Source organism: Duganella sp. GW821-FHT01E12 (assembly GCF_059422325.1).
This window is the reverse complement of the sequence record NZ_JBWKWR010000001.1, coordinates 115,344-230,686: the sequence shown is the minus strand read 5'-3', so window position 1 is coordinate 230,686 and position 115,343 is coordinate 115,344. Positions and strand designations below refer to the sequence as shown.

The 115,343-nt window shown below is 68.9% G+C and carries 73 protein-coding genes and 2 tRNA genes (2 of these 75 cut by a window edge); 39 read left to right on the top strand and 36 right to left on the bottom strand.

The genetic code is table 11. The features are described from left to right. The 4 genes from AC07WS_RS00790 to AC07WS_RS00775 all read left to right on the top strand — a co-directional run. Positions 1–919, top strand: partial view of a hypothetical protein gene (locus AC07WS_RS00790; RefSeq protein WP_494727265.1) — the 3' portion only. It extends 515 nt beyond the left edge of the window; the window shows 919 of its 1,434 coding nt (coding positions 516–1,434); the start codon falls outside the window, past its left edge; its stop codon occupies positions 917–919. A gap of 142 nt (positions 920–1,061) precedes the next feature. Continuing rightward, complete coding sequence (locus AC07WS_RS00785) at positions 1,062–3,878, top strand: EAL domain-containing protein (RefSeq protein ID WP_494727264.1); 2,817 nt, start codon at positions 1,062–1,064, stop codon at positions 3,876–3,878. A 104-nt stretch (positions 3,879–3,982) separates the two neighbouring features. Beyond that, on the top strand, positions 3,983–6,901 hold the full coding sequence (locus AC07WS_RS00780) for a type VI secretion system Vgr family protein (RefSeq protein WP_494727263.1): 2,919 nt from the start codon (positions 3,983–3,985) through the stop codon (positions 6,899–6,901). 5 nt (positions 6,902–6,906) lie between these two features. Further along, positions 6,907–9,141: a hypothetical protein gene (locus AC07WS_RS00775; RefSeq protein ID WP_494727262.1), complete on the top strand. Its 2,235-nt coding sequence runs from the start codon at positions 6,907–6,909 to the stop codon at positions 9,139–9,141. A gap of 5 nt (positions 9,142–9,146) precedes the next feature. On the opposite strand, the gene AC07WS_RS00770 is transcribed toward AC07WS_RS00775, so the two are convergent. Continuing rightward, positions 9,147–10,121: a formylglycine-generating enzyme family protein gene (locus tag AC07WS_RS00770; protein ID WP_494727261.1), complete on the bottom strand. Its 975-nt coding sequence runs from the start codon at positions 10,119–10,121 to the stop codon at positions 9,147–9,149. A 259-nt stretch (positions 10,122–10,380) separates the two neighbouring features. Here AC07WS_RS00770 and ahpC point away from each other — a divergent pair, with 259 nt between their 5' ends. Both ahpC and ahpF read left to right on the top strand, forming a co-directional pair. After that, entirely contained in the window at positions 10,381–10,944 is a 564-nt protein-coding gene (gene ahpC, locus AC07WS_RS00765) for an alkyl hydroperoxide reductase subunit C (protein WP_117012162.1), read from the top strand. Positions 10,945–11,042: 98 nt separating this feature from the next. Further along, positions 11,043–12,638 carry an alkyl hydroperoxide reductase subunit F gene (gene ahpF, locus AC07WS_RS00760; RefSeq protein WP_494727260.1) on the top strand — a complete coding sequence of 532 codons (1,596 nt, stop codon included), beginning with the start codon at positions 11,043–11,045 and terminating at the stop codon, positions 12,636–12,638. 145 nt (positions 12,639–12,783) lie between these two features. Here ahpF and AC07WS_RS00755 read toward each other — a convergent pair whose 3' ends face one another. The 6 genes from AC07WS_RS00755 to AC07WS_RS00730 all read right to left on the bottom strand — a co-directional run bounded on the left by AC07WS_RS00755 (position 12,784) and on the right by AC07WS_RS00730 (position 16,456). Further along, complete coding sequence (locus tag AC07WS_RS00755; RefSeq protein WP_494727259.1) at positions 12,784–13,908, bottom strand: AI-2E family transporter; 1,125 nt, start codon at positions 13,906–13,908, stop codon at positions 12,784–12,786. Next, on the bottom strand, positions 13,905–14,387 hold the full coding sequence (locus AC07WS_RS00750) for a cyclic nucleotide-binding domain-containing protein (RefSeq protein WP_494728029.1): 483 nt from the start codon (positions 14,385–14,387) through the stop codon (positions 13,905–13,907). The genes AC07WS_RS00755 and AC07WS_RS00750 overlap by 4 nt, the downstream gene beginning before the upstream one ends. Positions 14,388–14,445: 58 nt before the next feature. Further along, on the bottom strand, positions 14,446–15,063 hold the full coding sequence (locus AC07WS_RS00745) for an ABC transporter ATP-binding protein (protein WP_494727258.1): 618 nt from the start codon (positions 15,061–15,063) through the stop codon (positions 14,446–14,448). Beyond that, the gene (locus AC07WS_RS00740; protein ID WP_494727257.1) at positions 15,054–16,181 is read right to left on the bottom strand and encodes a hypothetical protein; all 1,128 of its coding nucleotides are present in this window, start codon (positions 16,179–16,181) and stop codon (positions 15,054–15,056) included. Before AC07WS_RS00740 ends, AC07WS_RS00745 begins: the two co-directional genes overlap by 10 nt. Before the next feature lie 100 nt (positions 16,182–16,281). After that, positions 16,282–16,358, bottom strand: a tRNA-Asp gene (locus AC07WS_RS00735). Between the two features lie 22 nt (positions 16,359–16,380). Next, positions 16,381–16,456, bottom strand: a tRNA-Val gene (locus AC07WS_RS00730). A 178-nt stretch (positions 16,457–16,634) separates the two neighbouring features. On the opposite strand from AC07WS_RS00730, the gene AC07WS_RS00725 reads away from it, so the two are divergent. From AC07WS_RS00725 to AC07WS_RS00715, 3 genes are all read left to right on the top strand, one after another. Then, positions 16,635–17,909, top strand: a complete 1,275-nt coding sequence (locus AC07WS_RS00725; RefSeq protein ID WP_494727256.1) for an MFS transporter — start codon at positions 16,635–16,637, stop codon at positions 17,907–17,909. 70 nt (positions 17,910–17,979) lie between these two features. Continuing rightward, the gene (locus AC07WS_RS00720; protein ID WP_494727255.1) at positions 17,980–18,336 is read left to right on the top strand and encodes a nuclear transport factor 2 family protein; all 357 of its coding nucleotides are present in this window, start codon (positions 17,980–17,982) and stop codon (positions 18,334–18,336) included. A 38-nt stretch (positions 18,337–18,374) separates the two neighbouring features. Next, positions 18,375–19,229 carry a helix-turn-helix domain-containing protein gene (locus AC07WS_RS00715; RefSeq protein WP_494727254.1) on the top strand — a complete coding sequence of 285 codons (855 nt, stop codon included), beginning with the start codon at positions 18,375–18,377 and terminating at the stop codon, positions 19,227–19,229. On the opposite strand, the gene AC07WS_RS00710 is transcribed toward AC07WS_RS00715, so the two are convergent. Then, positions 19,226–20,077, bottom strand: coding sequence for a substrate-binding periplasmic protein (locus tag AC07WS_RS00710; RefSeq protein WP_494727253.1), 852 nt, complete (start codon positions 20,075–20,077; stop codon positions 19,226–19,228). The two genes, AC07WS_RS00715 and AC07WS_RS00710, sit on opposite strands and share 4 nt — an antisense overlap. 104 nt (positions 20,078–20,181) lie before the next feature. Between AC07WS_RS00710 and dinB the strand changes: the two genes are divergently transcribed. The 4 genes from dinB to AC07WS_RS00690 all read left to right on the top strand — a co-directional run bounded on the left by dinB (position 20,182) and on the right by AC07WS_RS00690 (position 33,575). Continuing rightward, positions 20,182–21,333 carry a DNA polymerase IV gene (gene dinB, locus AC07WS_RS00705; protein ID WP_494728028.1) on the top strand — a complete coding sequence of 384 codons (1,152 nt, stop codon included), beginning with the start codon at positions 20,182–20,184 and terminating at the stop codon, positions 21,331–21,333. Positions 21,334–21,414: 81 nt separating this feature from the next. After that, complete coding sequence (locus AC07WS_RS00700) at positions 21,415–22,311, top strand: recombination-associated protein RdgC (protein WP_494727252.1); 897 nt, start codon at positions 21,415–21,417, stop codon at positions 22,309–22,311. Positions 22,312–22,483: 172 nt separating this feature from the next. After that, complete coding sequence (locus AC07WS_RS00695; RefSeq protein ID WP_494727251.1) at positions 22,484–30,238, top strand: SPM autocatalytic domain-containing protein; 7,755 nt, start codon at positions 22,484–22,486, stop codon at positions 30,236–30,238. Positions 30,239–30,365: 127 nt separating this feature from the next. Then, a complete protein-coding gene (locus AC07WS_RS00690) occupies positions 30,366–33,575 on the top strand; it encodes a hypothetical protein (protein ID WP_494727250.1) in 3,210 nt (1,069 codons plus the stop codon). A 41-nt stretch (positions 33,576–33,616) separates the two neighbouring features. Here AC07WS_RS00690 and AC07WS_RS00685 read toward each other — a convergent pair whose 3' ends face one another. Beyond that, the gene (locus AC07WS_RS00685; protein WP_494727249.1) at positions 33,617–34,102 is read right to left on the bottom strand and encodes an asparaginase domain-containing protein; all 486 of its coding nucleotides are present in this window, start codon (positions 34,100–34,102) and stop codon (positions 33,617–33,619) included. Between the two features lie 128 nt (positions 34,103–34,230). Between AC07WS_RS00685 and AC07WS_RS00680 the strand changes: the two genes are divergently transcribed. Further along, positions 34,231–34,998 carry an L-asparaginase gene (locus AC07WS_RS00680; protein ID WP_494727248.1) on the top strand — a complete coding sequence of 256 codons (768 nt, stop codon included), beginning with the start codon at positions 34,231–34,233 and terminating at the stop codon, positions 34,996–34,998. Between the two features lie 12 nt (positions 34,999–35,010). Here the strand turns inward: AC07WS_RS00680 and AC07WS_RS00675 are convergent, their stop codons facing one another. Then, entirely contained in the window at positions 35,011–36,006 is a 996-nt protein-coding gene (locus AC07WS_RS00675; protein WP_494727247.1) for a D-2-hydroxyacid dehydrogenase family protein, read from the bottom strand. A gap of 282 nt (positions 36,007–36,288) precedes the next feature. On the opposite strand from AC07WS_RS00675, the gene AC07WS_RS00670 reads away from it, so the two are divergent. The 5 genes from AC07WS_RS00670 to AC07WS_RS00650 all read left to right on the top strand — a co-directional run bounded on the left by AC07WS_RS00670 (position 36,289) and on the right by AC07WS_RS00650 (position 43,406). After that, positions 36,289–38,157: a phosphoenolpyruvate carboxykinase (GTP) gene (locus AC07WS_RS00670; RefSeq protein WP_494727246.1), complete on the top strand. Its 1,869-nt coding sequence runs from the start codon at positions 36,289–36,291 to the stop codon at positions 38,155–38,157. A 72-nt stretch (positions 38,158–38,229) separates the two neighbouring features. Further along, the gene (locus tag AC07WS_RS00665; protein WP_494727245.1) at positions 38,230–38,847 is read left to right on the top strand and encodes a TetR/AcrR family transcriptional regulator; all 618 of its coding nucleotides are present in this window, start codon (positions 38,230–38,232) and stop codon (positions 38,845–38,847) included. Positions 38,848–39,321: 474 nt separating this feature from the next. Next, on the top strand, positions 39,322–39,825 hold the full coding sequence (locus tag AC07WS_RS00660) for a hypothetical protein (RefSeq protein WP_494727244.1): 504 nt from the start codon (positions 39,322–39,324) through the stop codon (positions 39,823–39,825). Between the two features lie 102 nt (positions 39,826–39,927). Next, positions 39,928–41,466, top strand: a complete 1,539-nt coding sequence (locus AC07WS_RS00655; protein WP_494727243.1) for a carboxylesterase/lipase family protein — start codon at positions 39,928–39,930, stop codon at positions 41,464–41,466. Between the two features lie 131 nt (positions 41,467–41,597). Then, positions 41,598–43,406 carry a DUF885 domain-containing protein gene (locus tag AC07WS_RS00650; protein WP_494727242.1) on the top strand — a complete coding sequence of 603 codons (1,809 nt, stop codon included), beginning with the start codon at positions 41,598–41,600 and terminating at the stop codon, positions 43,404–43,406. Between the two features lie 4 nt (positions 43,407–43,410). Here AC07WS_RS00650 and AC07WS_RS00645 read toward each other — a convergent pair whose 3' ends face one another. Then, positions 43,411–43,998 (bottom strand): hypothetical protein, encoded by a 588-nt coding sequence (locus tag AC07WS_RS00645; RefSeq protein ID WP_494727241.1) that lies wholly within the window; start codon positions 43,996–43,998, stop codon positions 43,411–43,413. Between the two features lie 120 nt (positions 43,999–44,118). Further along, on the bottom strand, positions 44,119–46,965 hold the full coding sequence (gene uvrA / locus AC07WS_RS00640) for an excinuclease ABC subunit UvrA (protein ID WP_494727240.1): 2,847 nt from the start codon (positions 46,963–46,965) through the stop codon (positions 44,119–44,121). 232 nt (positions 46,966–47,197) lie between these two features. On the opposite strand from uvrA, the gene ssb reads away from it, so the two are divergent. The 3 genes from ssb (at position 47,198) to AC07WS_RS00625 (ending at position 50,493) form a co-directional block, all read left to right on the top strand. Continuing rightward, complete coding sequence (gene ssb, locus AC07WS_RS00635) at positions 47,198–47,701, top strand: single-stranded DNA-binding protein (protein ID WP_117015390.1); 504 nt, start codon at positions 47,198–47,200, stop codon at positions 47,699–47,701. Positions 47,702–47,920: 219 nt separating this feature from the next. Further along, positions 47,921–49,282: a type II toxin-antitoxin system HipA family toxin YjjJ gene (gene yjjJ / locus AC07WS_RS00630; RefSeq protein WP_494727239.1), complete on the top strand. Its 1,362-nt coding sequence runs from the start codon at positions 47,921–47,923 to the stop codon at positions 49,280–49,282. A gap of 59 nt (positions 49,283–49,341) precedes the next feature. Next, positions 49,342–50,493: a hypothetical protein gene (locus AC07WS_RS00625; RefSeq protein WP_494727238.1), complete on the top strand. Its 1,152-nt coding sequence runs from the start codon at positions 49,342–49,344 to the stop codon at positions 50,491–50,493. A gap of 5 nt (positions 50,494–50,498) precedes the next feature. On the opposite strand, the gene AC07WS_RS00620 is transcribed toward AC07WS_RS00625, so the two are convergent. The 3 genes from AC07WS_RS00620 to AC07WS_RS00610 form a co-directional block, all read right to left on the bottom strand. Further along, a complete protein-coding gene (locus tag AC07WS_RS00620) occupies positions 50,499–50,714 on the bottom strand; it encodes a DUF2783 domain-containing protein (RefSeq protein WP_494727237.1) in 216 nt (71 codons plus the stop codon). Positions 50,715–50,722: 8 nt separating this feature from the next. Next, entirely contained in the window at positions 50,723–51,724 is a 1,002-nt protein-coding gene (locus tag AC07WS_RS00615) for an SLAC1 anion channel family protein (protein ID WP_494727236.1), read from the bottom strand. Positions 51,725–51,826: 102 nt separating this feature from the next. Further along, complete coding sequence (locus AC07WS_RS00610; RefSeq protein WP_494727235.1) at positions 51,827–52,801, bottom strand: GlxA family transcriptional regulator; 975 nt, start codon at positions 52,799–52,801, stop codon at positions 51,827–51,829. Positions 52,802–52,979: 178 nt separating this feature from the next. Between AC07WS_RS00610 and AC07WS_RS00605 the strand changes: the two genes are divergently transcribed. Both AC07WS_RS00605 and AC07WS_RS00600 read left to right on the top strand, forming a co-directional pair. Then, a complete protein-coding gene (locus tag AC07WS_RS00605; protein ID WP_494727234.1) occupies positions 52,980–55,028 on the top strand; it encodes an ATP-binding protein in 2,049 nt (682 codons plus the stop codon). Further along, positions 55,025–55,795: a substrate-binding periplasmic protein gene (locus tag AC07WS_RS00600; RefSeq protein WP_494727233.1), complete on the top strand. Its 771-nt coding sequence runs from the start codon at positions 55,025–55,027 to the stop codon at positions 55,793–55,795. The genes AC07WS_RS00605 and AC07WS_RS00600 overlap by 4 nt, the downstream gene beginning before the upstream one ends. 9 nt (positions 55,796–55,804) lie before the next feature. On the opposite strand, the gene AC07WS_RS00595 is transcribed toward AC07WS_RS00600, so the two are convergent. Further along, the gene (locus AC07WS_RS00595; RefSeq protein WP_494727232.1) at positions 55,805–56,395 is read right to left on the bottom strand and encodes a hypothetical protein; all 591 of its coding nucleotides are present in this window, start codon (positions 56,393–56,395) and stop codon (positions 55,805–55,807) included. A gap of 79 nt (positions 56,396–56,474) precedes the next feature. Beyond that, complete coding sequence (locus tag AC07WS_RS00590; protein WP_494727231.1) at positions 56,475–58,409, bottom strand: phosphatase PAP2 family protein; 1,935 nt, start codon at positions 58,407–58,409, stop codon at positions 56,475–56,477. 83 nt (positions 58,410–58,492) lie between these two features. Between AC07WS_RS00590 and AC07WS_RS00585 the strand changes: the two genes are divergently transcribed. The 5 genes from AC07WS_RS00585 (at position 58,493) to AC07WS_RS00565 (ending at position 65,130) form a co-directional block, all read left to right on the top strand. After that, positions 58,493–58,858: a hypothetical protein gene (locus AC07WS_RS00585; protein ID WP_494727230.1), complete on the top strand. Its 366-nt coding sequence runs from the start codon at positions 58,493–58,495 to the stop codon at positions 58,856–58,858. 75 nt (positions 58,859–58,933) lie between these two features. Next, positions 58,934–60,154 carry a TolC family protein gene (locus AC07WS_RS00580; RefSeq protein ID WP_494727229.1) on the top strand — a complete coding sequence of 407 codons (1,221 nt, stop codon included), beginning with the start codon at positions 58,934–58,936 and terminating at the stop codon, positions 60,152–60,154. Beyond that, the gene (locus AC07WS_RS00575; RefSeq protein ID WP_494727228.1) at positions 60,147–61,373 is read left to right on the top strand and encodes an efflux RND transporter periplasmic adaptor subunit; all 1,227 of its coding nucleotides are present in this window, start codon (positions 60,147–60,149) and stop codon (positions 61,371–61,373) included. The genes AC07WS_RS00580 and AC07WS_RS00575 overlap by 8 nt, the downstream gene beginning before the upstream one ends. 13 nt (positions 61,374–61,386) lie before the next feature. Next, on the top strand, positions 61,387–64,518 hold the full coding sequence (locus AC07WS_RS00570; RefSeq protein ID WP_494727227.1) for a CusA/CzcA family heavy metal efflux RND transporter: 3,132 nt from the start codon (positions 61,387–61,389) through the stop codon (positions 64,516–64,518). 180 nt (positions 64,519–64,698) lie between these two features. Beyond that, positions 64,699–65,130: a hypothetical protein gene (locus AC07WS_RS00565; protein ID WP_494727226.1), complete on the top strand. Its 432-nt coding sequence runs from the start codon at positions 64,699–64,701 to the stop codon at positions 65,128–65,130. Between the two features lie 50 nt (positions 65,131–65,180). On the opposite strand, the gene acpA is transcribed toward AC07WS_RS00565, so the two are convergent. Continuing rightward, a complete protein-coding gene (gene acpA / locus AC07WS_RS00560; protein WP_494727225.1) occupies positions 65,181–67,307 on the bottom strand; it encodes an acid phosphatase in 2,127 nt (708 codons plus the stop codon). A 138-nt stretch (positions 67,308–67,445) separates the two neighbouring features. Between acpA and AC07WS_RS00555 the strand changes: the two genes are divergently transcribed. Both AC07WS_RS00555 and AC07WS_RS00550 read left to right on the top strand, forming a co-directional pair. Then, complete coding sequence (locus tag AC07WS_RS00555) at positions 67,446–68,729, top strand: cytochrome-c peroxidase (protein WP_494727224.1); 1,284 nt, start codon at positions 67,446–67,448, stop codon at positions 68,727–68,729. A 99-nt stretch (positions 68,730–68,828) separates the two neighbouring features. After that, positions 68,829–71,489, top strand: a complete 2,661-nt coding sequence (locus AC07WS_RS00550) for a polysaccharide deacetylase family protein (protein WP_494727223.1) — start codon at positions 68,829–68,831, stop codon at positions 71,487–71,489. 11 nt (positions 71,490–71,500) lie between these two features. Here the strand turns inward: AC07WS_RS00550 and AC07WS_RS00545 are convergent, their stop codons facing one another. Next, positions 71,501–72,103 carry a DJ-1/PfpI family protein gene (locus AC07WS_RS00545; protein WP_494727222.1) on the bottom strand — a complete coding sequence of 201 codons (603 nt, stop codon included), beginning with the start codon at positions 72,101–72,103 and terminating at the stop codon, positions 71,501–71,503. A gap of 81 nt (positions 72,104–72,184) precedes the next feature. On the opposite strand from AC07WS_RS00545, the gene AC07WS_RS00540 reads away from it, so the two are divergent. Next, a complete protein-coding gene (locus AC07WS_RS00540; protein ID WP_494727221.1) occupies positions 72,185–73,201 on the top strand; it encodes a GlxA family transcriptional regulator in 1,017 nt (338 codons plus the stop codon). A gap of 27 nt (positions 73,202–73,228) precedes the next feature. Next, entirely contained in the window at positions 73,229–73,633 is a 405-nt protein-coding gene (locus AC07WS_RS00535; RefSeq protein ID WP_494727220.1) for a hypothetical protein, read from the top strand. Here AC07WS_RS00535 and AC07WS_RS00530 read toward each other — a convergent pair. Then, on the bottom strand, positions 73,608–74,366 hold the full coding sequence (locus AC07WS_RS00530) for a class I SAM-dependent methyltransferase (protein ID WP_494727219.1): 759 nt from the start codon (positions 74,364–74,366) through the stop codon (positions 73,608–73,610). The two genes, AC07WS_RS00535 and AC07WS_RS00530, sit on opposite strands and share 26 nt — an antisense overlap. A gap of 503 nt (positions 74,367–74,869) precedes the next feature. Here AC07WS_RS00530 and AC07WS_RS00525 point away from each other — a divergent pair. The 6 genes from AC07WS_RS00525 (at position 74,870) to AC07WS_RS00500 (ending at position 95,670) form a co-directional block, all read left to right on the top strand. Then, positions 74,870–82,108 (top strand): SPM autocatalytic domain-containing protein, encoded by a 7,239-nt coding sequence (locus tag AC07WS_RS00525; RefSeq protein ID WP_494727218.1) that lies wholly within the window; start codon positions 74,870–74,872, stop codon positions 82,106–82,108. A gap of 451 nt (positions 82,109–82,559) precedes the next feature. Further along, complete coding sequence (locus AC07WS_RS00520) at positions 82,560–90,479, top strand: SPM autocatalytic domain-containing protein (RefSeq protein ID WP_494727217.1); 7,920 nt, start codon at positions 82,560–82,562, stop codon at positions 90,477–90,479. Between the two features lie 202 nt (positions 90,480–90,681). Beyond that, positions 90,682–92,832, top strand: a complete 2,151-nt coding sequence (locus tag AC07WS_RS00515; protein ID WP_494727216.1) for a peptidase domain-containing ABC transporter — start codon at positions 90,682–90,684, stop codon at positions 92,830–92,832. Next, complete coding sequence (locus AC07WS_RS00510) at positions 92,805–94,172, top strand: HlyD family type I secretion periplasmic adaptor subunit (protein WP_494727215.1); 1,368 nt, start codon at positions 92,805–92,807, stop codon at positions 94,170–94,172. Before AC07WS_RS00515 ends, AC07WS_RS00510 begins: the two co-directional genes overlap by 28 nt. 10 nt (positions 94,173–94,182) lie before the next feature. Further along, positions 94,183–94,869 (top strand): SGNH/GDSL hydrolase family protein, encoded by a 687-nt coding sequence (locus AC07WS_RS00505; protein ID WP_494727214.1) that lies wholly within the window; start codon positions 94,183–94,185, stop codon positions 94,867–94,869. 18 nt (positions 94,870–94,887) lie between these two features. Further along, on the top strand, positions 94,888–95,670 hold the full coding sequence (locus tag AC07WS_RS00500) for a glycosyltransferase family 2 protein (RefSeq protein WP_494727213.1): 783 nt from the start codon (positions 94,888–94,890) through the stop codon (positions 95,668–95,670). Here AC07WS_RS00500 and AC07WS_RS00495 read toward each other — a convergent pair. The 16 genes from AC07WS_RS00495 to AC07WS_RS00420 all read right to left on the bottom strand — a co-directional run. Beyond that, complete coding sequence (locus tag AC07WS_RS00495; protein ID WP_494727212.1) at positions 95,667–97,238, bottom strand: glycosyltransferase; 1,572 nt, start codon at positions 97,236–97,238, stop codon at positions 95,667–95,669. The genes AC07WS_RS00500 and AC07WS_RS00495 overlap by 4 nt on opposite strands. An 11-nt stretch (positions 97,239–97,249) precedes the next feature. Next, positions 97,250–98,182 (bottom strand): FkbM family methyltransferase, encoded by a 933-nt coding sequence (locus AC07WS_RS00490; RefSeq protein WP_494727211.1) that lies wholly within the window; start codon positions 98,180–98,182, stop codon positions 97,250–97,252. Positions 98,183–98,203: 21 nt separating this feature from the next. Continuing rightward, a complete protein-coding gene (locus tag AC07WS_RS00485) occupies positions 98,204–99,142 on the bottom strand; it encodes a transketolase family protein (protein WP_494727210.1) in 939 nt (312 codons plus the stop codon). Beyond that, on the bottom strand, positions 99,139–99,954 hold the full coding sequence (locus AC07WS_RS00480) for a transketolase (protein WP_494727209.1): 816 nt from the start codon (positions 99,952–99,954) through the stop codon (positions 99,139–99,141). The genes AC07WS_RS00485 and AC07WS_RS00480 overlap by 4 nt, the downstream gene beginning before the upstream one ends. Beyond that, the gene (locus tag AC07WS_RS00475) at positions 99,954–101,030 is read right to left on the bottom strand and encodes an NAD-dependent epimerase/dehydratase family protein (RefSeq protein ID WP_494727208.1); all 1,077 of its coding nucleotides are present in this window, start codon (positions 101,028–101,030) and stop codon (positions 99,954–99,956) included. The genes AC07WS_RS00480 and AC07WS_RS00475 overlap by 1 nt, the downstream gene beginning before the upstream one ends. 8 nt (positions 101,031–101,038) lie before the next feature. Further along, positions 101,039–102,364: a lipopolysaccharide biosynthesis protein RfbH gene (gene rfbH, locus AC07WS_RS00470; protein WP_494727207.1), complete on the bottom strand. Its 1,326-nt coding sequence runs from the start codon at positions 102,362–102,364 to the stop codon at positions 101,039–101,041. A gap of 10 nt (positions 102,365–102,374) precedes the next feature. Next, positions 102,375–103,451: a CDP-glucose 4,6-dehydratase gene (gene rfbG, locus AC07WS_RS00465; protein WP_494728027.1), complete on the bottom strand. Its 1,077-nt coding sequence runs from the start codon at positions 103,449–103,451 to the stop codon at positions 102,375–102,377. Further along, the gene (rfbF, locus tag AC07WS_RS00460) at positions 103,448–104,221 is read right to left on the bottom strand and encodes a glucose-1-phosphate cytidylyltransferase (RefSeq protein WP_486070241.1); all 774 of its coding nucleotides are present in this window, start codon (positions 104,219–104,221) and stop codon (positions 103,448–103,450) included. The genes rfbG and rfbF overlap by 4 nt, the downstream gene beginning before the upstream one ends. Positions 104,222–104,478: 257 nt before the next feature. Continuing rightward, complete coding sequence (locus AC07WS_RS00455) at positions 104,479–107,391, bottom strand: O-linked N-acetylglucosamine transferase family protein (protein WP_494727206.1); 2,913 nt, start codon at positions 107,389–107,391, stop codon at positions 104,479–104,481. Between the two features lie 28 nt (positions 107,392–107,419). Next, entirely contained in the window at positions 107,420–108,517 is a 1,098-nt protein-coding gene (locus AC07WS_RS00450) for an SGNH/GDSL hydrolase family protein (protein ID WP_494727205.1), read from the bottom strand. 5 nt (positions 108,518–108,522) lie between these two features. Next, positions 108,523–111,681: an O-linked N-acetylglucosamine transferase family protein gene (locus tag AC07WS_RS00445; RefSeq protein ID WP_494727204.1), complete on the bottom strand. Its 3,159-nt coding sequence runs from the start codon at positions 111,679–111,681 to the stop codon at positions 108,523–108,525. Beyond that, a complete protein-coding gene (locus AC07WS_RS00440) occupies positions 111,678–112,418 on the bottom strand; it encodes an acyltransferase (protein ID WP_494727203.1) in 741 nt (246 codons plus the stop codon). The genes AC07WS_RS00445 and AC07WS_RS00440 overlap by 4 nt, the downstream gene beginning before the upstream one ends. Positions 112,419–112,431: 13 nt before the next feature. Next, positions 112,432–113,538 (bottom strand): DegT/DnrJ/EryC1/StrS family aminotransferase, encoded by a 1,107-nt coding sequence (locus AC07WS_RS00435; RefSeq protein WP_494727202.1) that lies wholly within the window; start codon positions 113,536–113,538, stop codon positions 112,432–112,434. A 19-nt stretch (positions 113,539–113,557) separates the two neighbouring features. Then, a complete protein-coding gene (locus tag AC07WS_RS00430; protein WP_494727201.1) occupies positions 113,558–113,971 on the bottom strand; it encodes a sugar 3,4-ketoisomerase in 414 nt (137 codons plus the stop codon). Further along, positions 113,968–114,858, bottom strand: coding sequence for a glycosyltransferase (locus AC07WS_RS00425; protein WP_494727200.1), 891 nt, complete (start codon positions 114,856–114,858; stop codon positions 113,968–113,970). The genes AC07WS_RS00430 and AC07WS_RS00425 overlap by 4 nt, the downstream gene beginning before the upstream one ends. A gap of 27 nt (positions 114,859–114,885) precedes the next feature. After that, a protein-coding gene (locus tag AC07WS_RS00420) for an O-linked N-acetylglucosamine transferase family protein (RefSeq protein WP_494727199.1) crosses the window boundary here: on the bottom strand, positions 114,886–115,343 show its 3' portion. It continues 2,692 nt past the right edge of the window; the window shows 458 of its 3,150 coding nt (coding positions 2,693–3,150); its start codon lies beyond the right edge, outside the window — the gene reads right to left on this strand; the stop codon is at positions 114,886–114,888.

The window sequence follows — 115,343 nt, the reverse complement described above, 5'->3', positions numbered from 1 at the left end:
CGGCAGCACGCTGTGGAAGCAGGTGGCGGTGGGTGAGCAGTTCGTGGTGGCGCTGCGCACCGACGGCACGCTGTGGACCTGGGGCTCCAACCAGAACGGCACGCTGGGCCTGGGCACGTCCGACACCGACCCGCATCCGACCCCGACCAAGATCGGCAAGGACACCGACTGGGCCTTCGTCGCGGCCGGCAAGTCGCACGCGTTCGCGATCAAGACCAGCGGCGCCATGTACGGCTGGGGCCGCAACTTCAACGGCCAGCTGGGCGACAGCAGCAATATCGACAGGCTGAGCCCGACCCTGATACCGCTGCCGACCGGCATGAAGGCGTGGCTGTCGGTGAGCGCCGGCGATACCCATACGCTGGCCATCATCAAGGACAACCTGAATCTGTACGGCTGGGGCGGCAACACCAGCGGCCAGGTCGGCAACGGCGGCCTGGTGGACATCAACGCCCCGGCCAAGATCGGCGCCTTCCAGTGGTCGTCGATCACGGCCGGCGCCAACCATTCGGTGGGCGTGCGCAGCGACGGCGCGATGTTCGGCTGGGGCAGCAACAGCTTCGGCCAGGTGGGCAACAACGGCTCGACCAACATCAACGCGCCGGCGCCGATCGGCGTCGGCAGCAACTGGCTGGCGGTGGCGGCCGGCGCCGCGCACACCATCGCGGTCACGCGCGAAGGCCAGCTGTGGGCCTGGGGCAGCAACGCCGAAAGCCAGCTCGGCACCGCCGGCCCGGACAGCCCGACGCCGGTGCAGGTGGGCACGGCGACCAACTGGCTGTCGGTGGCCTCGGGCGCCTCGCACAGCTTCGGCCTGCGTTCGGACAACACGCTGTGGGGCTGGGGCCGCAACGTGGAGGGCCAGCTGGGCAAGGGTGACAATGCCCAGGCGCCGGTGCCGGTCAGCATCGCCAACTAAGTAGTACTACCGGCTTGCGACGGACGGCAGGCGCGCGCCTGGCCGTCCGTTGTGTTTTATGCCTGAGTATTGTCAGAAAGCGACGATATCGGGCGCCGAAGCGGCTACAATTTCACCTAGTCCGCTGCCCTCAGGAACCCTAGTGCCATTACGCGATGCCGTCCCCGCCTCTTCCCTGCCAGCCCGCGCCCCGCGGCGGTGGCGCCATGGCGGCCTGACGCTGCTGGCGCTGCTGCCGGCGCTGTGGCTGGCGCCCGCCGCGGCCCAGGAAAAGATCACGCTGCAACTCAAGCACAGCCACCAGTTCCAGTTCGCCGGCTACTACGCCGCGCTGGAGCAGGGCTATTACCGCGAGGCCGGGCTGGACGTGGCCATCCTGGAGGGATCGGACGGCAACGAGCCGGAACGCGACGTCGTGTCCGGCAAGGCCGAGTACGGCGTCGGCGCCAGCAGCCTGCTGCTGGCGCGCCTGGCCGGCAAGCCGGTGGTGGTGCTGGGCGTGGTGTTCCAGCACTCGCCGTACGCGCTGGCGATGCGCCAGACCAGCGCCGAGCCGGACATCCGCCGCATCATCGGCAAGCGCGCCATGATAGGCTCGCTGACCGACGAGCTGGGCAACGCCGACGAGCTGCTGGCCTACCTGGTCAAGGAAGGCATACCGGCCACCAGCTTCCAGCGGGTCGAGCCGACCTACAACACGGCCGACCTGATCAACGGCAGGGTGGACGCCATGGCGGTCTACACCACCAACGAGCCGGACACCTTCGACCGCCTCGGCTTCCCCTACGATATCTACAGCCCGCGCGCGGTCGGCATCGACTTCTACGGCGACAACCTGTTCACCAGCGAGCGCGAGATTGCCAACCATCCGGCCCGGGTGCGCGCCTTCCGCGCCGCCAGCATGCGCGGCTGGCAGTGGGCCATGAGCCACCAGGAGGAGATGGCCGACATCATCCTCGCCAAGTATTCGCAGCGCAGCGACCGCGCCCACCTGCTGTACGAGGCGCGCCAGATGGTGCCGCTGGTGCAGCCGGTGCTCGTCGAGATCGGCTACCAGAACCCGGAGCGCTGGCGCCACATCGCCGACGTCTACGCCGGCCTGGGCATGGTGCCCAAGAACGCCAACTTCGACGGCTTCATGTACAGCATGGACGGCGGCGCCAGCCTGCTGTGGCTGTATCGCGTGCTGGGCGCGGCCGCGCTGCTGCTGATGGTGGGCGCGGCCATCCACTTCAGCCTGCTGGCGCGCGAGCGGCGCCGCGCCAACGCCGCCATCCGCACCGGCGAGCAGCGCTTCCGCACCATGTTCGAAGCGTCGCCGCTGGGCATCGCGCTGGTCGATTCGGTCACCTACGAATACCGCGACATCAACCCGCGCTTCCAGGAGATCGTCGGCCGCTCGCAGGTCGAGCTGGGCGCGATGCGCTGGCTGGAGGCCGGCCATCCGGAGGACGTGGCCCAGATCAAGGTGCAGATGGGGCGCCTGCTGGCGCACGAGGTCGGCAGCTTCAAGATCACCAACCGCCTGTTCCGCCCGGACGGCGAGCTGGTGTGGATCGAGGTGTCGGTCACCGCCATCGAGACCGAGAAGGGCAGCCATCCGCACCACCTGTGCATGATCGAGGACGTCACCGACAAGAAGCAGAGCGAGGCGCTGATCTGGCAGCAGGCCAACTTCGACCCGCTGACCCAGCTGCCCAACCGGCGCATGTTCCACGACCGGCTGGCGCACGACATGCTCAAGAGCCAGCGCGACCGCTCGCACATCGCCATCCTGTTCATCGACCTCGACCACTTCAAGGAGGTCAACGACACGCTGGGCCACCACCAGGGCGACATCCTGCTGGTGGACGCGGCGCGCCGCATCAGCGCCTGCGTGCGCAAGTCGGACACGGTGGCGCGCCTGGGCGGCGACGAGTTCACCGTGATCCTGTCCGAGCTGGAGGGCACCGAGCGGGTCGAGCAGATCGCCCAGCACATCATCGACAGCCTGCGCCAGCCCTTCCCGCTGGGGCAGGAGCAGGCCTTCGTGTCGGCCAGCATCGGCATCACGCTGTACCCGGACGACGCGCTCGACATCGACGACCTGCTCAAGCACGCCGACCAGGCCATGTACGCGGCCAAGGGGGCCGGGCGCAACCGCTACAGCTATTTCACGCCGACGCTGCAGGTGGCCGCGCTCAACCGCATGCGCCTGACCAACGACCTGCGCGGCGCGCTCAAGGGCGAGCAGTTCCAGCTGTACTTCCAGCCCATCGTCCACCTCAAGAGCGGGCGCATCCACAAGGCCGAGGCGCTGATACGCTGGAACCACCCGCAGCGCGGCGTGGTCAGCCCGATGGACTTCATCCCGCTGGCCGAGGCGAGCGGCCTGATCGTCGACATCGGCGAATGGGTGTTCCGCGAATCGGCGCGCTGGGTGCAGCGCTGGCGCCACGAGCACCATCCGGAGTTCCAGGTCAGCGTCAACCAGTCGCCGCTGGAGTTCGCGCGCGAGGACGGCGCCTACGACGCCTGGCTCGCCTACCTGCAGGCGCTGGACCTGCCGGGCCAGTCGGTGGTGGTGGAGATCACCGAGGGCTTGCTGCTCGACGCCAACGCCACGGTCAGCAACAAGCTGCTGCAGCTGCGCGACGCCGGCATCCAGGTCGCGCTGGACGACTTCGGCACCGGCTACTCGTCGCTGTCCTACCTGAAGAAGTTCGACATCGACTACCTGAAGATCGACCGCTCCTTCACCCGCAACCTGGCGCCCGATTCCAGCGACATGGCGCTGTCGGACGCCATCATCGTCATGGCCCACAAGCTGGGCCTGCGGGTGATCGCCGAGGGCGTGGAGACGCCGGAGCAGCGCGACCTGCTGGCCGCGGCCGGCTGCGACTACGGCCAGGGCTACCTGTTCGCCCGCCCCATGCCGGCCGAGCAGTTCGACCAGCTGCTGCGCCAGCAGGCGGCCTGATTTCAATCGTATCACTCTTGCCCAACCGGGCGAACTCAGGTGTAATGCCGGATAAATCATAGTAATTTACTAATTCCGCCGTTACATTTGAAGGGTTGCGATCGATGTTTGCGCTGTTAGACAGTTTGACCCAGGAAAACCGCATCCTCCGGCTGAGCACGCCGCTGGGGGCGGAGACGCTGGTGGCCGAATGCCTGCGCGGCGAGGAAGCGCTGAGCCAGCCCTACCGGCTGACGGTGACCGCGCTGTCGAGCGATGCGGCGATCCCGCTGAAGTCGCTGCTGGGCCAGCCGGTGCTGCTGGAACTGATGACGGCCGCCAGCCGCGACCGGCTGCGCCCCTTCCACGGCCATGTGACGGCGCTGCGCATGCTGGGCGCCGACGGCGGCCTGGCGCGCTACGAGCTGAGCATCGGCCCCTGGTACGCCTTCCTGGCGGCCGGGCGCGACAGCCGGGTGTTCCAGGACCAGACCGTGTTCGACATCCTGGACGCCGTGTTCAACGGCTGGCAGGACCCCGGCAAGCTGGTGCCGCGATGGCGCTACGACCTGGCCGACCGTAGTATTTATGCCAAGCGTTCCCTGACCTGCCAGTACCAGGAATCCAACCTGGCCTTCGCCGAGCGCCTGATGCGCGAGGAAGGCTTGTTCTACTATTTTGAGCACAGCGGCGACGCCGCAAGCCCCGGCCTGGGCAGCCACACCATGGTGATCGCCGACCACAACGGCAGCTTCCAGCCCAACGCCCAGGCCACGGTGCGCTACACCCAGCCGGGCGCGGTGATGCGGGAGGACGCCATCGACCGCTGGCGCAGCGAGCTGCGCTGGACCGCCGGCGGCGTCGAGCTGGCCAGCTGGGATTACCGCAGCCACGGCACGCGGCCGGCGTCGGCCGCCAGCGTCGGCGCCGATCCCGGCGCGCCGCTCAGCCGCGACGCGCCGGGCGCCTACGCCTACACCTCGCGCGAGCACGGCCAGCACATCGCCGGGCGGCAGGTCGAGGCGCTGGAGGCGGGGCGGGAAATCTACACCGGCGCCGGCACCGTGCGCACGCTCAGTCCCGGCACCACCTTCACGCTGGAGGGGCAGGCGCTGCTGGACGCCGGCGACGCCGCCGAGCGCGGCTTCCTCATCACGCGCGTGCTGCACCTGGCGCACAACAACCTCAGCACGGACATCTGGCACGCGGCCACGCAGGCGCTGGGCGTGAGCGCGCTGGCCGAGGCCATCGCGCGCGAACAGGGCGGCAGCCTGCACGCGGTCGGCGCGGACAAGGGCGAACGGCCGCTGTACCGCAACCGCATCGACGCCATCCGCAGCAAGGTGCCCTACCGCAGCTGCGACGTGGACGGCCACGGCCTGCTGCTGCATCCCAAGCCGACCGTGCGCGGCCAGCAGACCGCCATCGTGGTGGGCCCGGCCGGCGCGGTGATCCACACCGACCGCGACCACCGCATCAAGGTGCAGTTCCACTGGCAGCGCGGCGAGCAGAGCCACAGCCGCCTGGCGCATCCGGCGCCGGACGGCCACAGCGGCGCGCCGGCCGACGACACGGCCGGCACCTGGGTGCGCATCGCCACCGCGATGGCGCCGGTGGCCGGCGCCAACTGGGGCGCGGTGGCGGTGCCGCGCGTGGGCAGCGAAGTGCTGATCGACTTCATCGACGGCGACATCGACCGGCCGGTGGTGATCGGCAGCGTCTACAACGGCAGCGGCGCGCGCGACGCGCAGCACAACCAGGCCGGCCAGGGCGCAGGCGCGGCCACCGGCAACGCCCCGGCCTGGTTCCCCGGCGAGGGCGGCGCGCATGCGCATCCGGCCGCGCTGTCGGGCATCAAGTCGCAGGCCATGCACGCCAGCCAGGGCGGCGCCGGCGCCTACAGCCAGCTGGTGTTCGACGACCATCCGGGCGAGCCGCGCGTGGCCCTGCAGCGGCACGCCTCGCCGCACGCCGGCACGGACGAGCTGAACCTGGGCCACCTGCGCCACCAGAGCGACAACCAGCGCCTGATGACGGCCGGCTTCGGCGCCGAGCTGAAGAGCGCGCACAGCGCCGCGCTGCGCGCCGGCCGGGGCTTGCTGCTGTCGGCCGACGCCCGCGACGGCGGCAACGGCGGCCAGCTCGACTCGGCCGAGGCGCAGGCGCAGATCGGGCAGAGCCAAGCGCTGCAGCTGTCGCTGGCCGAGACCGCGCAAAAGCACAACGCCAGGTTCAAGGACGAGGCGCAGCCGGCCAAGCTGGCCGCGCTGGCGCAGATGGACCACAGCGGCCAGGTGCTGCGTGCCACCGCGGCCGGCGCCGGCGGCCGCCAGGGCGGCGACGGCGCGGTCAGCGCGTACAGCGCCCAGCATCTGCAGCTGTCGAGCCCGGCAGGGATCGCGGCCGTGACGCCGGCCAGCGCCGTGCTCGCGGCCGGCGGCACGGCCAGCCTGAGCGCGGGGCAGGACATCAATCTCGCCGCGCAGGGCAACGCCAGCCAGCTGGTCAAGGACGGCATCAGCCTGTTCACCTACGGCAAAGCCGGCAACGCGGACAAGCCCAACCAGGAGACCGGCATCAGGCTGCACGCGGCCAGCGGCAAGGTCAGCGTGCAGAGCCAGTCGGACGCGACCAAGGTGACCGCCGACAAGCTGATCACCGTGGCCAGCGTGAGCAAGAGCGTGACGGTCGGCGCCAGGGAGCATGTGATGCTGACCGCGCAGGGCGCCTACCTCAAGCTGGAGGGTGGCAACATCATGATCCATGGGCCGGGGACGATGACGTTCAAGGCGTCGATGAAGGAACTCGCCGGCCCGGCCGACGGCAGCGCCGGCGCGCCCGTGTTCAAGGCGCAGGATTTGTACAACGAAGCCTTTGTCGTGCGCGACGAAAAGACCGGCGAGATCATGAAGAACGTGCGTTACCGGATGGAGTCCGCCAGCGGTTCGGTGATCGAGGGCTATACCGACGCCGAAGGCCGCACGCAACGCTTGTTCACCGCCAAGCCTGAGCAGATTCACTTGTATTTACCGGACCACGACTAATCGCTATGAGTTTAACCGCCGCCCCCGACTCGACCGCCGTCACACCGCCGCCACCGCGCAAGCCGCACGCATCCACCGTGAGCACGGTGCCGTCCCATACCTTCATCGACGCCAAGGTCACGCCTGGCGAGGGCGAGTTGATCTACTGGCCGGAACAGAATGCGTTCCTGGCCTTGTACCCGCCCGAGTTCCTCGATTTTCACTACGAGGCGGACGAGCACAGCAAGAAAATCGCCGCGCTGCAGGCCGCCAACCAGAAAGTCACCGAGGCGGCCGTGGCGATGCGGGCGGCGCAGAAGAGCAATGTCGCCGCCGACCTCAAGAAGGCCGAGGCCGAACTGAACGCCGCGCTCGACGAGATGCAGAAAGCCAGCGAAGAGGTCAAGAAGAAGCTGGAGCCGTTGTCGAAGCTTGACGCCAAGGCCGGCGTGAAGATGGTCGAACTGGTGTCGCTGCGCACGCCGAAATACAAGGACAAAGGCAAGGGCGTGCCGATTTACGTCACCAGCGAGCGCTTGAAAAAGGTGTTGGCGGAAAAGCGCATTTATGTGGTCGGCGGCGAGAAGGCCAAGCGCGACAAGGACAAGGTCTTCAAGGACGGCAAACTCAACACGACCGAGATCAAGCACCGCATCGCCGAGAAGGCGCAAGACCAGGGCTTCAAGAAGGAGTGGAAGTTGAAGCCGGGCGACGCCGAGGAATACACCGGCGTGTTGACCGAGTGGGCTAAGACCATGAACGGCGACATCGCCAAATTCATCGAACGCAATGTCGATGACGTGCAAAAGAAATTTAATATCGATCCCAAAGACCCGCATCGCAACATCGACCTGGCGGTCGACGCGCAATTGATGCGCTACACCGCCGGGGCCGGCTTGGAAGTCAACTTCAAGCCGTTCCGGGGCAACCTGTTCGACCAGCGCGACCGCACCTGGCCGGATCGCCTCAAGCGCGGCCTGAAGTCGGCGGACATGGGCATCAAGGCCAACGCCAAGGCTGCGTTCGCGGTGGCCGAGGGGCGCGTGCACACGGAGCTGTACTGGCCGCATTACGCCGGTTGGCACGCGACCATGGATGTGGCGGGCGAGGCGGTCGAACTGGGATATTGGCGCCTGTATGGCGAACTGGTGTTATCGGGCAGCGCCGGCGCCAGCCTGGCGGTGGAAGTCGATGTGGAACTGTGCCTGACCGGTGGCAAGCAGGGCGTGCGCGGCATCCCGCCGGCGAATAAAAAGAAGAGCGGCGTCAAGGCGCGCGCCGGCGCCAGCGGCGACCTGCAGGCCTTTGCCGGCGCGACCGCCGGCGTCGATGCCAAAGGTGCTTTGCAATGGCTCAATCCCGAAGGCGCGGAGAGCGACGGCAAGCCCTTGAAGGTGAAGGCGGGCAAGGCGGTCGCCGAATACAAGGACATGGCCAAGGTCGACGCCGGCGTGGCCGGAACGGCGGGCATCGGCGTCAAGGGCAGCTTCGCGATCAAGCACGAAGAAGGAAAATTTGTGATCTACGCAAAGATCGGCGCCTGCCTGGGGCTGGGTGGCGACGGGTCCATGAAATTTGTGGCTGCCTATGGCATGATCGGCGAATTTTTCAAATGCGTGGCCTATCATTTGAAGCGCATCGACTACCACAAGGTCGGTGACATAATTGACGAACGCACTTATAAGACGTACTGCCAAGTCAAATATTTGATGGTTGCCGCCGGCCGTCATATTGACGAATTTGTAGAGAAAGGCATGGATGAAATTGCGTCGGAATTCAAGAACGCGGTAGAAAAAATAGATGAAGCGATTGAGCGCGGCAGCGAGGCTGGAAAGGAGTTCTTGCAGCGTATTCGCGTTGAATTGGAAAAAGAAACATCTAGCTGGTTTAGCTATGCTCCGCCGGAGGTCTCCGGGCAGATTGCCAGGCAGGTTGCTGCTGCTGGCGGTAGCCTCGATCCGTCGATGCGCCAGGATGCGCCTGTGTTGATGGCCATGATACTCGGGGCACCACAAACCATGAATCACTTAAGCACAATAGCGGAACGTATGACACTCGCTATGGGCGACAAACAGAATGAGGCGGCTGGTTTTGCTGAGATTAACTCTTGTATAGCCGGTACTCGCTACGCCGCTTGTCTGAAGGATGCTCAAGACAGACTGGCACAGGCAGAACCGCTGTTGAGCCTGCCATTCATCTGGAACAGTTCCCCAGAGTTTATCGCTGCCACGCATGTCATTGAGCATTCAATGTATGCGTAATGCCGTCACCGGCCTAAGCGAATGCAGCGGAACGCATTGCTCGCGTAGTTGGAGTAGGTCGTGTATGGAATTTCTCTAGTGGGCTCTTTTTTGTCAGCTGGATAAAACGTCCATGTCCCGGTTGGTGGGTTTTCTTTCGGTGTCCAGCGTTTGAATGTCATGGCGCTTGAATCGCTGCCGGCGAATCCCCGTGCGACATGGCGGGTCCCACTGGCTGGGCCAGTTGGATTTTTCTTTGGTGAATTGCGGTAGTAATCTTTGTCATACCAGTCTTGTGTCCATTCGTGCACCCCTGCGCTCATGTAATAAATTCCAGCCGGGTTGGGGGGGAAACTTGATACCGGAACGTATCCGCCCGCCGCTTCCATTTGCTCGAATGAGGGCAGATTTTTTCCAGGTTCGGATTCGCCGTTGTTAGTCGGATATACATGGCGTTTGCCCCCACTGCGCGCGGCGTACTCCCATTGCGCTTCGGTAGGGAGGGCAAATGGCTGTCCGGTTTGTTTTGACAACCATGCACAATAGTCAGCCGCACCTTGCCACGTAACGCCGACTGGATTATCCGCTTTCCGGTGTGTTCGATCAGCATTGGATTGATTGACGCGCGGCAGGCGCAGCGCTGCAGTGAACACGTCAAACTCGGCGTAGGTGACGGGGTACTTACCGATAGAAAAACTATCGAGCGTCACTTTGTGCAGTGGCTTGGAGTCGAACGAACCGTCGAACGGCAGCCCACCCTTGTTGACCTCGGCGCCCCAGTCGCCCATGTCAAACGTGCCGCCTTTTAAAAAAACGAGATTCTTTTGGGCCGTGGCCAGGAATTCCTTCATCGCTTCTGCGCTGGGAACGGGATCCCGCAAGTTCCCATCCGGCATAACCTCGACCGTGCCATTGCGCGTGCTGTCCGGCGTTTGCGCCAGGACGTTGGATAGCGTTGCTGCAAGAAAGATAGTGCCGACGAAGGCGGGATTGAGGCGCATTGTTCCTCTGTTTTTGAGGTTAAGTAATGGATCCGATTATCCCATCAATGGCGCTGCGGGCGGATTCGATTGGGCGGCGCGAGCGCTGCCTTCTCCTTCGTGCGCAGCAAGCTGGAGGCCGCTACGCGATAATAGCTATCCCCTTTGCCCATCCTATAGCTGAAGACTATTGAAACTATTGGAACAATCAATTTTGCAAATGGGGCAAAAGCCCTTAAACTGGCGTCTCAATGATTCACAACCCAACGAGGAAACCACAATGTCTCTGATCAATACCCAAATCAAACCATTCAAGGCCACCGCATACGCCAACGGCAAGTTCATCGACCTGAGCGAAGAGTCCCTGAAGGGCAAGTGGTCCGTTCTGATGTTCTACCCAGCCGACTTCACCTTCGTGTGCCCGACCGAACTGGAAGACCTGGCCGAGCAGCAGCCTGAATTCGCCAAGCTGGGCGTGGACGTGTACGGCGTGTCGACCGACACCCACTTCGCGCACAAGGCATGGCACGACACCTCGGACGCGATCAAGAAAGTGAACTACCCGCTGATCGGCGACCCAACCGGCACCCTGTCGCGCAACTTCGAAGTGATGATCGAAGAAGAAGGCCTGGCGCTGCGCGGCACCTTCGTCATCAATCCGGAAGGCTTCATCAAAGTGATGGAAGTGCACGACAACGGCATCGGCCGCGACGCTTCCGAGCTGCTGCGCAAAGTCAAGGCCGCCAAGTACGTGGCCGAGCACCCAGGCCAGGTTTGCCCAGCCAAGTGGACCGAAGGCGCCGCAACCCTGACCCCGTCGCTGGACCTGGTCGGCAAGATCTAAGTCTTGAAGCAGACTGCAGCACACAAGTAATACCGCGATGCCGGTCCGGGCGTCCGGCCCGGCATACGCCTAAATATTTGTAAAAAGGAAGAAAAATCATGTTAGATGCAACTCTCAAAACCCAGTTGAAAGCCTACTTGGAAAAAGTGGTGCAACCGATTGAGATCGTCGCTTCTCTCGATGACAGCGCCAAGGCCCGCGAGATGGAGGAACTGCTCCAGGAAATCGTCCTGTTGAGCGACAAGATCACGCTGGTGCAGCGCACCGACGATGCCGTACGCAAGCCGTCGTTCAGCATCAACCGCCCCGGCACCGACATCGGCGTGCGATTCGCCGGCGTGCCGATGGGCCATGAATTCACCTCGCTGGTGCTGGCCCTGCTGCAGGTGGGCGGCCACACCATCAAGTTCGACGAGGCCGTGATCGAGCAGATCCGCAACCTGGACGGCGATTACGTCTTCGAAACCTTCATCTCGCTGAGCTGCCACAACTGCCCGGAAGTGGTGCAGGCGCTCAACGCGATGGCGGTGATCAACCCGCGCATCAAGGTCACCACCATTGACGGCGGCGTGTTCCCGCAGGAAGTCGAACAACGCCAGATCATGGCGGTGCCGATGATGTTCCTCAACGGCGAGCACTTCGGCCAGGGCCGCACCAGCGTCGAGGAGATCCTGGCCAAGCTGGACACGAACGCCGGCGCCCGCCAGGCCGCCGAGCTGAGCAAGAAGGACGTGTTCGATGTGCTGGTGATCGGCGGCGGTCCCGCCGGCGCGGCCGCGGCCATCTACGCCGCCCGCAAAGGCATCAAGACCGGCGTGCTGGCCGAGCGTTTCGGCGGCCAGGTGCTCGATACGCTGGCGATCGAGAACTTCATCTCGGTCAAGGAGACCGAAGGTCCGAAGTTCGCCGTGGCGCTGGAGCAGCACGTCAAGGAATACGACGTCGACATCATGAACACCCAGCGCGCCGCCAAGCTGGTGCCGGGCAAGCTGATCGAGGTGCAGACCGCGACCGGCGCCACGCTGAAAGCCAAGTCGGTGATCCTGGCCACCGGCGCCCGCTGGCGCGAGATCAACGTGCCGGGCGAGAAGGAATACCGCAACCACGGCGTGGCCTACTGCCCGCACTGCGACGGCCCGCTGTTCAAGGGCAAGCGCGTGGCGGTGATCGGCGGCGGCAACTCCGGCGTGGAGGCGGCGATCGACCTGGCCGGCCTGGTCAAGCATGTGACGCTGATCGAGTTCGGCGCCGAGCTGCGCGCCGACGCGGTCCTGCAACGCAAGCTGCGCAGCCTGGCCAACGTGACCGTGATCGTCTCGGCGCAGACCACCGAGATCCACGGCGACGGCAAGATCGTCAACGCCCTGAGCTACACCGACCGCGTGTCGGGCGAGGCGAAGAAGGTCGAGCTGGAAGGCGTGTTCGTGCAGATCGGCCTGGTGCCGAACACCGAATGGCTGAAGGGCACGGTGGCGTTGTCGCGCCACGGCGAGATCGAAGTGGACGCGCGCGGCCAGACCTCGATCCCCGGCGTGTTCGCGGCCGGCGACGTCACCACGGTGCCGTACAAGCAGATCATCATCGCCACCGGCGAAGGCGCGAAGGCGGCCCTGTCGGCCTTCGACCACCTGATCCGCTCGGACGACGTGGAAGTGGTGGCCGAAGCGGCCGAGCAGCAGGCGCTGACCGCGTAAGCGTTCGTAGCAAAGCAAAAGGGCCGCTACGACAGCGGCCCTTTTTTTATGCCAACATTGGGGTCAAGTCTGACATTCGGACACGGGCTCTGCCGTAGCGGTCGCTACGGCAGAGCCCGTGTCCGAATGTCAGACTTGACCCCACCTATGTCAGGTCGGCGCTGGCTTGCCGGGTGCGCAGTTCCATGGCGTTGCGGTGGCGCGCGCGCAGGCGCGGGTCGGTGATCAGCCGGCCCAGCGTTTCGCCGATCACCATCACCACGCCCAGCAGCGGCAGCACCAGCATCAGCCCCGCCACACCCGCCACCGAGCCGCCGATGAAAATCATCAGCACGGTGATCAGCGGATGGATGTGCAGGCTGCGCCCCAAGGTCATCGGCATGAAGACGAAATCGTCCAGCAGCCGCACGGCGATGAACACGCCGATCGCCATGTAGGCCACCGCCGGCTCGGCCGGCGCGTCGGTCGAGGCCACCATCACCACCAGCACGCAGCCGACGATGGAGCCCACGTACGGCACCCACGCCAGCATCGCCGCGATCAACCCCAGCACCAGCGGCGACGACACGCCGATCGCCCACAGGCCGATGGCCAGCACGGCCGTGTCGAGGATGGTCAGCTTGATCAGGCCCTGGAAGTAGCGGTGCGCGGTCTGGTCCACCTCGTGCAGCAGGCACAGGGTCTTTTCAAAGAAGGCGTTGGGCACGGCGCGCGCCAAAAATTTCTTGAAGCGCAGGCCGTCGCGCAGGAAGAAGAAGGTCAGGAACGGCGCCAGCAGCAGCGACGGCAGCCACGCCGCCACCGACACCAGAATGTCGGTCAGGTGCTTTTGCACGAAGGTGCCGGTGAACGCGCTCACCCGGCTGTTGACCGTGCGCGCCAGCTTGATCTGCCTGAGGATGGGGAACTCGCGCTCGAGCGACAGCATCGTGTGGCGCACGAACTCCAGCCCGCCGGTCAGGTATTTGCCCAGCATGTCCTGCCACGAGTCGGACGGGCCGCTGTCCCAGAAGATGAACACCAGCCCGGCCATCGCCAGCAGCAGCAGGAACACGCCGCCGACGATCAGCGTGGCGGCGTTGTGGCTCAGCCCCATGCGGATCAGGCGCTGCATCGGCGGCTGCAAAATGTAGTACAGCACGATGCCCAGCAAAAAGGGGATGGCCAGGAACAGCATTTGCTGCAGCAGGAACAGCAGCACGCAGGTGGCGGCGATGATGCCGCTCCAGACCACCGGCCCGGCCCGCTGCTGGGTCGGCAGGAAGTTCATATCGCCTCGATCTGCGGCTTGCCGCTCATCCAGTCGCGCAGGCGCCCGCCGATGTGGCGCGCCAGGGCCAGCGAGATCTTGTAGCCGATCACGGCGTCGGTCTCCATCAGGCCCATGAAGTCGGCGCGGAAGAACACCGCCAGCTCGCAGTTGTCCAGCGCGCGCGTCTGCGCGTTGCGCGGCGTGTTGTCGAGCAGGGCCAGGTCGCCGAAGAAGGCGCCGGCCGACAGCTCGGCCACCACCTCGCGCGTGGCGCCCAGCTTGCGGCTGATGATGACCCGCCCCGACATTACCAGGTACAGCGCCTGGCCTTCCTCGCCCTCGTCGAAGATGATCTCGTCGGCCAGGTAGCGCCGTTCGTGCATCAGGCCGTCGACGATCTTCAGTTCGAGCGGCGTCAGCGTGGCGAACAGCGCCGATTCCTTCAGGCGCAGCAGGCGCGGCGACAATGCGGGCGATTTCAGGAAACCAAACATCAGGGGAACTCCGTGCGGGAATGCGGGCCGGGCCGGCTCAGCTCATCATTCCCATGATAACTTAAAGTTGCACGGTGGCGGACAGCGGCAGGGCCGGGTCGAGGTGGCTGGTGAGCAGGATGCACTGGCGCGCCAGCCGCTGCGGCGCCGACAGTTGCTGCCGCAGGTAGGCCATGGCGTCGGCGTCGAGGCCGTTGAACGGCTCGTCGATCAGCAGCAGCCGCACCGGCAGCGCCAGCGCCAGCGACAGCTGCATCTTCTTGTGCTGGCCCAGCGACAGCGTGGTCACCGGCTGGTCCAGCGTGTGCCGCAGATGGAAGGCCTGCAGTTCGGCGTCGAGCAGCGCGGCGTCGGTGCCGGGGTACAGCGACAGGTGCAGGTCGAGGATTTCCTGCACGGTCAGCCACGGCAGTTGCGGCGTGTCGCCGCCGCAGTAGTAGCACTGCAGCCGGTAGGCCAGCGGCTGGGCCCGGATGTCGATGCCGTCCAGCGTGATGACGCCGGCGTGCGGCGTCAGCGCGCCGCCGGCCAGCTTGAGCAGCGTGGTCTTGCCGGCGCCGTTCTCGCCGCGCAGCCAGGTGACGCCGGCGTCCAGCCGCAGGTCGAAGCGGCGGAACAGCGGATGGCTGGCGTATTCGAAGGTCAGTTGTTCCATGCGCAGCACGGGCTTCAGTTCCATAATTCGCTTCCAATGGCGGTGAGGATGATGATGGCGCTGATGACCAGCCCCACGCGGCCGCGCACGCTCAGGCGGCGCAGCACGATGATGGCGGCCTGGGCCAAGCCGGCAAAGCACAGCCAGACGGTGGCCACGGTGGTGCTGTAGCCGGCGGTCGTGGCGCGGCCCAGGTGGCCCAGCGTCAGCAGCGCGAACCAGGCCATCACGGCCAGGCCGGGCAGCAGCGCCGACCAGCGCGCGAAGCGGAACAGGCGCTCGATGGGCACCGGCCATGCCGCCGCGACCGGACGCAGCAGCGCGATCTGTTCGGTGACGGCCTTGTCGCCGCGGTCGGTCAGCAGCATCAGCAGCAGCGCGGCGTTGAAGCCCCACAGCGCCGGCGGCACCACGGGCGGATGCCACAGCCACGTGCCGATGCCCAGCGCGGCGCCCAGCAGCAGCACGGTCTGCTGGATGCCGACCACGCTGTCGGCGCGCCAGAACGGCAGCCAGAACAGCTGGCGCCAGTGGTGCGGCGCGTTCCAGCCGTGGCGCGGCAGGCGCGGCGCGTAGGGGCCGGGCGGCGGCCGGTTGGGATCGAGCTTGGCGGCGGCCGGCATGCGGCAGCGCCGGGCCAGCACCAAGGTCGAGACGATCCAGCCCAGCAGCAGCGAGCCGATGGTCAGCAGCAGCGCCTGCGGCGCCACCGGCCGCAGCCAGTCGGGCCATTGATACAGCCAGATCGCGGTGGACAGCGCGTAGGCCAGGCCGAGCGGGACGATGATCATGCCGGCCACGGCGATGTTGGCGCCCCATTGCCAGCGCGCGGGTATCGGCAGCGGACGGCACCACTGCAGCACCTGCGCCGGCAGCAGCCGCTTGCGCAGCAGCCACACCGGCGCGCTGGCGATCAGCGCCTGGCCGGCGAACAGGCCCAGCGCCTGCGGCCACGGCCGCGTCGCCGCGAACAGTCCCGGCAGCGCGAGGCAGGCGACCAGGCCCACCAGCACCTGGCCGAAGCCGAGCAGGATGTATTCGAGCGAAGTGGTGAAGCTGGCCACGAACTGCAGCATCGCCTGCCGCGCCATGTGGACGCGGAAACGCAGATAGGGAGGGAAGGACGTGGTGGAGAGAATCATGCCGGGAGGATAACACCCGATGCGCAAGCCCAAGCTTAATCGCGGATTAATCGGCGCGGAAATGATTAAGGGCCCGACGAATCGGGCCCTTAAAGGAATTTGGCGGAGCGGACGGGACTCGAACCCGCGACCCCCGGCGTGACAGGCCGGTATTCTAACCAACTGAACTACCGCTCCAAATTTCGTTTTTCTGTTTTCCTGGTGGGTGCTGAGAGGGTCGAACTCCCGACCTACGCCTTGTAAGGGCGCCGCTCTACCAACTGAGCTAAGCACCCAGAAAACATATCAGCTTTGCTTCACTACTTTGTTGCAACTGCTGAACGAGGCCGTATTCTACAAGGTGCCTAATCCGTTCCGCAAGGGTTTTTGTAAATTATTTAGAAAATTTGTTTGCGGCCCCGATCCGGTGTCACCATGGCTGCACGCCGAACACCCGGAATAAGGACCCCTCCCATGCAGCTTGACGACCGCCATCTCGATCCCCTGTACCGCCGCGTCAGCTGGCGGCTGATGCCTTTCCTGTTCCTGTGCTACGTGGCCGCCTACCTGGACCGCGTCAACGTCGGCTTCGCCAAGCTGCAGATGCTGGCCGACCTGCGCTTTTCCGACACCGTGTACGGCATCGGCGCCGGCATCTTCTTCATCGGCTACTTCCTGTTCGAGGTGCCGTCCAACCTGCTGATGACGCGCACCGGCGCCCGCATCTGGATCGCCCGCATCATGATCAGCTGGGGTTTGATCTCGTCGGCGCTGATGCTGGCCGACAGCGTGGCGACGTTTTATGTGCTGCGCTTCCTGCTCGGCGCGGCCGAGGCCGGTTTCTTCCCCGGCATCATCCTGTACCTGACCTACTGGTATCCGGCCCGCCGCCGCGCGCGCATGGTGGCGCTGTTCATGAGCGGGGTGGCGGTGGCCGGCGTGGTGGGCGGGCCGCTGTCGGGCTGGATCATGCAGGCCTTCGCCGGGCGTTATGGCCTGAGCGGCTGGCAGTGGCTGTTCCTGCTCGAAGGCTTGCCGTCGGTGCTGATCGGCGTGTGGACGCTGTTCTATCTGGACGACGGCATCCGCGCCGCCAAGTGGCTGGGCGAGGATGACAAGCGGCTGCTGGAGCGCGCCATCGCCGAGGACGGCCGGCACCAGCAGCGCCTGCCGCTGGCGCGGGTGTTCGCCAGCGGCACGGTGTGGCTGCTGGCGCTGGTGTACTTTTTGTTCGTGATGGGCTTGTACGGCGTGAGCTTCTGGCTGCCGCAGCTGATCAAGAACAGCGGCGTCAAGGACGTGTTCGACATCGGCCTGCTGACGGCGATCCCGTATTTGGTGGCGGCGCTGGCGATGGTGCTGGCCGCGCGCCATTCGGATCGCAGCGGCGAGCGGCGCTGGCACGCGGCCGCAGCCGCCGTGGCCGGCGCGCTGGGCCTGGTGGTGGCCACCGTCTACAGCGACAACACCGTGATCGCCATGGCCGCGCTGAGCGTGGCCACGGCCGGCATCCTGAGCACCTTCCCGATCTTCTGGAGCCTGCCGACCGCGATGCTGGGCGGCGCGGCGGCGGCGGCCGGCATCGCGCTGATCAATTCGGTGGGCAACCTGGCCGGCTTCGCCAGTCCCTACCTGGTCGGCGCCATCAAGGACGCGACCGGCAGCACGGCCAACGGCATCTATCTGCTGGCGGCCAGCCTGGTGGCCGGCGCCGTGCTGGTGGTGGCGCGCCGATTACCTGGGACGTAATCGCCGTCGCGCAGCGATTTCCGGACAATGGTTTCCGTCGCTTCGACATCAACCACCCAAGGAGATCAGCATGCACACCCCAGCCCACATCGCTCACCAATACCTGGCCGTCTGGAACGAACGCGACGCCGCCGCCCGCCGCGCGCTGGTGGCGCGCGCCTTCGCGCTGGACGCCCGCTACCTCGACCCGATGATGCGCGGCGCCGGCCACGACGGCATTGACGCCATGATCGCCGGCGCGCAAGGCCAGTTCCCCGGCTACCGCTTCGAACTGGACGGCACGCCGGACGGCCACAACGACGTGGTGCGCTTCTCGTGGACGCTGGCCGTGCCCGGCGGCGCGCCGGTGGCGCACGGCACCGACGTCGCCGAGCTGGGCGCGGACGGCCGCCTGACCCGCGTCACCGGCTTCCTGAACGCGGCCTGAACGCGGCCGGGCTATCATAGCCGGACAAGGAGACCCGCATGCCCGCATCGCATCCATCCGGCGCCCACGGCGCGACCGATTATTTCAGCGACTTCGCCGCCGCGCTGAAGTACTGGCGCGGCAAGCGCGGCTACAGCCAGCTGCGCCTGTCGGCCGAGAGCGAGATTTCGCAGCGCCACATCAGCTTCCTGGAAAGCGGCCGCTCGCAGCCCAGCAAGGACTTGATCCTGAAGCTGGGCATGGTGCTGGAGATTCCGCTGCGCCAGCGCAACGTGATGCTGCTGGCGGCCGGCTACGCGCCGGCCTACCAGGAGCGCAAGCTGTCCGATCCGGAGCTGGGCGCGGTGCGGCGGGCGCTGGACTTCATGCTGGCGCAGCAGGCGCCGTATCCGGCGCTGGTGGTGGACCGGCTGTGGAACCTGGCGCTGGCCAACGCGCCGGCGGCCGGCATGATGCGCTGGCTGCTGGGCCTGCCGCCGGACGCGGTCCTACCCACCGACGGCTCGGTCAACGTGCTCAGGCTGATGCTGGACCCGCGGGGCGCGCGCCCCTACCTGCTCAACTGGGAGGAGGTGGGCGCCGACCTGCTGCACTGGATCCAGCGCGAGGCCATGGGCGACGGCCCCGGCGGGGCGGCCGCGCTGCTGCTGGACGAGCTGCTGGCGCTGCCCGGCGTGGCCGGCATGCCGCGCACGCCCAACCTGGACCGCCGCGCCCTGCCCTTCCTGCCGGTGACGCTGCGCAAGGACGGCGTCGAGCTGAAGCTGTTCACCACCATCGCCACCTTGGGCACGCCGCACGACGTCACCGTGCACGAGTTGCGCATCGAATCGTTCTTCCCGGCCGACGAGGCCAGCGCGGCGTGGTTCCGCGCGCGCGCCGGCGCCGGTTAGTCTGGCGGCATGGCGTCCAGGATGTCGCGCACGCCGCCGGCGAAGATCTGGCGGGTGAGGTCGGCGTCCAGGTAGCGCAGGTAGATCTGCTGCACCGTGCCGTCGCCGACGATGGCGCGCAGCGCCTCGATGTAGCGCCGCCGCTGCGCCGCCGGCACCTGCCTGGACACGTAGATGCCCACCATCGCGCGCGGCGATTCGGCGAAGGTGGCGGCGCGCATCTTGCCCAGCAGGTGGAACTGGCGCTGGTGCAGCACGTGGATGGCCGGCGGCGCCAGCGTGCCCTCGGCGCGGCCGGCCAGGATCTTGCGGAACACCACGCCGTAGTCGTTGACGTATTCCAGCCGGCCCAGCTTTTGCAGCCGGTCCATCTGCGCCTGCGTCGCCGGGGAATACGCGATGCTGCGCGCCACGTTCAGGCGCGCCGTGCTGTGCTCGACAAAATCGGCCAGGCTGTGGAACTCGCCGGCGCTCTGGTTGAGCAGCACCAGCTCGAACTGGGAATAGGTGTAGGGCAGCCACACGCCGTGATGGTCGCGCTCGGCGTTGCGCAGCGCGGCGCCGGTCACGTCCAGCCGGCCGCTGAAGAATTGCGCGTACATCCGGCCGTGCGGATACCAGCCCAGCTGGAAGGCGCAGCCGCTGCGCCGCGTTATCTCGTCCAGCAGGTCGGCCGTGATGCCGCGGATGGCGCCGCCGTCGCGGTAGGAGGCGTAGCCGAGGTCGCTGAGGCCGACGCTGGCCGGCGCGCAGCCGCCCTCCGCCGCCCGGGCGGCCGGGGCGGCGCACAGCAACATGCCCAGCAATACGGTGGTCAGGCGCTTGGTCATGGCGGCCGGGGGAAGCAAGCGGTTTCTCCAGTCTAACATCGGGGCGCGGCAAAAGGTGGGGTCTTGCGAACTGAGGCGTTTCCATGGATACTGTATGCATTCACAGTAATTTCATCCGCATCATGGTCGACCGCCCGCGCCGCATTGCCCACCTCGACATGGACGCGTTTTATGCGTCCGTCGAGCTGTTGCGCTATCCCGAGCTGCGCGGCCTGCCGGTGGTGATCGGCGGCGGGCGCGACGCCCAGCCGGTGTTGCAGGCGGACGGCCGCCACACCTTTTCCCGGCTGCGCGACTATGTCGGCCGCGGCGTCATCACCACCGCCACCTACGAGGCGCGCGCGCTGGGCGTGGGCTCGGCCATGGGCATGATGAAGGCGGCCAAGCTGGCGCCTGACGCCATCCTGCTGCCGGTCAATTTCGACGCCTACCGCCAGATGTCGCGCCTGTTCAAGAACGCCGTGGCCGCCATCGCGCCGGAGTTCGAGGACCGCGGCATCGACGAGATCTACATCGACCTGACCCACGTGGAAGGCGAGACGCGCGAGCTGGCGCAGCGCATCAAGCAGGCGGTGCGCGACGCCACCGGGCTGTCGTGCTCGATCGGCGTGACGCCCAACAAGCTGCTGTCGAAGATCTGCTCGGACCTGGAAAAGCCGGACGGCCTGACGGTGCTGGGCCACGCGGACATCCCGGCGCGCATCTGGCCGCTGGGGGTGCGCAAGATCAACGGCATCGGCCCCAAGGCCACCGAGAAGCTGGCCGCGCTGGGCATAGACACCATCGGCCAGCTGGCGGCGGCCGACGCCGGCCTGCTGCAGGACCATTTCGGCGCGCACTACGCGGCCTGGCTGGCCGAGGCCGCGCACGGCATCGACCACCGCGAGATTTCCACCAGCTCGGAGAGCAAGTCGATCAGCCGCGAGACCACCTTCGAGCGCGACCTGCATGCGCGCCAGGACCGCGGCGCGCTGTCGTCCATCCTGACCCGGCTGTGCGACCGGCTGGCGGACGACCTGCAGCGCAAGGGCTACGTCAGCCGCACCATCAGCATCAAGCTGCGCTTCGACGACTTCCAGATCGTCAGCCGCAACGTCACCTTGCCCCAGCCCGTGGCGGACGCGGCCGGCATCCTGCAGGCGGCGCGCGAGTGCCTGAAACGGGTGCCGCTGCAACGCCGGCTGCGCCTGCTGGGGGTGCGCGCCAGCACGCTGGAGCCGCCCGGCGCCAGCCCGCAGGCGGCTGTGCCCCAGCAAGGCGAATTGTTCGCCTAGGCCAGCAACAGATTCGGTCCAGCGCCGCCGTCACCGTGTAAAATGGCGCTCCCCTGGCATTACTGAAACAAGGCTCAACACATGTGGTTCAAGAATCTACAGATTTACCGTCTGCCGGCCCCTTGGGCCTTTACCCCCGAACAACTGGAAGCGGCGCTGGCGCCGCACTCCTTCGTCCCGGCCAGCAGCAATGAACTGCTGCGCCAGGGCTGGGACCGTCCGCGCCCGAACGGCGGCCTGGTGCACGTGGTCAACCAGCAGATGCTGATCCTGCTGGGCACCGAGAAGAAGCTGCTGCCCAACACCGTGATCAACCAGGTGGCCAAGGCGCGCGCGGCCGAGATGGAAGAGGCGCAAGGCTTCGCCCCCGGCAAGAAGGCGATGAAGGAACTCAAGGAACGCGTGGCCGACGAGCTGCTGCCGCGCGCCTTCTCGATCCGCAGCAACGTCTGGACCTGGATCGATCCGGTCAACGGCTGGCTGGTGGTCGACGCGGCCAGCCCGGCCAAGGCCGACGAAGTGATCAAGCTGCTGCTCAAGGCGGTCGACAAGCTGCCGCTGGAAAGCCTGCGCGTGCAGCGCTCGCCGGTGGGCGTGATGACCGAATGGCTGCAGGCCGACGACGCGCCGTCCGGCTTCACGGTCGACATGGACACCGAGCTGCGCGCCACCGGCGAGAGCAAGGCGGCGGTGCGCTATGTGCGCCACACGCTGGAGGCGGACGAGGTGCGCCGCCACATCGCGGCCGGCAAGCAGTGCACGCGCCTGGCCATGACCTGGGACAGCAAGATTTCCTTCGTGCTGACCGAATCGCTGGCGATCAAGGGCATCAAGCCGCTGGACGTGATCGCGGAAAAGGAGTCGAGCACCCGCAACGACGAGGAACGCTTCGACGGCGACTTCATGCTGATGACCGGCGAACTGGCCAAGCTGATGGCCGACGTGGTCGAGGCCCTGGGCGGCGAAGCCAAGGCCTGAGCGCCGCGCCACAAAAGCCGTTGCCTGTTGGTTAAGGATGCCGCAAAGTCTTTGATTTTGCGGCATTTTTCATGTAATTTTTGATAAAAATCAAGGAAATAAATTCGTTGCTTTGTAGAAATTAGAGCGAATTCTGCTATAGTGAAAGGTGTTATCAAATAAGGAACTCGCGATGAGCACCTTCGTCCCCGTACTCTCCACCGACCAGATCGCCAACGTCCTGACCACCCAGGACCTGTCGTTGTGGACAAGCGAGGATATCGTCGCCTTGAGTTCGCTTCAGGTGCCGGCGCTGCGCACCGACCACCTGGCCGCGATGAGCAGCTACCAGCTGTCCTACCTGGCTCCCGGCAACGTCGCGGTGCTGACCACGCGCGACCTGGCCGCCATCCGGCCGGCCACGCTGAACGCGGTGGGCGCGCTGCCGTCGGGCTTCATGGGCGCGCTCACCAGCGCCCAGGTGGCCGCGCTGACCACCGCCCAGGTGGCCGCGTTGGGCACCCGCGCCTTCACCAGCCTGAGCAGCCAGGCCATCGCCGCGTTCGGAACGGCCGACCTGGCCGCCCTGAGCGTGGCCAACATCGCCAGCCTGTCGTCCGACCAGGTCGCCCTGATGAGCGCCGGCCAGTTGGGCGCGCTCAGCACGCGCCAGCTGGCCAGCTTCACCGGCGACGAGATCGCGGCCATCGGCACGCGCGGCATCGCCGCGCTGGGCACGCAGGCGATCGCCGCGTTGAGCACGGCGCAGCTGGCCGCGCTTGGCACCGATCAGGTGGCGGCGCTGGGCACGGCGCAGGCCGCCGCGCTGAGCGGCGCGCAGCTGAACGCCTTGTCGACCGACGCCGTCGCCGGCATGCAGACGGCCGACGTGGCCGCGCTCAAAAGCGCCGCCGTGGCCGCCCTGTCGACCCGCCAGCTGGCGGCGCTGAGCAGCGCCCAGCTGGCCGCGCTGACCACGGCCGATGTCGCCGCCCTCAACAGCGCCCAGATCGGCGCGCTGTCCGCCGCCGCGCTGGCCGGCCTGTCCGGCGCCGACCTGGCGGCCCTGAATCCGTCCGTGGTGCCGCAGTTGGGCACGGCGCTGCTGGCCGCGCTGAGCACGGCGCAGATCGGCGGTTTCGGCAGCCGCCAGATCGCGGCGCTGAGCAGCGCGCAGGTCGCCGCGCTGAGCAGCACCCAGCTGCAGGCCCTGAGCACGGCGCAGATCGCCGCGTTCGGTTCGCGCCAAGTGGCCGGCCTGTCGACCGACGACGTGGCCGCCCTCGGCAGCGCGGCCATCCGCGCGCTGAGCGTGGCCGCCGCCGGCGCGCTCGGTTCCGACCAGCTGGCGCTGCTGGGCGGCGCCGGCGGCAGCCTGTTCGGCGCCTTGGGCACGGCCCAGCTGGCCGCGCTGCGTCCGGCCGTGCTGGCCGGCCTGAGCACCGCCCAGGTGGCGGCGCTGTCGACCGCGCAGGCCGCCGTGCTGAGCAGCGCGCAACTGAACGCCCTGTCGCTGGCCCAGGTGGCCGCGCTGGAAACGGCCGACCTGGCCGCGCTGAAAACCGCCGCCGTCGCCGGCCTGGGCACGCAGCAGCTGGCCGCGCTGAGCAGCATCCAGCTGGGCGCGTTCACCACCGCGGAATTCGCCGCGTTGAGCAGCCGCCAGCTGGCCGCCCTGTCCAGCGCCGCGATCGCCGGCTTGCCGGGCGCCGACCTGGCCGCGCTGAATCCGGCCGCCATCGCGCTGCTGGGGCCGGCCTTGCTGGCCTCGCTGGGCAGCGCGCAACTGGGCGCGCTCGGCACCCGCCACTTCGCCGCCATGGGCAGCGAGCAGATCGCCGCGCTGAGCAGCGCGCAAGTGCAGTCGCTGTCGACGCTGCAGATCGGCGCGCTGGGCTCGCGCCAGGCGCAGGGCTTGTCGCCGGCCGACCTGGCCGCGCTCGGCAGCGCCGGCTTGAAGGCGCTGAGCACGGCCGCGCTGGCCGCGCTGAGCTCGGCGCAACTCGCTGAGCTGGGCGACGCCGCCGGCGGCAGCCTGTTCGGCCAATTGAGCACCGCCCAGATCGCCGCGCTGCGTACCGCCGCGCTGGCCGGCCTGAGCACCGGACAAGTGGCCGCGCTCACCACGGCGCAGGCCGCTGCCCTGAGCAGCGCGCAGCTGGCCGCGCTGTCGCTGGCGCAACTGGCCGCGCTGGCGACGGCCGGGATCGCTGCGCTGCGCACCAGCGCGGTCGCGGCGCTGTCGACCCAGCAGGCCGCCGCGCTCAGCAGCGCGCAGGTGACGGCGCTGACCACCGCCCAGATCGGCGTCCTGAGCAGCAAGCAATTCAACGCCCTCGGCGCGGGCGGCCTAGCCGGACTGGAGGCGGACGACTTCGCCGCGCTGTCCACCAACGCCATCGCCGGCCTGGCCGCCGCCAGCTTCGGCGCCCTGAGCACGGCGCAGCTGGCCGGCCTGGGCACGCGCCAGGTGGCGGCGCTGGGCACGGCGCAACTGGCCGCGCTCGGCAGCGACCAGCTGCACAGCCTGAACGCGGCCCAGGTGGGCACCCTCAGTTCGCTGCAAGCGGGCAGCCTGTCGGCCGCCGGCATCGCCGCGCTGAACCCGGCCACGCTGGCGTCGCTGCGCACCGCCGCGATCGCCGCGCTGGGTTCCGACCAGCTGGCCGCGCTGGGCCAGGTGCAACTGCTGACCACGGCGCAGATAGGCGCGCTGCGCAGCGCCGCGCTGGCCGGCCTGAGCACCGCCGAAGCCGTGGCCCTGAGCGCCGGCCAGGTCGCCGCGCTCGGCAGCAGCCAGCTGCGCGCGCTCAGCACGCAGGCCATCGCCGCCATGGAACCGCTGGACCTGGCCGCGATCCGCACCGCCGCCATTGCCGGCCTGAGCGCGGCCCAGGTGGGCGTGCTGTCGAGCAGCCAGCTGGCCGCGCTGACCATGGCGCAATTCCTGGCCATGAACGCCGCGCAGCTGGGCGCGCTGTCGTCCGACACCATCGCCGGCTTCTCCAGCGCCAATATGGCCGCGCTCGGCACGGCCTACATCGCCGCGCTCAGCCCGGCGGCGGTGGCCAACCTGAGCGCGCTGCAACTGTCCAGCCTGACCTCGCGCCAGTTCGCCGTGTTGTCGAGCGACCAGCTGGCTGCGCTGCGCACGGCGCAGGTGGCCGCCCTGGGCGTGCCGCAGATCCTGGGCCTGAGCTCGCGCAACATCGCCGGCCTCTCCAGCGCCGACGTGGCCGCCCTCAGCGCGGCCGCCCTGCAGGCGCTGGGCAGCTCGGCGCTGGCCGCGCTGCGCGCCGACCAGCTGGCCGCGCTGGCCGACGATCCGTCCGGCAGCCTGTTCGGCACCCTGGGCACGGCGCAGATCGCCGCGCTGCGTCCGGCCGCGCTGGCCGGCCTGAGCAGCCGCCAGACCGTGGCGCTGAGCACCGCGCAGGCGGCCGTGCTGAGCAGCGCCCAGCTGGCCGCGCTGTCGAGCAACGATATCGCCGCGCTGGAAACGGCCGACCTGGCAGCGCTCAAGACCGCCGCGCTGGCCGGCCTGAGCGCGCCGCAGGTGGCCGCGCTCAATAGCGACCAGGTGGGCGCGCTCACCAGCGCCCAGGTCGCCGCGCTCAACAGCAGCCAGATCCTGGCGCTGTCCTCGGCGGCCGTCGCCGGCCTGCAGACCCAGGACATCGGCGCGCTGGGCACGGCCGTGATCGCCGCCCTGCCGAGCGCCGTGTTGAGCGGCCTGAGCACCGCGCAAATCGCCGCGCTGAGCACGCGCCAGATCGCCACCCTGAGCAACGACCAGCTGACCGGCCTGAGCGCGCTGCAATTGGCCGCGCTGACCTCGGCGCAGCTGGGCGCCTTCGGTACGCGCCAGATCGGCGCCTTGTCGGCGGCCGCCGTGGACGCGCTCGACCCGGCCGCGCTGGCCGGCCTGAAGACCGCCGCGCTGGCCGCGCTGAGCTCGGCCCAGCTGGCCCAGCTGGGCAACGACGCGGCCGGCGCCAGCCATCTCGACCTGTTGTCCACCCAGCAGATCGCCGCCCTGCGCGCGGCCGCCATCGTCGGCCTGAGCACGCGCCAGATCGTCGCCCTGACCACGGCCCAGGCGGCCGCGCTGAGCAGCGCCCAACTGGCCGCGCTCGACACCGGCGACATCGCCGCGCTGGAGGCGGCCGACGTGGCGGCCTTGCGCACCGCCGCGCTGGCCGGCCTGACGACCGACCAGGTGCGGGCGCTGAGCGCGGCCCAGCTGACCGCCCTGACCACCCAGCAGCTGGCCGCCCTGAGCAGCCTGCAGCTGGGGGCACTGTCCAGCGAGACGCTGGCCGGCCTGTCCACCGCCAACCTGTCGGCGCTGACCACCGCCGCGATCGCCGCGCTGACCACCCGGGTGATCGCGCAACTGATGCCGGCCCAGCTGGCGGCCTTGAAATCGCAGCAGGTGGCGGCGCTGGGCAGCGACCAGCTGGCCGCGCTGGGCACGCAGCAGATCGTCGCCTTCAGCTCGGCGCAGCTGGCCGCGCTGGGCTCGAAACAAATGGCCGGCCTGTCGACCGCCGACCTGGCCGCGCTCGACAGCCGCGGCTTGCCGGGCTTGAGCACGGCGGCCATCGCGGCCCTGAGCGCGGCGCAGCTGGCCGCGCTGGGCGGGGTCGACATCGCCCAGTTCGCCTCGCTGCGCAGCGCGCAGATCGCCGCGCTCGGCACGGCCGCCCTGGCCGGCCTGGGCAGCGCGCAACTGGCCGCCCTGACCACCAGCCAGGCCGCGGCGCTGAGCAGCCGCCAGCTGGCCGCGCTCAGCACCGCGCAGATCGCCGCGCTGACGGGCGTCGACTTGGCCGCGCTGAAGACTGCCGCGATCGCCGCGCTCGGTTCCGACCAGCTGGCCGCGCTGGGCAACGACGCGGCCGGCGCCAGCCATCTCGATGTGTTGACCACGGCGCAGATCGCCGCCCTGCGCAGCGCCGCGCTGGCCGGCCTGAGCACGCGCCAGATCGCCGCGCTGAGCACCATGCAGGCGGCGGCGTTGTCGAGCCAGCAGGTGGCCGCGCTGTCGACCCGCCAGATCGCCGCCTTCGAGACGGCCGACCTGGCCGCGTTGAAGACCGCCGTCATCGCCGGCCTCGGCAGCGACCAGCTGGCCGCGCTCGGCAGCGCCCAGCTGGGCGCGTTGACCACCGCGCAGTTCGGCGCGCTGAGCAGTGTGCAGATCGGCGCGCTCAGCAGCCAGACCGTGGTGGGCCTGTCCACCACCAATATCGCCGCGCTGAGCTTGCCGGTGATTTCCGCCCTGGACGGAGCGCTGCTGGCGCACCTGAGCCAGGTCCAGCTCAACAGCCTGAGCACGCGCCAGATCGCGGCCCTGCAGAGCCAGCAGATCGCCGCGCTGGGCAGCGGCCAGGTGGGCGGCCTGACGCAGGCGCAGCTCGCCGCGCTCGGTTCGCGCCAGGCGGCGGGCTTGTCGACCGCGCACCTGGCCGCGCTCGATCCCGACCATCTGGTGGCCTTGAGCACCGCGGCCGTCGCCAGCCTGCGGTCGGACCAGATGCCCGGGCTCGGCGCCGACCAGAGCGGCTACCCGTGGTGGTTCAACGTGCTGGGCACGGCGCAGATCGCCGCCCTGGGCAGCAACGCCCTGCAGGGCATGAGCTCGCTCCAGATACAAGTCCTGGGCAGCGCGCAGGCGGCCGCGCTCAGCAGCGCGCAAGTGGCGGCGCTGTCGCCGGCGCTGCTGGCGGCGCTGTCCACCGCGGACATGGCGGCGCTGCGCACGGCCGCCATCGCCGGCCTCAGGACGGCCCAGGCGGCGGCGCTGGGCAGCCGGCAACTGGCGGCGCTCAGCACCGCCCAGGCCCGCGTGCTGAACAGCGCCCAGCTGGCCGCGTTGAGCACGGACGCGCTGGCCGGCCTGCAAAGCGCGGCCCTCGGCGCGCTCAGCACCAGCGCGCTGGGCGGCTTGTCCGGCGCCGATCTCGGCGCGCTGAGCCCGGCGCAACTGGCCGGCCTGACGTCGGCCCAGGTGGCCTCGCTGCGCAGCGCCCAGATCGACGGCCTGGGCACGCAACAGATTAACGGTATGAGCTCGCTGCAGATCCACGCGCTCGGTTCGCAGCAGCTGGCGCGCCTGTCGGTGGACGACGTGGCCGCGATCGGCAGCGCCAACCTCGGCGCGCTGAGCACGGCGGCCCTGGGCGGCCTGACGGCGGCGCAGCTGACGGCGCTGGGCGGCGCGGCGCAGCTGATCTCCGTGCTGAGCACGGCGCAGATCGCCGCCCTGCGCACCGCCGCGCTGCAAGGCTTGAGCGCGGCGCAGGCGGCGGCCTTGACCACGGCCCAGGTCGCCACGCTGAGCAGCGCCCAGCTGGGCGCGCTGCAGCTGACGGTGGTGGCGGCGCTGGAGACGGCCGACGTGGCGGTCTTGAAAACCTCGGCCATCGCCGGCCTCAAGACGCAGCAGGTGCTGGCCCTGACGGCCGGCCAGCTGGCGGCCCTGGGCACGGCCCAGGTGGCCGCGCTCAACAGCACCCAGCTGAGCATCCTGGGCGCCAGCCAGGTGGTGGCGCTCAGCACGGCCGACGTGGCGGCGATCAATCCGCTGCTGCTCAACGCCGCCGCACGCGACGGCAATCTGCTGGCGGCGATGAACACCGCCCAGTTGCGCGCGCTCACCACGGCGCAGTTCGCCGCGCTGAGTTCGGCCGCGCTGGCGCAGATCCAGGCCGGCGCGCTGGCCACGCTGGGCACGGCCGCCATCGCCGCGCTGGGCACGGCCGCGATCCGCGCGCTGCGCGACGACCAGTTGCTGGCGCTGGGCACGGCGCAGATCGCCGCGCTCAGCCTGGCGCAGATCGCCGCCCTGCAGCCGAGCGCTTCCGGCGCCGACCAGTTCACCTCGGCCCAGATGGTGGCGCTGTCGTCGGCCCAGGTGGGCGCGCTGAGCACGGCGCTGATCGCCGACCTGACGGCGGCCAACCTGGCCGCCATCGAGGCGCGCGACATGCCGGGCCTGAGCACGCGGCAGATCGTCGCGCTGTCGCCGACGCAGATGCAGGCGCTGCAGACGGCCCAGCTGTCGGCGCTGAGCACGACCCAGACGCATGCGATGAGTTCGGCCCAGTACAACGACCTGAGCGACGTGCAGAAGGCCGCCTTCAGCACGGCCCAGCTGCACGCCATGCCCTTCGTCACGCCGCTGGTGCTGGACCTGGACGGCAACGGCGTCACCACGCTGGGACTGGAGGCGGGCGTGCGGTTCGACCTGGCGGCCAGCGGGCAGGCGCGCGCCACCGGCTGGGTCGGATCGGGCGACGGCTTGCTGGCGCTGGACCGCAACCACAACGGCAGCATCGACGACGGCAGCGAACTGTTCGGCTCGGCCACCAGGCTGGCCGTCGGCGGCACCGCCGCCGACGGCTACCAGGCGCTGGCCGAACTGGACAGCAACCACGACGGCAAGGTCAGCGCGCTGGACGCCGGCTACGGCGACCTGCGCGTGTGGGTGGACGCCAACGCCGACGGCGTCAGCCAGGCGGGCGAGCTCAAGACGCTGGCGGACTTGCACATCACCAGCCTGAACCTGGACGTGCAGCAGGGCGGCGCGGTCGACCACGGCAACCTCGTCGGCCTGACGTCGAGCTACACCACCATCGACGGCCAGCAGCACGCGGCCGCCGACGTCTGGTTCCGCCAGGGCCTGAGCGCCCAGGTCAGCGGCATGGCGCAAGCGCTGTCCGCGTTCGGCGCCGGCGCGCAACAGCCGCCGGCCGCCGGCCCGGACCTCGGCCTGCCGCCCGGCGGCGCGCTGGCGGCCAACGCCGCGCGCATGGCCGATGTGCTGGCCCAGGTGCGCGAGCTGGGCCGGGACGCGGCCGGCGCGCCGGCCGACAGCGACCTGCTGCGCCTGAAGGCCCTGCAGGGCGCCGCCTGCCACGGCGTGCTGGCGGTGCCGAAATAGCCCGTCTGCGCACTCCTAAAAAGCCCGCCGTTCGCGGGCTTTTTTTGCCGCCCGGGCATAGCATTTCCTCAATATTTCCGTTTCCCTCAACTCTGCGCCTGAACCACTTCATCAAAAAGGAAACCATATGACCTTCGACAGCAGCCTGACCCCGGCGCAGTTTGCCGCCGGCGGCACCCGCCTGATCTCCCGGCTCACCACGGCCGACATGGCCCGGCTGGGCACCGAGTACATCGCGGCCATGACCACCGCCCAGGCCAACATCCTGAGCGGCGCGCAACTGGGGGCGATGCCGGCCGCCAGCGTCGGCGCCCTGCGGCCGGAAGACTTCGCGGCCCTGCGCTCCAACAGCCTGGGCCTGGCCTCGCAATCGAGCGCCTTCATGACGGCGCTGGCGCCGGAACAGCTGGCGGTGTTGACGGCGGCGCAGGCCGGCATGCTCAGCGCCAAGGGCATCGGCGGGCTGTCGCCCGAGGCGCTGGCGGCGATCCACACCAGGCAGATCAGCATGCTGGCCAACACCGTGATCGCCGGCCTGCAGCCGGAGCAGGTCCACGCGCTGGGCACGGGCCAGATCGCCGCGCTCAAGGCCGGCCAGGTGGCGGCGCTGCCGCTGCTGCGCAAGGAGGGCGAGGACATGTTCAGCGCCGCGCAGATCGCGGCGTTTTCCACCCAGCAGATGGCGGCGCTGAGCACCGGCCTGCTCAGGCAGTTGAGCGCCACCGAACTGGGGGCGATAGAAACGGCCGATTTCGCCGCGCTGAGCTCGCGCCAGATCGGCGTGCTGAGCGTGGCGCAGCTGCTGGCCCTGAGCCTGGACCAGCTGCATGCGCTGCAAGGCCGCCAGGTCGGCGCCCTGGGCAGCAGCCAGATCCAGGCGCTCGACCCCGAGCGCCTGCAGGTGCTGGGCACGGCCGTGATCGGCGCGCTGAGCACGGCGCAGATCCACGCGCTCAGGGCCGAGCAGCTGCACGCGCTCACCAGCGCCCAGCTGCACACGCTGACCGCGCGCCAGTTCGGCGTGCTGTCGACCGCCGACATCGCGGCGCTGGACGGCGCCAACCTGGCCGCGCTGCGGGTGGCGGTGATGGCCGCGCTCAATTCGGCCCAGCTGGCCGCGCTGGGCGCCGGCGGCGACGGCGACTTCGGCCTGTTCTCGAGCGCCCAGGTGGCGGCGCTGAGCACGGCCGCGCTGAGCGGCCTGAGCGCGCACCAGGCGGCGCAGCTGACCAGCGCCCAGGCCGCCGCGCTGAACGCGGCCCAGCTCGGCGCGCTGAGCACCGAGACCATCGCCCAGCTCGACGGCGGCGACCTGGCGGCGCTCAAGGTGGCCAGCGTGGCCGGTCTCAAGACGCGCCAGATCGCCGCCCTCAACGGCGAGCAGTTCGCCGCGCTCAACACGGCCCAGGTGGCGGTGCTGTCGAGCAGCCAGATCAACGCCCTCAACAGCGACGCCTTCGCCGCCATCGAGACCGCCGACCTGGCCGCGCTGGGCCAGGGCGCGATCGCCGGCCTGTCGACCCGCCTGCTGGCGGTGCTGGACCCGCAACGCATCGCCGCGCTGGCGCCGCGCCAGGTCGCGGCGCTCGGCTCGGCCAGCCTGAACGCGCTCAGCGTCGAACAGTTCCAGGCCTTCAGCACGGCGCAGCTGGCCAAGCTGAACCCGGCCGCGGCCGGCGGCCTGTCGACCGCCAACCTGGCGGCGCTGGCGCCGGCCGCGCTGGCGGCCCTGCCGGCGACCGTGTTCGGCGCGCTGAATTCCGCGCAGTTCGCCGTGCTGGGCGGCGCCGAGCACCAGATCGGCTACCTCAGCACGGCGCAGATCGCCCAGCTGAAGGCCGCCGCGCTGGCCGGCATGACGGTCGAGCAGGCCATCGCGCTGACCACCGCGCAGGCGGCCACCTTGAGCGGCGCGCAGATGGCGGCGCTGTCGCTGGCGGCGGTGGCGGCGCTGGAATCGCAGGACTTCGCGGCGCTGAGCGCGGCCGCCATCTACGGCCTGCGCACCGCCCAGCTGGCGGTGCTGGGCAGCGAGCAGATCCTCGGCCTGACCACGGCCCAGGCGTCCGGCCTGGGCAGCCAGCACATCGCCGCGCTGTCGGCCGAGGTGCTGGCCCACATGCAGACGGCGGAGATCGCCGCGCTGCGCAACACCGCCATCCCCGGCCTGCGCAGCGACCAGCTGCAGGCGATGAGCAGCGACCAGATCAACGCGTTCACGGGGCTGCAGGCGTCCACGCTCAGCAGCGCGCAGTTCGCGGCGCTGTCGGCCGAGGTGGTGGCCAACCTGCAGCTGAGCGACCTGGCGGCGCTGAACACCTCGGTGATCGCCGGCCTGTCGCCGGCCACGCTGGCGGCCCTGAGCAGCCGCCAGATCGGCGCGCTGGCCGGACGCCAGGTGGCGGCGCTGACCACCGCCGCCCTGGCCGGCCTGACGCTGGAACAGTTCGCCGGCCTGTCGGTCACGCAGTTCGGCGTGCTGAGTTCGCGCCAGTACCAGGCGCTGCGGGCGGAGGAGGTGGCGGCCATCGACACCGCCCACCTGGCGGCGCTGTCGTCGCAGGTCATCGCCAGCCTGAACACGGCGCAGCTGGCGGCCTGGACGACCACGCAGGTGGGCGCCCTGAGCGCGGCGCAGGCGGCCGCGCTGGTGGCGGCCCAGCTGCGCGGCCTGGGCAGCGACGGCCTGGCGGCCTTGACCACGGCGGCGGTCGGCGGCTTGAACACCGCCGTGATCGCCCAGCTGGCGCCGGAGCAGTTGCACGCGTTCGGCACGGCGCAGATCGCCGCGCTGTCGGTGCGCCAGATCGCGGCGCTGCCGACCGCGCATCTGGCCGGCGTCGACCTGCTCACCACCGAGCAGATGGTGGCGCTGACCTCCAGCCAGGTGGCCGCGCTGAGCAAGCCGCTGCTGGCGGCGCTGGGGACGGACGATCTGGCGGCGATCGAGACGCGCGACCTGCTGGCGCTGGGCAGCGCGCAGCTGGCGGCGCTGTCGACCGCGCAGATCGGCGCGCTGACGACGGCGCAGGCGGTGGTGTTCACGACGGCGCAGACGGCCGGCCTGAGCACGGCGCAGCTGGCCGCGCTGGCGGCGGCCAAGCTGCCGCACCTGGCGGCGCAGGGCGGGCCATCGTTGCGGATGAAGGTGGGCGGCATGGTGGAGGCGCTGGCGGCCTTCAGCGCGGCCGGCCAGCCGTCCGCGGCCGGGCCGTCCGCGTTGTCGATGCCGGGGCCGTTGAAGGAGGGGGCCGGCATGCTGGCCGCGCCGGATGGCTTGCGTGTGGCTAGCCTGTCGCCGGAAGCGAGGGACCTGCTGGCGGCCCCGCGCAAATAAGCGCAGCACCGTCATTCCCGCCCGCGCGGGAACGACGGCGGTTACAGCGGCTGGAACACGCCAGCCGCTTTGTTTTTCTGCACGTTATCCCACGCGAAAATCTTGCCGTTCATGGCCACGTACACGCCCGGCGGCAGGGTCTGCGCCACGCCGGCCGCGAAGCCCAGGTTGAACATGGCGTCGGAATTGGCGATCTCGTAGGGAATCATGGCGCCGGTCAGCACGATGGTCTGGCCCAGGCCGGCCGGTCCCAGCACGGCGGCGGTCTGCGGCATGGTATCGGTGCCGTGGATGATGACGATCGCCTTCTCGCTGGCGGCGCGGCACGCGGCCAGGATGCGCTCGCGGTCGGCGTCCACCATGTCCAGCGAATCCATCAGCGGCAACTGTTCCAGCGCCACGTCCACCGTCAGGCGGCAGCGCGCCAGCAGCGCCGGCACATGGCTGTCGGCGAAACCCAGCGTGCCGTTCAGTTCGTTGTAGTGTTTGTCGAAGGTGCCGCCGGTGGCGAGGATGCGCAGGGTCATGATGAAAGCTCAAGCTGATTAAAATGATCTGCATCATAACCCAAACCGCCACGCGAAAAGAGTCCCGCCATGGGCTGGAAACTTGGGCATACTATGTCTACACTGGTTTCTTTGTTCGTTTCGACATCATGAAAGCGCTTGCCCCCGGAACCGTCATTTTCCACCGCCATCGCGGCTACGGCGTCATCACGTCGGTCAACCTGCTGACCGGCTGGATCTCGGCCCGGTTCGGCAGCGAGGCGAGGACGCTGGACCTGAACCTGTCCACCGACGAGGTGCAGTTCGCCGACGGCGAGGCCATCCTGTTCCGCCGCGCGCCGCCCGACCGCATGCCGCACGCGCGCCTGATGGCGCTGGTGCGCGCGCTGCACCAGGCCGGCTACCAGCGGCTGTACCTGTATTCCTGGCCCAAGCCGTCCGGGCTGCACTGGCGCTGGCATTTGTTCACCGGCCAGCGCGACTGGATGCAGCGCTCGTGGCGCGAGGGCTGGTACGGCTCGGGCGCGGACTACAACGTCAATCCGGTGATGGGCTGGGGCGACTCGCCCGGCGCCACCACCGAGGAGCTGGTGCACGCGCTGGCCCGCTTCGACCCGCAGGGCCTGGCGCAGGCGCTGGGGCGCGACGAGGACCACACCGCCTGGTTCGCCGCCGTGTGCGACGCGCTGCTGCCGGGCTATATGTACAGCCTGGACATGCAGCGTCCCGACGGCGGCCCGCTGCTCGACATGCCGCCGGTGCCGGTGGTGCCGGTGCGCGCCACGCTGCCGCCATACCCCGGGCCGGAGATCGCCTGGCCGCCCGGCTGGGCCGGCCTGTGGAGCAAGGTGCACGCCATGCCGGCGCCCCGCATCAACCTGAGCGGCCTGCCGGAAGTGCCCGAGCAGGCCGACTAGCCGGTCGGCCGCTCAGCGCGCCTTGGCCAGGTAGCCGGGGTTGTGGATCTGGCCGCAGCCGCCGGCGGCGAAATCGACGATGTTCTGGAACGCGTGGCGGAAGTACAGCTCGTAGCTGTCGCGCTCCACATAGCCCAGGTGCGGCGTGGCCAGCACGGTCGGCATGCGCAGCAGCGGGCTGTCGGCCGCCAGCGGCTCGGACGGGAACACGTCCAGCGCCGCGTAGCCGGGCCGGCCGCGCGGCAGCGCCTGCTCCAGCGCGTCCGGCTGCACCAGCTCGGCGCGGCTGGTGTTGACCAGCAGCGCGGTCGGCTTCATGCGCGCCAGGTCGTCGGCGGTGACGATGCCGCGCGTGTCCGGATGCAGCCGCAGGTGCAGGCTGAGCACATCCGCTTCGCCGAACAGCGCCTCGCGCGAGGCCGCCGCCGCGTGGCCGTCGGCCACCGCCTTGTCGCGGCTGGACTGGCTGCCCCACACCACCACCTTCATGCCGAAGGCGCGGCCGTAGCCGGCCACCAGCTGGCCGATCTTGCCATAGCCCCAGATGCCCAGCGTGCGCCCCTTGAGCACCACGCCCAGCCCGTTCAGCTGCGGATTGATGGAGGCGGTCTGCCACAGGCCGTCCTTCAGGTTGGCGGCGTAGGGCACGATCTTGCGCGCGGCCGCCATGATCAGCGCCCAGGTCAGCTCGGCCGGCGCGGTGGGCGAGCCGACGCCCTCGGCGATCGCGATGCCCAGCTCGGTGGCGGCGTCGACGTCGACGTGGCCGGCCAGCTTGCCGGTCTGCGAAATGAGCTTGAGATTGGGCAGCCTGGCCAGCAGCGCGCGGTTGAGGGCGGTGCGTTCGCGGATCAGCACCAGGGCCTCGAACGGCGCCAGCCGGATCGCCAGCTGGCCCAGCCCCCGGGCCGAGTTGTTGAACACTTTGACGTCGTGTCCGCGCAATAAATCAAAGCATCCGAGCGTGGCGGTGGCATTCTGGTAATCGTCGAGAATCGCAATTTTCATGGGAGATGACCGATCTTATGGGGAATTTCGTAGGGAAATAACGGCTTGCAAAAGAACCTGAATAGCTTACTACTTTACTCAACAATTTCTCCTACATTTTTGACTGGAACGGCTGTTGACGGGTGTACAATCGCCTCAAAAAACAGGCCTGTCGATCACACATCCGGGCCGCGCAAGACCGCCGTGACCGCGCCGACCCATTTCGAATGGGCATCCGAGCGCAAGCCAAAAGCTGACGACGATCCTGCCGCACGCAGAATTTTAATTGGCATTGGAGGTAGTATGAATCAACCCGTCATGGGTGGCGTTGCGGCATTGCTCAACGTCCCAGCTTACATCAAGCAGCAAAAACTGATCAACTGGGTGGCCGAGATCGCCGCCCTGACCAAGCCGGATCGCATCTACTGGTGCGACGGCTCGCAGGAAGAATACGACCGCCTGTGCGGCGAGATGGTGGCCTCCGGCACCATGAAAAAGCTGAACCAGGCACTGCGTCCTAACTCCTACCTGGCCTGCTCCGACCCGACCGACGTGGCCCGCGTCGAAGACCGCACCTTCATCTGCTCCAACACCAAGGAAGAAGCCGGCCCGACCAACAACTGGATGGCCCCGGCCGACATGCGCGCCACCCTCAACCCGCTGTTCGACGGCTGCATGGCTGGCCGCACGATGTACGTGGTGCCGTTCTCGATGGGCCCGCTGGGCTCGCCGATCGCCCACATCGGCGTCGAACTGTCGGACTCGCCCTACGTGGCGGTCAATATGCGCATCATGACCCGCATGGGCAAGGCCGTGTACGACGTGCTGGGCACCGACGGCGAGTTCGTGCCGTGCGTGCACACCGTCGGCGCGCCGCTCAAGGCCGGCCAGAAGGATGTGGCCTGGCCGTGCAACGCCACCAAATACATCGTGCACTTCCCCGAGACCCGCGAGATCTGGTCCTACGGCTCCGGCTACGGCGGCAACGCGCTGCTGGGCAAGAAGTGCTTCGCGCTGCGCATCGCCTCCAACATGGGCCACCAGGCCGCCGCCGTGGACGGCAAGGGCTGGCTGGCGGAGCACATGCTGATCCTCGGCGTCGAATCGCCGGAAGGCAAGAAGCACTACGTCGCGGCCGCCTTCCCCTCGGCCTGCGGCAAGACCAACTTCGCCATGCTGATCCCGCCGGCCAGCTTCGACGGCTGGAAAGTCACCACCATCGGCGACGATATCGCCTGGATCAAGCCGGGCGCCGACGGCCGCCTGTACGCGATCAACCCGGAAGCGGGCTACTTCGGCGTGGCGCCGGGCACCAACACCCGCACCAACTCCAACTGCATGGCCTCGCTGGGCTCGGACACCATCTTCACCAACGTCGCGCTGACCGACGACGGCGACATCTGGTGGGAAGGCCTGACCAAGGAAGCGCCGGCGCACCTGATCGACTGGCAGGGCAAGGACTGGACGCCGGCCTCCGGCACCAAGGCCGCCCACCCGAACGCCCGCTTCACCGTGGCCGCCACCCAGAACCCGGTGATCGATCCGGCCTGGGACGATCCCGCCGGCGTGCCGATCTCGGCCTTCATCTTCGGCGGCCGCCGCTCGACCACCGTGCCGCTGGTGACCGAGGCGCGCAACTGGGTCGAGGGCGTGTACATGGCCGCGACCATGGGTTCGGAAACCACCGCCGCCGCCGCCGGCCAGATGGGCGTGGTGCGCCGCGATCCGTTCGCCATGCTGCCGTTCATGGGCTACAACATGAGCGACTACTTCCAGCACTGGCTGAACATGGGCGAGCAGCTGGGCCAGCTCAACGCCGCCGCGCTGCCTAAGATCTACTGCGTCAACTGGTTCCGCACCGACGAGCAGGGCCACTTCGTCTGGCCCGGCTTCGGCGACAATATGCGCGTGCTCAAGTGGATGCTGGAACGCATCGAAGGCCAGGCCGGCGGCGTCGAGAACATCTTCGGCACCACCCCGCGCTTTGGCGACCTGAAGTGGGACGGCATCCCGTTCTCGCCGGAGGAGTTCGAAACCATCACCTCGATCGACAAGGACGCCTGGCGCGAAGAGCTCAAGCTGCACGACGAGCTGTTCGCCAAGCTGGCCTACCACATGCCCACCGAACTGACGGCGGTTAAAGCCGAACTGGAGAAGCGCCTGGCGCGCTAATCCCATGGCCCGGGACCAGCTCCCGGGTTTTTTTTGCTTGCAGTTTCGCACAGGTGTGCTAAAGTTCGGGTCATGGACACCCTGACCGCCAAAAGCGAAGCCACCTTCGCCACCATCATCGACGCCGCGCTGGACATGGCGGCGGCCGAGGGCATCGGCAAGCTGTCGCTGGGCGAGCTGGCCAAGCGCACCGGCATCAGCAAGAGCGGCGTGTTTTCGCGGGTCGGATCGCTCGAGACGCTGCAGGCCGCCGTGCTGGACGAATACGACCGCCGCTTCTCGCAGCAAGTGTTCCTGCCGGCGCTGCAGCAGCCCAAGGGCCTGCCGCGGCTGCTGGCCATGGTTGGCGCCTGGTCGCAGCGGGCCTGCGACGAGAGCCTGCGCAACGCCTGCCTGTACAGCGCCGGCGCCTTCGAGTACGACGACCAGGACGGCCCGCTGCGCGACCGCCTGCAGCAGGGCGCGATGGCCTGGCGCGCCGCGCTGCGCAAGACCATCCTGCAGGCGATGGAGCTGGGCCATCTGCGGCCCGACACCGACGCCGGCCAGCTGGTCTACGAAATCTACAGCCTGATCGTGGGACTGATCCACGACACCCGTTTCCTGCGCGACGGCCAGGCCAGGCGCCACATGCAGCGCGCCTTCAGCCGCCTGATCTCGACCTACAAAAGCTTCAACGACATGGAATAAACCCGGCCGCGGCTAGTCCGCGGTTTTCTTGACACTAATTTCGCACATGTGTGCGAAAACCGGAGCTTGCTATGAAAACCGCCCTCTTCTTGTTGTTGCTCGTGCTCTACCTGCTGTGCCGGCCCTTCAGCCGCACACTCAGGTCGCTGCCGAATACCAACGACGACTTTATGCTGTTTTAAGTCTGGAAACTTGATTACCATCGCCCGATGGAAATCAAAACCGACACCGGCGGACAGGCCGGCCTGCTGGAGCGCATCGGGCAAACCCGACGTCCCGACCTGGTCGTCATGATGGGCTATGGCGACGAGCTGCCGGTGTTCCGGCGCGCCCGCGCGCTGTGGGAGTTTTACGCGACCCACTTCCCCGGCATCGAAGTCGTTTTCCCGCGCTGGTCGAACCAGCTCAAACGCGGCGAGATCGTGTCCGAAGGCCGCGATCTGTTGATCGGCATCGGCGACGGCTTCCAGGGCGATGCCGGCTCCGCGCTGGATTTACCGGCAGGTGCTGGCGCAGGACTATTTGCTGCGCAACCGGGAAGGGCCGTTCTTCCTGTACCAGACCACGGTGACCTCGGTGGTCGATTTCCGCGGCCTGTGCACGGTGCGCCAGGCGCTGCCGACGTTCAACCTGGCCAAGCCGCGCGCCGCGCGCGCCGACGCCGGCTACATCGGCGCGCTGGTCAAGCAGATGCTGCGGGAAGGCCAATACCACTTCCGCGTCAAGACCGTGGCGCCGGAGGACGCGGCCGGACGGCGCGAAGACATCGATCCCTGGATCATGTTGCGCGTCATGGAAGCCATCCTCGAGAGCGAGCATACGCCGTCGGCCACGCCGGCGCGCCGATCGCGCAAATCCGCGCCGAACCGCTGCATACCGGCCAGCGCGACTTTCCCCTCTCGGACCTCGAGATTGCGTAGCGCCGGCGCGCGCGTTGCGCCAGGTGGGCGAACTGCCGGCCCGGGCCGGTGTTGTTAAATTTCGAAACCCCGGTTGGGGAAATTCGTACCTGCGCCGGCGCGGAAAGCAGGTAGTCTTGCGCACTCCCCCGTGCGCGGCACGGCAACCTGGAGAACGATGATGACGCCTTTCCGTGCGATCGCCCTGGCCGCCGTGTGCGTGGCGGCCTTGCCTGCCCATGCCGCCCAAGCCACCCAAGCCACCCAAGCCACCACCGCGCCGGTAAGCGTGACGGGCGGCGCCATCGCCGGCCTGCGCGCCGGCGGCATGCGGAGCTACCTTGGCATCCCCTACGCGGCGCCGCCGGTGGGAGCCCTGCGCTGGCAGGCGCCGCAACCGGTGGCGCCGTGGACGGGCGTGCGGCCGGCAAGCGCCTACTCGGCCGCGTGCGCGCAGACCGCGCCCTGGGTCGCCAACCCCAAAAGCGAGGACTGCCTCTACCTCAACGTCTGGGCGCCCGCGCGCGCGGCCAGGCTGCCGGTCATCGTCTGGATCCACGGCGGCGGCTTTTACGGCGGCACGGCCGCGCAGCCGCTGTTCGACGGCGCCAACCTGGCCAGGCGCGGCGCCATCGTCGTCAGCCTGAACTACCGGCTCGGCATCTTCGGCTTCTTCGCCCACCCGGAGCTGTCGGCCGAATCGCCGGACCACGCCTCCGGCAACCAGGGCATCCTGGACCAGATCGCCGCGCTGCGCTGGGTGCGGCACAACATCGCGGCCTTCGGCGGCGACCCCGAGCGCGTGGCCATCGCGGGCGAGTCCGCCGGCGGCGAGTCGGTCGCTATCCTGGTGGCGTCGCCGCTGGCGAAGGGCTTGTTCCAGCGCGCCATCGCCGAGAGCGGCAACGACGCCATGCCCATCGATCCCGCCGAGGACCACCTGTTCGACCGCAAGACCGCCGAGGCCGAGGGCGCCGCCGTCGCGCCGCGTCTGGCGGACCTGCGCGCGCTGGGCACCGGCGCCTTGCAGCAACGGGCCTGGTCGCCGCGCACCATCGTCGACGGCCACGTGCTGCGCGCAGACCTGACCACGATCTATCGCCACCACCGTCAAAACGACGTGCCGCTGCTGGTGGGCTGGAACGCCGAGGAGGGCAAGGACCTGGCGCCGGAGCTGCTCGGCACCGGCGATTTCACGGCGGCCGGCCACCGCGAGCTGGTGGCCAGGCTGCTGGGCCGTCCGCCGTCCGCCGCGCTGCTGGCCGCCTACCCCGGTGCCACGGATGCCCAGGCCCGCGCCTCCATCGTGCAGCTGACCAACGACTGGTGGGGCTGGCGCATGACGCACTGGGCGGGCCTGCAGGCGCGCCACGGCCGGTCCAAGGCGTATGCCTACTTCTTCGCGCACCAGCCGGCCGAGCCGGCCACGCCGTGCGGCTACGGCTGCGGCGCGGGCCACGGCGCCGAGCTCCCCTACGTGTTCGACAATCTCGACACCGACCGGCGCGCATGGAGCGGGGCGGACCGGCAACTGGCGGCCAGGCTGGCCGACACCTGGGTGCGCTTCGCCCGCACGGGCAGCCCGAACGGCCGGGGCTTGCCGGCCTGGCCGGCCCACGACGGCGGCGCGGCGTCCATCCTGCGCATCGGCGACGCGGCGCAGCTCAAGGCCCATCCGCTGCCGGACCTGAGCGGGACCGGGCCGCTGCGGCGGGATTAGTGGACTGTCCTGCCGATCCGCGAAAAATGCGTTCCATGCCCATGTTTTAACATTCCGTCTCAATCCGTGCGCGCGGCGCGGGGCGGCGGCATACAGTGCAGGCTCACCATTCTTTCGATAGGCCTCTAGACATGACAACTGCAACCACCCGCATCGGCGTCGCCAGCGCCCTGTTGTTCTCCCTGATCCTGGGCGTGGCCCACGCCGACACCACGGCACCCGACCTGGCCGGCCGCCGCGAGGCGCTGAACTCCCTGATCAAGGAGCAGTGGGAATACACCATGCGCTCCAGCCCCGAGTGGGCGTCGCTGCTGGGCGACAAGCGCTACAACGACAAATGGTCGGACTTCTCGCAGGCCGGCATCGACGCCGACCTCAAGGCCAGCGCCGACTTCCTCCAGCGCTTCGAGGCGATCGACACCAGCGGCTTCCCGCTGCAGGAACAGCTGAACCGCGAGCTGATGGTGCGCCAGCTGCGCCAGAGCGTGGAGGGCGGCCGCTTCAAGGAATGGGAGATGCCGCTGGCGCAGAACTCCGGCATCCACATCGACGCGCCGCAGCTGGTCTCGGCGCTGCCGTTCGAGACCGTCAAGGACTACGAGGACTACATCGCCCGCCTGCACAGCCTGCCCAAGCTGTTCGACGAGACCCGCGTGCAGATGGACAAGGGCGTGCACGACAAGCTGATGCCGCCGAAATTCCTGATCCCGAAGATCGTCAAGCAGTGCGAGGACGTGGCGGCCATGAAGCCGGCCGATTCGCCGTTCGCCGAGCCGTTGAAGAAGTTCCCCAAGGAGTTCTCGGCCGCCGACAAGGCGCGCCTGAGCAAGGAGGTGCTGGCGGCGGTGCAGAAGGACGTGATCCCGGCCTACAAGAAGCTGGCTGTCTACACCAGGACCAGGTACGCGCCATACGGCCGCACGGACGTCGGCATGTGGTCGCTGCCGGACGGCGCGGCGCGCTACACGTACAAGGCCAAGTCCTCGACCACCACCGACATGTCGCCGGAGGAGATCCATCAACTGGGCCTGTCCGAGGTCAAGCGCATCGAAGGGCAGATGCTGGCGACCGCGCAGAAGCTGGGCTACCAGGACCTGAAGAGCTTCAACAAGGCGGTGGCCGCCAAGCCGGAGCTGCACCCGAAATCGCGCCAGCAGATCATCGACCTGTACCAGAAATACACGGACCAGATGTACACCCAGCTGTCGCAGCAGTTCGGCGTGCTGCCCAAGGGTAAGGTGGAGATCAAGCCGGTCGAGGAATTCCGCGAGAAGGGCGCGTCGGCCGCGGCTTACATGCCGGGCTCGCCGGACGGCAAGCGCGCCGGCCGCGTGATGGTCAACACCGGCGACTTCGCCCACCGCTCGACCATCGACATCGAGACCACGGCGCTGCACGAGGGCGTGCCGGGCCACCACATGCAGCTGACCATCGCGCAGGAGATCGAAGGCTTGCCGACCTTCCGCCAGCAGGGCAACTACACCGCCTATGCCGAGGGCTGGGCGTTGTACTCGGAGCGGCTGGGCGAGGAGCTGGGCTTCTACCAGGACCCGTACAGCTACTACGGCCACCTGCAGGACGAGATGCTGCGCGCGATCCGGCTGGTGGTCGACACCGGCCTGCACTACAAGAAGTGGAACCGCCAGCAGGTGGTGGACTTCTTCCACGACCACTCGGGCATCGAGGAGGTGGAAGTGCAGAGCGAGACCGACCGCTACATCGTGTGGCCGGGCCAGGCGCTGGGCTACAAGATCGGCCAACTGAAGATACTTGAGCTGCGCGACTACGCCCGCAAGGAACTGGGCGCCGGCTTCGACATCCGCAGCTTCCACGACCAGGTGCTGGGCGCGGGCGCGTTGCCGATGGACGTGCTGGAGTCGCACATCAAGGACTGGGTGGGCGAGGAGAAGCTCAAGCAGAGCCGCGTCACCGCGCAGTAAGTGCTCAGGGCGGCGCCGCCGCCTTTGTTGCAGTGCCGCTGCCGCTGCTGGTCCGCATACGGGCCAGCAGCGTTTCATTTTCATGCTGGACGTCGCGCCGCAACGTGTTGGCGCCGAACAGCATATCGTCCACACGCCAGCCGGCGTCTTCCAGTGCCAGCACGAAGCGTATCTTGCGCCGGTAATTGTCGCCCTGGCCGGGGAAGACATTGAAGGACACATCGACGTTGCCGTTTCCTGAGTAGGCCGCCTTGAAGCCGGCCTTGCCGAGGTTCAGATCGGGCGCGGTTTCCTGCGCGTTCAGGAAGACGTCGCCATCGGCGTCGTAGCCGCAGATCTCGTCGTTGCGCGCCAGTTTGCCGCACAGCGCGTGATTGGTGGCCAGCAGGTCTTCCAGTTCCGGCGAGTAGAAGGTGCCGGCGGGCGGCGGCGCGCGCCGCGTGTCGCCGAGGTAGCTGCGGTAGAACCGGGTGATGAAGTCGACCTGCTGCCGTTCCGCGCGCGCCTTGTAGGCCAACAGCGACGCCACCGCGATGGCCGTGGCGCCCACCAGCGCGGCGGCGGGCAGGTAGTGCTTTTTATTGAATGACATGGCGGTCCCCAAGGAAGATGCATTGCTGCATTGTCCTTGAGGCTGGCGCGGAACGAATTGCCCGAAATCAAGAAGAGATGAGCGGAGGGGCCGCCGCCGCATTGCGCGGCGGCGACGGCATCACTTCAGCAGCGGCACCAGGTACTTGCCGGTCACGCTGGCCGGGTTGGTCGCCACTTCCTCCGGCGTGCCGGCGGCGATGATCTTGCCGCCGCCCGCGCCGCCTTCCGGTCCCAGGTCGACGATCCAGTCGGCCGTCTTGATGACGTCGAGGTTGTGCTCGATGATGACCAGCGTGTTGCCCTGGTCGCGCAGGCGGTGGATCACCTTCAGCAGCAGGTCGATGTCGTGGAAGTGCAGGCCGGTGGTCGGCTCGTCCAGGATGTACAGCGTGCGGCCGGTGTCGCGCTTGGACAGCTCCAGCGACAGCTTGACGCGCTGCGCCTCGCCGCCCGACAAGGTGGTGGCGCTCTGGCCCAGCTTGATGTAGCCCAGGCCCACGTCCAGCAGCGTGTGCAGCTTGCGCGCGATCAGCGGCACCGGCTTGAAGAATTCGTGCGCGTCCTCCACCGTCATGTCGAGGATCTCGGTGATGTTCTTGCCCTTGTACTGCACTTCCAGCGTCTCGCGGTTGTAGCGCTTGCCGTGGCAGACGTCGCACGGCACGTACACGTCCGGCAGGAAGTGCATCTCGACCTTGATCACGCCGTCGCCCTGGCAGGCCTCGCAGCGGCCGCCTTTGACGTTGAACGAGAAGCGCCCGGCGCTGTAGCCGCGTTCCTTGGCGGTCGGCACGGTGGCGAACAGGTCGCGGATCGGCGTGAACAGGCCGGTGTAGGTGGCCGGGTTCGAGCGCGGCGTGCGGCCGATCGGCGCCTGGTCGACCGCGATCACCTTGTCGAAGTGCTCCAGGCCGCTGATGGCGTCGTGCGGCGACGGCTCGGTCTGCGAGCCGTACAGGTGGCGCGACAGGGCCGGGTACAGCGTGTCGTTGATCAGCGAGGACTTGCCGGAGCCGGACACGCCGGTCACGCAGGTCATCAGGCCGACCGGCAGGTGCAGGTTGACCTTCTTCAGGTTGTTGCCGGTGGCGCCGGTGATCACCAGCTGCTTGTCCGGGTCGGCCACGTGGCGCTTTTTCGGCACGGCGATCTTCAGCGTGCCCTTCAGGTACTGGGCCGTCAGCGAGTTCTTGTTCTTCAGGATGTCCTGCAAAGTGCCCTGGGCGATCACGTCGCCGCCGTGCACGCCGGCGCCCTTGCCCATGTCGACGATGAAGTCGGCGGTGCGGATGGCGTCCTCGTCGTGCTCGACCACCAGCACGCTGTTGCCGATGTCGCGCAGGTGCTTGAGCGTTTCGATCAGGCGGTCGTTGTCGCGCTGGTGCAGGCCGATCGACGGTTCGTCGAGCACGTACATCACGCCGGTCAGGCCGGAGCCGATCTGCGAGGCCAGGCGGATGCGTTGCGCCTCGCCGCCGGACAGGGTGTCGGCGCTGCGGTCGAGCGACAGGTAGTCGAGGCCGACGTTGTTGAGGAACTGCAGGCGCGAGATGATCTCCTTGACCACGCGGTCGGCGATCTCCTTCTTCGCGCCCTTCAGTTTCAGCTGCTCGAAGAAGGACAGCGTGTCGCGCAAAGGCTTCTCGGCGATCTCGTAGATGGCCTTCTCCTGCTTGCCGCTGCCGACCTTGACGTAGCGCGCCTCGACGCGCAGCCGCGCGCCGTCGCACGACGGGCACTTCTTCTCGTTGATGAACTTGGCCAGCTCCTCTTTCACCGCCATCGAGTCGGTCTCGCGGTAGCGGCGCGCCAGGTTGGTGACCACGCCCTCGAAGGCGTGCTCCTTGACCACGGTGCGGCCGCGCTCGTTGACGTAGGTGAACGGGATCTGCGTCTTGCCCGAGCCGTGCAGGATCACTTCCTGCGCGGTCTTGGGCAGCTGCTCGTACGGCAGGTCCAGGTCGAACTCGTAGTAGGCCGCCAGGTTGGACAGCATCTGGAAGTAGAACTGGTTGCGGCGGTCCCAGCCCTTGACGGCGCCGGACGCCAGCGACAGGTTCGGGAAGGCGACGATGCGCTTGGGATCGAAGAACTCGATGTGGCCGAGGCCGTCGCACTCGGGGCAGGCGCCCATCGGATTGTTGAACGAGAACAGGCGCGGTTCCAGCTCCTGCAGCGAGTAGCCGCATTCGTTGCAGGCGAACTTGTTGGAGAACACCTGTTCGGCGCCAGAGTCCATCTCCAAGGCCACGGCGCGGCCGTCGGCCAGGCGCAGCGCGGTCTCGAAGCTCTCGGCCAGGCGCTGCTTGATGTCGGCGCTGACCTTGACGCGGTCGATCACCACGTCGATGGTGTGTTTCTCGGTTTTCTTCAGCTTGGGCAGGTCGTCCACTTCGTAGATCTTGGCGTCGTGGGTGCCGCTCTGCACGCGGAAGCGCACGAAGCCCTGCGCCTGCATCTGCTCGAACAGGTCGGAATGCTCGCCCTTGCGGTTGGCCACCACCGGCGCCAGGATCATCAGCTTGGTGCCCTCCGGCATGGCCAGCACGGCGTCCACCATCTGCGACACGGTCTGCGCGGCCAGCGCGTGGTCCGGGTGGTTGATGCAGTACGGCGTGCCGACCCGCGCGTACAGCAGGCGCAGGTAGTCGTGGATCTCGGTCACGGTGCCGACCGTCGAGCGCGGGTTGTGCGAGGTGGCCTTCTGCTCGATCGAGATGGCCGGCGACAGGCCCTCGATCAGGTCGACGTCCGGTTTTTCCATCAGCTGCAGGAACTGGCGGGCGTAGGCCGACAGCGATTCCACGTAGCGGCGCTGGCCCTCGGCGTACAGCGTGTCGAACGCCAGCGAGGACTTGCCGGAGCCGGACAGGCCGGTGATCACGATAAGCTTGTTGCGCGGGAGGTCGAGGTTGATGTTCTTGAGGTTGTGCGTGCGTGCGCCGCGGATGCGGATCTGTTCCATGGATTTTTTGCCTTTCGGGTCAACCCGCTACTATAGCTGGGTTTGAATATATGCGCCGACCTTGCGCCAGATCGAACTTGGGCGTCGCGGCACTGTATATAATACCAGTATTTTCTTGAGCGGTTGCAACGCAAATTTTGGCGGGGGGCTGGCCCGTTCGACTATAATCGCTGTTTGCGCACTACATAAACAGCCCGCTTGAGGCGGCCGCCGTTACTCAGGAGTTTTATACATGGCATCAGTCAACAAAGTCATCATCGTCGGCAATCTGGGTCGCGACCCGGAAATTCGCTACATGCCCAGCGGTGACGCGATCGCCAACATTGCTGTGGCGACATCCTACAAATCCAAGGACCGCAACACCGGCGAGCAGAAAGAGCTCACCGAATGGCACCGCATCTCGTTCTTCGGCCGCCTGGCTGAAATCGTCGGCCAGTACCTGAAAAAAGGCTCGTCGGTCTACGTCGAGGGCCGCCTGCAGACCCGCAAGTACACCGACAAGGACGGCGTCGAGAAGTACGCGACCGACATCATCGCCGAGCAGATGCAAATGCTGGGCGGCCGTCAAGGCATGGGCGGCGACGCCGGCATGGACGACGGCGGCGGCTACGAAGCCCCGCCGCAGCGCCAGGCCCCGGCCCCGCGTCCGCAGATGGCGGCGCCGGCCCCGGCACCACGCCCGGCCCCGCGCCCGGCGCCGAACTTCTCGGACATGGACGACGACATACCGTTCTAACGAGCCGGTTCATTGAAAACAAGTAGTCCGGAGCCCGCACAGCGGGCTCTTTTTATTGCCCTCTCCATACCCCGCAAAGAGCCGGTGAGGAATTTGTTCCATGCCACTTGTGTGATACGATAATTCCATTCGCGATACTATTCACTTTTGTATTCAAAAACGTACAAGCCCCTATAGAAAACAAGCTAATTTTTCTATTTACAAAATTTCGAAAACATAGTGGCTAAAATCCAAAACATTGAAAGCTTGCGACATTTTCTCAAGGGGGGGCCTGCAAAAACGTCAGCCATTCTGAGAGAGCTTGGCATCAGTCAGCCTACTTTCTCACGTTTATGGGCAACCGTACGAGACGGGGTGGTGTTGGGTGCCGGTAAGGCGCGACAGTATGCCCTGAGGCGTCAGATCCAAGGAGTCGAGCTTCCTATTCCGATATTTCGTGTTTCTGAAGGGGGCGGGCTTGCGCCCATTGGATACCTGGATGTTCTTCAAGGCGAGTTTTACGCCACGATGCCCTTGGAGGGGACCGGATATGAGGTGTTTAAGGGCATGCCATTTTTCATCCGGGACCTTCGCCCTCAAGGATTTTTGGGGCGCATGGAACCGGGAAGAAACCGGGAATTAGATTTGCCTGACAACATCTTGTACTGGACGGATGAGCAAATATTGAAATACATTTCCCGGCGCAGTGAAAATGCTGCGGGAGACCTCATGCTCGGTAATGCGTCCTATGCCAGGTATATTGAGTCTTTCGCCCCGCTGGAGAGGCAGGTTATTCCAGCTGAGTTGCGCGTTGTGCGCTACCCTGGGATGGCAGAAGACACCATGCAAGGCGAACCTCCGGGCTCATCCGCAGGTGGCGAGCAGCCTAAGTTCACTGCCGTGATCCGTCGCGAAGATGACGGGATGTTGGTTGAGCACGTCATAGTCAAATTCTCTCCGCAAGTTAATACGCCATCTGGAAGACGCTGGGGAGACCTGCTCATATGCGAGCATTTGGCCCTACAAGTTCTCGCTCGCAATGGCATCGCTGCAGCTAAAACCGCGATTCTCGAACTGGACTCCCGTGTTTTTTTAGAGGTTGTCCGGTTCGATCGAGTCGGGTTGAGAGGACGCCTTCCAATGGCTACCTTCTCTGCATTGGATGGCGATCTGGGGATGATGGATCAGAACTGGACAGCTGTCGCCCGCGAGCTTGGCCGCCTCGGAGAGCTGTCTGCGAAGGACATTATGACCGTTGAGATACTCGACCTTTTCGGTTCATTCATCGGCAACACAGACAAGCATCATGGAAATATCGCGGTCTCATGGACATTTGAGCGCAAGCACCGGTTGCTGGATGCATATGACATGCTTCCAATGCTATATCGCCCCAATTCTCACGGTGAGATTATTGAGCGGGAGTGGCTGCCGGTCTACATGGGTAGAGTGGAGCTGAGGCATCTATCGAAGTGTTATGACATGGCGCTACAATTTTGGCAGGAGGTGGTCAACGATCCTCGTATATCGGCGGACTTCAAAGGAGTCGCGGATCGCCATATGAAGGCTATCCGGCCATTTGCTCCCGTTGTGGGAGCCGACTGAGTTCTCTTCACGCGCCGCGCCGTGTCGCGCAAGGGCCGCACACACACCAGGGAGGACGCTTGCGTCACACATTGATAGCGCGCCAGGTGGCGCTGGTCAGCTACGGCACCCGGTTCCTGCGCGGCGACGCCGCGCTGGAGGACTGGTACCGCCACGGCATTTTCTTCGGCGCCCGCCTGCAGTTCCGCGAGCCGGACGGCAACACCCTGCTGGCCGACGACTTCACCTGGTGGCTGGGCATCCTGCGCCGGTGCGGCGCCGAGCGCCTGTCGCTGCACCTGCCCAGCGAATTCGATCTCGGCGCCGGGCGCGCCGCGCGCGGCGGCGCCTACGCGGTGGCCGTGCACTTCGCCGACCGCCACGAGATCTGGATCGTCGGCAGGGAGCGCGCCGACTGGCGCGCGCATCCGCTGCTGCCCGACGACGGCCGCTGCCCGGCGTTCCCGGACGCGGCCGCGTGGGGCGGCGAGCTCGACACCTATTGGCGGGTCGCCGAGCGCCCGGGCCGGCTCGACGTGCCCGACACCGGCTGGCGGCAGCTGGCGGCCGCCATCGCGGCCGATCTCGATATCCGCGTGCCGTCCAGCCTGGTGCCGGCGGGGCCGCTGTTCATCCGCGGATGGGAGCCGGAATCGTGGGCCAGGCTGCCGCTGTTCGCCCAGTCCGCGGCGGCCGCGCCGGCGCACCATCTGCTGGCGACGCTGTATGACGAGCAGGCGAGGTTGTCCAACGAGATGAATGTCAAGAACGAGCACAGCGCCTACAAGAACATGGGCGAGGCCGACGCCGTGGCCCTGGAGAACTGGGGCCGGCGCCTCGACAGCTGGATCATCGAGGCGGAGCTGCGCTGCGCCAACGAGTGCCGCGCCTCGGCCACGTCCGAGCGCGCCGCGCCGCTGGTGCGCCTGCACCTGCCGGTCGAGCTGCCGCCGCCGGACCCGGCTCCGCCGGCCGGCGCCGCCGGGCGTGCCGCCGCCGCAGAGGCCGCCACCGCCGCGCGACCCGACGCCGCGCGCGCCGCCACCACGCGACCCGCCGCGCCGCCCGCCGCCGCCGGCAAGTGGCGCGAGCGCATGGGCTTCGCGCTCGCGCTGGCCGTGATCTGCCTGTTCGTCGTGGCCTGCGCCCACGTCATCGCCAGCTTCCCGTGGCTGGCCATCCTGGTCGGCCTGCCGTGCGCGCTGTACGTCCGCTACAAAAAGAGCGGCTGACCGCGTCACCCCGGCAGCGTGCGCTCGACGTGGACCCGCGCCAGCGCGAACGCCTGGCGCAGCACCGCCAGATCGCCGATGTGGTTCGACAGCAGCAGGATCAGCTGGTCGTTGAGCATCCTGCTCTGCCGCGCGTCCAGGCCGTGGTGCGAGTCGCCCAGCATGTCGTAGAAGTCCTCGTAGTCGGCCAGGTTCTGGCCCAGCTTGAGCGGCAGGTCCATGGCGGCGCCTACGCGGTCAGCAGGCGGCCGGTGGCCAGCGCGTGGACGGTGCGCAGCGCCAGCGCCAGCACCGCCAGCGTCAGCAGGCACAGCAGCAGCGCCGCCAGCCACGCCAGGCCGGCGCCGCCGACCGCGTCGGCGTAGGTCAGCGCGGCGTTGGCCAGCGCCGCCATCGGGAAGCCGATCGCCCACCACGACGGCGAGAACGGCGCGGGCCGGCGCAGCAGGCGGTAGCCGACGATGACGAACAGGAACAGGCCGAAGTAGAACAGCAGCGCGGCGAACAGGTCCACCCGCTGCGCCAGCTTGACGTAGGCGATGAAGCCGACCGCGAACGGCGCCACCAGGATCATCTTGGACGGCCGCATGGGGCCGGCCAGCGGCGCGTGGTGCACCAGCCGCGAGAAGATCAGCACGAAGAACACCAGCGCGCTGACGCCGCCGATGGCGGCCGCCAGCAGGACCAGCTCGCGGGCCCAGCCGGCCGCCGGCGCGCCGCCGGTCACCACGATGTCGAGGCTGCCGACGCCGGCGATCAGCCACGCGGGCACCACGCTGGCCGGCTCGGCGTTGCCGTCGAGCAGGCGGGCGATCATGCGCGCGCTCAGCGCCAGGGTGGCGACGGCGCCGGCGCACCACAGCGCCAGCTGCGCGGCCGCGCTGTAGCCGCCGATCACGCTCGACAGCAGCAGCACGCTGATGCCGACCGTGCCGAAGAAGCTGCCGATCACCGGATGGGCGAATTCCTGCCGCACCAGCGCCGGGTAGCGCGCCAGCTTGCCCAGGTAGGACAGGGCCAGCACGATGAACACGGCCAGCGCGGCCACGCCGAGCGCGTCCGCCAGCGCGGCGCCGGCGCCGTAGGTCTTGCCGGCCAGGCGCCAGGCCAGCGCCAGGCCGGCGATGCTCATCACCGCGCCGAACAGGCTGACCGGCAGGTGGCGCAGGGACGGCGCGGGCGCGGCCGGCGGCGCGGGGGACGACGGGGACGAGGACGAGGGCGATGGCATGGCGGGCTCCTATGGGTGGTTGCGCATGCGGCCATTGTGGCCCGGCGCCGGCCGGGCGGGCGCGGGCTGGCCCCAAAGACGCGCCGCTTGTCCCCAAAAGCGCTAAGCGGCCCGTCCGAGGTCGTCCGCGCGGAAGCGTGCGCGGTACTGCTTGGGCGTGGTGCCCAGCCGGCGCGCAAAGCTCATGCGCATCTGGTTGGCGTTGCGGAAGCCGCAGCGGAACGCCACCGTCTTCAGCGGCACGTCGGTCTCCTCCAGCAGCTTGCGGGCGAAGTCGATGCGGACCTGCTCGACAAACACCGACGGCGTCACGTGCGCGTGCTTGGCGAAGGCGCGCGAAAAGGTGCGCCGGCTCACGCCGACCGCGTCGGCGATGTCCTCGATGCCCAGGGCCTCGGCGATGTGCTCGGTCACATGGCGCAGCACCCTGGCCACCAGCGCGTCCTCGTCCGGGCCGACCGCCAGGTAGGGGCTGTATTGCGACTGGCCGCCGTCGCGGCGGATGTAGACGATCAGGCGCTTGGCCACCTGCATCGCCAGCTCGTGGCCCCAGTCCTCGGCCAGCAGGGCCAGGCACAGGTCGATGCCGGCGGTGACGCCGCCGCAGGTGAACAGCTTGCCGTCGCGCACGAAGATCTTGTCCGGCCGCACCGTGGCGCGGGGGAACTGGGCCGCCAGCCGCGCCGCGTGGTCCCAGTGGGTGGTGATTTCGCGGCCCGTCAGCAGGCCGGCGTGCCCCAGCAGGAACACGCCGTTGCACACCGCGCCGTAGCGGCGCGCGCGCCGCGCCCGCAGGGCCAGCCAGTCGAGCAGGGCCGGCTCCGGCCGGTATTCCGGGAAGCGCGGCCCGCCGGCCACCAGCAGCAGGTCGGTCTCGGCCTGGCTGCTGCGGTAGTCGGCGTCGACCTTGAACTCCAGGCCGCTGGAGCACAGCACGCTGCCGGGCCGGCCGCCGACCAGCGCGATGTCGTAGCGCTGCCCGGCGGCCAGCAGGCGGTTGGCCTCGGCGAACACGTCCAGCGGCCCCGCCACGTCCAGCGCCTGCACTCCGTCCAGTACCAGCAAGGTCAGTTTCACCGTGTTCCGCCTGTTGACATCCCCATCCACGGCCATGATAAGCCATGTGGCGGCCGCGCGCCGCGCCGGGCGCTGTCGTTTTAGCCACGAATTTGCAACAGCCGGGCGTTCGACTGTTCAGCTGCAAGCCGCTTCGTGTAATACTGGACCGACATGAGTTCGCTACGGGGGCAGTGCCATGTCCGCATCTGAAACACGACCAACTGCCGCCACCGAGCGCGAGGTGGCCGAGGCCGAGCCGCTGCTGCAGACGCTGCGCGATTGCCTGCTGGCGCACGAGATGCCCCAGCACGCGCCCACCCTGCGCGCGCTGGCGGCGCGCCCGCTCAACGGCTCGCAGGCGCGCGAGCGCGAGGCGTTCGCGCTGCTGGCGCGCGCGGCCGATCCGGCCTGCGCGGCCGACGCCCTGCTGTTGCCGGCCAGAACGCTGCAGCTGCAGGCCCAGACCGAGCAGCATCCGCTGGCCCAGGCCGCCGCGCTGCGGGCGCTGCACTGGGTGCAGATGCGGCTGCGCCTGCACCACGCCGCGCTCGACAGCCTGGCCAAGGCCGCCGAGCTGTACGCGCGCTGCGCGCTGCCGCGGCTGGCCACGCAGATGCGCGCCACCCGCTGCCGCGTCATGCTCAGCGCCGAGATGTACCCGGAACTGCTGCAGTTCTGCGCCGCCATGCTGGCCCAGCCGGCCGAGCTGACGCCGGCCCTGCACGTCATGCTGCTCGACAGCGCGGCCTCGGGCGCCTACTACCTGGCGCTGGAGGAGGCCGACGAGGACGCCGCCGCGCCGCTGTGGCGCGACTGCCTGGCGCGGCGCGAGCTGGTGCTGCGCCGCAGCCGCGCATACGGCCTGGAGGCGCAGCAATGCCTGGCGCTGCTGAACCTGGCCGTGGTCAGCGCCAGCTGCGGCCAGGCCGGCGCCTGCCGCGCCTACACGGCCCAGCTGCACGCCCAGTACGGGCGCGACGGCTACTGGACGCCGTGGCTGGCGCTGGCCGCGCGGCTGGCCGACTGCGCCGACGGCGACCCGGCGCGCGCCTGGCCGGCGCTGCTGGCCTACGACGCCGGCCTGGCGGCCGACGCGCTGCACGGCCCGCGCCTGCGCGAGATCACGCTGCACGCGATCCGCCGCTACGGGCGCCGCTGGGGCCACGTGGAGGCGGCGCTGGCCGCGGCCATCGAGCAGGTGGCGGCCGAGCGCGGCCACAAGCGCGCGCTGGCGATCTCGCTGGACGAGACGCTCAGCGCCGTCATGGAGCGTCCGCAGCTGCTGCACCAGAACGCGCTGCTGGCGCAGCACGGCACGGTGCTGGAGCACTCGCTGATGCAGCGCAACGAGGAGCTCAACGAGGCGCTCGCCACGCTGCGGCGCGAGGTGGCGGTGCGCCAGGGCGCCGAGCAGGCGCTGCGGGCGGCGCACGACCGCCTGGAACAGCAGGTGCGCGAACGCACCGACGAGCTGGCCCACGCGATGCGCGCGCTGATGCAGCAGGAAAAGCAGCTGGGCCTGTCGCGCATGGTGGTCGGCATGGCGCACGAGCTCAACACGCCGCTGGGCAACGCGCGGGTGGCCGCCAGCGCCATCACGGCCCAGGCCGAGTCGCTGCGGCACGGCCTGGACGGCGGCAGCCTGCGCCGCAGCCAGGTGGCCGCGCTGCTGGCCGGCGTCACCGAGGGCGGCGCGCTGGTCGACCGCGCGCTGGCCCAGATCGGCCGCCTGGTCGAGCGCTTCAAGGGCCTGGCCGGCCAGCCCACCCACGAGCCGGCCAGCCGCTTCGACCTGGCCGAGCGCCTGCGCCACTGCGCCGGCGCCTGGGAGCACAGCCTGCGCGCGCGCGCCGTGACGCTGACGCTGCGCCTGCCGGACCAGCTGTGGCTGCACGGCTATCCGGGCGCCTGCCAGCAGGTGTTCCAGCACCTGCTGGAGAACTGCCTGCTGCACGCCTTCGCCGGGCGCGCCGGCGGCGCCATCGTGGTCGAGGCGCGCGCGGCCGCCGGCGCGGTCCACGTCGACTGGCGCGACGACGGCGTCGGCATCGCCCCCGAGCATGTGGCGCGCGTGTTCGAGCCGTTCTACACCACCCAGCTGGGCCTGACCGGCGCCGGGCTCGGCCTGGCCAGCGTGCACAGCATGGTGGTCAGCCTGATGGGCGGCCAGGTCACGCTCGACAGCGCGCCGCAGCGCGGCACGCGGGTGTCGCTGCGCCTGCCCGTCGGCGGGGAGGCGCCGTGAGCGGCCGCCGCTGGGCCGCGCCGGCCCGCTCGCTGCTGCGCTCGCTGGCCTGGGCAGGCGCGCTGGCGCTGTGCGGGGGGGCGGCGGACGCCGCGCCGGAGCCGCTGCGCCTGCTCGCGGCCGACCTGCCGCCGTACGCGGTGGCGCAGGACGCCGGGCGCCCCGGCGCGCTGGTGGAGCTGGCGCAGGAGATGGCGCGCCGCGTGCGCGCGCCGGCCACGCTGGAATTCTATCCGTGGCAGCGGGCGCTGGCGCTGAGCGCGGTGCAGCCGCGCACGCTGGTGGTGCCGCTGACCCGCACCCCCGAGCGCGAGGCGCAGTACCGCTGGCTGGTGCGGCTGCGCCGCCAGGACTTCGTGTTTGTCGGCCGCCGCGGCGGCGTCGACCTGCGCGACCCGGCTGCGCTGGCGCGGCGCCCGGTGGCGGTGTTGCGCGGCTCGCCGCACAAGCGCCTGCTGCAGTCGCTGCATTTCAGCGCGGTGGCCGAGTGCGCGTCGGTGCGCGAGTGCATGCGCATGGTCAGCAAGGGCGTGGTGGACGCCACCTACGGCGGCGAGGACATCCACCGCCACGCGGCCCGGCTGGACGGCCAGCGCGAGGCCGACTTCAACTTCAGCCCGGTGTTCCGCAGCGGCGACATCTGGCTGGCCGGCTCGCTCGACATCGGCGAGGACGAGGGCCGCGCCTGGCGCGCCGCGCACGAGGCCATGCGCGCCGACGGCACGCTGGCGCGCCTGCTGCGCAAGTACGGCCTGGCCGCCAACTGAGCGGCGCGCCTACTTCGGCCTGGCGCGGCGCGCCTGGATTTCCCTGATCAGCTTGAGTTCCTTGTCGCTGGCCTTGTCCAGCAGCGCCGCGTGCTTGCGGCCCTGCTCGGCGTACGCGGCCAGCTCGGGCGGCAGCGGCGTGTCCGGATGCAGCTGGTAGGCGATCCACGCCGACAGCAGGCACAGCGCCAGCGTGCCGGCGCTATAGGCGCCCAGCCACAGGCCGGTCTGGCCGCGCGCGCGGTGCAGCGCCTGGCACACTTGCGCGGCCTCGCCGGTGGCGGCGCGCAGCTGGCCGAGCAGCCCGGCCACGGCGGCGTCGGCCGCCTCGGTGGCCGCGCGCGCCGCCTCGCGCCCGGTGGCCTCCAGCCGCACGGCGGCCTGGGCCTCGATGCGCACCGCCTCGGCGATGCGGGCGTCGATCTGGTTCAGGCTGATGTGGGCCATGCGCACCAGCTTGTCGCAGCCGGCGATCTGCTTGGAAAAATTCTGCAGGTCGGCGTGGAAGCGGTCCACCAGCGCGCCGTGGGCCTCGACCTTGTCGTTGAGCGTGTTGAAGAAATCGCCTTGCGATGCCGCGGGCTGCTGGTCTGGATTCATGCGCTGCGCCTCTCGATGACCGGGAAGCCCTATTGTAGTTTCAAGCGGCGCCCTTGTGGGAACGGCCGCCGCCCGCTCGCTAGCCGCCGAAGGTCAGCGTCAGCGCGCCGCCGCCATAGCTTGGCGTGAGCTTGACGCCGTCGGCCTCGATGGCGGCGAAGCGGCCCGCCAGGCGGCCGGCCGTCAGCACCGTGAGCGTCTCGCCCGCCCTGGGCTGGTAGCCGCCGGCGAACTTGACGCGCAGCGTGCCGCCGGCGATGACGGCGTCGCCGGCCACCGCCACGCTGCCGCGCGCGCCGCCGCCCAGGTCCAGCTCCAGCGTGGTGGCGCCGGCCAGCTGGGTGTAGCGGGCCAGCTTGAGCGCGCCCGGCGCGTTGGCGATCAGCGTGCCGCCGCTGACGTAGACCTCGCCGTTGCCGAAGGCGCCGGCGCTGTCGCCGGCCAGCGCGCCGGCCGTCAGCTCGGTGCCGCCGCTCCAGCTGTTGTCGCCCGCCAGCCTGAGCGTGCCGCTGCCCTGCTTGACCAGCTTGCCCGTGCCGGCGATGTCGTTGCGCCAGCGGTCGGCCGCGTGGAAGCCGCCCTTGGCCGCGTCCATCACCAGCACCACGTTGCCGTTGAAGGCGCCGTAGCCGTCGGCCGCGGCGAACAGGTTGAGCCTGCCCCAGCCCTCGGGGTCGTCCATCACCGGCGCGCCGGACGGCAGCGCCGTGGTCTTGAGCACCACCCGCCGCTGCGCCTCGCTCAGGTAGGGCAGGCGGGTTTCCAGCAGCACCTCGGCGCCCTTGGGCACCACCGCCGGCGCGCCGGCCGCGCCGCTGGCCGGTAGGCCGTAGGTGCTGCGGCGCAGGTAGTTGGCGCGGTTGACGGCGTAGTCGGCGAAGCGGTCGCCGCCGGCGCCGGACTGCGCGTAGGCGAGGAAGCTGTCGGCCGTGGTCGAGGTGGCGGCCATCAGCGTGGCGTGGGCCTGCGCCACGGCCGCGCTCTTGCTGGCCGCGTTGGCCGGGTCGGCCAGGTTGGCGGCCACCACCGCCTCGCCGTGGATGCGGCCGCTGAGCACGTCCAGCGGCGCATGCATGCCGGCCCAGATGCGCGCCTCGCCCAACTCCAGGGCGCGGCTGAGCAACTCCTGGTAGCGCTCCGGCACCGCGTAGGCCATCGCCAGCGCGTTGCGCATCGCCTCGGCCGAGTGGCCGCTGGTGAAGCCGCCGTCGGTGGCCGGGGTGGCGCTCTTGGCCGGCACCAGCGCCGGCAGCACCTGCACCGCGGCGCTCCAGCGGTAGGGGCGGGCGTACTTGTAGAAGCGCTTGGCTGGCTCGGTCGAGCCGTTGGTGCCGACCAGGTTGACGAAGTCCACCACCGCGCCGAAGGCGGCGTTGGCGCTGCCGCCGACGCCGTTGTTGTTGCCGCCGTCGTTGTACAACTTGCTGGTGGCGTCGTCGGCCACGGCGCTGATGGTGGTGGTCTGCCGGGCGGCGGCGCGCCACGCGGCCGTCAGCGGGCCCATGCCGTCGGACACGCTGTAGCCCTTGTTGCGGCGGTCGTCCAAATAGGCCTGCAGCGCCTGCGCCGGCGTGCGGTGGGCGGTGGCCTGCACCACGTAGTCGATGTTGGCCGCGTGCACGGCGGGGTTGACGATGGTGCCGCCGTTGCTGCCGTCGTTGGGCACGCCGGTCCAGGTGGACGCCACCACGGCCGGGAAGCCGGCCGCCGCGTCGGCGCTGACGCCGGCGTCGACGATCTCGGTGAGCGGCCTCCACACCTGCAGGAAGCCGGCCAGCACGCGCACGCCGGCGTTGGTGGCCAGCGTGGCGTAGCGGGCGTCGCCGCGCTGGTTGGTGGCCACCGTGTCGACAAAGGCGGTCACGGCCGGCACCGGCGCCGCCTCGGCCGCGCCCTGGTCGGCCGGCGCCGGCGGCACCACCAGCACCTGGTCTTCGGAACCGGCGCCGCAGGCGCTCAGGGCGAGGGCGATGCTGACGGCGAGCAGCAGGGGGCGGGCGGGGACGAGATGCATGCAGGAATCCTAGGTGGGTGGGAAAAGGCCATAGAGTAATGACGTCGTATGACATGCCGATTACACAAGCAAAAATATGCGCCATGTCCTGCTACAATGGCCGCGTGAAAAAAATCCTGCTCATCCTGCTGCTGACCATGCTGCCGATCCAGTATTCCTGGTCGATGGCGGCCGTCTATTGCCAGCATGAGCCGGCCAAGGTGTCGCACTTCGGCCACCACGGCCATCAGCACCAGGCGCAGTCCGACGACGGCGCCGACAACGGCAAGCCGGCCAAGGTCCACAGCGACTGCGAGGTCTGCCACCACGCGGTGCAGGCCTCGGCGCCGGCCCACGCCGCGCCCGCGCTGGCCGCCGCGCCGGCCGGCCACGCGCCGCCCGCGCCGTCGCGCTACCTGTCCCACATCGCCGACCGGCCCGCGCGGCCCGACTGGCTGCTCGTCGCCTAGCGCGACGAGGCCCTCGCCCCCTATCTAGACGCCTGAGTCTCGTCGAATTCCTGTTCCTGTTTTCCGGAGAATTCGATGTACAAGTATCTGTTGCCGCTCGTCGTAGCGGCGTGGCCCGCCCTTGCGCGGGCCGAAATCGAGCCGTCCGCGCCGCTGACGCTGCCGGCCGCGCTGGCGCTGGCCGCCGGCGCCAACGCCGGCCTGGCCGCCGCCCGCCACGAGCTGGGCGCGCAGGACGGCGCCGTGCTGCAGGCCGGCCTGGCGCCCAATCCCACGCTGTCGGCCGAACGGCTCGGCGCCGGCGCCGAGCGTCGCGAGACCACCTTCCAACTGAGCCAGCCGCTCGAGCTGGGCGGCAAGCGCGCCGCCCGCGTGCAGGCGGCCGAGCGTGGCCGCGACAGCGCCGCGGCCGGGCTGGCGCTGCGCCGGGCCGAGCTGCGCGCCGGCGTGATCGAGGCCTGGTTCGCCGTGCTGGCCGCGCAGGAGCATGTGCGGCTGGCGCAGCAGGCGGCCGAACTGGCCGAGCGCGCGGCCGGCGCCACCGGGCGCCGCGTGGTGGCCGGCAAGGTCTCGCCGGTGGAGCAGACCCGCGCCCGCGTGGCCGCGTCCTCGGTGCGGCTGGACTTGATCCGCGCGCGCGGCGCGCTGGCCGGCGCGCGCCAGCGGCTGGCGACCCTGTGGGGCAATCCGGCGCCGCGCTTCGAGCGCGCCGACGGCGCCATCGACGCGCTGCCGGAGCCGCCGGCGGAGCAGGCGCTGCGCGAGCGGCTGCGGCGCGCGCCGGCGCTGGCGCTGGCCCGCGCGGAACTGGCGCGGCGCCAGGCGCTGGCGCAGCTTGAGCTGAGCAAGCGCGCGCCGGACCTGACGCTCAACGTCGGCAGCAAGCGCTCGGCGGAGCTGGGGCGCTCGCAGGCGATCGTCGGCGTGTCGGTGCCGCTGCCGCTGTTCGACCGCAACCAGGGCGGCGTGCTGGAGTCGGCGCGCCGCGTCGACCAGGCGCGCGACGAGCTGGCCGCCACCACGCTGCGGCTGGAGGCCGAGCTGGCGCAGGCGCGCGCGGACTTCGACGTCGCCCGCCAGCAGGCGCAGGCGCTGCGCGGCGACATCCTGCCCGGCGCGCAAAGCGCCTACGACGCCGCCACCACCGGCTTCGACTACGGCAAGTTCGGCTTCCTCGACGTGCTCGACGCCCAGCGCACCTTGCTGCAGGCGCAAACCCTATACCTGAACGCCCTGGCGGACGCGCACCGCGCGCTGGCCGCCATCGACCGCATCCTCGGAGTAGACCATGAATAAAACGCAGAAAATCACCATCGCCATCATGGCGCTCGCCGGCCTGCTGCTGGCGGCGCTGATGCTGATGCCCAGGCGCGGCGCGCCGTCGGCGCAGGCGCCGGCCGAATCCGGCGAAGTCGCCGGGCGCCGCGAAGGCGAATCCGCAAGCGGCGGCCACCACGAAGCCGGGCCGCAAACCATCGCGCTCGACGACACCCGCGCCATGGCCGCCGGCATCGTGCTGGCGGTGGCGGCGCCGGCCGGCATCGGCGCGGCCATCACGCTGCCGGGCGAGATCCGCTTCAACGAGGACCGCACCGCGCACGTCGTGCCCAAGCTGGCCGGCGTGGTCACCAGCGTGCGCGCCGAGCTGGGCCAGGACGTCAAGCAGGGCCAGGTGCTGGCGGTGATCGCCAGCAGCGGCCTGTCCGAGCAGCGCAGCGAGCTGCTGTCGGCCGAGCGCCGGCTGGCGCTGGCCGCCACCACCTTCGAGCGCGAGCGCCGGCTGTGGCAGGACAAGATCTCCGCCGAACAGGACTACCTGCAGGCCAAACAGGCGCTCAGCGAGGCCGGGATCGCGCTGCGCAACGCGCGCCAGAAGCTCGCCGCCATCGGCGCCGGCGCGGTCGCCGCCAACGGCGCGGACCTGAACCGCCTGGAACTGCGGGCGCCGTTCGACGGCGTGGTGATGGAGAAGCACCTGGCGCTGGGCGAGGCGGTCAAGGAGGACGCCGCCGTCTTCACCATCTCCGACCTGTCCACCGTGTGGGCCGAGATCGCCGTGCCGCCGCGCGACCTGGCGCTGGTGCGCGTGGGCCAGACGGTGCTGGTCCAGGCCTCCGCCTTCGACGCCCAGGCCAGCGGCAGGATCACCTACGTCGGCTCGCTGCTGGGCGAGCAGACCCGCACCGCCAAGGCCCGCGTGGCGCTGGCCAATCCCGACCGCGCCTGGCGCCCCGGCCTGTTCGTCAGCGTCGACGTGCAGTCCGCCCGGGCCGCCGCCGGTGCCGAGGTCGCGGTGGCGGTGGCGGCCGACGCCGTCCAGACCGTGGACGGCAAGCCGGTGGTGTTCGTCAAGGTGGCCGGCGGCTTCCGCGCGCAGCCGGTGGCGCTGGGCCGCAGCGACGGCCGCCGCACCGAGATCGTCCAGGGTCTGGCGGCCGGCGCGCAGTACGCGGCGGCCGGCAGCTTCGTGCTCAAGGCGGAACTGGGCAAGGACGGCGCCGAACATGCGCACTGAGACGGGGGACACCATGTTTGAACAACTCATCCGCTTCGCCATCGCCCAGCGCTGGCTGGTGCTGCTGGCGGTGGCCGGCATGGCCGCCGTCGGCGTGTACAGCTACCACAAGCTGCCGATCGACGCCGTGCCCGACATCACCAACGTGCAGGTGCAGATCAACACCAGCGCGCCCGGCTACTCGCCGCTGGAGACCGAGCAGCGCGTCACCTTCCCGATCGAGACGCTGATGGCCGGCCTGCCCGGCCTGGAGCAGACCCGCTCGCTGTCGCGCTACGGGCTGTCGCAGATCACCGTCGTGTTCAAGGACGGCACCGACATCTTCTTCGCCCGCCAGATGGTCGGCGAACGGATACAGGAGGCGCGCGCGCAGCTGCCGGCCGGCGTCGCCCCGGCCATGGGGCCGGTGTCGACCGGCCTGGGCGAGATCTACCTGTGGACCGTGGAGGCCAGGCCGGGCGCCAAAAAGCCCGACGGCACGCCCTACACGCCGACCGACCTGCGCGAGATCCAGGACTGGATCGTCAAGCCGCAGCTGCGCAACGTGCCCGGCGTGACCGAGATCAATTCCATCGGCGGCTACGCCAAGGAATACCAGGTGGCGCCCAACCCGCAGCGGCTGGCCTCCTACGGCCTGACGCTGCGCGACGTGGTGACTGCGCTCGAGCGCAACAACGGCAACGCCGGCGCCGGCTACATCGAGCGGCGCGGCGAGCAGCTGCTGGTGCGCGCGCCGGGTCAGGTGCGCTCGCTCGACGATATCCGCGACATCATCCTGGCCAACGCCGGCGGCGTGCCGGTGCGCGTGCGCGACGTGGCCGAGGTGGACGTCGGCCGCGAGCTGCGCACCGGCGCCGCCACCGAGAACGGCCGCGAGGTGGTGCTGGGCACGGTCTTCATGCTGATCGGCCAGAACAGCCGCGCCGTGGCGCAGGCGGTGGACCGCCGGATGGTCGACATCAACCGCAGCCTGCCGGCCGGCGTGCACGCGGTCACCGTGTACGACCGCACCGCGCTGGTGGACAAGGCGATCCACACCGTCAGGAACAACCTGCTGGAGGGCGCGGTGCTGGTGATCGCGGTGCTGTTCCTGTTCCTCGGCAACCTGCGCGCGGCGCTCATCACCGCGCTGGTGATTCCGCTGGCGATGCTGTTCACCTTCACCGGCATGGTGGCCTACCAGGTCAGCGCCAACCTGCTCAGCCTGGGCGCGCTGGACTTCGGCATCATCGTCGACGGCGCCGTGGTCATCGTCGAGAACTGCGTGCGGCGGCTGGCGCACGCGCAGGCGCGCCACGGCCGCGTGCTCACGCGCGCCGAGCGCCACGAGGAGGTGTACGCCGCCGCGCGCGAGGCCCGCAGGCCGCTGCTGTTCGGACAGCTGATCATCATGGTGGTCTACCTGCCGATCTTCGCGCTGACCGGCGTCGAGGGCCGCATGTTCCATCCGATGGCGCTGACGGTGGTGCTGGCGCTGGCCGGCGCGATGCTGCTGTCGGTCACCTTCATTCCGGCGGCCGTGGCGCTGTTCATCGGCGAGCGCGTGGTGGAGAAGGAGCAGCGCCGCATCGGCGCGTGGTACGCGGCGCTGCTCGAGCGCGCGCTGGCCGGCACGCCGGTGGTGCTGGCCTTCGCCGCCATCGCGGTGGCGCTGTCGCTGCTGCTGGCCACGCGGCTGGGCAGCGAGTTCGTGCCCAGCCTGAACGAGGGCGACATCGCGATCCAGGCGCTGCGCATCCCCGGCACCAGCCTGACGCAGTCGGTGGCGATGCAGCAGCAGCTCGAACTCGCGCTCAAGCGCCAGTTCCCCGAGATCGAGCGCGTGTTCGCCCGCACCGGCACGGCGGAAATCGCGTCCGATCCGATGCCGCCCAACGTCTCGGACGGCTACATCATGCTCAAGCCGGAGGCGCAATGGCCGGCGCCGAGGAAGTCGCACGCCCAGCTGGTGGCGGCGATCCAGCAGGCCGCCGCCCAGTTGCCGGGCAACGCCTTCGAGTTCTCGCAGCCTATCCAGCTGCGCTTCAACGAGCTGATATCGGGCGTGCGCAGCGACGTCGCCGTCAAGCTGTTCGGCGACGACATGGCGGTGCTGAACGAGACCGCCGCGCGCATCGCCGCCGCGCTGGGCAAGGTGGACGGCGCCACCGAGGTCAAGATCGAGCAGACCGGCGGCCTGCCGGTGCTCACCGTGGAGATCGACCGCGCCAAGACCGCGCGCTACGGCCTGAACGTGGGCGACGTGCAGGAGACCATCGCCACCGCCATCGGCGGCACGGAGGCCGGCACCATGTTCGAGGGCGACCGCCGCTTCGACATCGTGGTGCGCCTGCCCGACGCGCTGCGCAGCGACCTCGATGCGATGCGGCGCCTGCCGGTGCCGCTGCCGCGCGGCGGCGGCGCGGCCAACTTCATACCGCTGGGCGAGGTGGCGAGCTTCGCCATCGCGCCGGGGCCGAACCAGATCAGCCGCGAGGACGGCAAGCGCCGCGTCGTCGTCAGCGCCAACGTGCGCGGGCGCGATATCGGTTCGTTCGTGGCGGAGGCCGGGGAGCGTCTGCGACAGGTGCGGGTGCCGGCCGGCTACTGGACCAGCTGGGGCGGGCAGTTCGAGCAGCTGCAGTCGGCGTCGCGGCGCTTGCAGGTGGTGGTGCCGGTGGCGCTGCTGCTGGTGATGGTGCTGCTGTTCGCGATGTTCGGCAATCTGAAGGACGGCTTGCTGGTGTTCAGCGGCATTCCGTTCGCGCTGACCGGCGGCGTCGCGGCGCTGGCCTTGCGCGGCATACCGCTGTCGATATCGGCGGCGGTGGGCTTCATCGCGCTGTCCGGCGTGGCGGTGCTCAACGGGCTGGTGCTGGTTTCCTTCATCCGCAGCCTGCGCGAGCAGGGGCGCACGGTGGAGCAGGCGATCCGCGAGGGCGCCATCGGCCGCCTGCGTCCGGTGCTGATGACGGCGCTGGTGGCGTCGCTGGGCTTCATCCCGATGGCGATCGCCACCGGCACCGGCGCCGAAGTCCAGCGCCCGCTGGCGACGGTGGTCATCGGCGGCATCCTGTCCTCCACCGCGCTGACCTTGCTGGTCTTGCCGCTGCTATACAGGGTGGTGTACTTAAAACGGCAGTCTAGAAAGTCTATTTCGCTCTAGTTGAACTATTTCGCTCCAGTTCACTCTAAAAACTGGCGGGATGGCCGAAAAAACCGGCCAAACCGGCCCTCTCGCCACCCATTTTTAGAGCGAACTAGAATTCACGGCCAAAAACTAGACTGAACTAGAGCGAACTAGAGTGAACTAGACCGATCTAGTCTTTTTAGACAAGGAGAAAAAATGGACCACCCCATACCCCTCCATCTGCCAAGCGAAGTATTCATGGCGCTGATCGATCATGTGGGCGAGGGATACTACGGCAGGAAAACAGAAGCCGCCCTCTGCAACATTATCCGCAAGTGGATCGCCGGCACGCGCGCCCAGCCCGGCGAGTCTGAAGACGAAGAAGGCAAAGAGGCCGAGAACAAAGGCTATCAATGGAAGCAGCTCTTCCTGCCGAACGGCACCGAGCTGCGCGCCACCTATCGCGGCCACTCCAGCTACGCCAAAGTGGAAAACGAAATCATCGTGAGCGACGGCCAACCCGCATCGCCGTCGCAACTGGCCAACGCGAACGGCTGCGGCGCGCGCAATGCCTGGCGCGCGATCTGGCTGCGCTTTCCCGGCGAGCGCTCATGGAGGCTGGCCGCCAGCTGCCGCGCCGCCGAATAAAAAAAACGCCAGCCGCGAGGGCTGGCGTAGTCGCGGCGCGGGAGCGGCGCTTACTCTTGCGGCGTCAAGGCCAGCGCCGAGCTGAAGTCGCCCATCGGCTTGGCGCCGTTGGCGGCCAGCGCCTTGTCGCGGGTGCTCAGGCCTTCCAGCACCGGCAGGCTGAAGCGGCGGGTGATGGCGCGCAGGATGGAAGCCGAATCGTACTGCGTATGGTCCACGCCCTTCTTCACGTACGGCGAGACGATGATCGCCGGCACGCGCGTGCCCGGACCCCACTTGTCGCCCTTGGGCGGGCTGGCGTGGTCGTAGAAGCCGCCGTTCTCGTCGTAGGTGACGATCACCAGCATGTTCTTCCACTGCGGGCTCTTCTTCAGCTTGGCGATGACGTCGGCGATGTGGGCGTCGCCGTCGGCCACGCTGGCGTAGCCGGGATGCTGGTTCAGGTTGCCCTGCGGCTTGTAGAAGGCCACCGGCGGCAAGGTGCCGTTGGCCACGTCGGCCACGAACTGGCTGTCGTAGTCCTTCAGGTGGGCCGCGCGGTAGGCCGCGTTCTTCACCGGGTCCATGTTGGCAAAGTAGTTGAACGGCTGGTGGTGGAACTGGAAGTTGGGCGGATTGCCGGTCGCGCCGCGCGGCGCGGCGGTGGCGGCGGCCGTGGTGGCGTTCCAGGCGCCGGCGTACCAGGCCCAGTCGATGTTCTTGCCGGTCAGCAGATCGCCGATGTTCTGCTGCGTCTGCGGCGGCAGCGTGTTGGCCTTGCTGGTGTCGGCGTACAGGCGGGTGCTGTCGCCGGCCGCGTAGCTGTTGCTGCTCGGCTGGTAGGGCGGCTGCATGGTGTTGACCGCGTAGAACATGCCGCTGGCGTCGGCCGGCGTGATGGCGCCGTCGTTGGCGTAGGCCGGCGCGCCGTTGAGCACGCTGGACGGCGCCGTGGCCGACGGCGTCAGGCGCACGAAGTTGCCCTTGGCGTCGACGTCGATCTTGGCGATAGCCCCCTTGGCCACCGAGGTGTCGGCGTTCGGGTACTGCGGCGCGCAGGCGCAGATCAGGTACTGGTGGGTCAGGAAGGAGCCGCCGAAGGCGCCGATGTACAGGTTGTCGGCCAGCGCGTACTGCTTGGCGATGTCCCACATCTTCATCTTGCTGCCGTCGTAGTAGCCCATGGCCAGGCCGCCGGCGTCGGAGTAGGCCGCGAACTTGTCGTTGGCGCCGCCGTTGATCTGCATCTGGTTGTTGTAGAAGCGGTGCACCAGGTCGCGCGTGATGGTCGACGGCGCCAGGTACAGCGGGCTGTTGGCGTCGTCGATCTGGAACGGCTTGTTGGCCATGCCCACCGTCTGCGCCTGCGAGATCACCACGCTCTGGCCGGCGGCCGTCATGCCGCCCCAGGTCGGCGGCAGGACCGGCAGCGTGCTGCCGTCGTAGTCCTTCTGCGGCACGTAGGCGCTGGTCGACGTCGGGTTCACGCCGGGCACGCCGTTGGCGCCGGGGAACAGGCCGTACAGGTTGTCGAAGCCGCGGTTTTCCGCGTAGATGACGACGATGTTCTTGATGTTGTTGAGCGCCAGGCCGCTGCTCAGCGCGGCCGCGACGTCGGCCGGCGCGGCAAGCGCGCTGGCGGCGGCGATGACGTCGGTCACGCCGGCGCTTTCCGCCTTCAGCCTGGCCTGGTCGTCGCCGGTCACCTTGTTGGGGTCGGCCAGCAGATTGGCCTCCGCCACGCCCAGCTTGGCGGCCAGCTTGGCGCTGGCGGCCGCGAAGTCGCCGCCGTTGGCGTCCATCAGCGCGGCCAGCTCGGTGGAGAGGGCGCCGACGAAGGCCGTGTGGCCGTCCGGCGCGCGGAACACCAGCTTCTGCGCGACCTTGACGCCGGCGTCGCCGGGCGCGTCGTGGCGGATGGCGTCGGTGCCGACCGTGACCAGCAGCGCGCCCTTGTCGGTGCCGGTCAGCGCGAAGCTGCCGTCGGCGCCGGTGCGCACCGGCGAGGCGCCGCTGTCGCAGCTGAGCTTGACGGTGGCGCTTTCCAGGCACACCACGGCGTTCTCGTAATAGCTGCCGACCACCTGGCCCTTGAGCGTGGGGACGCTGTCGGACGAGCTGCCGCAGGCGATCAGGCCGGCGCCCAGGCCGATCGACATCAGCATCAGGGGCAGCGGGCGCATCGGGTTCAGTTTCATGTTCTTGCCTTGTGGGGTGGGTATCAAAGCAGCCCATGCTAGGGTTGAAATATTTCAGGATGATGAATTTTCATGTTTCGTCATGTATCCTTTCCTATCTGTCATGTAGCGGTCATGTCGCGCTGCTAGGCTTGCGGCATGAAAAGGATCACACTTGCCCTGGCCGCCGTATGGCTGGCCGCCTGTCACCAACAGCCGCCCGCCGCCGCACCCGCCGTTGCGGGCGCCGTTGCCGCTACCGCCACCGCCGCCTACGCGCCCGGCCCGCAGCGCCAGCCCTCGGTGGCGGAGCTGACCGCGCTGGGGCGCGCCCTGTTCAGCGAGGCTAGCCTGTCCGCGTCCGGCCGCAGCAGCTGCGCCAGCTGCCACAGCCCCGAGCACGCCTACGGCCCGCCCAACCGGCTGGCGGCGCAGCTGGCCGGCGCCGACGGCGTCACGCAGGGCACGCGCGCCGCGCCGTCGCTGAAGTACCTGCAGACGGTGCCGCCGTTCAGCGAGCACTACCACGACGACGACGGCGACGACAGCGTCGACGCCGGCCCGACCGGCGGCTACGACTGGGACGGCCGCGCGCCATCGGCGCACGAGCAGGCGCGCGGGCCGCTGCTGTCGCCGCGCGAGATGGGCAACCGCGACGACGCGGCGGTGGTGGCGCGGCTGCGCGCCGGCCCGCTGGCGCCGCAGTTCCGCCGCACCTTCGGCGAGGCCATCTTCGAGCGTCCGGACGCGGCCATGCGGGGCGTGCTGATGGCGCTGGAGGTGTTCCAGCAAAGCCCGGCCGACTTCTACCCCTACACCAGCAAGTACGACGCGGTGCTGCGCAAGCAGGCGGTGCTGACGGCGCCGGAGGCGCGCGGGCTGGCGCTGTTCAACGACGAGCGCAAGGGCAACTGCGCGTCCTGCCACGTCAGCAGGATCGGGCAGGGCGGGGCCTTCCCGCAGTTCACCGACTACGGCCTAGTCAACCTGGGCGTGCCGCGCAACGGCCAGCTGGTGGTCAACGCCGACCCGGCGTATTTCGACCTCGGCCTGTGCGGCCCGGAGCGCGCCGACCTGCGCGCGCGGCGCGACTACTGCGGCCGCTTCCGCACGCCGTCCTTGCGCAACGTGGCGCTGCGCCAGGTGTACTTCCACAACGGCCGCTTCGACAGCCTGGCGCAGGTGGTGCGCTTCTACGCCCAGCGCGACAGCGCGCCGCAGAAATGGTATCCGCGCAACGCCGACGGCAGCGTCCACAAGTTCGACGACCAGCCGGCCGGGCTGGAGGCCAACGTCAACATGGAAGCGCCGTTCGGCGGGCGCCCCGGCGGCCCGCCCGCGCTGAACGAGCGCGAGATCGCCGACGTGGTGGCCTTCCTGCACACGCTGACCGACGGCTATGGTGGGGTCAAGTCTGACATTCGGACACGAACCCGGCCGTAGTCAGCGCCCAGGGCAGAGCTCGTGTCCGAATGTCAGACTTGACCCCGATGTTGCCAAAGTGGCATAGAATGCGGGATTCGTTTTTTGAGGATGTCGCACATGAAATACTTCAGGCAGTTGGGCGTCGCGGCGGTGGTGGCGGCGGTCGCCGGCGCGGGCGCGTTCGTGGCGCTGCGCGGCGCCCAGCCGGCCGGGCCGTCCGCCGCGGTCGCCGCCGCCGTCCCGGCGCCCGACCTCATGCCGGAACTGCGCGACATGCTGGCCGCCTACCGCAAGATCATCGTGCTGCTGGCCGACGAGAAGTCGCTGTCCGAGTCCGAGCGCAAGGCCGCCGGCCAGGTCGGGCAGTCGCTGTTCCACGAGAACCTGGAGCGCCTGGCCAGGGTGCAGGCGCTGCTGGCGCAGACCCAGGCGCTGCCGCCGGCGCGGCGCGACGCCGCCGACGATGCGCTGCTGTCCTACATCGAATCGGCCGCCGACCTGTTCGACGCCGACCGCCTGGCCTTCCGCGAAGTGCTGCTGTCGCTGCAGAAGCTGGCCGCGGCCGACCAGACGCTGCCGGCGATCAAGCTGCACAAGCGCGTCAGCGAGGACCTGGCCGCGCTGGAGGACATCGAGAAGCAGTACGACAAGGAGATCAGCGACATCTTCTCGCGCTTCGACACGCGCGCCATCGCGCCCAGGCGCGAGCGCTGGGACGACTACGTGGCCCACCTGCGCAAGCTGTACGGCCGCGAGCAGATCATGAAGGACTACGGCGTCATCGTGCCGTATCCCGAGCAGCCCAGGACCGCCGAGCAGGAGGCGCAGGCCAGGGAAATCTTCGGCAACACGCTGCCGCCCAAGACCGTGGTGCTGACCTTCGACGACGGCCCGCACAAGAGCTACACCGGGGAGGTGGCGGCCATCCTCAAGCAGTACAACGTGCCGGGCGTGTTCTTCCAGGTGGGCCAGAACCTGGGCAAGCTCGACGCGCAGGGCCGGCAGACGCTGGGCGCCAACGCGGCCGAGAGCCGGCGCCTGATCGACGCCGGCCACGCGGTGGGCAACCACAGCTTCAGCCACGCGCTGCTGTCCAAGGAGCAGGGCGAGCAGCTGTACGGCGAGATCGCCAACGCCGACGCGCTGCTCAAGGCCACCGACCCGCGCCGCTCGGACCTGTTCCGCTTCCCCTACGGCGCCCACAACGCCGAGGGCCTGGCCATCCTGTCCAAGCTGGGCCTGCGCTCGGTGATGTGGAATATCGACTCGCTGGACTGGGCCGACCCGGTGCCGAGCTCCATCGCCAACCGCGTGCTGACCACCTTGGGCAAGGAGCAGCGCGGCATCATCCTGTTCCACGACATCCACGAGCGCAGCGTCAAGGCGCTGCCGCTGGTGCTGGATAAACTGATCGCCGACGGCTACAGCTTCGCCGGCTGGGACGGCCACGAGTTCAAGGTGGCCAAGGGCGGCCGGCCGGAGCCGGAGAAGATCGCCGTCAGCACCGGCTACGCCAACAGCTACGCCGTGGTCATCGGCATCAACGACTACCAGAAGTGGCCCAGGCTGCAGTACGCGGTGCAGGACGCGCGGGCGATCCGCGACACGCTGGTCAACCGCTTCGGCTTCGCCAATGAGCGGGTGTACACGCTGTCGAACGGCGAGGCCACGCGCAACAACATCCTGGCGCTGTTCCACGACAAGCTGGCCGACGCCCAGCTCAAGAAGGATGACCGCGTATTCGTGTTCTTCGCCGGCCACGGCGCCACGCGCCAGCTCAGCTCGGGGCGCAACCTGGGCTACATCATCCCGGTCGACTCCGACCCGCAGCAGGTCGGCGTGGACGCGATCCCGATGACGGACCTGCAGAACATCGCCGAGAGCCTGAACGCCAAGCACGTGCTGTTCGTGATGGACGCCTGCTACAGCGGCCTGGGCCTCACGCGCGGCGGCGGCAGCGGCGCCTTCCTGCGCGACAACGCGCGCCGCCTGGGGCGGCAGATGCTCACCGCCGGCGGCGCCGACCAGATGGTGGCCGACGGCGGCCCGGGCGGGCACTCGGTGTTCACCTGGACCCTGCTGCAGGCCCTGAACGGCAAGGCCGACCTCAACGGCGACGGCCTGATCACCGCCACCGAGCTGGCCGCCTACGTGGCGCCGGCGGTGGCCAGCGTGTCGCAGCAGACGCCGGCGTTCGGCAGCCTGCCGGGTTCGGAGGGCGGCGAGTTCGTGTTCCAGCTGCCGGCCGAGGCGGAGTTCCTCAGCGCGCAGTCGGCGCAGCTGTCGGCGGACGCGATCGCGCTGAACAGCAAGCTCGACAAGGGTCGCGACCTCAAGGCCGACGGCAACACGGTGGTGGTTAAAAACCTGCAGGGCGAGGAGCAGAAGATCGCCGCGCCCAAGCCGGTGGACGCGTCGAGCCGCCAGCTGGCGCAGCGCGCCAACGACCGCGGCCTGCAGCTGTATAAGGAGAAGCAGTACGCGCAGGCCGAGGCGGCGTTCACCGAGGCCCTGAAGTACCGTCCCGACTTCGGCCTGGCCGCCAACAACCTGGGCTTCGTCTACTACAAGCAGGAGAAGTACGCCGAGGCCGCGCGCTGGTTCGAGAACACGCTGCAGATCGACACCTCGCGCGCGATCGCCTACCTGAACCTGGGCGACGCCCGCATGCGCCTGGGCGACGGCGACAAGGCCAGGCAAGCCTACGCCAGCTTCCTGGAGCTCGCGCCCAACCACGCCAACGCGGCGTACGCGAAAGAGCAGCTGAAAAAGCTGTAGCCCCGCCGGGGTCAGGCCTCGTTCCAGTTGTACTCCATCTGCAGCGCGGTGCGCGCGGCCAGTTCGCGGCCGGCCAGCCGCGCCACCAGGTGCAGCGACATGTCCAGGCCGGCCGAGATGCCGCCGCTGGTGACGGTGCGGCCGTTGTCGATCCAGCGCCGCTGGCCCGCCACCTTCAGGCGCGGGAAGGCGGCGCGCAGTTCGTCGATGTCGGCCCAGTGGGTCGTCACTTCCTGCCCGTCCAGCAGGCCCGCCTGCGCCAGCAGGAAGGCGCCGGTGCACACCGACGCCACCAGCTCGCACGCCGGCGCGGTGGCGGCGATCCAGCGTATCACTTCCTGCTTGTCGCGCTCGGCGTCGACCACGCCGCCCGGCACGACCAGCACGTCGAGCGGGCCGGCGTTGCCGAAGTGCGCCTCGGGGAACACGCTCAGGCCCGCGCGCGCCCGCAGCATGGCGCCGCGCTGGCCGATGGTGCGCACGCGGAACGGCGGCGGTGCCGCCGGCGCCAGCCCGGCCGCCACCCGCGTGGCGCAGGTGAACACTTCGTACGGGCCGGCGAAGTCCAGCACTTCAACGTCGTCGAACACATAAATGCCTATGGTGCGTGTCATGGTGGCTCCTGTTGGTGGAAGCGTCCATCATGCCCGCGCGGCGGTTGACACAAATGACGTTGATGGTTGAATATCTGCCACATGAAACCCATCGACATCTGGCTGCTGGTGTATCCCGGCTTCGTGCTGCTCGACGCCACCGGCCCGGCGCAGGTGTTCGCCAGCGCGAACGACGAGGCGCGCGACGCCGGCCTGGCGGAACCCTACCGCATCCGCATGATCGCGCCCGGCGGCGGGCTGGTGGCGTCCACCGCCGGCGTGACGGTGATGACCGGGCCGCTGCCCAGGACCGGGCGCGCGCTGGCCGGGTCGACCCTGATCGTGGCCGGCGGCCGCGGCGTCGAGGACGGCGCCAGCGCGGCGCTGGACCCGGCCACGGTGCGCTGGGTGCGGCGCGCGGCGCCAGGCGGCGGCACCGGCGGCGACGCCCGCACCGGCAGCGGCGTGCTGCGCTGCTGCGCGGTGTGCTCGGGCGCCTTCGTGCTGGCGCGCGCCGGCCTGCTGGACGGCCGCAGCGCCGTCACGCACTGGATGGACGCGGCGCGCCTGCAGGCCCAGCATCCCGGCGTGCGGGTGCTGGACGACGCGATCTACGTCAAGGACGGCCCGTGCTACACCTCGGCCGGCATCGCGGCCGGCATGGACCTGGCGCTCAGCCTGGTCGAGGAGGACCAGGGGCGCGGCGCGGCGCTCGCCACGGCCAAGCGGCTGGTGGTGTTCTTCAAGCGTCCCGGCGGCCAGCGCCAGTTCAGCTCGGAGCTGCTGGCGCAGGCCGATCCGCAGGGCTTGCACGGCCGGCTGACCGCCTGGCTGCGTCCGCGCCTGAGGCGGCAGGTCGACGTCGAGCAGATGGCGGCGGCGTGCGCGCTGTCGGTGCGCACGCTGCACCGGCGCCTGCAACGGGAGGCGGGCGTGTCGCCGGCCCAGCTGCTGCTGCGCCTGCGCATGGAGGCGGCCTGCGCGCTGCTGGAGCGGCCCGGCATGAGCGTCAAGCGCGCCGCCGGCCAGAGCGGCTTCGGCAGCGAGTACAATCTGCGGCGCGCCTTCGCCGCGCAGCTGGGCGTGCTGCCCGGCGACTACCAGGCGCGCTTTGGCTGACGCCGGCAACCGGACGGGAATCAGATGATGCGGGAATTCGAAAAGTGGCTGGCGCGGGTGCTGCTGCTCAATGGCGCGCTGGCGCTGGGCGTGTGCCTGGGCCTGCTCGGCGAGCCCCAGCCGGCCGAGGCGCTGCCGCTGCTGTACGGCGCGGCCACGCTGGGCTTGCTGTCGGCGCTGCTGTCGCTCAAGCGCCGGCAGGCCGGCCTGTGGGGCGGCGCCCTGTACTACGCGCTGCAGCTGGTGGCCGTCTATCCACTCGCCGGCGGCTGGCAGTACGCGCTCAAGGCCGGCGTCAGCGTCGGCCTGGTGCTGCGCTTCCACGGCGCGGTGGTGGTGCTCAACCTGGTGGCGCTGGCGCTGCTGGCGGCCACCGCCGCCGTGCTGGCCTGGCGCCGCCGCGCGCCTACGGCTTGCGGAAGCGCAGGATGAACTGGTCGGTGTGGGCCCGGATGCCGCTCTCGAACACCTGCGCGCCGCGCTCGTCCCCGGGATTGCGCAGCGCCGGCGATTCGGCGTCCAGCACGAAGCCGGCCGCCAGCACCTCCTTGCGCACCAGCGCCTCGTCGATGCGGTGCAGCCTGGCCATGCCGGCGTCGTCCAGCCCCGGCTGGGCCGCGTGGTCCAGCACAATATAGTAGCCGCCCGGCTTGAGGGCGTCGAAGGCCGCCTTGTTCAGCTCGGCCGCGCCGGCCGCGCCGCCCCAGATATGGATGTCGTGGTAATTCTGCGAGGTCCACACCAGGTCGGCCTTGACCGGCACGTTGAGCGAGGCGGCGCCGACCGCCTCGCGCACATTGGCGCGGCCCGGCTCGGCCGACACGGGCGGCGGCGGCGGCTTGCCCTTCGAGCGGTCCAGCCAGGCCTGCGGCGTCACCGCGTACACCATACCCTGCGGCCCGACCGCCGTGCTGAACAGCCGGGTGAAATAGCCGCGGCCGGGGAAGAAGTCGATCACCGTCTGGCCCGGCTGCAGCTTGGCGAAGGCCAGCATCTCGGCCGGCTTGCGGTCGGCGTCGCGCGCCTTGTCGGCGTCCGGGCGGGTGGCGTCGGCCACGGCGGCGGCGGCCAGCGGCGCCTGCGCGGCGGCGTGGCCGGCGGCCAGCCACAGGGTGCTGCTCAGACTCAAGAGGACCAGGGTACGGCTTGCGGGCAGTAGCTTCATGGCGGCATGTCTCCATCGCGGGTGGGGGAGTGGGGATTATGCACCGGTCATGCGCTTGTCACACGTCCGGTGCAAAATATCCTTGCGGATACATTTCCCACAATCAATATGATTGAATTGCCATCCAGTGAGGATCGCTTTCCGCCGGCATAAACATGACGCTTCGACAGGTTGTGTGGCCGCGACAGCATGGAAAAAAATTCTTTTGAGAAATTAAATAAGATATAATGCTCTACTGAAATTCCGCCGCGCAGGCGGCGCACGGCAGAACCGGCAAGCTTTTTTCTTGAATCCACACGGCAACATTGCGGTTGGAAAAAAGTTTACTTAATGAAAGTCTAAATTCTGTCGTTATGTACGGTATAAGCCGGATTTTCCCGGCGGCATCAAAAAAAGTTATATAAAATAGCAACATATTCCACGACAGGGCTCGAACGCCGGCGCAGGCCGGACGTTCGAGTTGCTTTCTGAGCTGACAGAGAAGTACCTCCAGGAGAATTAGAATGAGTTTCGCGACCACCTTTACCACGGCACAGATTGCCAGCCTCAGCACTTCCCAGATCATCACGCTGGCGACTGCCGATATTGCGGCATTCAATTCTGACCAGTTGGGTGCGTTCACGACTTCGCAAATCCCTGCGTTTACCACTGCCCAGCTCGCGGGCGGCATCACCACCACCCAGGCCGCCTACCTGACCACGGCCCAGGTGAGCGTGCTGACCTCGACCCAGATCGGCGCCCTGCAGACGGCCAGCTTCGCCCAGCTGTCGACCAACGACATCGCCGCGCTGTCGACCTCGGCCATCGGCGGCATCAGCGCCGGCCAGGTCAAGGCGCTGACTACCAACCAGGTCGTGGCGCTGAGCAGCAACCAGGCCGCGCAGCTGACCTCGACCCAGGTCGCGGCGCTGAGCACCAACGCCATCGGCGCGCTGGAGACCGGCGACCTGGCCGCCATCAAGACGGCGTCGATCGCCCTGCTGAGCAGCGCCCAGGTGGCCGCGCTGAGCACCGCCCAGATCACCTCGCTGTCGACCGGCGCCGTCGCCGCCCTGAGCACCGCCGGCATCGCCGTGCTGAGCACCGACCAGGCGGTCGCGCTGACCTCGGCCCAGATCGCCAGCCTGAGCGCCACCCAGGTGGCCGCGCTGAGCAGCAAAGCCATCGGCGCCATCGAGACCGCCGACCTGGCCGGCCTGAGCACCGCCGACATCGCCGCGCTGCGCACCGCCCAGCTGGTGGGCTTGACCACCGACCAGGTCGGCGCGCTGTCGACCAACCAGACCGCCACGCTGAACTCGGCGCAGATCGGCGCCCTGAGCACCAACCAGATCGCCGCGCTGACCACCGGCCAGGCGAGCGCGCTGACCGCCGCCCAGGTGGCCGGCCTGAGCACCAACGGCGTGGCCGCGCTGGAGACCGCCGACTTCGCCGCGCTGTCGACCAACGCCATCGCCGCGCTGAGCGCCAACCAGGTCAAGGCGCTGACCACCAACCAGGTCGTCGCGCTGACCACCAATGAAGCCGCCGCGCTGGGCACCGCCCAGGTCGCCGCGCTGAGCACCAACGCCATCGCCGCGCTGGAGACGGCCGACCTGTCGGCCATCAAGGTGGCCGCGATCGCCGTGCTGAGCACCGCCCAGGTCGCCGCGCTGACCACCGGCCAGGTGGCCTCGCTGGCCACCGCCTCGGTCGCTGCGCTGAGCACCGCCGCCATCGCCGTCTTGAGCACCAACCAGGTCGTCGCGCTGAGCTCGGCCCAGATCAACAGCCTGGGCACCGCCCAAGTGGCGGCCCTGTCGAGCAACGCCATCGGCGCCATCCAGACCGCCGACCTGGCCGGCCTGTCGACCGCCGACATCGCCGCGCTGCGCAGCAACCAGCTGGCCGGCCTGACCACCGACCAGGTGGGCGCGCTGTCGACCAACCAGATCGCCGCGCTGAGCAGCGCCGCCGTCGCCGGCCTGACCACCAACCAGATCGTCGCGCTGACCACCGCGCAGGCGAGCGTGCTGAGCGTCCTGCAAGTGTCCGGCCTGTCGACCAACGCCATCGCCGCGCTGTCGACCGCCGACTTCGCCGCGCTGTCGACCGCCGTGGTCGCGTCGCTGAGCGTGAACCAGGTCAAGGCCCTGACCACCGGCCAGGTCGTCGCGCTGACCACCGGCGAAGCGGCCGCGCTGGGCACCGCGCAGGTCGCCGCGCTGAGCACCAACGCCATCGCCGCGATGGAAACGGCTGACCTGTCGGCCATCAAGACCGCCGCCATCGCCGCGCTGACCACCGCGCAGGTGACCGCGCTGACCACCGGCCAGATCAACTCGCTGGCCACCGCCTCGGTCGCCGCGCTGAGCACCGGCGCCATCGGCGTGCTGAGCACCGACCAGGTCGTCGCCCTGACCTCGTCCCAGATCGCCAGCCTGAGCGCCACGCAAGTGGCCGCGCTGAGCAGCAAGGCCATCGGCGCCATCGAGACCGCCGACCTGGCCGGCCTGAGCACCGCCGACATCGCCGCGCTGCGCACCGCCCAGCTGGCGGGCCTGACCACCGACCAGGTGGGCGCGCTGTCGACCAACCAGTTCGCCGCGCTGAACTCGGCGCAAGTGGGCGCCCTGAGCACCAACCAGATCGTCGCCCTGACCACCGCGCAAGCGAGCGTGCTGACCGCCGCCCAGGCCGCCGGCCTGAGCACCAACGGCGTGGCCGCGCTGGAGACCGCCGACTTCGCCGCGCTGTCGACCAACGCCATCGCCGCGCTGAGCGCCAACCAGGTCAAGGCCCTGACGACCAACCAGGTCGTCGCGCTGACCACCAATGAAGCCGCCGCGCTGGGCACCGCGCAAGTGGCCGCGCTGAGCACCAACGCCATCGCCGCGCTGGAGACGGCCGACCTGGCAGCGATCAAGGTCGCCGCCATCGCCGTGCTGGGCACCGCGCAGGTCGCCGCATTGACCACCGGCCAGGTCAGCTCGCTGACCACCGCCGCCATCGCCGCGCTGAGCACCGCCGCCATCGCCGTGCTGAGCACCAACCAGGTCGTCGCGCTGAGCTCGGCCCAGATCAACAGCCTGGGCACCGCGCAAGTGGCGGCCCTGTCGAGCAACGCCATCGGCGCCATCCAGACCGCCGACCTGGCCGGCCTGTCGACCGCCGACATCGCCGCGCTGCGCAGCAACCAGCTGGCCGGTTTGACCACCGACCAGGTGGGCGCGCTGTCGACCAACCAGATCGTCGCGCTGACCACGGCCGCCGTGTCCGGCCTGACCACCAACCAGATCGTCGCCCTGACCACCGGCCAGGCCAGCGCGCTGAGCACTGCGCAAGTGGCCGCGCTGACCACCAACGCCATCGCCGCGCTGGAGACCGCCGACTTCGCGGCCCTGCGTTCGGACGCGATCGCTGCGTTGAGCGTGAACCAGGTCAAGGCCCTGACCACCGCGCAAGTGGTGGCGCTGACCACCGGCGAAGCGGCCGCGCTGAGCACCGCGCAGGTCGCCGCGCTGAGCACCAACGCCATCGCCGCCTTGGAAACGGCCGACCTGTCGGCGATCAAGACCGCCGCCATCGCCGCCCTGACCACCGCGCAGGTGACCGCGCTGACCACCGGCCAGATCAACTCGCTGGCGACCGCCTCGGTCGCCGCGCTGAGCACCGGCGCCATCGGCGTGCTGAGCACCGACCAGGTCGTCGCCCTGACCTCGTCGCAGATCGCCAGCCTGAGCGCCACGCAAGTGGCCGCGCTGAGCAGCAAAGCCATCGGCGCCATCGAGACCGCCGACCTGGCCGGCCTGAGCACCGCCGACATCGCCGCGCTGCGCACCGCCCAGCTGGCGGGCCTGACCACCGACCAGGTGGGCGCGCTGTCGACCAACCAGTTCGCCGCGCTGAACTCGGCGCAGATCGGCGCCCTGAGCACCAACCAGATCGTCGCCCTGACCACCGCGCAAGCGAGCGTGCTGACCGCCGCCCAGGCCGCCGGCCTGAGCACCAACGGCGTGGCCGCGCTGGAGACCGCCGACTTCGCCGCGCTGTCGACCAACGCCATCGCCGCGCTGAGCGCCAACCAGGTCAAGGCCCTGACGACCAACCAGGTCGTCGCGCTGACCACCAATGAAGCCGCCGCGCTGGGCACCGCGCAAGTGGCCGCGCTGAGCACCAACGCCATCGCCGCGCTGGAGACGGCCGACCTGTCGGCCATCAAGGTGGCCGCCATCGCCATCCTGAGCACCGCCCAGGTCGCCGCGCTGACGACCGGCCAGGTGGCCTCGCTGGCCACCGCCTCGGTCGCCGCGCTGAGCACCGCCGCCATCGCCGTGCTGAGCACCAACCAGGTCGTCGCGCTGAGCTCGGCCCAGATCAACAGCCTGGGCACCGCGCAAGTGGCGGCCCTGTCGAGCAATGCCATCGGCGCCATCCAGACCGCCGACCTGGCCGGCCTGAGCACCGCCGACATCGCCGCGCTGCGCAGCAACCAGCTGGCCGGTTTGACCACCGACCAGGTGGGCGCGCTGTCGACCAACCAGATCGTCGCGCTGACCACGGCCGCCGTGTCCGGCCTGACCACCAACCAGATCGTCGCCCTGACCACCGGCCAGGCCAGCGCGCTGAGCACTGCGCAAGTGGCCGCGCTGACCACCAACGCCATCGCCGCGCTGGAGACCGCCGACTTCGCGGCCCTGCGTTCGGACGCGATCGCCGCGCTGAGCGTGAACCAGGTCAAGGCCCTGACCACCGCGCAAGTGGTGGCGCTGACCACCGGCGAAGCGGCCGCGCTGAGCACCGCGCAGGTCGCCGCGCTGAGCACCAACGCCATCGCCGCCTTGGAAACGGCCGACCTGTCGGCGATCAAGACCGCCGCCATCGCCGCGCTGACCACCGCGCAGGTGACCGCGCTGACCACCGGCCAGATCAACTCGCTGGCGACCGCCTCGGTCGCCGCGCTGAGCACCGGCGCCATCGGCGCGCTGAGCACCGACCAGGTCGTCGCCCTGACCTCGTCCCAGATCGCCAGCCTGAGCGCCACGCAAGTGGCCGCGCTGAGCAGCAAAGCCATCGGCGCCATCGAGACCGCCGACCTGGCCGGCCTGAGCACCGCCGACATCGCCGCGCTGCGCACCGCCCAGCTGGTCGGCCTGACCACCGACCAGGTGGGCGCGCTGTCGACCAACCAGACCGCCACGCTGAACTCGGCGCAGATCGGTGCCCTGAGCACCAACCAGATCGTCGCCCTGACCACCGGCCAGGCGAGCGCGCTGACCGCCGCCCAGGTGGCCGGCCTGAGCACCAACGGCGTGGCCGCGCTGGAGACCGCCGACTTCGCCGCGCTGTCGACCAACGCCATCGCCGCGCTGAGCGTCAACCAGGTCAAGGCCCTGACCACCAACCAGGTCGTCGCGCTGACCACCAATGAAGCGGCCGCGCTGGGCACCGCGCAGGTCGCCGCGCTGACCACCAACGCCATCGCCGCGCTGGAAACGGCCGACCTGAGCGCCATCAAGACCGCGTCCATCGCCGTGCTGGGCAGCGCCCAGGTCGCCGCGCTGACCACCGGCCAGGTCAGCTCGTTGACCACCGGCGCCATCGCCGCGCTGAGCACCGCCGGCATCGCCGTGCTGAGCACCAACCAGGTGGTCGCGCTCGGTTCCGCGCAGATCGCCAGCCTGGGCACCGCGCAAGTGGCCGCCCTGTCGAGCAACGCGCTCGGCGCGATCCAGACCGCCGACCTGGCCGGCCTGTCGACCAACCACATCGCCGCGCTGCGCACGGCCCAGCTGGCCGGCCTGACCACCGACCAGGTGGGCGCGCTGTCGACCGGCCAGATCACGGCGCTGTCGTCGGCCGCGCTGGCCGCGTTGAGCACCAACCAGATCGTCGCCCTGACCACCGCCCAGGCAAGCGTGCTGAGCGCCACCCAGGTGGCCGGCCTGAGCACCAACGGCGTGGCCGCGCTGGAGACGGCCGACTTCGCCGCGCTGTCGACCGCCGCCATCGCCGCGCTGAGCGCCAACCAGGTCAAGGCCCTGACCACCAACCAGGTCGTGGCCCTGACCACCGGCGAAGCGGCCGCGCTGAGCACCGCGCAGGTCGCCGCGCTGTCGACCAACGACATCGCCGCGCTGGAAACGGCCGACCTGTCGGCGATCAAGGTGGCCGCCATCGCCGTGCTGGGCACCGCGCAGGTGAGCGCCCTGACCACCGGCCAGGTCAACTCGCTGGCCACCGCCTCGGTCGCCGCGCTGAGCACCGCCGGCATCGCCGCCCTGAGCACCAACCAGGTGGTGGCGCTGACCTCGGCCCAGGTGGCCGCGCTGGGCACCGCGCAGATCGTCGCGCTGAGCACCAACAGCCTCGGCGCGATTGAAACGGCCGACCTGGCCGGCCTGTCGACCGCCGACCTGGCCGCGCTGCGCACCGCCCAGCTGGCCGGCCTGAGCACCACCCAGGTCAGCGTGCTGACGACCGCGCAGATCGCCGCGCTGTCGACCGCGGCCTTCGCCGGCGGCCTGTCGACCAACCAGATCGGCGCGCTGACCACCAGCCAGGCCGTCTCGCTGAGCGTGCAGCAAGTGGCCGCGCTGTCGACCCGCAACGTCGCCGCCCTGGCGACGTCCAGCGTGGCCGCCTTCTCGACCACCGAAATCGCCGCGCTGACCTCCGCCCAGCTCGGCGCGCTGAGTTCCGACCAGGGTGTGGCGCTGAGCTCGACCCAGGTGGCGGCGCTGACCACCGCGCAAGTGGTGGGCTTGTCGACCAACGCGCTGTCCGCGCTCGACACCGCCGACCTGGTGGCGCTGAGCACCGGCGCCATCGCCGCGCTGACCACCCGCCAGATCGTCAGCCTGCGCACGGCGGAAATCGTCGCGCTGACCACCAACCAGGTGCACGCGCTGACCTCGATGCAGCTGCATGCGATGACCAGCGACCAGGTGCACGCCTTCACCACCGCCCAGACCCCGGCGCTGTCCTTCCTGACCCCGATCGCGCTGGACCTGAACGGCAACGGCGTGCAGACCAGCGCACTGGGCCAGGGCGTGCAGTTCGACCTGCTGGCCAACGGCAACAAGGTCAACACCGGCTGGATCGCCGGCGGCGACGGCCTGCTGGCGCTGGACCGCAACCACGACGGCGTGATCAACGACGGCGGCGAGCTGTTCGGCTCGGGCACCACGCTGGCCAACGGCCAGAAGGCCGCCACCGGCTACCAGGCCATGGCCGAGCTGGACACCAACGGCGACGGCGTGATCGACGCCAAGGATGCCGCCTTCGCCGACCTGCGCGTCTGGGTCGACGGCAACGCCGACGGCGTCAGCCAGGCCGACGAGCTCAAGTCGCTGCAAGCGCTGGGCATCACCAAGCTGAACCTGGACGTCAAGCAGGACGGCACGGTCAACAACGGCAACATCCTGGGTCTGAGCTCGACCTTCGAGACCGCCGACGGCGCCACCCACGCGGCGGCCGACGTGTGGTTCGCCACCACGCCGGTCAGCAACCTGAGCGGCAACGTCAGCGGCCTGGCCCAGGCGCTGTCCAGCTTCGCAGGCAACGCGGCGGCCCCGGCCACCGCCAAGCTGGACCTGCCGGGCGCGGTCAACAACAACGTCGCGCAACTGGCCGGCGCCATCAAGCAGTTCAGCGACAAGCCGCTGGGCGCCGAGAACCAGGCGGCCACCGACAGCGAGCTGCGCTTGAAGGCCCTGCAGTCGCAAGGCGGCCACGGCTTCCTGGCCTCACCGGCCAAGTAAGGCGGATCAGCGGTAACGGAACGGCAGGGCTTAGGCCCTGCCGTTTTGCCCTCTGGACCCGGTTTTTCGTAGCGAAATGCAAGTGTTGTTGCCCGCATACGTGTTGCGGGAGGTAAACAAAAATCTTAATGCAGACGGTAAATTTGTCGCTTTGTACGTTCAGGACGGCTGCCGGCGTAGTGGTGGCCGTCGCCGATTAATCCAAACTATGTGATGGTCCTAAGCAATAAAAATGTTAACGGTAGGAAAAATCCTAGTGCTGGTATCCTAAAGTTGGCTTGGATATTGACGTTAAGAACTAAAGTCCAGCGCTTTTCTCGCGTTTAACTCAAGCAATTCAGTAGCAAAATCGCAAGTGGTACCCAATTTGACGTTGGAGCCGGGGGGGTGGCCTCTGTAGGCTCCGACCTTCGTCCGTCTAGAACAGTGCAGCGCCCCAAGGAGAATGGAAATGAGCCTCGTAACAAGCATGAGTACCGACCAGATTGCAGCTCTGTCGACCCAAACAATTGCTGCTCTCGCGACTTCCGATATTGTTGCGCTCAATTCGGCTCAGACCCGCGCCCTCACCACGGACCAGACCGCTGCACTGACGACCACCCAGATCGTTGCCCTGACCACCAAGCAACTGACGGTCGGCCTGACCACCGACCAGATCGTCGCGCTGACCTCGACCCAGGTAGGCGTGCTGAGCTCGGCGCAGTTCAACGCGCTGGCCACCGACTCCATCGTCGCGCTCGAGACGGCCGACTTCGCCGCGCTGCGCACCGCCACCATCGCCGGCATCAGCACCAGCCAGATGGCCGCGGTCACCACCGACCAGATCGTCGCGCTGACCACCGCCCAGGCCGCCGCGCTGACCAGCACCCAGGTGATGGGCCTGAGCACCGGCGCCATCGTCGCGCTGGAATCGGCCGACCTGATGGCCATCAAGACCTCGGCCATCGCCGCGCTGACCACCGCGCAGTTCACCTCGCTGAGCACCGACCAGATCACCAACCTGACCACCGCCCAGGTCTCCGCGCTGAGCACGGCCGACCTGGCCTCCGGCCTGACCACCAACCAGGTCGTGGCCATGAGCTCGACCCAGCTGTCGCTGCTGAGCACCAGCCAGTTCAGCGCGCTGGGCACGAGCGCCGTCGCCGCCATCGAGACGGCCGACCTGGTCGCCATCAAGACCAACGTCATCGCCACGCTGAAGACCGCGCAGCTGGTGGCCCTGACCACCGACCAGCTGTCGAGCCTGACCACCGGCCAGATCGCCTCGCTGACCACCGCCAGCATGGCCGCGCTGACCTCGGACCAGGTCGTCGGCCTGAGCTCGCAGCAGGTCGGCACGCTGAGCTCGGCGCAAGTGGCCGCCCTGAGCACCCTGAACCTGGCCGCCATCGAGACGGCCGACATCGGCGCGCTGAAGACCTCGGCCATCGCCGCGCTGTCGACCGGCCAGGCCAAGGCCCTGACCACCGACCAGATCGTCGCGCTGGGCTCGGGCCAGATCGCCGCGCTCAACAGCGCCCAGGTCGCCGCGATGACCAGCACCCAGATCGCCGCGATTGAAACGGCCGACTTCGGCGCGCTGAAGACCTCCGCCATCGCCGCCATGACCACGCAGCAGACCGCCGCGCTGACCACCGACCAGATCCAGGTGATGGGCACGGCCCAGATCGCCGCGCTGACCACCGCCAACCTGGCCTCGGGCCTGACCACCGACCAGGTCGTCGCGCTGAGCTCGGCCCAGTTCGGCGCCATGAGCACCGCCCAGTTCGGCGCGCTGACGACCACCGACGTCGCCGCCATCGAGACCGCCGACATCGTCGGCCTGAAGACCTCGATCATCGCCGCGCTGAAGACCGCGCAACTGGCCGCGCTGACCACCGACCAGCTGTCGAACCTGACCACGGCGCAGATCGCCGCGATCACCACCGCCAATATGCAGGCGCTCACCACCGACCAGGTCGTCGCGCTGACCTCGCTGCAGGTCGGCACGCTGAGCTCGGCGCAGGTCGCCGCCCTGAGCACGCTGGACATCGCCTCCATCGAAACGGCCGACGTCGGCTCGCTGAAGACCTCGGCCATCGCCGCGCTGTCGACCAACCAGGCCAAGGCCCTGACCACCGACCAGATCGTCGCGCTGGGTTCGGCCCAGATCGGCGCGCTCACCAGCGCCCAGGTCGCCGGCATGACCAGCGGCCAGATCGCCGCGATTGAAACGGCCGACTTCGGCGCGCTGAAAACGTCCGCCATCGCCGCCATGACCACGCAGCAGACCGCCGCGCTGACCACCGACCAGATCCAGGTCATGGGCACCGCGCAGGTTGCCGCGATGACCACCGCCAACCTGGCCTCGGGCCTGACCACCGACCAGATCGTCGCGATGAGCTCGAACCAACTGGGCGCGCTCAACACCGCCCAGTTCGGCGCGCTGTCGACCACCGACATCGCCGCCATCGAGACGGCCGACATCATCGGCCTGAAGACCTCGATCATCGCCGCGCTGAAGACCGGCCAACTGGCCGCGCTGACCACCGACCAGCTGTCGAACCTGACCACGGCGCAGATCTCGGCCATCACGACGGCCAACATCCAGGCCCTGACCACCGACCAGGTCGTCGCTCTGAGCTCGCTGCAAGTGGGCACCCTGAGCTCGGCGCAAGTGGCCGCCATGAGCACGCTGGACATCGCCTCCATCGAGACCGCCGACATCGGCGCGATGAAGACCTCGGCCATCGCCGCGCTGTCGACCAACCAGGCCAAGGCCCTGACCACCGACCAGATCGTCGCCTTGGGTTCGGCCCAGATCGGCGCGCTCACCAGCGCCCAGGTGGCCGGCATGACCAGCACCCAGATCGCCGCGATTGAAACGGCCGACTTCGGCGCGCTGAAGACCGCCGCCATCGCCGCCATGACCACGCAGCAGACCGCCGCGCTGACCACCGACCAGATCCAGGTCATGGGCACCGCGCAAGTGGCCGCGATGACCACCGCCAACCTGGCCTCGGGCCTGACCACCGACCAGATCGTCGCGATGAGCTCGAATCAGCTGGGCGCGCTCAACACCGCCCAGTTCGGCGCGCTGTCGACCACCGACATCGCCGCCATCGAGACCGCCGACATCATCGGCCTGAAGACCTCGATCATCGCCGCCCTGAAGACCGGCCAACTGGCGGCGCTGACCACCGACCAGCTGTCGAACCTGACCACGGCGCAGATCTCGGCCATCACGACGGCCAACATCCAGGCCCTGACCACCGACCAGGTCGTCGCTCTGAGCTCGCTGCAAGTGGGCACCCTGAGCTCGGCGCAAGTGGCCGCCATGAGCACGCTGGACATCGCCTCCATCGAGACCGCCGACATCGGCGCGATGAAGACCTCGGCCATCGGCGCGCTGTCGACCAACCAGGCCAAGGCCCTGACCACCGACCAGATCGTCGCGCTGGGTTCGGCCCAGATCGGCGCGCTCACCAGCGCCCAGGTGGCCGGCATGACCAGCACCCAGATCGCCGCGATTGAAACGGCCGACTTCGGCGCGCTGAAGACCGCCGCCATCGCCGCCATGACCACGCAGCAGACCGCCGCGCTGACCACCGACCAGATCCAGGTCATGGGCACCGCGCAGGTGGCAGCGATGACCACCGCCAACCTGGCCTCGGGCCTGACCACCGACCAGATCGTCGCGATGAGCTCGAACCAGCTGGGCGCGCTCAACACCGCCCAGTTCGGCGCGCTGTCGACCACCGACATCGCCGCCATTGAGACGGCCGACATCATCGGCCTGAAGACCTCGATCATCGCCGCGCTGAAGACCGGCCAACTGGCGGCGCTGACCACCGACCAGCTGTCGAACCTGACCACCGGCCAGATCGCCGCCATCACCACCGCCAACATCCAGGCCCTGACCACCGACCAGGTCGTCGCGCTGACCTCGCTGCAGATCGGCACCCTGAGCTCGGCCCAGGTCGCCGCCATGAGCACGCTGGACATCGCCTCCATCGAGACCGCCGACATCGGCGCGATGAAGACCTCGGCCATCGGCGCGCTGTCGACCGGCCAGGCCAAGGCGCTGACGTCCGACCAGATCGTCGCGCTGGGCTCGGCCCAGATCGGCGCGCTGACCAGCGTGCAGGTCGCCGCGATGACCAGCACCCAGATCGCCGCGATTGAAACGGCCGACTTCGGCGCGCTGAAAACGTCCGCCATCGCCGCCATGACCACGCAGCAGACCGCCGCGCTGACCACCGACCAGATCCAGGTCATGGGCACCGCGCAGGTCGCAGCGATGACCACCGCCAACCTGGCCTCGGGTCTGACCACCGACCAGATCGTCGCGATGAGCTCGAACCAGCTGGGCGCGCTCAACACCGCCCAGTTCGGCGCGCTGTCGACCACCGACATCGCCGCCATCGAGACGGCCGACATCATCGGCCTGAAGACCTCGATCATCGCCGCGCTGAAGACCGGCCAACTGGCGGCGCTGACCACCGACCAGCTGTCGAACCTGACCACCGGCCAGATCGCCGCCATCACCACGGCCAACATCCAGGCGCTGACCACGGATCAAGTGGTGGCACTGACTTCGCTGCAGATCGGCACGCTGAGCTCGGCCCAGGTCTCCGCCATGAGCACGCTGGACATCGCCTCCATCGAGACCGGCGACATCGGCGCGATGAAGACCTCGGCCATCGGCGCGCTGTCGACCGGCCAGGCCAAGGCCCTGACCACCGACCAGATCGTCGCGCTGGGCTCGGCGCAGATCGGCGCGCTCACCAGCGTGCAGGTCGCCGCGATGACCAGCACCCAGATCGCCGCGATTGAAACGGCCGACCTGGGCGCGCTGAAGACCTCGGCCGTCGCCGCGCTGACCACCCAGCAGACCGCCGCGCTGACCACCGACCAGATCCAGGTGTTGAGCACCGCGCAGTTCGCCGCGATGACCACCGCCAACCTGGCCTCGGGTCTGACCACCGACCAGATCGTCGCGATGAGCTCGGCCCAGTTCGGCGCCCTGAACTCGAACCAGTTCGGCGCGCTGTCGACCACCGACATCGCCGCCATCGAGACGGCCGACATCATCGGCCTGAAGACCTCGATCATCGCCTCGCTGAAGACGGCGCAACTGGCCGCGCTGACCACCGACCAGCTGTCGAACCTGACCACCGGCCAGATCGCCGCCATCACCACGGCCAACATCCAGGCGCTGACCACGGATCAAGTGGTGGCACTGACTTCGCTGCAGATCGGCACCCTGAGCTCGGCCCAGGTCGCCGCGCTGAGCACGCTCGACATCGCCTCGATCGAAACCGGCGACATCGGCGCGCTGAAAACCTCGGCCATCGGCGCGCTGTCGACCGGCCAGGCCAAGGCCCTGACCACCGACCAGATCGTCGCCCTGGGCTCGGCGCAGATCGGCGCGCTGACCAGCGTGCAGGTCGCCGCGATGACCAGCACCCAGATCGCAGCGATTGAAACGGCCGACCTCGGCGCGCTGAAGACCTCCGCCGTCGCCGCGCTGACCACGCAGCAGACCGCCGCGCTGACCACCGACCAGATCCAGGTGTTGAGCACCGCGCAGTTCGCCGCGATGACCACCGCCAACCTGGCCTCCGGCCTGACCACCGACCAGATCGTCGCGATGAGCTCGGCCCAGTTCGGCGCCCTGAGCTCGAACCAGTTCGGCGCGCTGTCGACCACCGACATCGCCGCCATCGAGACGGCCGACATCGTCGGCCTGAAGACCTCGATCATCGCCTCGCTCAAGACCGCGCAACTGGCCGCGTTGACCACCGACCAGCTGTCGAACCTGACCACCGGCCAGATCGCCGCCATCACCACGGCCAACATCCAGGCGCTGACCACGGATCAAGTGGTGGCACTGAGCTCGCTGCAGATCGGCACCCTGAGCTCGGCCCAGGTCTCCGCGCTGAGCACGCTCGACATCGCCTCCATCGAGACCGGCGACATCGGCGCGATGAAGACCTCGGCCATCGGTGCGCTGTCGACCAACCAGGCCAAGGCCCTGACCACGGACCAGATCGTCGCGCTGGGTTCGGCGCAGATCGGCGCGCTGACCAGCGTGCAGGTGGCCGGCATGACCAGCACCCAGATCGCCGCGATTGAAACGGCCGACTTCGGCGCGCTGAAAACGTCCGCCATCGCCGCGCTGACCACGCAGCAGACCGCCGCGCTGACCACCGACCAGATCCAGGTCATGGGCACCGCGCAGGTCGCCGCGATGACCACCGCCAACCTGGCCTCGGGCCTGACCACCGACCAGATCGTCGCGATGAGCTCGAGCCAGCTGGGCGCGCTCAACACCGCCCAGTTCGGCGCGCTGTCGACCACCAACATCGCCGCCATCGAGACGGCCGACATCATCGGCCTGAAGACCTCGATCATCGCCGCGCTGAAGACCGCGCAACTGGCGGCGCTGACCACCGACCAGCTGTCGAACCTGACCACGGCGCAGATCTCGGCCATCACCACGGCCAACGTGCAGGCGCTCACCACGGATCAAGTGGTGGCACTGACCTCGCTGCAGGTCGGCACGCTGAGCTCGGCGCAGGTGTCCGCGCTGAGCACGCTGGACATCGCCTCGATCGAGACCGCCGACGTCGGCGCGCTGAAGACCTCGGCCATCGGCGCCCTGTCGACCAACCAGGCCAAGGCCCTGACCACCGACCAGATCGTCGCCCTGGGTTCGGCGCAGATCGGCGCGCTCACCAGCGCCCAGGTCGCCGGCATGAGCAGCGGCCAGATCGCCGCGATTGAAACGGCCGACCTCGGCGCGCTGAAGACCGCCGCCGTCGCCGCCATGACCACGCAGCAGACCGCCGCGCTGACCACCGACCAGATCGGCGTGCTGGGCACCGCCCAGATCGCCGCGCTGACCACCGCCAACCTGGCCTCCGGCCTGACCACGGATCAAGTGGTGGCGCTGTCGTCGGCCCAGCTGGGCGTGCTGAGCACGGCGCAGGTCAACGCGCTGACCACCACCGCCATCGCCGCCATCGAAACGGCCGACATCGGCGCGCTGAAGACGGCCATCATCGCCACGCTGCGCTCGGCCCAGGTCGCCGCGCTGACCACCGACCAGATCTCGGTGCTGACCACGGCCCAGATCGTCGCCCTGAGCACCGCCAACCTGTCGGCCGCCCTGAGCACCGACCAGGCGGTGGCGCTGACCACCACCCAGGTGGCAGTGCTGAGCTCGGCGCAACTGAGCTCGCTGACCACCAACGACATCGCCGCGCTCGGCACGGAAGACATCGCCGTGATCAAGACCTCGGTGTTCGCGGCCCTGCAGACGGCCCAGGTGGCGGCGCTGACGACCGACCAGATCGTCGCGCTGTCGAGCCAGCAGGTTGGGGTGCTGAGCTCCAACCAGGTCAAGGCGCTGTCGACCAACCAGATCGTGGCCATCGAGACGGCCGACCTGGTGGGCCTGAAAACCGCCGCCATCGCCGCCCTGAGCACCAACCAGATCCGCGCGCTGACGACCGACCAGATCCACTCGCTGGGCAGCCAGCAAGTCTGCGCGATCACCAGCGCCCAGGTACCGGGCCTGTCGACCGACCAGATCGCGGCACTGCCTTCGCCGCTGGGCACGCCGATCGTGCTGGACCTGAACAACAACGGCATCAACACCCTGGGCCTGTCGGCCGGCGTGAACTTCGATCTGAACGCCACCGGCACCAAGGTCAACACCGGCTGGGTCGGCGGTGGCGACGGCCTGCTGGCCCTGGACCGCAACCACGACGGCGTGATCAACGACGGCGGCGAGCTGTTCGGTTCGGGCACGACGCTGGCCAACGGTCAGAAGGCGACCAACGGCTACGCCGCGTTGAACGAGCTCGACACCAACGGCGACGGTGTCATCGACGCCAAGGACAGCGCGTTCGGCGACCTGCGCGTGTGGGTGGATGGCAACGCGGACGGCGTCAGCCAGGCCGGCGAGCTGAAATCGCTGGCATCGCTGGGCATCACCAAGCTGAACCTCGATGCCAAGGAAAACGCCTCGCTCAACAACGGCAACATCGTCGGCATCACCTCGACCTACGAGACGGCCGACGGCGCCAGCCACGCGGCGGCGGACGTCTGGTTCCAGACCGGGGCCGCGACGACCAGCCTGACCACCTCGGTGAGCGGCCTGGCCTCGGCGATGTCGAGCTTTGACGCGGCGGCGGCGACCACCACCACGGCCAAGCTGGAAGTGCCGAACAGCGTCAACACGGCGGTGGCGGCGATGGCCGACGCGATCAGCAATTACGACAACAAGCTGACCGCGACGACCAACTCGGCCGCAAGCGAGGAAACGCTGCGCCTGAAAGCACTGCAAGGCGGCAACCACCAGGGCTTCCTGGCTGCCAAGTAAGCAGCTTTCATAGCGTAAGCAAGAACGGCAAGGCCTGCGGGCCTTGCCGTTTTTTTTTATGCCCCGAACAACAAGGTAAATTGCGCTGTGTTTGCGCCACACAAAAACCTCCCGGAAACACTATGCTGGGTTAGAATCCGAAGGCTGGCACGATAGTGCGCTAATGCAAGCTTTTCCCAGCTCTTACCCATTCATCAGGCCTATGCACGATAAATTTCCCCATACCGCGATCCAGTGTCTGACAGCGATCGCGCAGCATCATGGTCTGCAAATCAATCCGGAACGCCTGATCGACGACTATGCGTTGCGCGCCGAGGAACCCGGCACCGGCGCGCTGTTGCGGATCGCCTCGGACATCGGCCTCAAGGCCAAGGCCGACAAGCTGACCTGGTCGCGCCTGATGGCGCAGGGCGGCGTGTTCCCGCTGATGGCGCGCCTGAACGACGGCAACATGGTGATCGCGGTCGGCGTCAAGCCGGGCGAGAACGGCGGCGCCGACCAGGTGGCCGTGCTCAACCCCGCCAACGCCAACGCCGCCGTGGTGATGGTGGCGCGCGCCGACTTCGAGCAGCGCTGGAGCGGCGACGTGCTGTTCATCAAACGCCAGCACAAGTTGAACGACCCCAACCAGCCGTTCGGCCTGCGCTGGTTCATCCCCGAGATCCTGAAACAGAAGGCCGCGTTCCGCGACATCTTCATCGCCGCCGTCGCCATGCAGCTGCTGGCGCTGGCCTCGCCGATCTTCTTCCAGCTGGTGATCGACAAGGTGCTCACGCACCAGAGCGTGACCACGCTGCAGGTGCTGGCGGTGGGCATCATCGCCGCGCTGCTGTTCGACGCCACCTTCGGCTTCCTGCGCCAGACGCTGACCCTGGCCGCCTCCAACAAGATCGACATGCGCCTGACGCGCCGCGTGTTCAGCCACCTGCTGTCGCTGCCGATCGACTTCTTCGAGACCACCAGCGCCGGCGTGGTCACGCGCCACATGCAGCAGCTGGAAAAGATCCGCAGCTTCCTGACCGGCCGCCTGTTCTTCACCGCGCTCGACCTGATCGCGCTGCTGGTGTTCGTGCCGATTTTGTTCAGCTACTCGTTCAAGCTGGCCATGATCGTGCTGCTGTTCGCCGGCATGATCGCGGCGGTGGTGATGGCCATGGTGCCGACCTTCCAGCGCCGCCTCAACGCGCTGTACTCGGCCGAGGGCCAGCGCCAGGGCATGCTGGTCGAGACCATCCACGGCATGCGCACCGTCAAGGCGCTGGCGATCGAGCCGTCGCAGCGCCGCATCTGGGACCAGCGCTCGGCCGAGGCCATCACCATGCACTTCCGCGTCGGCCAGATCTCGATCGCCGGCAACGCCGTCACCGACTTCCTCGGCAAGCTGCTGCCGGTGATGCTGATCGTCGTGGGCGCCGCCGACGTGTTCGACAGCACCCTGTCGGTGGGCGCGCTGATCGCCTTCCAGATGCTGTCGGGCCGCGTCACGCAACCGCTGATCTCCATCGTCGGCCTGGTCAACGAATACCAGGAGACCGCGCTGTCGGTGCGCATGCTGGGCGAGGTGATGAACCGCGCGCCCGAGGGCCGCGCCGGCGCCAACGGCCTGCGCCCCGTGCTGCAGGGCGAGATCCGCTTCGACGACGTCACCTTCCGCTATCCGGGCGCGCAGGCGATGGCGCTGGACAAGGCCCGCTTCACCATCGAGCCGGGCACGGTGGTGGGCATCGTCGGCCGCTCCGGCTCCGGCAAGACCACCTTGACCAAGCTGATCCAGGGCCTCTATCCGGTGCAGGAGGGCATCGTCCGCTTCGACGGCATCGACGCCCGCGAGATCGAGCTGTCGCACCTGCGGCGCCAGATCGGCGTGGTGTTGCAGGAGAACTTCCTGTTCCGCGGCACCGTGCGCGAGAACCTGTCGGTGACCAAGCCCGACGCCACCTTCGAGGAACTGGTCGAGGCCGCCGCCGCGGCCGGCGCCGACGAGTTCATCGAGCGCCTGCCGATGGGCTACGACACCGTGCTCGAGGAGAACGCCTCCAACCTGTCCGGCGGCCAGAAGCAGCGGCTGTCGATCGCCCGCACGCTGGTGGCCAAGCCGCGCATCCTCATCCTCGACGAGGCCGCCTCGGCGCTGGACCCGGAGTCGGAGGCCATCTTCATCAGCAACCTGTCGCGCATCGCGGTCGGGCGCACGGTGGTGATGATCTCGCACCGCCTGTCGACCCTGGTCAACGCCGACAAGATCATGGTCATGCAACAGGGCCGGCTGGTCGACGCCGGCCGCCACGAAGAACTGCTCACCACCAGCGACACTTACCAGCACTTATGGAACCAGCAAACAAGTCACCTCTAAGCCTCAAGCGCCGCCGCAAGGACGAAACCGAGATCGCGTTTCTGCCCGACGCCGACGCCATCGAGCGCGGCCCGCTGCCCAAGTTCGTGCGCCTGACGCTGCACGTGATGCTGGCCGCCTTCGTGTTCTTCATCGTCTGGGCCAGCGTCTCGCCGGTGGAGAAGATCGTGGTGGCGCACGGCCGCCTGGTCAACCCGCTGCCCAACATCGTGGTGCAGCCGCTCGACACCTCCATCATCCAGAGCATCGAGGTGCGGGTCGGCCAGGTGGTCAAGAAGGGCCAGGTGCTGGCGCGGCTGGACCCGACCTTCACCGCCGCCGACGAGCAGCAGCTGCGCGTGCGCCTCGACAGCCTCAACACCCAGGCCGCCGGCCTGCGCGCCGAGCTGGCCGGCCAGCCGGGCGCCGTCACCGGCAGCGGCTCGACCGCCGACAGCCTGCTGCAGGCGCAGCTGTCGACCGAGCGCAAGGCCAACTTCGAGGCGCAGAAGAACAAGATGGACCAGAACATCGCGCGCCTGAAGGCCGGGCTGGAAACCAACAAGCACGACCAGGTGATCCTGGCCCAGCGCGTCAAGTCGCTGCGCGAGGTGGAGGCCATGCAGGAGCAGCTGATGGCCGAGCAGTTCGGCGCCAAGATGCACCTGCTGGAGGCGCGCGACCGCCGCCTCGAGGTCGAGCGCGACATGGACCTGCAGCGCAACAAGGCGGTCGAGATGGCCAGCGAGCTGGCCTCGGCCCAGGCCGAGCGCGCCGCGTTCGACAAGAGCTGGCGCCAGAAGACCATGGAAGACCTGCTCAGCGCCACGCGCGACCGCGACGGCATCACCGAGCAGCTGGCCAAGGCCGACAAGCGCCACAAGGCGATCAACATGGTGGCGCCGGCCGACGGCGTGGTGCTGGAGATCGGCAAGCTGTCGGTGGGCTCCATCGTGCGCGAGGCCGAGCCGCTGTTCACGCTGGTGCCGCTGGGCGCGCAGCTGGAGGCCGAGGTGCAGATCGACTCGCTCGACATCGGCTACATCAAGCAGGGCGCGCCGGCCCACATCAAGGTCGACGCCTTCTCGTTCCAGCAGCACGGCATGTTGGAGGGCAAGGTGCGCACCATCAGCCAGGACGCCTTCAAGCGCGAGGCGGCCGACAAGAACGGCGGCGGCCTGGACGCCTACTACCTGAGCCGCATCCCCTACACCGGCAAGCTCAAGAAGCTGCCCGAGGGCGCCCAGCTGCTGCCGGGCATGACGGTGTCGGCCGAGGTGGTGGTGGGCCACCGCACGGTGATGTCCTACCTGCTGTATCCGCTGACGCGGGCGATGGACGAGTCGATCCGCGAACCGTGACGCCGGGACCATGACCACGCCCTACGCCGACCACCGGTTCGAACTGCACGAGCTGCCCGAGCTGCATCCGGGCGTGAAGATCGCGTTCGTCGGCAACAGCCTGACGCTGCACGCGCCGGCCATCGAGATCGGCTGGCACCACCACCACGGCATGGCGGCCAGCGCCACCGGCCGCGACTACGCGCACCGGCTGCTGCGCCAGCTGCGCCTCGAGCCGCGGCAGGCCTACATCCGCAACTTCTACCCGTTCGAATCGGACGCGTCGGTGGCGGGCAACCACATCCGCTCGCTGCACGGGGTGCTGGCGCAGCGCCCGGCGGTGATGGTGATCCAGCTGGGCGACAACGTCTTCACCCAGCAGCAGCTCGACGACTTCGCCCACAACCTGCAGCTGCTGGTGTACGCCGCCTGCACCTTCTGCCCGAACGTGTTCTGCCTGTCGACCTGGTGGCCGCGCCCGCCCACCGACTCGGTGATCGAGCAGGTGTGCCAGTTCCACGGCGCCCAGTACGTGTACATCGGCGACCTGTTCGACAGCCCGCTCAACGTTGACCGCGTCCATTCGACCTACGCGCACGGCGACGTCGAAGCCCATCCCAAGGACTGGGGCATGGAGCAGATCAGCGAACGGCTGTTCCGCGCCATCCTCGGACGCCTGCCCGGCATGACGGCGGCCAGGCCTTCGCCGCCGCCCTGACCGTCACCGGAGCCCGCCATGTTCACCATCATCATCGCCACCCACGACCGTCCGCTGCTGCTGATCCGCACGCTGGAATCGCTGATCGCGCAGACCTGCCAGGACTTCAACGTCGTCGTCGTGTCGGACACGGCGGGCTACCTGCCGCCGTACCAGCAGCTGAGCCAGCTGGACGGCCGCTTCGACTTCGTGATACGGCGCAGCGGCCAGGGCGGGCCGGCGGCCAGCCGCAACCTCGGGCTGGCGATCGCCGAGGGCGAATACATCCTGTTCCTGGACGACGACGACACCTTCCGTCCGGGCCACCTGGCCGCGCTCAAGGCGCGCCTGCTGCGCGACAAGCCCGAGCTGCTGTTCTGCGACTTCCAGGTGCAGCACGAGGACCGTACCGTGTATCCGCCGACGGCGCTGTCGACGCAGTCGATCTCGATCGCCGACGTCAGCTTCGACAGCGTGTACGTGCGCAACCGCATCCCCAACAGCTGCGTGGCCTACCGGCGCGACGTGCTGGCCGGCGTGCGCAACGAGACCGAGCTGATTTTGTACGAGGACTGGGATTTCCTGCTGGCGGCGATGCACGGGCGGCGCCTGGCGCACCTGGCGACGGACGGGGTGGTGATCCACAAGAGCCAGGCCACGGCGCCGGAGAACATGCGGCGCGGGAACTCGCAGGACGACAAGATCGTCGAGGTGATGTTGCAGCTGTACCGCAAGCACGCGGCGCCGAACATGGAGACGCGCCTGGCGCGCCAGGCGCTGCTGGCGAGCGCCGGCGTGGTGCTCGACCTGGCCTACTTCTAACCCGCCATCAGCTGGTCGATGATGGCGTCGACGTTGTCGAGCGTGAGCGGCTGGTACAGGATGTCGCGGCTGCGCAGGATGGCGGCGTCGCTCACCCGCGAGTAGTCGAGCCGCTGCATTTTCGCGATGATCGCCGGCTCGTAGCGGTGCTTGATGAACTTGGCCGGATTGCCGCCGACGATGCTGTACGGCGCCACGTCCTTGGTCACCACGCTGCCGGCCGCGATCACCGCGCCCTGGCCTATCGTCACCCCCGACAAGATCAGCACCTGGTAGCCGATCCACACGTCGTCCCCCACCACGATCGGCCCCTTGTTGGTCGACTCCAGCCCCTCGCCGAAATACTTGACCCGGAACGGGTAGGTCGACACGCCCTCGTACGGGTGGTTGCCGCCCAGCATGAACTTGACCTCGCTGGCCATCGACACGAAATGGCCGATGGTCAGCCGCTCGCCCTCGCGGCCGTAGGCCATCACGTTGAGCTCGCCATACGACATGCGCCCCACCGTCACCCGGCTGAAGTCGAACGGCCCGGCCGACATCGTCAGCTCGGTGTGGTTGTGCGGGTTCAGCGCCCGCCAGTAGGCGCGCTTCTGCTCCTCGAAGGTGGGCGCCGGCGCCGGCGCCGGGGCGGGGACGGGCGCGGCCCGGCGCGGCGGCACGTCGCTGTCGAGGTGCGCCACCGCCTGGTAGAAGTAGTCGTCGTCCACGTAGTCCTGCATGTGCTCGAAGAAGCCGGTCTTCTGGTAGTCGTTGTTGGCGTCGAAGTAACACGGGATGATGTGCTGGATCAGCAGCAGCTTCTTCTCGTGCTCGTACACCGCGCGGTCCAGCTGGCCCGTGGCCAGGTAGGGCTTGAGCAGGCTCAGGTAGTTCTTGCCGAACACCTCGGCGATGTTGTAGCCGCCCTTCTTGTAGTTGCCCTTGCGCCCGGTCGGCACGCCGCTGAAGTAGTGCCCGAACAGCACGATGGCGCGCTTGCCCATGCCCAGCAGGCGCAGCATGACGTCGGTCTGCACCAGCCGCAGGTGCTGGTTGCGCGCGAAGTCCGGCAGCGCGTGGAACTCGCTGCGCCACATGCCGAAGCCGCCGATCCAGGTCGACATGAACGACACCCGCCGCACGAAGTCGCTGATGCTGGTGAGCGCCTCGATCGGCTGGCCCTGCGCGTGGTTGCCGTTGGTCAGGAACACCACCGGCATCTCGGCCGCCGTGGCGCGGTACACCTTGACCAGCTCGGCCAAGGTGCCGGGATGGACCAGCAGGTTGTCGTTGTGCAGCTTCAGGTACAGCCCGCGACCCTGCTCCATGACGAACTTGAAGTTCATGTCCGGCGAGATGGTCTCGGCGTGGCGGTGGTACCGGATCTTGCCGGGGAAGGCCGCCACGTAGCGCGCCGCCACGGCCGCGGTCTCGTCGTCGGAGGCGTTGTCGGCGATGACGATCTCGATCTCGTTGGTGTCGGCGAAGGCCGGCTGTCCGACCATGCTGTCGAGCGTCTGCTGCAGGTAGGGCGCGCGGTTGAAGGTCGGGATGCAGATCGACAGGACGATGTCTTGGTTTTCCATGGACGCTCCGGTCAGCCGCGCAGGTAGCGGCGCAGCTGCTCGGCGTGCTTGCGCGGATGCAGGAAGAAGTAGTTGGTCGGGATGGTGTGCTCGTCCATCTCGCCGAACTTCACCAGGCGCCCGCCCTCGGCCGTGTAGACCTCGTAGCCGACGCTGCGGAACAGCGCGAAGATCTCGTTGGGGTTGTAGTTGAACTTGGCCGACCACTTGCGCAGGATCTCCGACAGCACGATCGGCAGGTCGCGCTTGATGGTCTCGAGGCCGCCCTTGAACACCAGCAGCTCGGCGCCCTCGACGTCGCACTTGATGAAGTCCACGCGCACGCCCGTTTCGGCGGTGTAGGCGTCCAGCGTGCGCACCTCGCATTGCGCGGTGCGCACGTCGTCGCGGCCGGTCAGGTTGACCGCCGAGGCGTTGCCCGAACCCTCGGGCGGGTAGTAGAACGTGAACTCGCCGGCCTGCTCGGACAGGCCGAAGTTGTGCGGCAAGATGTTGGCGCTGGCGTTGAGCGCCAGGTTGGTGCTCAGGTGGCCGTAGGTGGTCGGAATCGGCTCGAACGCGTACACCGTGGTGGCGCGGCGCGAGGCGGCGATGTTGAGCGCGTACCAGCCGATGTTGGCGCCGATGTCGAAGAAGTTGTCGCCGTCGGCCACCAGGTTCTCCATCATGGTCGCCTCTTCCTTCTCGTAGTCGAAGAAGTTGAGCGTCTCCATCGGCGCCACGCGGTAGTCGCCGGGCGTGCAGGCGATGCGGATGCCGCGGTCGCGCGAGGTCATGATGACCTTGCCGTCCTCGACCTCGATCTTGCGCACATTGGTCTGGCCGATGTAGCTGGCGTAGTCGAACAACACCGCGTGGTGTTGCTCGTACATGGTCTTGATGAAGGTCGGCTTGTCGATCGCGCCTTGCTGGAACTGGCCCAGGGTCGTTTGGATGGAAATCATGTCAGCACTCGCGGTAAAGGTTCAGGACAGGGAGGCGTGCCAGCCGTCTAGCTGGAGGCCCATTTTCTCGCGCAGGAAATCCTGCGAGCCGGCGCTGCTGATGAAGGCGTTCGGGATGGCGATGCGTTTGATCGCCGGCAGCGCCGCCAGCGCGCCGTCCGACAGCAGGTCGTGCAGGCGCTCCAGCACGGCCGAGCCGAAGCCGCCGTTGGCCTGGTGCTCCTCCAGCGTGGCCACGTGGCGGTAGCGCGCCGCCAGTGCCGCCAGCTGCGCGCGGTCGATCGGATTGACGAAGGGGAAGCTGTACAAATCGATGTGCGGCGCGTGCTGCGCCAAATAGCGCGCCGCGTAGCCGACCATGTCGCCGGTGGCGAACACCGCCGCCGTCGCCGCGCCGCCGCTGCCGCCGCCGGGCGCCACGCGCACCGGCACGATGTCGCCCAGCTTGAGCGCCGGCGGCTGCGGGTGCAGGCGCGCCTCGCCGGCCTTGTTCAGACGCATATAGCACGGGCCGCGGTGCTGGGCGATGAAGGCCGTCATCGCGTCCACCTCGGCCGGGTCGCCCGGCGCGGTGACCACCATGCCGGGGATGGTGCGCAGCATGCCCAGTTCCTCGGTGGTGTGGTGCGAGGTGCTCAGCGGGCCGTAGGCATAGCCGCCGCCGACCGCGATGATCTTGACGTTGGCCTCGTGGTAGGCGACGTCGTAGCGGATCTGCTCCATCGCCCGCAAGGTCGGGAAATTGCCGATCGAGTAGCAGAACACCGTGTAGCCTTCCATGCTCAGGCCCGTCGCCAGGCCGACCATGTTCTGCTCGGCGATGCCGACGTTGAGGAAGCGCTCGGGATAGGCCTCGGCGAACGGCTCCAGCACCGAGTAGCCAAGGTCGCCGCACAGCAGGAAGATGCGCTCGTCCCGGGCCGCCTGCGCCATCAGGGTGGTGATAAAACTGTTTCTCATGCTTGGTCCTCTTGCAGCAGTTCGGCGCGGGCGGCGGCGAATTGGGCGGCGTCCGGCGACTTGTAGTGCCAGGCCAGCTGGTGTTCCATGAAGCTCACGCCCTTGCCCTTGACGGTGTGGGCGATCACCACGCGCGGCTTGCCGCTGCGGCCCTCCTTGGACAGCGCGGCGGCCAGCGCCGCGTGGTCGTGGCCGTCGACCTCGACGGTCTCCCAGTTGAAGGCCTTGAACTTGTCCGACAAAGGATCGAGGTTGAGCACCTCGGCGGTGCTGCCGAAGCTCTGGATCTTGTTGTAGTCGACGATCAGCGTCAGGTTGTCGAGCTGGTGGTGCGGCGCGAACAGGATGGCTTCCCAGTTCGAGCCTTCATCGAGCTCGCCGTCGCTGACGATGGCGTAGGTGTGCCACGCGGCCTTGCGGCGCTTGCCGGCCAGCGCCACGCCGGCCGCCACCGACAGCGCGTGTCCCAGGCTGCCGGTCGACAGCTCCACGCCCGGCACCTTGTGGTTGACGTGCGAGGTGAAGTAGCTGCCGTTGTCGGTGAAGGTGTCCAGCTCGGACTTGTCGTAGTAGCCGGTTTCGGCCAGCGTGGCGTACAGCGCGGTGCAGGCGTGGCCCTTGCTGTAGAAGACGCGGTCGCGCTGCGGCGCGCGCGGCTGGCTCGGGTCGGCGGTCAGCAGGCCGCCGTACAGCACGGCCAGCACGTCGGCCACCGAGAACGCGCCGCCCAGGTGCGAGGCGCGCTTGGTGTGGCACATGTGCAGGCATTGCAGCCGGATGCGGCGCGCCAGGTCGGTTGTGGAGTCGGTCATCACAAATAGCTTTCTATGGTGCGGCGGAAGCCGTCGGCCAGCGAGGTGGCGGGACGCCAGCCCAGCGCGTTGGCCTTGGCGATGTCGGGCGCGCCGCGCTGCACGGCGCTGGCCAGGTAGTTGTCGCCCTGCGGGCGTTCGACGTAGCTGACGGTCAGGCCCTTCTCGGGGTACAGGCCGACCAGCAGCTGGCCCAGCGCGCGCATGCTGATCTCGCCGTCCGGGTTGCCGATGTTGTAGGCCTGGCCGGGCGCGCCGTCGAGCAGCACCTTCCAGAAGCCGGCCACGGCGTCGGCCGAGTAGCAGAACGAGCGCGTGGCCAGGCCGTCGCTCTTGAGCGCGATCGGCTCGTTGCGCAGGATGCAGGCGACGAAGTCGGCGTAGACGCGGCCGTCGTCGAGCAGCATGCGCGGGCCGTAGGTGTGGAACGGGCGCACGATGGTGGCCGGCACGCCGAACTGGTGGTGCCACGACACGCACATGTTCTCGCCCATGCGCTTGCTCTCGGCGTAGCAGGCGCGCACCGAGGTCGGATCGACCACGCCGTAATCCTGCTCGGCGGTCGGCACCTTGCTGGCGGCGCCGTAGACCTCACTGCTGCTGAAGTAGAGGAAACCCTTGCTGCCGCTGGCGCGCGCCAGTTCCAGCAGGGCCGCCGTGCCGAGCGTGTTGGCGCTCAGCGTGCCGACCGGATCGGTCGCGTAGTATTTCGGGCTGGCCTGGCTGGCGGCGTGGATGATGTAGTCCGGCCGCTCGTCCAGCGTGAACGGCCGGCTGATGTCCTGCTCGATGCAGACCAGGTCGGTGCGGCCGCCTTGGTGCGCGTGTTGCGGCATATGATGCGCGTAGCGCCGCTCGAAGCCGGCGCGGTTGCGCACCATGGCCAGCACGCGGATGCCGAGTTGGCGCGTCTCGTTCAGGTACAGCATGGTCTCGACCATGTACGACGGCAGGAAGCCCGACGCGCCGGTGATGCAGACGGTCTGGCCGGCCAGCCGGCTCCAGGCTATGCCGGGCGTGGCCACGATGGCGGCCATGTCGGCGGTTTCTATCGGATGCCGCGTTGCTTGCATCATGGCGCTCCTCAGAAACCGACGCCGAAGAATTCCTCCAGCTTGGTGATGGCGTAGTCCAGCATCTCGCGCGTCAGGCCGGGGAACACACCGATCCAGAAGGTGTCGTTCATCACGCGGTCGGTGTTGGTCAACTCGCCGGAGACGCGGTAGTTGCGGCCCACCATGTAGGGCTGGCGCGTCAGGTTGCCGGCGAACAGCAGGCGGGTGCCGATCTTGTGCTGGTCCAGGTAGGTCAGCAGGTCGACGCGCGAGACGTTCGCCTCCGGCTTGAGCGTCATCGGGAAGCCGAACCACGACGGGTCGGAATGCTCGGTCGCTTCCGGCAGGATCAGGAACTCGGCGCACGACTGCAGCCGCTCCTTCAGATACGCGAAGTTGTCCTTGCGGGCCTGGATGAAGCTGGGCGCGCGGTCGATCTGCGCCAGGCCGCAGGCGGCCTGCATGTCGGTGATCTTGAGGTTGTAGCCCAGGTGGCTGTAGGTGTACTTGTGGTCGTAGCCCATCGGCAGGGTGCCCAGGCACTGGCAGAAGCGCTTGCCGCAAGTGTTGTCCTTGCCCGGCGCGCAGTAGCAGTCGCGGCCCCAGTCGCGGAACGACTCGGCGATCATCTTCAGCTCGGGATTGTTGGTGAACACCGCGCCGCCTTCGCCCATCGTGATGTGGTGCGCGGGGTAGAACGACATGGTGCCGATGTCGCCGAAGGTGCCGACCATCTTGCCGTGGTAGGTGGAGCCCAGCGCGTCGCAGCAGTCCTCGATCAGCCACAGCTTGTGCTTCTTGCAGATCGCCGTGATGACATCGAGGTTGTACGGGTTGCCCAGCGTGTGGGCCAGCATGATGGCCTTGGTCTTGGGCGAGATCGCCGCTTCCAGCTTGGTCACATCGATGTTGTAGGTGCCCAGCTCGACGTCGACGAACACCGGGATCGCGCCGAACTGGATGATCGGGTTCACGGTGGTCGGGAAGCCTGCGGCCACGCCGATCACTTCGTCGCCCTGCTGGATCGCGCGCGCGCCCAGCTTCGGCGAGGTCAGCGTGTTGAATGCGACCAGGTTGGCCGAGGAGCCGGAGTTCACGGTGATCAGGAAGTCCACGCCGATCAGCTTGGCCAGCTTGGCCTCGAACTGGTCGTTGAAGCGGCCGGTGGTCAGCCAGGCGTCGAGCGAGGCCTCGACCATCAGTTCCATTTCCGGCGCGCCCACCACCTTGCCGGCCGGCGGGATCACCGTCACGCCGGGTTCGAAGGCCTTGGGCACGCTGGCCAGCGCGCCGTATTCGCCCACCAGCTTGATGATCTGTGCGCGGAGTTGTTCTTTGCTTTGTGCTTCACTCATGATTGCTGCCCTAAATGTGTGCGGTGTTTTGATACGTGTCGATTTGCGCCAGCGTCAGCGCGCGCATGTCGTCGCCCCGGGCGTGCGCCTGGTGCCAGGCCACGATCATGTCGATGGTGTGGCCCAGGTGCCAGCGCGGCTGCCAGCGCAGGCGGCTGCGGGCCTTGGAACAGTCCAGCTTGAGGTAGTGCGCCTCGTGCGGCTGCGGCGCGGAGTCCAGCTCCCAGCCGGTGCCGTCGCCCCAGCTCTCGCACAGGCGCGCGATGATCCACTCGACCGGGCGGGCGTCGATGTCGTGCGGGCCGAAGTTGAAGCCCTCGGCGAAATCCGCGCCTTGCAGGTACAGGTGCTCGGCCAAGGTCAGGTAGCCCGACAGCGGCTCCAGCACGTGCTGCCATGGACGGATCGCGTGCGGGCTGCGGATGCGCACCGGCTTGCCGGCGGCGATGGCGCGCACCATGTCGGGGATCAGCCGGTCCTCGGCCCAGTCGCCGCCGCCGATCACGTTGCCGGCGCGGCCCGAGGCCAGCGCCACGCCGTGCTCCGCGTATTGTTCGGGATTGAAGAACGACGAGCGGTAGCCGGCCGTCACCAGCTCGGCGCAGGCCTTGCTGTTGCTGTACGGGTCGTAGCCGCCGAAGGCTTCGTTCTCGCGGTAGCCCCAGGCCCACTCCTTGTTCTCGTAGCACTTGTCGCTGGTGACGTTGACCACCGCCTTGACGCCCGGCGTGTTGCGCACCGCCTCGAAGAAGTTCACCAGCCCCATGACGTTGGTGGCGTAGGTCTCCACCGGATTGGCGTACGAGTAGCGCACCAGCGCCTGCGCCGCCATGTGGATGACGATCTCCGGCCGCGCCTTCGTCATCGCCTCGCGCAGGGCCGCGCCGTCGCGGATGTCGCCGATGATGGAGGTCATGCCGGCGGCCACTTGCGCAGTCTCGAACAGGCTTGGTTTGCTCGGTGCTTCGAGGGCGTAGCCGGTGACGTGCGCGCCCAGTTGCTGCAACCACAGGCTCAGCCAGCTCCCCTTGAAGCCGGTGTGCCCGGTCAGGAATACACGCTTGCCGCGCCAGAACGACGGCGTCATGGCCATCGCTTCCACGGCGCCTTGCCGCTTTCCCACAGGTCTTCCAGCAGGATCTTGTCGCGCAGCGTGTCCATCGGCTGCCAGAAGCCGTGGTGGTGGAAGGCGTCCATCTGGCCTTCGCGGGCCAGCTTTTCCATCGGCTCTTTTTCCCAGGTGGTGCTGTCGTCGGCGATGTAGTCGATCACCTTCGGCGACAGCACGAAGTAGCCGCCGTTGATCCAGGCGCCGTCGCCCTGCGGCTTTTCCTTGAAGCTGACGATGCGCTGGCCGTCGATGTCGATCGCGCCGAAGCGGCCCGGCGGCTGCACCGCCGTCATGGTGGCCAGCTTGCCGTGCTGCTTGTGGAAGGCGATCGAGGCCGAGATGTCGATGTCGGATACGCCGTCGCCGTAGGTGAAGCAGAACGCCTCGTCGTTCTCGACGTACTGGCGCACGCGCTTGAGGCGGCCGCCGGTGAGCGTGTCGGCGCCGGTGTCGATCAGCGTGACCTTCCACGGCTCGGCGTGGCGCTCGTGCACTTCCATGCTGTTCTTTTGCAAGTCGAAGGTGACGTCCGACGTGTGCAGGAAGTAGTTGGCGAAGAATTCCTTGATCACGTAGCCGCGGTAGCCGCAGCAGATGACGAAGTCGTTGATGCCGTGAGCGGAATAGCTCTTCAGGATGTGCCACAGGATAGGCTTGCCGCCGACCTCCACCATCGGCTTCGGCTTGACCGTGGTCTCTTCGCTGAGCCGCGTGCCCAGTCCACCAGCCAGTATGACTGCTTTCATGCTATCCCCGGATTGTTATGAGTTGACGCAGACCACATTATCTATTGCGCCCGGGCTATTTTAAACGAAAAGCAGGGGCTGTTTGGTGCCACAGACCGGGCGATGGCGATTTACCACAGTTCTCGCGGCCGCCGCCTGCGCGCACCGGCGTCCGAGGGTATGTACACGGGGTGCTGTTCCGCCGCCCTTCTAGCAAAGCTTCGATTTTTTGTTCGATTTTCTTCGATTTTTTCAAGCTTTGAACTATTGCCAACTGCCTACTCATTCGGCGCCAGCAGCAGTTGATAGCCGATGCGCATCGCGCGCTGCAGCGCGTCGACCCGGTGCGCGGCGCTGGCGGCCAGCTGCGTGTAGTGGGCCGCGATCAGCGTGTTCAGCTCGGAAAGACGGGCCGCCAGCAGTTGCTTGAAGCGCTCGGCCGGCTCGAAGCGGTGGCCGTGCGCGTGGGCCTGGTACAGCAGCTCCAGCGCCTCGACGCCGGCCTCCAGCTGGGCCAGCGGCGAGGGCGGCACGGCGGGCGCGGCGCGGTAGCTCGACAGTGGCTGCGGCAGGTAGACGTAGTCGCCGCCGGCCAGCGCGGTCAGCGCGGTGGCGATGTTGGCGCGGTCGAGATAGGGACGTTCATGATAGTGACCGAAGGCCGCCCCGATGCTGGCGCGCTTGAACAGCAGGGCGCCCGGCGCGCACACGGCCGCCGTCGCGCCGCTGTCGCCGTTGAGCAGCAGGTTGGCCAGCGAGCCGCCGCTGACGACGATCTCGTTGGCGAACAGCGGCGCCACCGGCAGCGCCTGGCCGTCCGGCGCGCGCGGCTGGCGCCAGCAGGCCACCAGGCTCACCTGCGGATGGTCGAGGAAGTAGGGCAGCATGACGGCGATCTTGTCCGGCGCCAGCGTGTCGCCGGCCGGCGCGGCGGCCACGTAGACGCCCAGCGCCAAAGCCAGGCAGTGGTTCAGGTTGTCGAGCGGCGCCAGGCCGGGCGCGTGCACGTAGCGCAGGCGGCGGTGGGCCTTCAGCTGCGGCTTGAGCAGCGGCAGGCAGGCTCCGCCCGGGCTGCTGTCGCTGACGATGATTTCGCAGTTGGCGTAGGTCTGGGCCAGCGCGCTGAGCAGCGTGGTCTCCAGCGGCAGCGGATCGTCGGCGGGGATCAAGATGCTGACCAGCGGCGCCAAGCCGTCGTTCCCGCGCGGACGGCCGGCCGACGCGGAGTCCATCCCTCGCGTGTTCCCACGCGGGCGGCCCTCCGATGCGGAATCGATATCTCGCGTCCCCGCCGGCGCGGAAGCGGCTGGCGCGGTCGCTGCGGCGCGGCCGTGCCGCAGCTTGAGCGTGCCCTTGGCGACCCGCAGGTACAGCGCTTCCAGGTCGGCCGCCAGCTGCGGCGTGTCGAACAGCGGCGCGCTGCTGCGATGCTTGCGCAGCCGGTTGCGCAGCCGCGCCAGCTCCTTGGGCCGCTCGGCCAGCCGCACCGCGCGCGCCTCATATTTTTGCTCGCTGGCCGCGACCAGCTCCGGCAACCCGGCCGCGTGCAGCAGGCTGGCGCTGACGCGGCCGGCGCCGCATCGGCCGGTGCTGGTCAGCAGCGGCAAGCCCGCCCACAACACTTCGCCCGCGATGTCGCCCGACGCATGGGGCGCGGTGTCGAGGAACAGGTCGGCGGCCAGATAGCGCGCCAGTTGCTGCTCCGGCGCGGCCGGCTCGGCGAAGCACAATCGCTCGCTGGGCACGCCGCGTTGCATGGCCGCCACCCGCAGATTGTCGCGCACCGGCTCGCTGGCCGTTTGCAGCCACAGCACGCTGTCCGGCACCTGCCGCAGGATGCGCATCCAGGTGGCGAACCGTTCCGGCGTGATGTGCTCGGGCGCCGCGAAGCAGCAGTAGACGAAGCCCGGCTCCGGCAACCCGAGCGCAGCGCGCCCCCCCGGCTGCGCGCCCGGCAGCGGACGCTGGCGGTCCTGCGGCTGGAAGCAGTGCGGCAGATACAGCGGCTGTTCGGTGTAGTGCGGCGCCAGTTCCGGCGGCAGCGTCACGGCGTCGGCCAGCACGTAGTCGATGGCGGCCATGGCGCTGGTGCCGGGCTGGCCCAGCCACGCGATCTGCACCGGCGCCGGACGGTGCAGCAAAATCCCCGGCCGCGCCCCCGCCAGCCGCCCGTGCAGGTCGACCAGGATATCGATCTCGTGCGCGCGTATCGATTGCGCCGCCTGCGCATCGCTCAGCGTGGCGATCGGCACGTGCAGGTCCATGCCGCGCAGCAGGCGCTGGCGCAGCGCCGAGCCATCCTCCGGACTCCAGCAGAAGCCGTAGACCTCGATCAGCTCGCGGTTGTGCAGCTCGAACAATTCCGCCAGCAGCCGTCCCACCGGCTGCGCGCCGAAGCCGCACGACAGATAGCCGACGCGCAGCTTGCGGTGCGCATAGCCGTCGCCGTCGGCCAGCGGCGCCGGCGCCGGCGGCAGGGTCGCGCGCACCTCGCGCTGCGCGGCGGCCAGCTGGCGCGCCGGATCGTCGCTCAGGTCCAGCATGGCCAGCGCCGACGTGGCGTGGCGCAGCGCGCTCTCGCTCAGCCCGGGCACGAAGCCGTACACCGGCCACGCGCACAGCTTCATGCGCAGCTTGATCCACTGCGGCGCGACCATGGCCTGGCGCGGGTCCAGCTGCAGGCTGTGCAGCAGCGCCTGCTCCGCCTGCGGCAGGTCGCCCTGCGCCTCGGCCAGCCGGCCGATGTTGTTGTACAGGCGGATCTGCAAGGCCGGCGACGCGGCCGTGGCGGCGTCCAGGTCGTCGAGCGCCGCGCGCCACTGCGCCAGCGCCGCCTCCGGCTTGCGCTGGCGCTCCAGCAGCGCGCCCAGTCCCAGCTGGCTTTCGGTGAAGCCCGGATGCAGCCGCAGCGATTGCCGGTAGCCGCGCTCGGCGCCGGCTTCGTCGCCCGCTTGCAGCTGCACCACGGCCAGGTTGTACCAGGCCACGTATTCCAGCGGCGAGTCGCAATGCTCCAGCCACAGCTGGTACAGCGAGATGGTTTGCTCGGTCTTGCCCTGCGCCGTCAGCAGGCCGGTCAGCCCGATCAGGTCGATGATGGCCAGCTCGCCCAGCCGCGCCAGGGCCAGCGCCAGCGTGCCCGCCTCGGCCAGGTTACCGGCCGCCATCGCCTGATGCAGTTGCTGGGACATGGGCGGGCTCCGGTCGGGTGGCGTGGCGTCAGTGCTGCTCGGTCAGCATCAGCACGCCGACCAGGTCGAAGTAGCGCTCGGGCGCCTCCGCCAGGCCGCCGGCATAGCAGTCGAAGCCGGTCTGCGCGCCGCCGGCCTGCTCCGGCACCGACAGCGCCAGCCGGCTGGCGCCATAGTGGCGCAGCAGGCTGTGGCTCCACAGCAGCGGCAGCGGAATGCTGGAGTAGACGAAGGGCAGCGTCTCGGTGTCCGCGTGGCGGGTGGCCACGCGGGCGTTGAAGGCCAGGCCGTCGTCGCTGCTCAGCTCCACCTGCAGCGTGTCGTGGCGCGGATCGGACTTCAGGAACAGCGCCAGCGGGAACATCTCGCTGTTGAGCTCCAGCCGGCTGCCCGGCAGCATGCGCAGGTAGTCCAGCTGCATCAGGCGGTTGCCGGTGTGGCCCGGCTGCACCGGGCCGCTGGTGAACTGCTGCAGGTTGCGGCCGGGCAGGTACATCGCCTGCAGCCTGGCGAACGGCGACACCGCCTGCAGCCGCGCCGCCGTGGCCGACAGCGGCTCGGCGTGCTGCGCCGCCAGCGTGAGCAGCCGCTGCGCCACGATGGCGCCGACGATGGAGGTGGCGTGCGGCGTGTCGTAGTGGGCCGGGTCGCGGTACAGCCAGGCCGGCGCGCGGCCCAGGAACAGCGCCGACAGCGCCGCGCGCACGTCGATCACCGGCAGCGCCAGCTCGCCGAAGGCACGCAGCTGGGCGTCGTAGATCGGATGCGGCGCGGCCGACGAGAAGTGCTGCTGCTGCGCCAGCACCAGCGGCACGAAGTGGGCCGCCGGGTACAGCTGGGCGGCGGCCTTGAGCAGCAGGTGGAAGCAGAACAGCCACGACTCGGCGCCGCCCGGACGGGGCGCGAAGTGGCCGGTGTCGTTGATCGAATACTCGTACAGCACCACGTCCACCGGCTTGCCGTCGTAGGTCTCGTACAGCCGGCCGATGGCCGACAGCGAGGTGGTGGCGCCCACCGATATCTGCACGATCTCGGCCTCCGTGTAGCCCTGCAGCGACTGCGCCAGGTGGGTGACGTAGCCGTCCTTGAGCAGCGAGTTGGAACCGCCGATGATGAGGATACGCATGGCGGTCAGGCCGGCACGGCGGTGATGAGGTAGCGCTGCGCCAGCGCGTCCTGCGCCGCCAGCTCGGGATCGCTGCCGCTGGCCTGGGCCAGCTGGCGCAGGATGGGCAGGAACACCTCGCGTCCCGGCTCGTTGAAGATCACCGGCACGCCGCCGCTCATGCGGAAGCCGGCCAGTTGCAGCAGCTCCAGCAGCGAGCCGCGCGTGAAGCCGTGCAGCTCGTCCGGCTGCATGACGCCGTCGGCGCGGTAGCGGAAGTCGCCCATGTTCAGGCGCACCTGCGCGCTCCAGTGCTGCAGGTTGCGCACCGACAGCGCCAGCGTGCCGCCCGGCGCCATGCTGGCGCGGATCGCCTTGAGCACGGCCAGTGGATCGCGCACGCGCTCGAGCGCGCCGTCCAGCACCCACAGGTCGGCCTGCGCCACCTGGCGCTCGCGCTGCGGGTCGGCCGTCTCGATGTCCTGGCTGTAGACGAAGTCGCAGTGGGCGCGCGCCTGCTCGGCGGCGATGGCGTCGCGTTCGATGCCGGTGTAGTTGCACAGCGGGTGGCGCTGCTTGTAGGCCTTGGCGAAGGCGCCGTCGCCGCAGCCCAGCTGCACCACCTTGACCGCGGCCGGCGCGAAGTCCAGCAGCTGCTGGTTGACCTGCGCGCTGGCGGCCGGCTTGTCGTAGTGGTAGCCGCCGGTGCGGCGCACCGTGCCCTGCCAGTCGTGGCGGATGAAGATGCGCTGCGCCGGCTGGTCGCTGAAATCGTTGTTGACCCAGGCGACGTTGCGCATCAGCTGATCGCTCCGGCCGGCCTGCGCCATCGCCACCATCGGCGGCAGCATCGGCGCGCCGTGCTTGACCGGCAGCGGCCACTGGCGCACCACCTCGATGTTGGTCAGCATGCAGGCCGGATGCAGATAGGGCATGCTGCCTTCGCCGTAGGGCTGGCCGTCGGCGTTGACCGGCGTGACGTTGCCCACGCCGTACATGTGCGGCTCCAGGTTCTCCGCCAGCGATTCGAGGAAGCCGCGCTTGAGGATCTCGACGTCGGAGTCGAGGAACAGCACGCGGCCGGACAACTCAAGGTTCTCGATCGCCCACGCCATGCCGGGGCCGTGGTGGATGTTGTAGCCGAACGGGATGAAGCGCACGCCCGGGTACTGCGCGGCGATCGGCGCGATCTGCGCGGCGATCTCCGGCGTCGAGCCGTCGATGATGGTGACCGGGTTGTGCGGATAGAACTGGCGGAACGTGCCCAGCAGCGAGGCGATCAGGTCGGGCGCGTTGTAGGACACGGCGATCATCGGAATCTGGTCGATATTCATGGGGGCTTTCGTCGTGTTCGTGTTGATGGCGGCGGCCGGGCGCGCCACGCGCCGCATGGCCGCTTCCAGGTTGCGCACCAGGCGCGGCGTGTCGAACAGCGCGCAGCTCAGGCGCTTGTCGACCAGCTGGCGCTTCATGGCGGCGATGGCGGCCGGGTCGTTGGCCAGCGCCACCGCCTTCTCTTCGTAGTCGGTGAAGTTGTAGGTGATCAGCTGCGGCAGGTCCACCGCGCGCAGCAGGCTGCCCGCCATGCGCGAGGCGAAGGTCGGCCCGGCGCAGGTCAGCAGCGGCAGCCCGGCCCACAGCGCGTCGCTGGCGGTGGTGCCGGCGTTGAACGGATAGGTGTCGAGGAACAGGTCGGCCAGCTGGTAGCGCGCCAGGTAGTCGGCCGGCAGCGCGCGCTCGGCGAAGATCAGCCGCTGCGCATCGATGCCGGCTTCGGCCGCGTGGCGCTTGAGGTTCTCGGCCACCAGCGGCGTGTCGGCCACCAGCCACAGCACGCTGCCTGGCACGCGCCGCAGGATGTTCATCCAGTGCGCGAACAGCTCGGGCTTGAGCTTGTAGCTGTTGTTGAACGAGCAGAAGACAAAAGCGTCGTCCGGCAGCTTGACGCTGGCGCGGGTCGGCTTGTTGCCGATCAGGCGCTGGCGGTCGTTGATCTGGAAGGTGTCCGGCAGGTACAGCGGCTGCTCGGTGAAGTCCTGCCGCATCTCCGGCGTGATCAGGAACTCGTCGGCGATCACGTAGTCGACGCCGGGCAGGCCGGTGCTGCCGGGGAAGCCCAGCCACGTCATCTGCACCGGCGCCGGGCGGTACGCCAGGATCTGCGGGCGTGCGCCGGAGGTCAGGCCATGCAGGTCGACCAGGATGTCGATCTCGTGGCTGCGGATCAGGCGCGCGGCCTGCTCGTCGCTCAGCGCGTGGATCGGGATGTAGTGGTCCATGCCGGCCACCACGCGGGCGCGCAGCGGCGAGCCGTCCTCGCGGCTCCAGCTGAAGGCGTACACCTCGAACTGGGTGCGGTCGTGCAGGCCGTACAGCTCGGCGGTGAGGATGGACACCGCGTGCGAGCAAAGATCCGACGACAGGTAGCCGATGCGCAGCCGCTCATGGCCGTAGCGCGAGCCCTGTCCGGCCGGGCCGGTCAGCGAGGCCACGGTGGTGTCGATCTTCTCGGCCACGAAGCGCGCGGCGGCGGCCGCCTGCAGCGCCGGATCGTCGGTCAGGCTCAGCATCGCCAGCGCCGAGGCGCCGTCCTCCATCTGGCGGCGGCTGATGTGCGGCAGGCCGCTCCAGGTCGGCCAGTGGCACTGCTTCTGGCGCAGATGCACCCAGTGCGTCATCACGTGCGGCTGGTCCGGCTCCACGGTCAGGCTTTGCGCCAGCATGGCTTCGGCCTCCGGGTACTGCTTCTGGATCTCCAGCAGCCGGCCCAGGTTGTTCAGGGTTTGCAGGTATTGCGTGCGCTGGGCTTTCTGGTCCAGCTTGACGGCCGGGCCCAGGATGGTGCGCCACATGGCCAGCGCCTCCTCCGGCTGGCCCTGGCGCTCGAGCAGCGTGCCAAGGTTGAGCCGGCCCTCGACAAAGCGCGGCTGCAGCGCGATGCACTTGCGGTAGGCCGCCTCGGCGCCGGCGTCGTCGGACTCGGCCGCCAGCAGCGCGCCCAGGTTGAACCAGGCCGCGTACAACAGCGGCTGGCGCGCGCCGTGCTCGATCCAGCAGCGGTACAGCGCGATCGCCTGCTGGGGCTGGCCTTGCTTCTGCAGCGCGGCGGCGGCGTCGAACAGCTGCGGGACCGTCATGTTGCCGCGTGCCGCCTGCTTCATCCACTGTGTGCCGGCGATGCTCATGGCTGCGCCGCGTCCCAGCCGGCGGTGATCTCGGCCGGGTAGCCGCGCCTGAAGTGCGTGGTCCACGGATAGGCCGGCGCGCCGCTGCCGTCCTTCAGGCGGATCTTGCTGGCGTCGCACAGGAACTGCGCCGGATTGCCGGCCACCACCGTGTGCGGCGCGACGTCGCGGTGCACCTTGCTGTGCGCGGCCACCAGCGCATGTGCGCCGACGGTCACGCCGGGCAATATCACCGACATCGCGGCGATGGCGGCGTAGTCGCCGATGGTGGCGCCGACCAGCACATTGCTGGGCGGATGGGGATCGTTGGTCAGCACCACGTAGGGCAGCAGCCAGACGAAGTTGCCGACCCTGGACATCTTGCCGATGAAGACGTTGGACTGGCAGCGCACGTAGTCGCCGATGACGCAGTCGCCCTGGATGTCGTTCATGGTGCCGATCTGGAAGGCGACGCCGGCCACGGTCTTCTCGCGCACCACCACGCGGTGGCCGGTGACGAGCTTGTCGCCGAAGCGCGAGCCCTCGTAGAACACCGAGTGCGAGCGGATGCGCGCGCCGGCGCCGATCACCAGCGGCTGGCCGTCGGCCAGCGGGGTCGGGTAGCCGATCTCGCAGTAGCTGTCGATGACCGAGCCGGCGCCGATCTCCACGTTGTCATGGATGATGGTGAACGGGCCGACGCTGACGCCTTCCCCCAGCTTGGCCTTGGGCGAAACGATGGCGCTAGCATGAATCATGGTCGTATCCTGTTTATGCCGCGCAGAATTTGCGCACCGCCGCCACCACTTCCATCGCCTGTTCGGCCGTCATGGTCGGCCCCATCGGCAGGCTCAGCACTTCCTTGTGGATGGCCTCGGCCAGCGGGAAGTCGCCCGGCTTGTAGCCCAGGTGGGCGTAGGCCGGCTGCAGATGCGGCGGCACCGGATAGTGGACGATGGTGCCGATGCCCTGTTCGGCCAGCGCCTTGGCCAGCGCGTCGCGCTGGGCGTGGCGGATCACGTACACATGCCACACCGGCTCGGCCCACTCCGGCACGTGCGGCAGCGCCAGGCCGGGCAGGCCGGCCAGCTCGCGCTGGTAGATGGCGGCGATGGCGCGGCGCTTGGCGTTGTCGCCGTCCAGCTTGGGCAGCTTGACGCTCAACAGCGCCGACTGCACCTCGTCCAGCCGCGAGTTATAGCCCGGCACCTCGTTGTAGTACTTGACCTTGGAGCCGTAGTTGCGCAGCGTGCGGATACGGTCGGCCAGCGCGTCGTCGCTGGTGGTGACGGCGCCGCCGTCGCCCAGCGCGCCCAGGTTCTTGCCGGGGTAGAAGCTGAAGGCCGCGGCGTCGCCCAGCTGGCCGGCCACGCGGCCGCGGTACAGCGCGCCGTGCGCCTGGGCCGCGTCCTCGATCAGCTTCAGGCCGTGCTTGGCGGCCAGCGCGATCAGCGGGTCCATGTCGGCGGTCTGGCCGTACAGGTGCACCGGCATGATGGCCTTGGTGCGCGCCGTGATGGCCGCCTCCACGCGGGCCGGGTCGATGTTGAAGCCGTCGGCGGTCGGTTCGACCGGCACCGGCGTCGCGCCGCAGTCGCTCACCGCCAGCCAGGTGGCGATGAAGGTGTTGGACGGCACGATCACCTCGTCGCCGGGGCCGATGCCGTAGGCCTTGAGGATCATGAAGATCGCGTCCAGGCCGTTGGCCACGCCGATGCCGTGCTTGCTCTTGCAGTAGGCCGCGAAGCTGGCCTCGAAGGCGCTGGTCTCGCCGCCCAGGATGTACCAGCCCGAATGCAGCACGCGCTTGAACGCGGCTTCGAGCTCGTCGGCTTGCGACAGGTTGATGGCTTTCAGGTCGAGGAAGGGGACGCTCATGGCAAAACTCGCTTAGTTGTCACTTGGGTTGTTGGTGTGCCGCGGCCACGAACTCGTCGTAGTCGTGGTAGTAGTCTTTCGGGTCGTACAGCGTGGAGGCCAGCACCACGCACACCGCGCCCGAGGAGAAGTTCTCGACCTCGCGCCACATCATGCCGGGCACGTACAGGCCGTAGTAGGAGCGGTTGAGCTGGAACTTCTTGCGCTCGTAGCCGTCGTCGACGATCACGTCGAAGCTGCCCGACATCGCCACGAACAGCTGCTGCAGCTCGATGTGGCCGTGGCCGGCGCGCGCCGAGCCGCCCGGCACGTCGTACAGGTAGTACACGCGCTTGATGTCGAACGGGATGTGCACGCCGCCCTCGATCACCGACAGGTTGCCGCGCACGTCGTGGTGCGGCGGCAGCTGGATCATCCGGCACTGGTCCATCATGATGCCGCCCCTACACGCTGCGCCGCCAGCACCTCGTGGAAGCGCTGCTGCGACCGGCCCACCATCGGGAAGATGCCGCTCAGGCGGGCGGCCACGTCGTCCACGGTCGGCTGCATCACCACCAGCTCCTCGGGCGCGACCAGGCCGATGTCGCACGACTCGATCAGCAGGTCGATGTAGTCGGAGAAGCAGTAGCCGAAGTTGGGGTTGCTGTTGATGTTGCTGTTCGACTCGAGCCGCTGGTCGTGGCGGAAGTAGGACAGCTCCTCGTCGATGTAGAACACCTTGCCGTCGCGCGCCAGGTTGAAGTAGGCGGCCACGTCGGCCAGGCCCAGCGTGCAGTCGTGCTTGTGGTAGCGGAACAGGTGGCGGCCGATTTCCCACAGGCGCTCGCGGCGGAACATGATGGAGCTGAACTCGCCGACGAAGTTGCGCATGCCCAGCACCATGCTGCGCTGCATGTCGCGCGCGTCCATGCTGCCGCTGGCCTCGTACGGCCGGCGCAGCTCGGTGCGCTCGTTGTCGACGTTGATCACCTGCGACGACGAGAACACCAGCTGGATGGCCGGGTCCATATTCATCGTGGCCACCATGCGCTCGACGCAGAACGGGTGCAGCACGTCGTCGTCGAACAGCGGCTTGATCAGCTGGCCCTTGGCGGCGAACAGCGCGGTCAGCACGTTCTGCTCGCGCAGCGCGGAATTGCGCTGGTAGATCAGGTGGCCGGCGTACTTGGCGCACATGTCCTTGATCGCCTCGGTCGGGCAGTTGTCGCTGACCAGGATCTCGATGTTGGGATAGCTCTGTCCCAGCGCCGACTTCAGGCAAGCCTCGAAGTGGGCGGTCTTGTAGGACGGGATAACGATGCTAACTAATGGCAAACTCATAAATTGTCAGGCTCCTGGCTGGGGCGGTTAGGCGGCGACCGCCATCACGATGTATTGCCACGGCAGCGCGTCTTCCACCGCCACCACGGGGTCGAGGCCGCTGGCGCCGGCCATCAGGCGGATGGCCGGCAGGTATTTTTCGCGGGCCGGCTCGTCGATGATGCGGGCGCTGCCGCCGGCGATCTGGAAGCCGGCCTGCTGGAACAGCTCCAGCATGGCGCCGCGGGTGAAGATGCGCTTGCGCGACTTTTCAATGCCGCCGGGGCCGTAGCGCATGTCGCCCGCGTTCAGCCGCGCCTGCATGCTCCAGTGCTGGAAGTTGCGGATGGTGGCGACGATCTTGCCGCCGGGCGCGATGCTGGTGCGGATCTTCTGCAGCACGGTCCACGGGTCGTTGAGCGTCTCCAGCGTCTCGTCGACGACCCAGCAGTCGGCGCCGCGCACGTGGTCCCACAGGTCGGCGCCGGCGTGCTCGATGTCGAAGT

Coding starts and splice junctions, on each gene's coding strand:
- AC07WS_RS00780 (WP_494727263.1), top strand. CDS start 3,983: ATGTTTGCGCTGTTAGACAGTTTGACCCAGGAAAACCGCATCCTCCGG.
- AC07WS_RS00775 (WP_494727262.1), top strand. CDS start 6,907: ATGAGTTTAACCGCCGCCCCCGACTCGACCGCCGTCACACCGCCGCCA.
- AC07WS_RS00770 (WP_494727261.1), bottom strand. CDS start 10,121: ATGCGCCTCAATCCCGCCTTCGTCGGCACTATCTTTCTTGCAGCAACG.
- ahpC (WP_117012162.1), top strand. CDS start 10,381: ATGTCTCTGATCAATACCCAAATCAAACCATTCAAGGCCACCGCATAC.
- ahpF (WP_494727260.1), top strand. CDS start 11,043: ATGTTAGATGCAACTCTCAAAACCCAGTTGAAAGCCTACTTGGAAAAA.
- AC07WS_RS00755 (WP_494727259.1), bottom strand. CDS start 13,908: ATGAACTTCCTGCCGACCCAGCAGCGGGCCGGGCCGGTGGTCTGGAGC.
- AC07WS_RS00745 (WP_494727258.1), bottom strand. CDS start 15,063: ATGGAACTGAAGCCCGTGCTGCGCATGGAACAACTGACCTTCGAATAC.
- AC07WS_RS00740 (WP_494727257.1), bottom strand. CDS start 16,181: ATGATTCTCTCCACCACGTCCTTCCCTCCCTATCTGCGTTTCCGCGTC.
- AC07WS_RS00725 (WP_494727256.1), top strand. CDS start 16,635: ATGCAGCTTGACGACCGCCATCTCGATCCCCTGTACCGCCGCGTCAGC.
- AC07WS_RS00720 (WP_494727255.1), top strand. CDS start 17,980: ATGCACACCCCAGCCCACATCGCTCACCAATACCTGGCCGTCTGGAAC.
- AC07WS_RS00715 (WP_494727254.1), top strand. CDS start 18,375: ATGCCCGCATCGCATCCATCCGGCGCCCACGGCGCGACCGATTATTTC.
- dinB (WP_494728028.1), top strand. CDS start 20,182: ATGGTCGACCGCCCGCGCCGCATTGCCCACCTCGACATGGACGCGTTT.
- AC07WS_RS00700 (WP_494727252.1), top strand. CDS start 21,415: ATGTGGTTCAAGAATCTACAGATTTACCGTCTGCCGGCCCCTTGGGCC.
- AC07WS_RS00695 (WP_494727251.1), top strand. CDS start 22,484: ATGAGCACCTTCGTCCCCGTACTCTCCACCGACCAGATCGCCAACGTC.
- AC07WS_RS00690 (WP_494727250.1), top strand. CDS start 30,366: ATGACCTTCGACAGCAGCCTGACCCCGGCGCAGTTTGCCGCCGGCGGC.
- AC07WS_RS00685 (WP_494727249.1), bottom strand. CDS start 34,102: ATGACCCTGCGCATCCTCGCCACCGGCGGCACCTTCGACAAACACTAC.
- AC07WS_RS00680 (WP_494727248.1), top strand. CDS start 34,231: ATGAAAGCGCTTGCCCCCGGAACCGTCATTTTCCACCGCCATCGCGGC.
- AC07WS_RS00675 (WP_494727247.1), bottom strand. CDS start 36,006: ATGAAAATTGCGATTCTCGACGATTACCAGAATGCCACCGCCACGCTC.
- AC07WS_RS00670 (WP_494727246.1), top strand. CDS start 36,289: ATGAATCAACCCGTCATGGGTGGCGTTGCGGCATTGCTCAACGTCCCA.
- AC07WS_RS00665 (WP_494727245.1), top strand. CDS start 38,230: ATGGACACCCTGACCGCCAAAAGCGAAGCCACCTTCGCCACCATCATC.
- AC07WS_RS00660 (WP_494727244.1), top strand. CDS start 39,322: ATGCCGGCTCCGCGCTGGATTTACCGGCAGGTGCTGGCGCAGGACTAT.
- AC07WS_RS00655 (WP_494727243.1), top strand. CDS start 39,928: ATGACGCCTTTCCGTGCGATCGCCCTGGCCGCCGTGTGCGTGGCGGCC.
- AC07WS_RS00650 (WP_494727242.1), top strand. CDS start 41,598: ATGACAACTGCAACCACCCGCATCGGCGTCGCCAGCGCCCTGTTGTTC.
- AC07WS_RS00645 (WP_494727241.1), bottom strand. CDS start 43,998: ATGTCATTCAATAAAAAGCACTACCTGCCCGCCGCCGCGCTGGTGGGC.
- uvrA (WP_494727240.1), bottom strand. CDS start 46,965: ATGGAACAGATCCGCATCCGCGGCGCACGCACGCACAACCTCAAGAAC.
- ssb (WP_117015390.1), top strand. CDS start 47,198: ATGGCATCAGTCAACAAAGTCATCATCGTCGGCAATCTGGGTCGCGAC.
- AC07WS_RS00620 (WP_494727237.1), bottom strand. CDS start 50,714: ATGGACCTGCCGCTCAAGCTGGGCCAGAACCTGGCCGACTACGAGGAC.
- AC07WS_RS00615 (WP_494727236.1), bottom strand. CDS start 51,724: ATGCCATCGCCCTCGTCCTCGTCCCCGTCGTCCCCCGCGCCGCCGGCC.
- AC07WS_RS00605 (WP_494727234.1), top strand. CDS start 52,980: ATGTCCGCATCTGAAACACGACCAACTGCCGCCACCGAGCGCGAGGTG.
- AC07WS_RS00595 (WP_494727232.1), bottom strand. CDS start 56,395: ATGAATCCAGACCAGCAGCCCGCGGCATCGCAAGGCGATTTCTTCAAC.
- AC07WS_RS00590 (WP_494727231.1), bottom strand. CDS start 58,409: ATGCATCTCGTCCCCGCCCGCCCCCTGCTGCTCGCCGTCAGCATCGCC.
- AC07WS_RS00585 (WP_494727230.1), top strand. CDS start 58,493: ATGTCCTGCTACAATGGCCGCGTGAAAAAAATCCTGCTCATCCTGCTG.
- AC07WS_RS00580 (WP_494727229.1), top strand. CDS start 58,934: ATGTACAAGTATCTGTTGCCGCTCGTCGTAGCGGCGTGGCCCGCCCTT.
- AC07WS_RS00575 (WP_494727228.1), top strand. CDS start 60,147: ATGAATAAAACGCAGAAAATCACCATCGCCATCATGGCGCTCGCCGGC.
- AC07WS_RS00570 (WP_494727227.1), top strand. CDS start 61,387: ATGTTTGAACAACTCATCCGCTTCGCCATCGCCCAGCGCTGGCTGGTG.
- AC07WS_RS00565 (WP_494727226.1), top strand. CDS start 64,699: ATGGACCACCCCATACCCCTCCATCTGCCAAGCGAAGTATTCATGGCG.
- acpA (WP_494727225.1), bottom strand. CDS start 67,307: ATGAAACTGAACCCGATGCGCCCGCTGCCCCTGATGCTGATGTCGATC.
- AC07WS_RS00555 (WP_494727224.1), top strand. CDS start 67,446: ATGAAAAGGATCACACTTGCCCTGGCCGCCGTATGGCTGGCCGCCTGT.
- AC07WS_RS00550 (WP_494727223.1), top strand. CDS start 68,829: ATGAAATACTTCAGGCAGTTGGGCGTCGCGGCGGTGGTGGCGGCGGTC.
- AC07WS_RS00545 (WP_494727222.1), bottom strand. CDS start 72,103: ATGACACGCACCATAGGCATTTATGTGTTCGACGACGTTGAAGTGCTG.
- AC07WS_RS00540 (WP_494727221.1), top strand. CDS start 72,185: ATGAAACCCATCGACATCTGGCTGCTGGTGTATCCCGGCTTCGTGCTG.
- AC07WS_RS00535 (WP_494727220.1), top strand. CDS start 73,229: ATGCGGGAATTCGAAAAGTGGCTGGCGCGGGTGCTGCTGCTCAATGGC.
- AC07WS_RS00530 (WP_494727219.1), bottom strand. CDS start 74,366: ATGAAGCTACTGCCCGCAAGCCGTACCCTGGTCCTCTTGAGTCTGAGC.
- AC07WS_RS00525 (WP_494727218.1), top strand. CDS start 74,870: ATGAGTTTCGCGACCACCTTTACCACGGCACAGATTGCCAGCCTCAGC.
- AC07WS_RS00520 (WP_494727217.1), top strand. CDS start 82,560: ATGAGCCTCGTAACAAGCATGAGTACCGACCAGATTGCAGCTCTGTCG.
- AC07WS_RS00515 (WP_494727216.1), top strand. CDS start 90,682: ATGCACGATAAATTTCCCCATACCGCGATCCAGTGTCTGACAGCGATC.
- AC07WS_RS00510 (WP_494727215.1), top strand. CDS start 92,805: ATGGAACCAGCAAACAAGTCACCTCTAAGCCTCAAGCGCCGCCGCAAG.
- AC07WS_RS00505 (WP_494727214.1), top strand. CDS start 94,183: ATGACCACGCCCTACGCCGACCACCGGTTCGAACTGCACGAGCTGCCC.
- AC07WS_RS00500 (WP_494727213.1), top strand. CDS start 94,888: ATGTTCACCATCATCATCGCCACCCACGACCGTCCGCTGCTGCTGATC.
- AC07WS_RS00495 (WP_494727212.1), bottom strand. CDS start 97,238: ATGGAAAACCAAGACATCGTCCTGTCGATCTGCATCCCGACCTTCAAC.
- AC07WS_RS00490 (WP_494727211.1), bottom strand. CDS start 98,182: ATGATTTCCATCCAAACGACCCTGGGCCAGTTCCAGCAAGGCGCGATC.
- AC07WS_RS00485 (WP_494727210.1), bottom strand. CDS start 99,142: ATGAGAAACAGTTTTATCACCACCCTGATGGCGCAGGCGGCCCGGGAC.
- AC07WS_RS00480 (WP_494727209.1), bottom strand. CDS start 99,954: ATGACCGACTCCACAACCGACCTGGCGCGCCGCATCCGGCTGCAATGC.
- AC07WS_RS00475 (WP_494727208.1), bottom strand. CDS start 101,030: ATGATGCAAGCAACGCGGCATCCGATAGAAACCGCCGACATGGCCGCC.
- rfbH (WP_494727207.1), bottom strand. CDS start 102,364: ATGAGTGAAGCACAAAGCAAAGAACAACTCCGCGCACAGATCATCAAG.
- rfbG (WP_494728027.1), bottom strand. CDS start 103,451: ATGACGCCGTCGTTCTGGCGCGGCAAGCGTGTATTCCTGACCGGGCAC.
- rfbF (WP_486070241.1), bottom strand. CDS start 104,221: ATGAAAGCAGTCATACTGGCTGGTGGACTGGGCACGCGGCTCAGCGAA.
- AC07WS_RS00455 (WP_494727206.1), bottom strand. CDS start 107,391: ATGTCCCAGCAACTGCATCAGGCGATGGCGGCCGGTAACCTGGCCGAG.
- AC07WS_RS00450 (WP_494727205.1), bottom strand. CDS start 108,517: ATGCGTATCCTCATCATCGGCGGTTCCAACTCGCTGCTCAAGGACGGC.
- AC07WS_RS00445 (WP_494727204.1), bottom strand. CDS start 111,681: ATGAGCATCGCCGGCACACAGTGGATGAAGCAGGCGGCACGCGGCAAC.
- AC07WS_RS00440 (WP_494727203.1), bottom strand. CDS start 112,418: ATGATTCATGCTAGCGCCATCGTTTCGCCCAAGGCCAAGCTGGGGGAA.
- AC07WS_RS00435 (WP_494727202.1), bottom strand. CDS start 113,538: ATGAGCGTCCCCTTCCTCGACCTGAAAGCCATCAACCTGTCGCAAGCC.
- AC07WS_RS00430 (WP_494727201.1), bottom strand. CDS start 113,971: ATGATGGACCAGTGCCGGATGATCCAGCTGCCGCCGCACCACGACGTG.
- AC07WS_RS00425 (WP_494727200.1), bottom strand. CDS start 114,858: ATGAGTTTGCCATTAGTTAGCATCGTTATCCCGTCCTACAAGACCGCC.